Below are 81578 nucleotides of genomic sequence, written 5' to 3'. Positions count from 1 at the left end.
CTGGCGAAGGAGCAATTCGCGGTAACGAGGGCTCACCTCGCCGATCTTGTCGAACGTGGTGGTTGGTTTATTCTGTTTAGCCAAGTGTGTAGTTCTCCAATGAGCGCCGAGGCGCGGTTAGTCTTCGGCCTGTCGGACGTTGATCGCGTAAGGCCGATCAGCCGGGCCAGCTAGATCGAAGGCGAGCCGAAGGCCGATGGCTGGAAAGACGTCTTCAAGCTGGTCGAGGTTGACGAAAACGTCCTGGCCGCCTTCGTCGGGTTGAATGATTCCGAAATTGTGTTGGTAGCTAACTCGCGAAATTCTGCCGGTTGGCAAATTCTTTAGTCTCCAATTAGGCCGCAACAGCGTCCGGTTGGCTGATCTCGTCAGCGATGGCGGCGAGCGCACTGCCCGATACAGTAACGACACGCTCAACGCTGCCGAACGACGGCTCGCCGAACACCTGTTCCCGCAATCCATCCGGCGAGGCGGTGATAAGAATCGCCTGCGGGTGGTCGCCCGTACTGATCCTCAAGCTGGCATGCGCAGCCAACACACTCTCAGGCCGGCTGAGCGCGTGAGCGAGCGCGGTCTCTAAATCGATTGCGCCGCAACGGAGTCCGCAGTAGCGCTCGACCGTCTTCGGTGCAGCCCCAATGCCTTCGTCACAGATGCCAACGAGCAGCATTCGGACGATCTCAATCGGCTCAAGGTCTGGATACGGCGGTCCGGATGACACAGGTAGCTGACCGGCCTCGGCCAGGCGCTGAGTCAGGCTCGTGAGCCTGGTGGCTCGCACGCCCAAGTGACGCGCAAGCAAGTTCACGCACTCGGATTTGCGCATTTTGTATTCCTGAAATTTTGAGATGGTTGGCAAAAAAGGGACACCGGCCGAGACCGGCGCCTAAGTCGTCACGTCGGGACAGCCACAACTGATGTTGCGCCCCCCCCACGGGGGGTAAGGCGGAATGAGTGGCGGATTAGGGACCGCCGCGAGCGAACCCTGCGCCCAGCCTACTCTAGCTAAAAATTTGCACTGCCCTTATTTATCAGAAGGTGTAATCTCTGGCCGTTTCAACAAGAGGAGGAATTGCAATGATTAAATTGCTTGTTGCCGCCTTTATATTGGTGACGATGCTCTCGCCGCTCTCAGCCTTTGCAGCAGAGGACGCGGGTGGGGGCGGCAAAAAAGAATCGGCCGCAGATAGATACACGCGCGAACAAAATGAGAGACTGCTGAGCAATCAAAACGCTGCACCAAAGGGGGGAGCAGTGGATACTCGACGGGTTGGGCAGCCTAATCAATCGACCATGGATAAGCCCTCAAAATGAATCTGAGGCCGCCCTTTATGGCGGCCTTTTTTTTCAGGAGCAGGTATAAACACCCTAGTCAAGCTACCTCCCGATCCGCAGCGTCCCGCCTGGCGTATTCAGCCATCAGCTTGACGATCGCGCCATCAACAAATTTTACGGCCATGCGCTCGCCGCTCTTAGCCGACAGGCCCAACTCCTCGCCGATCTCCTCGCTGGTAAGGGTGCCCACGGCTAACTCCAGCACGCGGCAAACATCCCTGCCCAACCGGCGTTTCATAGTGATGTGGTCCATGCGTCTCGCCGCGTCGTCCTGAACGTCGGGTAGCTCATCTGGCACGGAATCCGCAGCGATCTTGGCCTTATTCTCGGCTGGACCACGCGGCTCTGAAAAAGTCTCCTCGAGGCTGCGATACTTGCCACGCACTTTGACGGCGATGATCTTACCGTATTCGCCGTACAAAATGCGGTTAGCCTTCTCTGGGCGCCCTTTCTGGCGGTCCTCTTCATCGGCGTCCCATGCAGCCTTGATCTCGCCCGCGTCAGGGACCTCTTCGCCCAGTCGGGAATCTATGCGGCTGATCTCGAGCCGACCCGTGTCATCCACCGGGGCATTGTCATTGGCGGCGTGCATCGTCCCTTCAGGCAACGAGACGCCCTCATCCTCAGCATAGCGTTCCAACGCCTGGATCTCGCGCCAAGCATCAGCCCGCTTCAGGCGGCCGAAGGTCGGCCAGTGCTGGTTTCTGAAGCGAACCTCTCGGGTATCATCTTGGGCCGCGCGCTGCTGAGCCAGGATGGCGCGGTGCTCTTCGGGGCTGCGTGGCTGATTGTCGTTAGCGTGTTTCATGGAACCTCGTGACGTCATGGGTGAGCCGTCTGCGCGGCCTGTCTTGCTTCTGGGTGGAATTCCAACCGGCCTACCGACCGGGTTGGGCTTCCATCCCAACGGTGGGGGTATAAGGGGGTTGGAACGAACACCCCGTTGGTACCCGTTGGAAGGGCGTTGGAAGGACCGTTGGAAGGCTTAGCTGGGCGCCATCCGCTTCTGGCGGACTTCGTCCTCAACCACGACCAACCGCTCACGCTGCTTTGACGGCGGACCCTCCTTGACGACTGCAATCTTCTTGTCAGCAAACAATCTTGCCATCGCCTCCTCCAGCGCCTTCTTACTCGTACCCTCGCGTTCCGGCATGGTCGCCATTATTGTCGGCGCGTATGTGCTGCTTCTGGACGACGACACTCGCCTGCCGCTTCCATTGATTGAGGAAAGCATCCTCAGGAATACCTCGTCGGCGTGGTTGGCCAATAGCGACGCGTGCGCCGAGGGCTTGCCGTCGTCCAAAATGAAAGCTCCCTCATGCCAGCGCAGTTTTGTCTCGGCGCCTTTCCTGCCGTAATTCGCTTTCATGTTCTTCAGCAGACGGAGATCCTCATCGGTCTTGTCAGCGGTGAAATACAGCCTCGATCGCACCGAGTTATTCCACGCAGTCGACCCTGACAGGCCGGTGCCTGACTGCATGCCCTGCACAGATGGGTGCGATAGCAGAAGCACAGCGAGGTCGAACTCCATCGCAAGGCGACGTAGCATCGACACGAAGAATCGGACCTGCTTGCGGTTGATCTCGTCTCCGCCGAACACGTCCGCTGCCGTATCGAGGATCAGAAGTTTCGGCCGGAACTCCGCCAACAGGTCCGTTATCTGTTGGGCTAGGGCTGTGAGCTCGAGTTCGCGGCTTCGGCGTTTTTCGGACACCAGTTCGGCGTCCTTGCCAGCCATGGGAATGACACGCATGTCCCCCCTGAGGTCAGCGAAGGTACGCCTCATTGCGCTCAAGATGTCTTGGCCGCGCCGCTTTAGTTCGCCCTCGTCATCCTCGGCCGCAAAGTAGACGACGCGGCCCTCTGCCGGCTCTAACCCAAGGGTTTCTATACCGAGTACGCCAGCCAAGCCGACTTGATATGCCAGCAGGCTCTTGCCGGTACCTCCGTCACCGGAGAGCAAAGTCACCTGCCCGTTTGGGATCAGCCCCTCAAGGTACCAATGCCGCTCCGGGATTGGTTGTCCTTCCCAGTCTGATGGATCGATGATTTTGATATCGTCGGGTTGCTTGTTATCGTTGGCCGGCTTGGTCGTGGACGACGCTTCGACAATCTCGCGCGCAGCGATAGCCTGTCGCATCCAGCCCATGATCTTCGGGTCGATTTCCTCTAACGCAGGAACGTCAGCTGTCATGCCGATGGGCGGCAACATCGCTGGATCGATCCATTTGAACGGAGTCGCAGTGAAAGACTCGCCACCCCGGCCAGCGGCTTCAGGCGTTGGTGCTGGCATCGGCCGGAAGCTCCATGAGGGCCGCGAGGGCCAGATCGGAAATTGCACGGTTGAACTGCTCGCCGAACGCGGCGGTACGCTCGTGAAACGCGTTCGGAGCCACGGTCCAACAGCGTCCCTCGCCGCGCTGGCGAAGCGCCAGATTGTAGAGACGAAGGTGGTCGTTTAGCTCCAGGTCGAAGCGCGCAAGCGTGCTGCCGCCAGGTGGCGACTGGCGGATTGATAGGATCTTCAAAGGCGAGATTCCCCCAATTGGGGTTGCCCTATCGGGCGGTGCACTCGGCTAAAGGGCCGATCGTGCCTTAGTCGCGAATTGCGCCTAGCCACTCGATCCGGTGACTCAACATCGCGATCTGCATTATACAACGTTGACCATGCTGATTTTCAGCATTTTGGCCATCCCAATCGCTTTTGTAATATTTCGTGACTGCACGATGACCCAGACGGCTCTGGAGTGCTCAGCACGGGCTACCGGGGGAAATGCGCCCTGCTCTAGCCAACGCATGAAGCATCGGTTCTCGGGCCTTGGCGGCGCCAAAGGTTAGGCAGTCGCCAAAAATCACTATGGGACCCAATGGCACAAGAATTGCCTAACCTTGGCAATAACCCATTGTTTTATCTAAGTTCTGTCAATCCTGCCGGGATCGCCACCCCACTCCCCTTCGATGAAGTCATTTTCCGGACGCCGCGAAGCCGGCCGGAAACAATCCCGGGGTAGCGTCCCGTCATTGCACCAAAAGGGGATTCGGCCATGTGGGATTTCATCAACGAATTGTACCGGGATTTCTGTCTGGCCCGCCTGCAGGAGATGCGGAAGCTGGAGCACCATATCTGAACGGGCGCGGAGCATGGACAATGATCAGCCGCTGGCCGGCGCCATCCTGACGGCGGTGGTGATTGCCACGGTGATCTGGGTCACGATCGGACCTCCGCCGGGGCACAAGAGGGTCAGCAGCCAACCCCAGACTGTGGCGAGACGCTGACGCCCGTATGAATACGGGGCACTCGAACCTTGGCGCCAGTCTTGCAGACAGAACATCACTGGGATTGCGGGCCCAGTTTGAAACAAGCCGCCGCCGGGACAAATCATTTCGAGCCCGGCGGCGTCGTTCCGTTGGCCGCCCCAATTCTAAGGATCCCTTAACCACCAGCGCAGGCTGCCGCGCGAGAGCGTGGATCGATTGCGCGTCCCGTCGCGTTGTACGGCGCCATGTGTACGACGTGTCATTGGGTCATCGTTGCGGTGTGTGGCGCGGCAGCTCTTGCCATGCCCATCGCAACCGCCGGCGCACAACAGGTGCAGGCCGGAACGCTCACGTGTCGCGGCGGGCCCGATACCGGTTTCATCCTGGGCGCGGTGACCAATCTCGATTGCGTGCTACAAGCCGATAGCGCACCGGACGGTCACTACGTCGCAGGCATTCCCAACCTCGGCATTTTCATCGGCGAACAGGAAGTCGCACTGACCTGGAAGGTGATGGCGCCAGTGCCGTGGCTCGGGCTCGACCAACTCGCCGGCAGTTACATCCACGCAAGTGGCGCGGGCGACAATGTCCTCAGTGGCGGCACGAATCCCCCGATCACGCTGCATCCGTTGAACGAGGATGCTTTCTCGAGTCCGCCGGTCAAAATCGAGAGCCTGGAAATTCGGTCGATGGATCACTGACCCTGATCGACACCGCTCGCCGGTTGCCGAAATACACAACGCCGCCCGCTTGAAATATACGCGGACGGCGCTGCTCCTAGCCCCAGGAAGGTGATGCAAAATCCTGACAGCTCCAAGTCTGCACGTTCTGTGCCAACGATCATGGCCCATATGGGCTATTTGGCTGCAGAGAAACGAAGGTAGGTTAAGCACCGAGGCACTGGTGACGGTGCCTCACGACCAAAGTGTCAACTTGGCCTCAGCGTGGCCCACGCGCTGAGGTCTTTCTTTTTTGATGTTCATGGTCTGCCCTGAAATCGCATCTTGTTCTTTATCATTCAGCGCACGTAACGATTCCGTAGTTCTCCGTGCGTGAACAAAGTTCCAACGGCGCTCGAGATTTCGGACGTATTCTGTTCGTCACGTTACAGGTTCCAATTCTCGCAGCGACCTTGGGCGGCGTGCTTCGTGATTTCTTAATCCGGAACTGCTTCCTCGAAGAGATTGCCGGCGCGCTCATTGTTCGTCGATATTTTGGGATCGATATGGAAGACTCCGTCCAGATCCGTTGCACACGCTGCAAGAACATCTTTCGTGATCGCGCCAAGCGGCTGCAGAACGGTTACTCGCGTCAGTGCCCGAGCTGCGAAATCGTGCTCTTTTTCGACGAGGATTCGCATGATCCAAACATCAAGCAAGCGATGCGAACCGCGCGGCGCGCACGCAAGCAACTGCGCGAAAGCGAAGACGCGAGCACGAGAAAGGCCGCGGCCGCTCCCCGGCAATACAGCGGGCGCTCGGCATCGAACGCACGGGGAACCGAGGACGACGGCGCCGATTGAGCTTGGCGCCGGGGGCTACCGCACTATCCGCCTCGGCCGGCATTTTCCGACGCGCGGTCGAGCCATTGCCGCGTCGACTCGTCACTCCAGCCGGGAACGGCGAAGCGTGCCGCCGGTGCTGTAGCCGCGGGCGAACGAACGGTCGTGGGTTGGCGTGTGTGGGAGTGACGCCGTGTTGCGGCGTCCGCAGACACGCCCAGGATGACCAACAGGCCAAGTGCCAAGACACAACGCATCGCATTTGCTCCTGACGACCATCGCAATCGCGCAGAGAGAACGATCACCTCGCCCTTTTGCTCGGCCGGTGCGCCATTGCCATATAGACCCCGCTGGCTTTCAATTCTTCCAGCATCCTGTCGACCCGCTTGCGTCCGGTGGCGGCCCGCACGCTGCGCTCGATCCGTCCCTCGATCTCGCTGGCAGCGCCAAGCTGCCAGACCCTTGCTGCACCGATCACGTCGCCTCCGATGGCCGGGTCAGGAGCGCTTTGCCTCGACGTAGCGCTTGAAATTGTCCAGGATCGCCTGCCAGCCGCCCCGCTGCTGCTCGACCGAATGAGTGTCCTCGCTGTCGAAGGAGACCTGCAGCTTGACGCCGCCGGCCTCGGGCGTGAACGCAACTTGCGCGGCGCGGTCGCCGAACGCATATTCGAGCAGGCGCGGCGCCTCGACCTTGGTGTAGGTGCCGGCGAAATCGAACCCCATGCTGCCGTCCTTGGCTTCCATCCGCGACGAGAATGCACCACCGGCGCGCAGGTCCACGGTCGCAGCCGTGGTGTGCCAATCGTCGGACGCCGCATTCCACTGCTTGATGTCGTCGGGCGTGGTGTAGGCGCGCCAGACATCTGCGATCGGCGCGGCAACGATCGTTTCGACGGCAATCTTCATATGCGTTCCTTCGTCGTTCCCTGGATGAAGCGGATGGGCGCATGGCGCCCGGCCCTAGCGCCACTCTACTAGGGCTGTTCGCCGTGATCCACAAATCGATCCGCTGGATCACGGCGCCTGCCGGAGTCGCCCGGACCATGAGGCGACCAGGGACGCCGCTCACGAACCAAATGGTCTGCGGCCGGCACAAGAATTTCGTCAGGAATGACCGTGTATGGAAGACGGGTCCAATGCCCGGAGAGGACGACATGCGGAACCTGAATACTGTGCTGAGCAAGCTGAACGACCGCCTGCTGCGGTTGGAGGGCGAGCTGTTCGTGTTGCGATCGATCGCGCGCGCCGCCCTTACTTCCGGCGACGAGTCCGCCGTCCGCACCCGCAAACTGCTCGAAGGCGCCAAGCTCGCACTGGCAGACGAAGCCGAACGGCCGCTGGACGCCGCGACCGGGAAATATGTCGCGGCGGCGATCGCCATGGTCGACGAGCTGCTCGAAAATCCCCGCGAGGCGGCGCCGCTGTTCCGGGTGATCGACGGCGGCAAGCGCGACGACTAGCCCGCCGTCAAGGATTACGGACCGTGCCTAGCTCGCGCCCTGCACAGCCCTGTCATACGCCTCGATAGTCACCTTTGCGCGGACCGCGATGTCTGCGGCCGTCATGCTCGGCTTGTAGAGGCTGCTGCCGAGACCGAAGGCGCGAATGCCCGCCTTCACATACTCGGCGAAATTCTGGTCCGAGACGCCACCGACGGCGGCGAGCATCACGTCCGGCGGCAGCACGGCGCGGATCGCCGAAATGCCGGACGCGCCGAGCACGCTCGCAGGAAAGAATTTCAGGCTCGAGGCGCCCGCGCGTGCGGCGAGCAGCGCTTCCGTCGGCGAGAACACACCGGGCATCGTGATCATCGCGTGGTGACGAGCGCGCGCCAGCACATCGACATCGACGTTCGGCGACACCATCAGGCGCCCGCCGACGTCATGGAGACGATCGACGTCTCCCGAGGTCAGCACCGTGCCGGCGCCGATCAGGACACCGGCAGGCGCCCGCTTTGCAGCGATCTCGATCGAACGGAACGGCTCAGGAGAGTTCAGCGGAATTTCGATCGCGGTCATGCCAGCCTCAAGCAGCGCGCTCACGATGCCCAGGGCCTCGTCCGGCTTGATGCCGCGCAGGATCGCGACCAGCGGACGCTTCATCGGAGGAAACGGAATGCTCATGCGTTGATCCCTCAATTGTTCCAGATCGCCGCCGCGGCGCCGGCGAGGCCACGTCGAACCGCCTCCTCCGCATCCATCACGTTGAGCGGAATCGAAAGGCTCTCGAGCGCGATCCGATAGAGCCGTTGCAGGCGGCCCGATGCAATCAGCGTCACCGGCGTTGCGTGCTCTCGCTCCGCAAGGCCGGCCGCCAGCTCGGCACCGATCAACGTGCCCGAGATCGTCTCACGCCCCGCCCGCGCGCTGCCGCCGAACAGCAGCTGCCGGGATCGCACCCGAAACAGCAAATTGGCCGATAGCGCCGGCACGGCGAACGCCTCAGCTACGGCCGAGCGAAACGCATCGGCATCAACGGTCTCGTCCGCGCCGGCAACGGCGTGCGACAGTATGGTGTCGCGCGCCACCACGCTGAACAACTCGCCTGTCATGAAGGTCGCAAAACGCTCGACTGTTCCACCGCGCAGGCGCACCCATTTCGAATGGGTTCCCGGCATGCAAACGAGCGCCTCACCCGGCGCATCCAGGCCGAGCGCGCCGAGCAACTGGGTTTCCTCGCCACGCATCACGTCGGGGGCCGCAGCATCGCGCTGCGCAATCCCGGGCAGGATTCGAATATCGCGCGGCTGCCCTCTGACCACGACGGCGCCTTTGAGGATCTCGGAGAGATGCGCCGGCGTGTCGACATAGCCGGCCTCGACCCAGCCCTGCCGCGCGCCGGCCATGCCGCAGATCACGACCGGCAGGCTGGCCGCCGCGCCGAGTGCGTCGAGATTCGATTGCAGCACGGACGCAAAGCCGGTCCTGGCGGCCGCCGTCATGCCCTCGTCGCTGCGGCGTTCGCCGAACAGCTCGCCGCCGGCGCCCATCAGCCAGAGCCGGAAGCTGCTGGTGCCCCAATCGACCGCGACATAGGAAGGCTCGCTCATCGCGCTCTGTTCCACGCTTCTTGGTTTCCGGCTCGGTGACTGCGCCGCCGAACAGACGCGATAACGGCGTTCACGACGTCGCGCAAGGCGCGCCAATATCGCGACGCCACGCGATCCACGCGAGCGAGCATACGACCGCCTGGCCCCGTTCGCGTCGGTGAATGTGTGGATCGATTACCGTGCGCCCTTCAGCGTACAGGAGGTCGTGCAGGTCGTGACGTTGCCGTGGTCACACTTGATGCAGGCGTTGACGCACTGATCCATGACCTTCGGATTGTATTGGCTGTAAAGATTGGCCGCGCAGCTGTTGGTCGATCCCGTGACCTCCGGGTCGGACCAACAACCGGACAGTAAAAATGCTGCGGCACTCAAAATGGCGACCTTGCGCATAAGGCCTCCTGCCACGCTCTATCGAAGTAAACCCTGCAAGTAACCTTGATAGGTTAGGTTAAATTCCGGTTTCAATTGCGACCTTACCCGGAAGCAGTATTGCTTATCCACCGGACATTTCCCCAAGGTCCGGGCCCACACCGGCAAGGCCGTCAGGCGTCCCCGCCTGGCGGCTTTGTTGCCCAGCAATGCACAAGGATACCAACAAGATGGCCCGAAAGCCGCGGTGGTCGTTCAAGGAGGACCGACGACTGATGGAATTGGCGCGCTCCTCCAAGTCGCTGGAGGAGGTCGTGAAGGCGACCGGCCGTTCACCGGAGCGAATCAAGAAGATGGCGATGCGCCTTGGCCTCTCCATCAAGCCCCGTAGCGCCACCAAGAAATAATCAGAAATGCGGCCGCGGCCTCAGCCTGGCCGGAGCACTCTCTCGCGCGAAGCGAGCCGCCGTCAGCGTGAAGACGATACCTTACAAACAAGGAACCTAGGGTTCCGGCGGACAATCGTCCTTGGCGCGCACCGGGATCGCCTTGACCTCGCCCTCGGTCTTGACCTCACGCTCAACTTTGACCTCGCGCTCAGCCTTGGCCTCTTGCTCATCCTCGCCCGCCCGCGTGCAGGTGGTGAGCACGAAAGCCACCCGGCTGCATTGCCACGCCGGCCCGAGCGCGACGCTGGACACCGGTTCTGGCGACGCCAGCGTCAGGGATAAATACGCTACCAAAACGGCACCTGCCGCGCCTGCGGCAGCCAGTGCCGCGCCCGTTCCGGACCACAGCTTGGATATCATGGCCTTGGTTCCCGCCGATCTCTGGGAGTCGAGGCAGCCGCCTGTCCGCGTGTGACCGGAATCACAACCGGGACCAAACAGTTCAGCCCGAATCTTTGGGCTCGATGTGGGAGCGATATTGCACTGCCGCAAGGCAGGATCAGCGCGCCGGCTCGATCACATTACAGTTGGTCCGGCCCGACATCAGGCAGTCCTGCATCTTGCTCGCCGCCGTCAGGTCATGCGCAAGCCAGAGACCGACCGCGAGCATGACCACCGCGACCAGCAGCCCGATCAGCGCCCCGCGGCGGTTGCCTCCGTCTTCGGATTCGCTCATGGCCGCTTCGGTTCCCTGTTGTCATCACCCGCATCATGACCCTTTGCACGGTTGCGTGCGATCAATTCTGCAACAGTCGCACAACGAAATGCACGCCCGCAGCGATCGCCCCCGCAATTCCGTTGCGGGGGCGCGCGACTCGCGAAAAACTGCTCGCTGAAGTGGAGCGCGTGTGCGGGGCGTGCCGGTGAGCGAACACGAAGCGAATTACGATTATCAGCGTTACAGGCAGCTGCTCTCGGAAGCTGTCGACGAGACCAGCAGACTGCGGCTGATCAGCCTCCTGATCTCCGAAAAGGCGCGCGACAGGCTGGAAGCCCAGCGTGCCTCGGACCGGAGCGCGATGACCGCCGAGACGGTCGCCAAGGTGCTCGGCAACGGCCGGCGCGAGCAGTTTCAGCGCGGCTAGGCGCGTCGGCAGGTTCGGTGACCAACCACTCACCAAGCCGACCGTAAGCCGGGCGCAACCACGGCCGTCGGCCATTTGCTGTCCGCTCATATCTCCTTTGCTCCACGACCTCACGTTCGCCACTGGCCTTTTCGCTGCCATTCACTTATTGAACGCCGAACCGAACCCCATCCATCAACGAACAGAAAGCAGCAGGCTTCCTCTATGAGTGGCTTCAAGGAACCGGGTTTTGCCGACCGCCAGAAAGCGGCCCTGCAGGCGCGGCAAAACCTCCTCAACAAGTTTCGTACCCAGCCGGGCGCCGACGATCCGACCGTGAAGGCACGGGCCGAGGAGCGCGCGGCGATCGCCGAACGCCGCGCCAAGGCCAAGGAAGCGCGCGAAATCGAGAAGGCAGAGCGGAAGCGCCGCGAGGAAGAGGAGGCCGCAGCCGAGGCCGCCCGGATCGCGCGGGAGAAGGAAGAGGAAGCCGAGCGACTGGCTGCGCTCGAGGCCGAGCAAAAGGCCAAGCGCGACGCCCGCTACGCGGCGCGCAAGGAGCGCGGCAAGAAGAAGCGCTGAGGCGCAATCAGGCCCGCCACGACGGCGGGCCTGTGAAGGATGAGCGATGGCGGCGATCAGTTCTTCTTCATGCCGTCGTCTTTCTTCATCATCGCGCCGCCGTCCTTCTTCATGGCGTCGTCCTTCTTCATCATGCCATCGTCCTTCTTCATGGCATCCTTGGACATCGTGCCTTCCTTCTTCATCGCGTCGTCCTTGCCCATCTTGTCCTGAGCGAAGGCGGCGGGCGCCAGCGCCAGGCTGAACGTGAGCAGCGCGGCGGAAAGGCCGAGGCGGGTCTTGGTGGTCATGATGATGATCCCTTGTGTGGTCAAATGTGAGCGCGACGACTTGCCGCTCTCTCCTCGACGCACTTGCGCGGCCGGTTGTTACCTCCAATAACAAATTCTTGAAGCACGCCGGCGCGTACGCCCATCACTCACTCGTCGCACGAGGATCGGGCGGCAACGCAGTGTGCGCCGCAGCACGGCAGGAATTGAGCGGCAAGACTTGAATGACGTGACTTGCGACCGCCCGTCGGCCCACACTATCAGGGCGCCTCGAACTATCAGACTAGAGAAGTTTCACGCGAAGACCGGCTAAGCTAAAGCTCCGCGCCGGTCTAACAGCCGCTCAAGAAGCTCTTCAGGGGAACAACCATGCTCACACGCCGCCACGTCCTCGCTTCCGCCCTCGCCGCGCCCGCCGTCCTGCGGATGGGTGTCGGGACCGCGCATGCCGCGACCACGCTGAAGATCTCGCACCAGTTTCCCGGCGGCACCATCGACAAGGGCGACTTCCGCGACCGGCTGTGCCGGATGTTCGCGGCCGAGGTCGCCAAGCGCTCGGGCGGCGACCTCACCGCCGAGGTCTATCCGAACTCCTCGCTGATCAAGACCAACGCGCAGTTCTCGGCGATGCGCAAGGGCGCACTCGATCTCAGCCTCTATCCGATGCCCTATGCCGGCGGCGAGTTGCCGGAAACCAATATCGGCCTGATGCCGGGCCTGGTCACGACCTACGACCAGGGCCTGCGCTGGAAGAAGGAGCCCGTCGGCAAGGCGCTGAGCGACTTCCTCGCAGACAAGGGCATTCTGCTGATCTCCTGGGTCTGGCAGGCCGGCGGCGTCGCCAGCCGCTCCAAGGCGATCGTGGCGCCCGAAGACGCCAAGGGCCTCAAGGTGCGCGGCGGCTCGCGCGAGATGGACATGGTGCTGCAGACCGCCGGCGCCGCCGTGCTGTCGGTGCCCTCAAACGAGATCTACGCCGCGATGCAGACCGGCGCCTGCGATGCCGGCATCACCTCATCCACCAGCCTGATCTCGTTCCGCCTCGAGGAAGTCGCGAAGTCGCTGACCTCGGGCGCCGGCGCCTCCTACTGGTTCATGCTGGAGCCGCTGATGATGTCGAAGGCGATCTTCGACAAGCTGCCGAAGAACCAGCAGGACATTATCCTCGCCGTCGGCGCCGAGCTCGAGGCGTTCGGCCGCAAAGGTGCGCAGGACGACGATGCCGAAGTCACCAAGGTCTATGAAAAGGCCGGCGCCAAGGTCAGCGCGCTCGACGCCGCGATCGTCGGCAAGTGGCGCGACATCGCACGCGACACCGCCTGGAAGGACTACGGCGCCAAGACGGCGACGTCGGCCAACTTGCTGAAGCTCGCAAGCGACGTCGCCGCATGATGCATGGTCCGGTCGCGGATCAAGCCGAAACCCCAAGCATGGCCACGGGCAATACACCCGTGGCGCTGCTCGGGCGCGCGCTGTCCGTCTGCAACAACATCATCGTGGTGTTCGCCGCGCTCGCCTTGATCGCGGCCTGCGCGATCCTGAGCTACAGCGTGCTCGGCCGCGCTTTGTTTCACAGCCCGAATTACTGGCAGGACGAGGCCGCCGTGTTCCTGCTGGTCGGCGCCACCTTCATGACCTCAGCCTATGTGCAGAGCCAGCGCGGCCATGTCAGCATCGAGGCGTTCGTCGGCCTGCTTTCGGCCCGCGCCAACAGCATCAGGCTGTGGCTGGTCGATGTCGCGAGCTTCGCGTTCTGCACCTTCTTCGCCTGGAAGTCCTGGACCCTGGCGCACGAGGCCTATGTCGACGGCCAGGTGTCCAACTCGATGTGGTCGCCGCCGCTCGCCATCCCCTACGGGCTGATGGCGCTCGGCATGACGCTGCTCTGCGTGCAGCTCCTGCTGCAAATCCTCATTCCGCTGACCGGTGGCGCGCGCCGATGACCGTGTTTGGTATTGGCATCTCCTACGGGCTTGCCACCCTGCTTGCGATGTTCTCCGGCATGCCGATCGCATTCGCGCTCGGTGCGGTCGCCGTCGTGTTCATGGCGATCTACATGCCCGCGGCCTCGCTCGATACGGTGACGCAGAACGTCTACGAGGAGATGGCCTCGATCACGCTGCTGTCGATCCCGCTGTTCATCCTGAAGGGCGCGGCGATCGGCAAATCCCGCGCCGGCCAGGATCTCTACTCGGCGCTGCATGCCTGGCTGCACCGCGTGCCCGGCGGCCTCGGCGTCGCCAACGTGTTCGCCTGCGCGCTGTTCGCGGCGATGGCCGGCTCCTCGCCGGCGACCTGCTCGGCGATCGGCTCGGCCGGCATTCCGGAGATGCGCAAGCGCGGCTATTCGGGCGGCTTTGCCGCGGGGATCATCGCCGCCGGCGGCACGCTCGGCATCCTGCTGCCGCCCTCGATCACGATGATCCTGTTCGCGGTCGCGGCCGAGAAATCGCTGGGGCGGTTGTTCCTCGCCGGCATCGGTCCCGGATTGCTGCTGGTGTCGTTGTTCGGCCTCTACGCCATGTTCCGTTTCCGCAAGGAATACGCGATGGCCAAAGCCGCCTATGACGCGACCGGCAAGGACGCGGCGATCCTGCAGCGCGACGAGTTCACCATGGCCGAGCGCTTCAGCGCGCTGCCGCGCGTGACCCCGTTCGTATTGCTGCTGACCGGCGTGATGATCGCGCTCTATGGCGGCTACGCGACGCCGTCCGAAACCGCAGGCCTCGGCGGCCTGCTGGCGCTCGGGCTGATCGCCGTGATCTACAGCGTGTGGAAGCCGAGCGACCTGTCGCCGATCCTGAAATCGACCATCCGCGAGTCGACCATGCTGATGCTGATCATCGGCATGTCGCTGCTCTATTCCTATGTGATGAGCTATCTGCACATCTCGCAGTCGGCGGCGGAAGCGATCGTCGCGATGCACCTGCCGCGCTGGGAGCTGTTGTTTGCGATCCTCGTGATGGTGATCGTGCTCGGCTTCTTCCTGCCCCCGGTCTCGATCATCCTGATGACCGCGCCGATCATCCTGCCGCCGCTGCGCGCGGCCGAGTTCGACATCATCTGGTTCGGCGTCGTCATGACCATCGTGATGGAGATGGGCCTGATCCACCCGCCGGTCGGCCTCAACATCTTCGTCATCCGCAACGTCGCGCCCGACATCCCCCTGAGTGAGGTGATCTGGGGCACGCTGCCCTTCGTGCTGTTGATGATGTTCGCCGTGCTGATGCTGTGCTTCTTCCCGGAGATCTCGACCTGGCTGCCCAATCTGGTGATGGGGCCGGACGGCGGGCGCTAGGCCCGTTCGGACGAAGCAGATACTGGTTCGCTTGAAGCAAGCGCGATCAAGCGCGAGCCTCAGGCGGCCTCCTGCTCCCGTGCCGCCAGGGCCTGCTCGATCCGGCGGACCAGCAACGCCGTCGGACGTCCCTCGCGCTGCAGCCGGCGGAGCTCATTCCATAGCCTGATGATTTCGCGGTCTCGCTCGGCGTCCATGACGGCATTCTCCCGAAGGGCTCCCTCATGAACGAAACAAGAACGAAATTCAAGACCATAAGATGCCGTCGCCGGCGCGGGAACCAGGACGACGCGGCGCAATTGGTTCCTTCATGAAAATGGCCAAGGCAATTCGCAAGCAGGCGCAGACCGCGGAACGGGTCGCATCGGCGACCGCCGACGCGATCGTCGCCGATCAGATGCGCTCCCTGGCCCGCGCCTTCAGGAGCCAGGCAGAGATCCTGAAGAAGAAAGAGAAGCAGAAGAAGAAGCAGCCTCGCCCCGGCTAGGGATAACCGTCGCCCGGTGTCTCGACCTCGACCACGTCGATCCGCGATACCGATTTGCCCTTCCGCAGCTCCTCGTAGGACGTCTCCGCGCTCAGGCAGAACAGCGTCCTGCGGTCCGCGCCGCCGAGTGCACAGGCGAGCGCGCGGCGGCCGGGGACCGCGATGCGCGCCCGCTCCACACCCTCGCGATCGATCCGGACAAACGCGTCTTCGGTGAACGACGCGACCCAGACTGCGCCGTCGGCATCGAAGCAGATGCCGTCGGGATCATTGACGCGACCGAACCGCCCGCGAAGGCTGAGGCCGCCATCTGGCGCGATGTCGTAATCGGCGAGACCGGCACCATCCATTTCCGCGACGACGAGCCGGCGATGGTCGGAGGAAACGGCAATGCCGTTCGGAAAGCGCAATCCCTCGGCGACGACGCGGGCGCTGCCGTCGGGCAACACCAGGATAACGCGGCCGACGGCGCCGCGGCCTTCCGGCGGCGGCAGATTGAAGCCGAGATCGCCGACATAGGCGCGCCCCTGCCCGTCGACGATCATGTCGTCGATCGTGCCGGTCGCGATCCCGGAGAGATCGGCATACAGCGACAGCGCTCCGCCGGAAAACCGGAGCAGCCGCTTCCTGAACATCGTCAGCACGACGATGTCGCCATCAGGCAGCACGCCGAGACCGCACGGCGTGTCGTCGGCCACCGCAGCATGCTCCCGGCGCTCGCCCGACGGACTGATGCTGAGCAGCGTCCGCGCCATGCAGTCGACGAACCAGAGCCGCCCGCGATGCCAGCGCGGGCCCTCGAAATAGCGGCCCCCATCCAGGATGGTTCTGAGCCGAGCCGTCACGACGCACCGGCCTGAAAGAACAGATCTGACATGAGAGCTCCCCTGCCGCACGTTTCGACGAGGATATATCCGCGCCGGGACCGGTCAAATGGGCGTCTCGGCCCCTCAGGAAATGCCCGCAAGACCACCGGTTCCCGTGGGTTCCACGCGATTTATGCCTTATTTTGCCGCGTTTTCCCTGTTGAGTTGCGCCAGCATTAACACTCGAGAATCGAGGGTAGTGATAATCTGCGGCGATTGTGCCGCCGTATGACGCGTTCTGTTTGTGCCTCGTGGTTTCTCAGGGGGGACCAGGGAATGAACCGGTGCCTACGTCCGCTGGCGTGTTTCGCCACCGCCGCCGCGCTTGCGCTGCTTCCCGTTCAGGCAGCCGCTAAACCACATCACCAGCACCAGGCCAAGAGCGGCCACGGGGACAAGAAGGCGCATGGCGCCAAGGCCGGCATCAAGGCCGGCACTAAGTCTGCGCGCGAAAACGCCTCCGGCAAGCGCCGGCATGCCAGGCACGGCGCCGACAAACGCAAATCCGCGAAGGCCAAATCCGCTCCATCGAAATCGGCTGAGACCTCGAAGGCGCCCGAGCCGGAGAAGCCCGCCGGCCCGCAACTGTCGGGCGATCTCGCCGCGGTCAGGGATGCGATCACCGCGGCGCGCCGGGGCAAGACCAGCGACGCCACCGACATCCAGGCAAAGATCACCGATCCCGTCGGGCGCAAGCTCGTCGAGTGGTATCTGCTGCGTCATTCCGAGTCGAATGCGCCGTTCAGCCGCTATGCGGCATTCGTCACGGCCAACCCGGACTGGCCAAGCGCCACGCTGCTGCGCAAACGGGCTGAGGCGCGGATCTGGCAGGAGCGCAGCGATCCGGCCACAGTTCACGCTTTCACGCTCGATCAGCCGATCAGCGCCAAGGGCAAGTTCGCGCTCGCCCGTACGCTGCTCGCCGAAGGCGATCGCGACGGCGCCACGCGGCTGGTGCGCGAGGCCTGGCGCTCGGAAGAACTGCTGGACCGTACCGAGAGCGACGCCTACGACGCATTCAAGGAACTGCTGACGCGCGACGACCACCGCGCGCGCATGGACAAGCGGATCGGCGCCAAGGATCTCGCCGGCGCGCGGCGCGCGGCACAGCACCTCGGCAGCGACGAGCTGGCCATCGTGAAGGCCTGCGGCGCGGTCCGCGGGCAATCCAGCAAGGCGGAGGACACGCTCAACGACGTGCCGGCCGACGCCCGCGGCGACCTCGGCTATACGCTGTGCCGCATCCAGTGGCTGCTCGCGAAGAACAGGATCGACGATGCGGCGCGCGTGACGATTGCGGCCGCGCCCGAGACGATGGCGCAGCAGGACACCGACCAGTGGTGGCGCGAGCGCCGCATCCTCTCCCGCAAGCTCCTCGACCAGGGTGAGTACCAGGCGGCCTATGACGTGATCCGCGGCGCGGCGCCGCCGGACAATCCGTATTACCGCTCCGACATGCACTTCATGCGCGGCTGGATCGCGCTGCGCTATCTCGACGATGCCAGGACCGCGGCCGCGCATTTCGCACGGATCGACGAAGGCCAGACCAACCCGACGGTGCTGGCGCGCGCCGCCTATTGGCGCGGTCGCGCCGCCGAAGCGCTCGGCAACAGCGTCGCGATGCGGGCCGACTACCAGGCCGCAGCGCGCTACCCGACCGCCTATTACGGTCAGCTCGCGCTGGCCAGGCTCGGGCGTGACGGCATTGAGCTGCGCGCGCCCTCGCCGGCGGCCAGCGCCGGCAGCATGGCGGCCGACGAGCGCGTGCGTGCCGCCGACATGCTCTACGCGATCGGCGAGCCCGACATCGTGCTCTATTTCGCCGCCGACCTCGCCGAGGAAAGCACCGATGTCGGGATGCTCGAGGCGCTCGGCGAACTCACCGGCCGCCATAACGATGCTCGCGCCATGCTGCAGATCGGCAAGATCGCACTGGCGCGCGGCTTTGCCTTCGACCATTACGCCTTCCCGGTCATCGGCATTCCCAAGCACGCCCCGATCGCCCCCGATATCGGGCGCAGCATGACCTACTCGATCGCGCGCACCGAAAGCGCGTTCGATCAGCGCGACAAATCGGCGGCCAACGCCGTCGGCCTGATGCAGGTGACGCCTGAAGCCGGCCGCGACACCGCCAAACGTTTCGGTGTCAGCTATGACTGGAGCCGGATGGTTTCCGATCCGGTCTACAACACCCAGATGGGCGCCGCCGAATTGAGTGCGCTGCTGGCGGAATATCGCGGCTGCCACATCATGACGTTTGCCGGCTACAACGCCGGCCGCGGCCGCGTCCGCGACTGGATCAAGGCCTATGGCGATCCGCGCGATCCCAAGGTCGATCCGGTCGATTGGGTGGAGCGGATCCCGATCTCGGAGACGCGCAACTACGTGCAGCGCGTGATGGAGAATTTCGCGGTCTATCAGGCGCGGTTCGAGGACGCAGGCACTGCGCTGGCGGCGAAAAGCGGCGAGCGCGTCGTGACGCAGGAGAGCAACGCGGCCCCGGCGCAGTAAGCACCGCGGCCGTTGCAGGCCCAGCCGCGCCAATGCGCCTCTATTGACGGACGACGCCTGCGGTCAACCCGCCCGACGCCTAAAGCGGACTGGCGTCGCGCCGCATCTGTGCGCGCGCGAAGAACCAAAATACGCCGGCAACGAGGCATGCGAATGCAATCCAGGCAATGACCGCATGAGCCCCCCCGGGGGTGTCGATCCCGATGCAGTCAACGACGAAGACCGGCAGCAGATACGCGAACCCGACAGTCCAGATGCTCCAGAGCCAAAGCCGGGTGAGAATGAAATAAACCAACCCGCCGTAGATTAACTGGAACGTCAGAGCAGCCGCCAGCGTGATCAGGAACAGGCGAAGATCGTCGCTCCAGTACAACGTGTGCACGCCGGGTGTCGTGGTCCAAGGCACCATCCAGCCGACAAAGGCGACGGCGAAGGCGGCGCTGGACACCAGCCACGCGAGAGCAAGATTCCTCATGGACCTCCCTCGCCGGGCGAGAACAAGAGCCTTACCTCAATCCACCTTCACGTTCGCCGCCTTGATCATCGGCCACCATTTTGCGATCTCCGCCTTCTGCCAGGCGCCGAGCGCCTCCGGCTTGAGCTGGTCCTTTGGCGGCATCTGCAAGCCGAGATTTTCGAGCTGCTTCTTCACGGCAGGATCGTTCATCGCCTGGATCGCCGCGACGTTGAGCTTGTCCACGATCTCCTTCGGCGTGCCCTTCGGCACCCAGAGGCCGGACCACAGTGTCATGTGGAAGCCCGGCAGGCCGGCCTCGTCGACCGTCGGGACCTCAGGCGCGTTCGCGACCCGCTTGGAATCGGTGACCGCATAGGCGCGGATGTTGCCGGCGCGAACCTGGTTGATCGAGTTCGACGTCTGGTCGACGATGATATCGATCTGGCCGGCGACGAGGTCGTTCAGCGCCGGCCCGGTGCCGCGATAGGGCACGTATTGCAGCTTGATGCCGGAGACGTTCTCGAAATACAGCCCGGCGATGTGGCTGCCGCTGCCGGCGCCGGCGGTGCCCGCGGTCGGCGGCGCCGGTCGCGACTTCAGCCACTCCAACAGCTCCTTGAGCGACTTCGCCGGCACGGCGTTCTTGCTGACGATGATCATCGGATTGCTCGGCAGCAGCACCACCGGCTCGAGATCTTCGACGAGATCGTAGCCGAGCTTGTAGATCGCGCCGTTCGCGACATGGGTGCCGAGATGGCCGAACGAGACGGTGTAGCCGTCGGGCGCCGCGCGCACCGCGCGGCCGACGCCGAGCGAGCCGCCCGCTCCGGTCACGTTCTCGATCAGAACCACTTCGCCGAGCGACTGCTTCATGCGCTCGGCGAGGATGCGCGCCATCGCATCCGACGGACCGCCGGCGGCGAACGGCACGACGATGGTGATCGGGTGCGCCGGCCAGGTTTCCGCCGAAACGCTCCCCGTGAACGCCAACATCGCCAACACGGCCAGAACCAGCTTCCGCATCACGCGCTCCCCTCAATCTTCCTTGTCGTATCATTTTTGAAGGGCCACCTTTCGACAAGATGGCCCTTCGGATGAGGCGTCAGAACTGCGAGAAGTCGATCGGCTTGTGCCTGTCCAGCGCGCGGGTCACCGGCGGAAGCGGGTATTTCAGGCCGCTGGCGCAATTGAACAGCATCACGCGGTCGGCCTTGGTGACGCGGCCGTCGGCAAGGCTCTGCTTGTAGGCGGCATAGGTCGCAGCCCCCTCGGGACACAACAGCAGTCCTTCCTCGCGCGCGACCTCGTTGAGGGCGGCGGTGATCTTGTCGTCATCGACCGCGATCGCAAATCCCTTGCTCTCGCGCACCGCGCGCAGGATGAGAAAGTCGCCGACCGCCTGCGGCACGCGGATGCCGGAGGCGATGGTGTGAGCGTCCTCCCAGCGCGCCGCATGCTCGGTGCCGGCCTCGTAGGCCCGCACCATCGGCGCACAGCCGGAGGCCTGCACCGCGACCATCCGTGGGCGCTTCGAACCGATGAAACCGATCTTCTCCAGCTCGTCGAACGCCTTCCACATGCCGATCAGGCCGGTGCCGCCACCGGTCGGATAGAAGATCACGTCGGGCACATCCCAGCCGAGCTGCTCGGCGAGCTCGAGGCCCATCGTCTTCTTGCCCTCGATCCGGTACGGCTCCTTCAGGGTCGAAGTATCGAACCAGCCGACCTTGGTCTTGCCCTCGCCGACGATCTTGCCGCAATCGTCGATGTAGCCGTTGACGCGATAGACGGTGGCGCCCTGCAATTCGATCTCGCTGACATTCACCTCCGGCGTGTCCGCGGGGCAGAAGATCGTGGTCTTGATGCCGCAGGACGTGGCGTAAGCCGCGAGCGCCGCGCCGGCATTGCCGTTGGTCGGCATCGCCATGTGCTTGATGCCGAGCGCCTTGCCCATCGACACCGCCATCACGAGCCCGCGCGCCTTGAACGAGCCGGTCGGCAGCCGCCCCTCGTCCTTGACGATGATCTCGCCGCCGCCAAGCCGCGCGGAAAGCTTCGGCAGCCGGATCAGCGGCGTCGTGACCTCGCCGAGGCTGACGATGTCCTTGCACTTGCGCACCGGCAACAGCTCCCGGTAGCGCCACAGGTCGGCGGGGCGCTCGGCCAGCGCGTCCTTGGTCAGCGCCTTCTTCACCTCGGCGAGATCGTAGCGCACCAACAGCGGCTTGCCGGCCTTCGAGAGGTTGTGCACCTGATCGGCCGCATAATGATCGCCCTCCATCGCGCATTCGAGATGGGTCACGAAGGTCGGGCGTTCGATGGTGAGGTTGTCGTTGTCTTTCACGAGATGCGCTCTTTCTTGTTCTTGGGTTCACTCATATCAGACCCGTCACCCTGAGGTGGCCGCTTCTTAGCGGCCCTCGAAGGGCGACGAGCCCTGCTGCTCGATCCGGGGCCGTACATCCTTCGAGGCTCGTTGCGCGAGCGCCTCAGGATGACGGATCTGAGACTAGATATTCAACACGCGCCCGTAGGCGTCGAGCACCGCTTCCTTCATCATTTCCGACAAGGTCGGATGCGGGAACACGGTGTGCATCAGTTCCTCTTCCGTGGTCTCCAGATTCATCGCCACCACATAGCCCTGGATCAGCTCGGTGACCTCGGCGCCGATCATGTGCGCGCCAAGCAATTGCCCGGTCTTCTTGTCGAACACGACCTTGACGAGGCCCTGGTCCTCGCCGAGCGCGATCGCCTTGCCGTTGCCGACAAACGGGAAGCGGCCGACGCGGATCTCGCGGCCGCCTTCCTTGGCCTTGGCTTCGGTGAGGCCGACGGAGGCGACCTGCGGGTTGCAGTAGGTGCAGCCCGGGATCAGCAGCTTGTCCATCGGATGCGGATGCAGGCCCTTGATCGCCTCGATGCAGATCACGCCCTCATGCTCGGCCTTGTGCGCGAGCATCGGCGGTCCCGCGACGTCGCCGATCGCATAGATGCCAGGGACGTTGGTCTTGCCGAGACCGTCGATCACGATGCAGCCGCGGTCGGTTTTAACGCCGAGCTTCTCAAGCCCGAGATTCTCGATGTTGCCGACAACGCCGACCGCCGAGATCACGCGCTCGAATTCCTTGGTCTGCGGCTGGCCCTTGCCGTCGTCGATGGTCGCGACGACGCTGTCGGCCTTCTTCTCCAGCTTCGTCACCTTGGTCGAGGACATGATCTTGATGCCCATCTTCTCGAACCGCTTGCGCGCCAGCCCGGCGATCTCGGCGTCCTCGACGGGCAGGATCTGCGGCAGCACCTCGACCACGGTGACGTCAGAGCCCATGGTGTGGAAGAACGAGGCGAACTCGATGCCGATCGCGCCGGAGCCGACCACCAGCAGCGACTTCGGCATCCGCTCCGGCACCATCGCCTCGAAATAGGTCCAGATCAGCTTCTTGTCGGGCTCGAGCCCGGGCAGCACGCGCGGCCGCGCGCCGGTCGCGATGATGATGTGTTTGGCCTGGTAGGCGCCCTCGCCGCTCGCGCCCTTCGGCGCTTCCACCGCCGACTTCTTCACCGTGATCTTGCCGGGCGCATCGATCGTGGCATCGCCCCAGATCACCGTGACCTTGTTCTTCTTCATCAGGAAGCCGACGCCGTCGTTGAGGCGCTTCGAGACCCCGCGCGAGCGCTGCACCACCGCCTTCGGATCGAACGAGACGTTGTCGGCCGACAGCCCGTAGTCCTTGGCGTGCTGCATGTAGTGATAGATCTCGGCGGAGCGCAGCAGCGCTTTGGTCGGGATGCACCCCCAATTCAGGCAGATGCCGCCGAGATAGGATTTCTCGACGATCGCGGTCTTGAAGCCGAGCTGCGCGGCGCGGATCGCGGTCACGTAGCCGCCAGGGCCGGAGCCAATGATGATGACGTCAAAGGATGTATCGGCCATGGCGGCTCCCGTTCAACTCAATGTGTGGCGCCGCGCCCGCGGCTTCTTGCGATCAACGACCCGACCAGCCATTCGAGCCCGATCGCCAGGGCCATGATGGCCAGGACGGTCAGCACGATCGGCTGGGCGATGTTCCGCGCCAGCTGTTCGCCGGCGAAGAACGCGGAGTGCAGAAAATCCAATCCGACCGGATTGCACACCAGTGCGGCCGACAGCAGCAGCGAGATCCAGGGCCAGCGCGTGCGAGCCGTGCCGGCCATCTATCCGTACTCCCGCCATACCGCACCCAGGAATATCGACCACGCCAGCGCCAGCACGGCGGCGGCGATCATCATGATCCTGAACTGGATCGTCGAAATCAGGTCGCGGTTGACCGCGACCAGCAACGCGACGGCAATGGCGGCGAGCAGGACGTACGGACCGTAGATCGCGTACATGGCTGATGCCCGTCACACCATCATCATCACGGGATTTTCGATCAGCTGCTTGAAGGCGCCGATCAGTTCGGCGCCGAGCGCGCCGTCGATCGCGCGGTGATCGCAGGACAACGTCACGCTCATCATGTTGGCGATCTCGATCTTGCCGCCGCGCACCACGGGACGCTCCTCCGAGGTGCCGACCGCGAGGATCGAGGCGTGCGGCGGGTTGATCACTGCGGTGAAGTGGTTGATGCCGTACATGCCGAGGTTGGACACCGCGGTGGTGCCGCCCTGGTATTCCTCGGGCTTCAGCTTGCGGGCGCGGGCGCGCGCGGCAAAATCCTTCATCTCGTTGGAGATGGTCGAGAGCGTCTTGGTCTCGGCCTTGCGGATGATCGGCGTGATCAGGCCGCCCGGCATCGCCACCGCGACGCCGACGTCGGAATGCTTGTGCTTGAGCATGCCGCCTTCGGTCCAGCTGACGTTGCAGTTCGGGATCTTCTGCAGCGCGACCGCCATCGCCTTGATGACGAAGTCGTTGACCGAGATCTTGTAGAGCGGCTTCTTCTCCTTGTCCTTCGGCGCGGCCGCGTTGATCTCCTCGCGCGCGGCGAGCAGCTTGCCGATGTCGCAATCGATCGTGAGATAGAAGTGCGGGACGTTCTGCACTGAAGCGGTGAGACGCTGCGCGATGGTGCGGCGCATGCCGTCATGCGGCACCACTTCGTAGGAGCCCGGCTCGAACAGCGCCAGGATCTGCTTGTCGGACATCGACGGTGCGATGCTCGGCCCCGCAGCAGCCGGCGCGGCCGCCGGTGCCTTCAAGCCCTTGCCGGACTTGGCGTCGTCGACGTCGCGCGCGATGACGCGGCCATGCGGACCGGTGCCGGTGATGCGTCCGAGATCGATGCCGGCTTCCTTTGCGAGACGCCGCGCCAACGGCGAGGAGAACACGCGGGCGTGGCCATTGGCCTGCGCGGCCGGTGCAGCAGCCTGCGGCGCGGCGGCGGGTGCTGCGGCCGGCTGTGGCGCGGGCGCAGCCGCCGGTGCTGGAGCCGCGGCAGGCGCGGCCTGGGCGGCGGGCTTCGGGGCCTCGGCGGGCTTGGCGGCCGGTGCGGCGCCCGCTCCGGCGCTGGCTGCCGCCTTCACATCCTCGCCGTCACCGGCCATGACGGCGATGACGTCGTTGACCGGCACGTCCTGGGTGCCTTCGGGCACCAGTATCTTGGCGATCGTGCCTTCATCGACCGCTTCGACTTCCATCGTCGCCTTGTCGGTCTCGATCTCCGCGATCACGTCGCCGGACTTGACCTTGTCGCCCTCTTTCTTGAGCCACTTGGCGAGGTTGCCCTTTTCCATCGTCGGCGACAGCGCGGGCATGAGAATATTGATCGGCATTGTCAGTGACCTTGTTGCGACCGCGGTTTGGTTTGGCCCATGTCGGTCGGCCGGGCGATTTCGGCTTCGAACATCTCGACGATGCGCGCGAGCGCCTCGTCTTCAGTGAACTCGCTCTCGCGCGAATAGGCGCGCGCAGCGTGGCGGGCGATGTCGACGAGCATCAGCCCCCACATGTCCGGCTCCTCGAAGGCGCGCTGGAACGCGATCGACAGGCCGCCGTCGACGACAAAGGCGCGCAGCACCTCGACGGCGTCGTCGCGGCCCATCACATCGGGCGGCAGCGGCTGCTCCTTGGGACCGGCCATCGGCGTTACCGGTACGACACGGCCTTGGCGGCCGCGACCACCTCGGCGACGGACGGCAGAGCGAGCTTTTCGAGATTGGCGGCATAGGGCATCGGCACATCCTTGCCCGAGACGCGGGCGACCGGCGCATCGAGATAGTCGAAGGCATGCTCCATGATGCGCGCGGCGACCTCGGAGCCAACGCCGCTCTGCTGCCAGCCCTCCTCCACCGTGACCGCACGGCCAGTCTTCTTCACCGAATTGATGATGGTCTCGGTGTCCATCGGACGGATGGTGCGGAGATCGATCACCTCGGCCTCGATGCCTTCCTTGGCAAGTTCATCGGCCGCCTTCAGCGCATAGGACATGCCCATCGCCCAGGAGACGAGGGTGACGTCCTTGCCGGCGCGCGCAATCCGCGCCTTGCCGATCGGCACCACGAAATCGGGCAGCTTCGGCACCTCGCCGGTGTGGCCATACAGCATCTCGTTCTCGAGGAAGACCACCGGATTGGGATCACGGATCGCGGCCTTGAGCAGGCCCTTGTAATCGGCGGCCGAGTACGGCGCGATCACCTTGAGGCCCGGGATCTGCGAGTACCAGGCGGCGTAGTCCTGGCTGTGCTGGGCGGCGACGCGCGCGGCGGCGCCGTTCGGGCCGCGGAACACGATCGAGCATCCCATCTGGCCGCCGGACATATACAGCGTCTTGGCGGCCGAGTTGATGATCTGGTCGATCGCCTGCATCGCGAAATTCCAAGTCATGAACTCGACGATCGGCTTCAAGCCCGCCATCGCAGCGCCGACGCCGACGCCGGCAAAGCCGTGCTCGGTGATCGGCGTGTCGATCACGCGCCGGGCGCCGAATTCCTGCAGCAGGCCCTGCGTGACCTTGTAGGCGCCCTGATACTCGGCGACCTCCTCGCCCATGACGAAGACGTCGCCGTCGCGCCGCATCTCTTCAGCCATCGCATCGCGCAGCGCCTCGCGAATGGTCTGAGTGACCATCTCGGTACCCGCCGGAATTTCCGGATCGGGCAATGCTTCGCTGACCGGCGCGGCCGGCGCCTTCGCCGCGGGCTGCGGTGCTTCCGCCTTGGCTTCGGCAGGCGCGGTCTCAGCAGCCTTCGGCTGCGGCGCTGGTGCGGCCGGCGCCTTGGCGAGGTCGGCGGCGCTTTCGCCGTCGGCCAGGATGGTGGCGATCGGCGTGTTCACCGCAACATCGGCGGTGCCTTCCGGAATCAGGATCTTGCCGAGCGTGCCCTCGTCGGTCGCCTCGACCTCCATGGTGGCCTTGTCGGTCTCGATCTCGGCGATGACGTCACCGGACTTGATGGTCTCGCCTTCCTTTTTCAGCCATTTGGCGAGGTTGCCCTTCTCCATGGTGGGCGACAGCGCAGGCATCAGCACTTGAATGGGCATATCGGCTCCCGAAATCGGTCTTGAGATTCTTCTGCGCGGGTGGGGTCAGCGGTAGATGTCGGTGTAGAGCTCGGACGGATCGGGCTCGGGATCGTGCTGCGCGAAGTCGGCGGCTTCGTTGACGATCTCACGCACCTCGGCGTCGATCGCCTTCAAGTCCTGCTCGCTCACGCCTGCCCCCAGCAGGCGGTTGCGCACCTGCTCGATCGGGTCCTGGTCGTGGCGAACCTTCTCGACCTCCTCGCGGGTGCGGTACTTCGCCGGATCGGACATCGAATGGCCGCGGTAGCGGTAGGTCTGCATCTCCAGGATGATCGGACCATTGCCGCCGCGGCACCATGCCGTGGCCTCATCGGCGGCAGCCTTCACGGCGCGCACGTCCATGCCGTCGACCTGCCTGCCGGGAATGTTGAAGGAGACGCCGCGCTTGGAGAAGTCCTGCTGAGCCGAGGCGCGCGACACCGCAGTGCCCATCGCGTAGCGATTGTTCTCGATGACGTAGATCACCGGCAGCTTCCACAGCTCCGCCATGTTGAAGCTTTCGTAGACCTGGCCCTGGTTGGCCGCGCCGTCGCCGAAATAGGTCACGCTGACGTTATCGTTGCCGCGATAGCGGTTGGCGAACGCAAGGCCGGTGCCGAGCGACACCTGCGCGCCCACGATTCCGTGACCGCCGTAGAAATGCTTCTCCTTGCTGAACATGTGCATGGAGCCGCCCTTGCCGCGGGAATAGCCGCCGCGGCGTCCGGTCAGTTCCGCCATCACGCCCTTGGCTTCCATGTCGCACGCCAGCATGTGGCCGTGATCGCGGTAGCCGGTTATGACCTCGTCGCCCGGCTTCAGCGCCATCTGCATGCCGACCACGACCGCTTCCTGGCCGATATAGAGATGGCAGAAGCCGCCGATCGCACCCATGCCGTAAAGCTGACCGGCCTTCTCCTCGAAGCGCCGGATCAGGAGCATATCCCGCAGAGCCTTGAGCTCCTGCTCCCTGGAGAATTCGGGCGGAGAGCCAGCCGTCTCGTGCCCTGATTCTTTTGCGACGGTTTTCTTGGGTGCGGCCATGGCAATTCCGGGTGAGAGAAGTCGAAGAACCCTCTCTAACCCAACTCAAATCGCCTTGGAAGGATTGCGTTCGCCCGATGGAATTTTGCTATGCCGCACTGCAGCGCGGCGCGACACTTTTGTGATAGTGCGCGAACGTTTTTGAAATTTGCGAACGCGTCAGTTCGACTTGTTGATCCGAACCAGATCGCGCGGGTTGGCGTAGTCGAGCTGAAAGCGCGCACGCTCATCCAGCATGTCGGGATCGACCCGGTCCGACCGCAACAGCGACACCCGCTGCTCGCCTTCGGCCCGCTCCTTCTTCAAGCGCGCCAGCTCCGAGGTCAGCGCGATGATTTCCTGGTCGAGTTCCTGCCGCGCGTTCAGACCGTATTTGCCGGTGTAGGCGTTGACGCCGAAATAGCCGACCATCAGCGCCGCCAGCGTGTAGAGGGCAAGCCCGGTCAGAATCGATTTGAGGCGTGTGCGCGAAACCATGGCCGCGAAGATGCGGCCATGGGGTTAACGAACGCTAAATTTGCTCAGCCGTTCTGCTTCGCGACGAAGGCCGCGAAGGCGTCGAGATATTGCTGCACCACCGTCTTGAGCGACTCCTTGGTCAGTTCGCCCTTGTCGTCGAAGGCATCGCCGATGCCGTTGAGATAGGTTTCCGGCTGACCGAGGATCGGGCCGGAAATGCCCGGCAGGATGTTCTGAAGGTGCTTCGCCGCACTGACGCCGCCGAGCGGGCCCGGCGAGTTGGAGATGATGCCGACCGGCTTGCCGATGAACGAGCTCTTGCCATAGGGCCGCGAGGCGACGTCGATCGCGTTCTTCAGCACGCCCGGGACCGAGCGGTTGTATTCGGGGGTCACGAACAGCACGCCGTTCGACTTCTGCAGCTTCTCGCGGAAGGCGAGCCAGTCCGCCGGCGGCGCCGCCTCGAGGTCCTGGTTGAAGAAGGAAATCTCCTCGAGGGTCGTCACATCGAGCTTCAGCGAGGCCGGCGCGAGCTTGGCCAGCGCATTGGCGATCTTGAGCGAGAAGCTCTGCTTGCGGATGCTGCCGACGATGGCGACGATGTTATAGGCCATTGCAAATTCCCCTCGGGTTGCGCGTAAGACTGGTGCACATCACCTACCGGCACGCCAAGAAAGATGCAAGTGCATGGATCGTTCAATTCCGGAAACGCAGCGTTCGCAAATTTTGAACAAACGGACCTGAGACCGCACTGCACGCCGCCGCGGAACGTCATTTCCGCCCGAAAGCCACGCCGGGCGCAACCGGCGGCAAATTGTCGACACGTTCCTCGAAACATACTGTCGCAATTCCGGGCAGCATCCAGCCGACCGAAGGGCAGCCGATGGCAGAGCGCAAGATCCGGGTTGCAATCCTGTTCGGCGGGCGATCGGCCGAACACGACGTCTCGCGGGCGTCGGCCGCGAACGTGCTTCGCTCGCTCGACCCGGATCGCTATGACGCCACCGCGATCGGCATCAGCCGCGACGGCCGCTGGGTCGTCACTGATGCGGGAAACGGCGCCGGCACGGGAAGCGGCGCGCTGATCATTCCGGACAACGCACCGCAACTCGCTCTGCTGCCGGGTGGACAGGGCCGCGTCGTGGTGCTTCAGGGACCGGCCTCGGGGCCGGCGGAATTGCCGGCATTCGACGTCGTCTTCCCGGTGCTGCATGGACCGAACGGCGAGGACGGCACGGTGCAGGGTGCGCTGGAATTGTCCGACGTCGCCTATGTCGGCTCGCGCGTGATGGGCTCGGCGGCCGGCATGGACAAGGACGTCGCCAAGCGCCTGATGCGCGAGGCCGGATTGCCGATCGTCCCCTTTGTCGCGATGTCGGCCGCGGCGCCCATCAGCTATGACGATGCGGTAAGCGCGCTGGGGTCGCAGGAGGTCTTCGTCAAGCCCGCCAACATGGGATCGTCGGTCGGCGTGTCCAGGGCGCGCACCGCGGAGGAGTTCGTGGCCGGCTGCAGACTGGCGTTCCGCTTCGACAGCAAGATCCTGATCGAGCGCGGTGTCGCGCCGATCCGCGAGGTCGAGTGCTCCGTGCTCGAGGATGCCGAGGGCCGCATCCGCGCCTCCCAGCTCGGCGAGATCGTGCCCTCCGACAGACACGGCTTCTATTCTTACGACGCAAAGTACCTCGATGCGGATGGCGCGCTGCTGCAGGTGCCGGCCAACGTGCCGGCTGCCGTCGCCGAAACCATCAGGGAGCTCGCCATCAAGACCTTCGGCGTACTGGGCTGCGAAGGCATGGCGCGGATCGACTTCTTCCTGCACGGCGAGCAGGCGTTCGTGAACGAGGCGAACACCCTGCCCGGCTTCACCAATATCAGCATGTATCCGCGGCTGTGGGAGGCCAGTGGCCTGCCGCAATCCGAACTGATGGATATCCTGATCGGCCACGCCCTGGAGCGTCACAAGCGCTCCAGGAAGCTGGCATTCGAGCGCGAGTAGACCCTGCTCGCTATGCGCCCTTGTTCGGATTGATCAGGAATTTCTCGCCGGTGGCGCGCTTGCCGTAGACCGCGATGTTGTCGAGCTGCAGGGTCTCCTGCAGCGACACCACCTTGGTGTAGTGGCTGGCGAAGGTCGTCTTCAACTCGGCCACCACCCGCTGGCGCAGCTTGTTGCCGGCCTCCGGACCGATCTTCATCAGGAACGGGAACAGCAGCCAGCCGCCGATGCCCCAGGCCATGCCGAAGCCGCGCGGCAGCTCGATCTCGCGGGTATCGAGGCTGCCATAGACGTAGACCTGCTTGTGCGTGTTGGAGCCGTAACGGCTGTAGACCTTGGCGGTCTTGTTGATCGCGGTCTCCATCGCGACCAGGATCTGGCCCGCGAGCTTGCCGCCGCCGATCGCATCGAAGGCGATGGTCGCGCCGGTCTCGACCAGCGCGCCGGTGAGCTTGTCCATGAAATCGGGTGCGCTGGAATCGACGACATGCTTGGCGCCGATCTTGTGCAGGATGTCGGCCTGCTCCTTGTTGCGCACGATGTTGACGAGGCCGATGCCATCCTTGAGGCAGATCCTGTTCAGCATCTGGCCGAGGTTCGACGCCGCAGCCGTGTGCACCAGCGCCTTGTGTCCCTCGCGCCGCATCGTCTCGGTCATGCCGAGCGCGGTCAGCGGATTGACGAAGCAGGACGCGCCTTCCGCCGGCGTGATGCCGTCGGGCAGCGGCAGGCATTCGTTGACCCGCAGCGTACGGTACTGCGCATACATCGCGCCGCCGATCATCGCGACGGTGCGGCCCATCAGCGCTTTCGCCGCGTCCGACGAACCGGTCCTGATCACGACGCCTGCGCCTTCATTGCCGACCGGCATCGACTCGTCGAGCCGTGCGGCGAGGCCAGGCAATGCCGCTTCCGGCACGCGCGCGGTCACCACAGGCAATTCCTTGCTGCCGGTGACCTTTGCCGCGGCCATGTTGGCCGGGCCGATCAGGAGCCCGAGGTCGGATGGGTTGATCGGGGTCGCCTCGACCCGGACCACGACCTCGTCGGGACCGGGCTCGGGGGTCGGGACATTGACCAGCGACAATTCCAGTTCGCCATCCTTCTTGAGCAGCGAACGCAGCTGCAGACCGCTCTTGCCGTCACTCATCCCGACCTCCCTTTTTTGCGTTTTGTTCAGTCCCGATCAGTTGGGGCGTTAGGCCAGCGCCTTCAAGGCCGCCCTGCCCGCGTATTTCGCCTGGGTGCCGAGTTGCTGCTCGATGCGCAGTAGCTGGTTGTACTTGGCGGTGCGGTCGGAGCGCGCCAGCGAGCCGGTCTTGATCTGCCCGCAATTGGTGGCGACCGCGAGGTCGGCAATCGTGGAGTCCTCGGTCTCACCGGAGCGATGCGACATCACGGCAGTGTAGCCGGCCTTGTAGGCCATCTCGATCGCCGCAAGCGTCTCGGTCAGCGTGCCGATCTGGTTGACCTTGACCAGGATCGAGTTGCCGCGGCCGTTCTTGATGCCGTCGGCAAGCCGGTTGACGTTGGTGACGAACAAATCGTCTCCGACCAGCTGGCACTTGTTGCCGATCGCATCCGTCAGTTCCTTCCAGCCATCCATGTCGTCTTCCGACATGCCGTCCTCGATGGTGACGATCGGATAGCGGCCGACGAGGTCGGCGAGATACTTCACCTGCTCCGAACGCGAGCGGGTCTTGTTCTCGCCGCCATAGACGTAGGCGCCTTCCTTGAAGAATTCGGTGGAGGCGCAGTCGAGGCCGAGCACGACGTCGTCGCCAGCCTTGTAGCCAGCCTTGCCGATCGCGTTCATGACGAACTCGAGCGCGGCGTCGGCCGACGGCAGGTTCGGCGCAAAGCCGCCCTCGTCGCCGACATTGGTGTTGTGACCGGCCTTCTTCAGTTCGCCGCGCAGCGTGTGGAAGATTTCCGAACCGCAACGCAGCGCTTCGGCGAACGACGTGGCGCCGACCGGCAGGATCATGAATTCCTGGAAGTCGATCGGGTTGTCGGCATGCACGCCGCCATTGATGATGTTCATCATCGGCACCGGCAGCGTCCGCGCCGAGGTGCCGCCGACATAACGGTACAGCGGCATGTCGAAGGATTCAGCCGCCGCCTTGGCGCAGGCGAGCGAGACGCCGAGGATGGCGTTGGCGCCTAGCCGGCTCTTGTTCGGCGTGCCGTCGAGATCGATCATGATCTGGTCGATCGCGACCTGCTCCTCGACAGCCTGGTCGCTCAGCGCCTCGAAGATCTCGCCGTTGATGGCGGCAACCGCCTTCTGGACGCCCTTGCCGAGATAGCGCGACTTGTCGCCGTCGCGCAGTTCGACCGCCTCATGGGCGCCGGTGGAGGCGCCCGACGGCACCGCCGCGCGGCCGATCGACCCATCCTCCAGCACCACATCGACCTCGACCGTGGGGTTGCCGCGGCTATCCAGGATTTCGCGGCCGATGATGTCGACGATGTCAGTCATGAGAACCTCTTTTGGCAGTGCGGGGGTCGGATGGCGCTGCTTCTAGCGCAATGCATCGGGGGGGAAAAGGCCGGGTGACGGGCGCGCTGTCTTTGGCTAAGAGACCCCCACGGAGACCCGAATGGCAAAGAAATCCAGCAAATCAACCACCTCCCCCGGCCTGCAGCTCGGCCGTGCGGTGGAATGGCCCGACGCACCGGAAAAGGCGCGGCTCGACCGCGTGCCCAATCCGCAGGCTGGTACCGATTATCTGGTACGCTTCACGGTGCCGGAGTTCACCTCGATCTGCCCGGTGACGGGCCAACCGGATTTCGCGCATCTGGTGATCGACTATGTACCGGGCCGCTGGCTGCTGGAGTCCAAATCGCTGAAGCTGTTCGCCGCGAGCTTCCGCAACCACGGCGCGTTCCATGAGGACTGCACGGTCATGATCGGCCGGCGGATCTCAGACGAGATCAAGCCGAAATGGCTGCGCATCGGCGGCTACTGGTATCCGCGCGGCGGCATCCCGATCGACGTGTTCTTCCAGACCGGACGATTGCCGAAGGGCCTCTGGGTTCCCGATCAGGGCGTCGCGACGTATCGCGGGCGGGGGTAGCGGGACCGGTGGAACAACGCCGCTGCTTGGAAGCTAAGTACCACCTTTGGGATGGATGCGACGAACTTCCAGGTCTTCCCAACGTGTCATGACTTTCTCGTTGAAGCGCTGTTGGTCAAACCTGACCTGACCGTCGTCCTGAATCCGAAAGATATCGTCCTGGGACGCGACCGCGTCCAGAAAGTGAGGCGATCGACTGTGAAGATGGACCTCCCCGCGGAATTCAGAAGGACTATGCAGCATCTCGAAAGAAGACATTGCAACGCAATAGTTGTCGAAAGTCTCGAATTTCGAGAAGTCGGCAACGGAGCATTCATCCAAAGTCATCACGGGATAGAAATTCGGCCCCCACAGGTCGCGTGTTGGTTGGAGAATCCTGAGAACACCGAGTTGCTCCAGCACACTACCCGGCCACTCCCAGTTACTTGAGAATTCATGATGGAAGGCCTCGCGCAGCGCGCCGTTTTCATCACGGAGCGACTTGATGTTCCCGCGCTTTCGGTCGAGATCCATCTTCCGATGAACCTCGAACAGAAATTCGTACGCAAGCGCGGCCACTGACGCGTTTCGCATTCCTCAACCTCTCGATACCCGCGTCCCCGAAGACGTGACGCTCATACTTATCAAATAAGTACGCTCACTACGGCTCGACATCGGGCCGCGCGGCGGCATCGGCCGGACGCGTCTGCTTCAAAAATCTCGCACAGATAAATCCGAGCACCACCATCACGGCCGCCGCCGACACCAGCGTCGCGGTCTTGCCGGCATGTTGAAGACCAAAACCGTAGGCGATCGGGCCGACGGTCTGGCCCATGAAGAAAAAGAACGAATGCAGCGACAGCGCGGTGGCGCGGGCCTCGACCGACAGTTCGCTGGCAAATACCTGCAGGCAGCCGTGGATCATGTAGAAGCCGAGGCCCATCACCAGCAGGCTCGCCATCTGTACTTTCCAGTGCGGCCCGAACGCGACGCCGACGAGCTGGATCGCGACCAGAGTTGCGCCGACGATCATCATCCCCCTCACCCCGATCAATGGCAGCAGGCGCCCGACCGTCAGCGTGTAGAGCAATCCACCGATCGCAAAACCCGCGATCACGATGCCGGCGATCGAGAGCGAGGTTTCGCCGAGCTCGAACAGAAATGAAGCGATGAAGGGAAACAGCCCGAGCACGCAGCAGCCCTCGACGAAGACCGCCGAATAGCAGATCCGCGCGTTCGGATTGGTGAAGATGGTGCGATAGCCGTGACGCAGCGCCTTCAGGCTGGTGCGCGGCGGCCGGTTCAGCGCAGCGCCGCGGAAGCCCGCCGCAACCGCCAGCGCGACGACGATCACGAGGCCACCGAGCACCGCAAGCACGCCGCGCCAACCGAGGAAATCGCCGATCAGGCCGGAGGCCGTGGCGCCGAGCAGATTGCCGGTCATCGAGCCGGCAAGCGTTCGCCCGATCGCAAGTTGCCGCTTGTCGGGGCCGACCAGATCTGAGGTCAGCGACAGCGCCACCGGAAACACGCCGCCCGAGCCGATGCCGGCGAGGATGCGAGTCACGAACAGCATCGGGAACGAGGTCGACAGCGCGCCGAGAATGCTGGCGACGCCGAGCAGGCCGAGACAGATCGTCATCAGACGCGCCTTGCCGAACAGATCGGCGGCGGCGCCGATCGCCGGCTGGATAATTGCGAAGGTGAAGGCGAATACCGCGGCAAAGCTCGCTGCGGTCGCGATGCTGACACCGAAATCCTCGGCGACATGCGGCAGCACCGGATCGAGCGCGCGCACCGACAGGCTCGCCGCGAAGGTCGCCAGCGTGATGACGTTGAGAACCGGCGGCATGCCGCTCTTTGCGGTCATGTCGTCGTCACCCCGTCAGGCTGCGGTCTTGGCGAGCGCGTCGAACTGCATCAGGCGCTTGACGAGGGCTTCGAAGTCGCGGAGCGGCACCATGTTGGGGCCATCCGACGGCGCGTGATCCGGATCGGGATGAGTCTCGATGAAGACGCCGGCGACACCGACCGAAACCGCCGCGCGCGCCAGCACCGGCACGAATTCGCGCTCGCCGCCCGACGAAGTCCCCTTGCCGCCCGGCTGCTGCACCGAATGGGTGGCGTCGAAGATCACAGGCGCACCGGTGGTGCGCGCCAGGATCGGCAGCGCGCGCATGTCCGACACCAGCGTGTTGTAGCCGAACGACGCGCCGCGCTCGGTGACCAGCACGTTGGCATTGCCGGCACCGGTGATCTTGCTGACCACATTGGTCATGTCCCAGGGCGCCAGGAACTGGCCCTTCTTGACGTTGACGACCTTGCCGGTCGCCGCTGCCGCCAGCAGGAGATCGGTCTGCCGGCACAGGAAGGCTGGGATCTGCAGCACGTCGACCGCCTGCGCCGCCTCCGTGCACTGGTCGGGTTCATGCACGTCGGTCAGCACCGGCAATCCGAGCGAGGAACGGATCTCGGCGAAGATCGGCAGCGCCTGCTTCAGCCCGATGCCGCGCGCGGCCGACGCGCTGGTGCGGTTCGCCTTGTCGAACGAGGTCTTGTACACCAGACCGATCTTCAGCCTGGCTGCGATCTCCTTCAGCGCGGATGCCACTTCAAGCGCATGCGCGCGGCTCTCGAGCTGGCAGGGACCGGCGATGATCGAGATGGGCAAGGCATTGCCGAATTTGGCCGATCCGACGGCGACGATCGGCGCGGCTTGCGCGGAAACCTGATTGGTCAAAATGCTGCATCCTTTTGCCGGCGACCATGCAATCCCGCGCGGGACGGATCAAGCCATCCTGCACGATGAGGGGGTTGCGCTGACGCCGTGGGTGCGCCGTGCTATCACAATCCTGCCCCAACCGCCCCTATAGACTGGCGCGGAACAGATTCCCAATGAGGAACGAAATGCGCATATCGGTCGTGATCGGAGCCGTCGTCGTCCTGTCGGCGACGTCGGGTCTGGCATATGGCCAGGCCAGCAGCCAGCCCGGGGTCGTCACCGGCGGCGCTGCAGGCGTCACCGTCAACGGCAAGCCGGCCGCGCGCAGCGGCGACACCACCAGCAATGGCGGCCCGCTGGTCGAGGGCGTGCCCAACGTGCTGATCAACGGCAAGCCGGCCGTGGTGATGGGCGACCGCACGCATTGCGGCGGCAAGACCACCTCGGGCAGCCATGGCGTCTTCATCAATGGCAAGCCGATGGTCCGCGAGGGCGATCAGACGTCGGGCTGTCCGCAATAGACCAGGACTCATAACGCGGCGGCACTGCAAGAGCTCGCAGCGCGGGCGTCGGAGGGCAGCCTCTCGCGATCATTCGTCTCGGTGCCGTGGCCAAGGCCCTCCATTCTCGGTCAATATGTTTGATCGCGCGGCGTCCAGCAGCGATGCGTAGTTTGGCTTGAACGAGTTCGCTTCGGATCGCTCCAGCAGGCAGTAGAAGGTGTTCAATGCCCAGATTTCGGCATCGTGGAGGCCCAGATCAACCAGGCGCCTGCCCTTCTCGTCCTCAATGAGCCTGCCCAACAGATCAAAGAGCACCAACCCAGCGTCGTCAGGCAGTGTGATGATTCGCTCGGGGGATTGCCCCGATATCGGATTTGGCAATCCCGCCTCCGTTGCTGAAACCGACGACCAATAGCTGGTCGTCGCGGCAATGCATCACTTGACCGACGAAAACGCGGTCGGCACCAACAGCTGGTTTTCGATGGTGAGAACGATCTGGCCGTCCTCCTCAGTCTTGGCGCGCGCGCTGATCCATTCCGGATCGGTCGTGAACGCGGTCCACTTCTTCTCGCGCTCGGCAAGCGATTCCCAGGCCAGCAGATAGGTCAGGTCCTGATTGGATTCGCCCACCAGCGTCGTGAAGAAGCCGGCCTGCCTGATGCCGTGCTTGTCCCAGAGCTTCAGCGTGACGGTCTCGAAGCGCTTTAGCAGCGCCGGCAGCCGGCCCGGCAGGCAGCGATAGACGCGGGTCTCGTAGATCATTGGCAGTCCTCCCAGATCCAGTTGTGCGGGCGGTTATAGCCAGCGGGTTCCAGACTGTCTTGAGGGGGCGACAACATGGCACCCCTGCTCATCGCAAGCGGCCATTTCCGCAATGTTGTTGCAATGTTACTTGGCCTAATACCGGCCGTACGGGATCTGGACCCAAAAGCACATGCGGATACTGCTGGTTGAAGACGAGGCCGAAATGGCGGCGGCGCTGTCACAGGCGCTGAAGGGCTACGACATGGTCGTCGATCATGTGCCGACCCTTGCCGAGGCCGAGGAGGCGATTTCCGCCGAAGTGCACGGCGCCGTTCTGCTCGACCGCCAGCTTCCCGACGGCGACGGTCTCACGCTGATCCCGAAGCTGCGCGCCAAGGCCGACGGCGTGCCGATCATCGTGCTGACCGCGCGCGGCGACCTCGCCGACCGCATCACCGGCCTCGACAGCGGCGCTGATGACTACCTGGCCAAGCCGTTCGCGGTCGAGGAGCTGTTGGCGCGGCTGCGCGCCGTGCTGCGCCGGCCCGCCGGCGTGCAGTTCGAAATCATCAAGGCCGGCCGCATGGCGTTCGATTGCAGCCATCGCGAGGCCAGCGTCAATGGCCGCCCGCTAGACCTGCCGCGGCGCGAGCTGCTGGTGCTGGAGACGCTGCTGCGCCGGATGGGCCGCACCGTCCTGCGCGGGACGCTCGAGGAAGCCGTCTACAATTTCGAGGACGAGATTCAGTCGAACGCGCTCGATGCCCATGTCTCGCGGCTGCGGCGCAAGCTCGCCGATACCGATGCCGGCGTCGAGATCCATAGCATCCGCGGCGTCGGCTACCTGCTGAAGCAGGTGTCATGAGCGAAGCGGCCGATCACTACTGCCTGCGCTCGAAGCTGAGCTGGTGGCTGGTGACGATGCAGGCCGCCCTGCTTGCCATGCTGATCGTCTGCCTGATCAGTGCGTTGTGCGCCACCGGTTTCCTGATCGTTCCGCGCGACGAGGATCACGTCATCTCCATCGTGCAGAGCGCGATCGGGCGCGATGCGCAGGGCAATCTGGTGTTGCGCTCGACGGCCGATCTCAAGCAGCTTCGCGAGAACACGCCCGACCTCTGGTTCCTGGTGCGCGACCGGCAAGGCCATTCGCTATCGGAAGGCGCGGTGCCGCCCGAATTCGCGAAAATCGGCGATGCACTCGACCAGATCAGCCAAGCGAGGCTCGGCTGGCAGATGTTCGAGGATGATCCGCGCAAGCCGCCGGCGCGGCTGAAGCGCGTTAATTCCGACGCCGGTCCGGTGCAGGTGCTCACCGCCACGCAAGGGCCAACGTCGAGCGTCAAGACAGCCCTCGCCACGACGCTGGCATTCCTTGCCATTGCCCTGCCCGGCCTGTTGCTGATGGCGTGCGCCACGTTCATCGCGACGCCGATGGTGGTGAAGCGCGCGTTCGCCGGCCTCGACACCGCGGCCGACCAGGCGCGCCGGATCGATTTCCGCCAGCGCGGCAGCCGGCTGTCGGCGGACCATCTGCCGCTCGAAGTCGCGCCCCTGGTGAGCGCCGTCAACGATGCGCTGAAGCGGCTCGACGACGGCTATTCGCGCCATCAGCGCTTCGTCGCGGATGCCGCGCATGAATTGCGCACGCCGATCGCGATCCTCAACACGCGGCTGGAGTCGCTGCCCCCGGGGCCGGAGAAGACCCGCCTGCTCGAGGATTCGGCGCGACTTGCGACGCTCGCCGAGCAGCTGCTCGACATCCAGCGCTTCGACCAGTGCCGCAACCCGTTCGGCCGCGTCGATCTCGTCGCGGTCGCGCGCAGCGTCGCCGCCGACCTCGCACCGCTCGCGATCGCGGCCGGTTACGAATTGTCGCTCGATACCGCAACCGATCGGGTCGAGACGCTGGGCGACCGCGCTGCGCTGGAGCGTGCGCTGACCAATCTCGTGCAGAACGCCATCCAGCATGGCGGCCGCCGCGGCACCATCACGATCCATGTCGGCAGCGCCGCGACGATCGACGTTACCGATGAAGGCGACGGCATTCCCAAGGATGAGCGCACGCGGATCTTCGATCCGTTCTATCGGCTTGCACCGCTCGACCGTGGCGCCGGCCTCGGACTCAACATGGTGCGCGAGATCGCACGACTGCACGGCGGTCACGTCTCCGTGCTCGACGGCCCGAAGGGCGGCGCGAGCTTCCGTCTCACGTTACCGCCGGCGCCATTCGCGTCGTAACACACGCAACATCCCGCAATGTTGTCGCAATGCAGACCCCGCAAAGAAGAGATCGCGCCGCGCAATCGAGTCGAGGCGCTGCGACACTTTGCTGGGAATCCCAATGGCACATGATCTTCTGTCTTTCTTCACGGCGTGGATGGCGGCCCCCGGCCGCGTCGGCGCCATCGCGCCCTCGGGCACAGCGCTCGCGGAACTGATCACACGCGACATCAGCGCCAACACCGGTCCGGTGCTGGAACTAGGTCCTGGAACGGGCGCCTTCACCTATCAACTGCTGAAGCGCGGCGTGCGCCAGCAGGATCTCACGCTGATCGAATACGGTTCGGATTTCATGCGGCTGCTGCAGCTCCGCTTTCCCGGCGCGCGCGTGCTGTGGATGGACGCCGCGCGGCTGGCCTCGGAACGGCTGTATGACGGCGCGCCGGTCGGCGCCGTAGTCAGCGGACTGCCGCTGCTCAACATGTCGCCGCGCAAGGTGATTTCGATCGTCAGCGGCGCATTCAGCTACATGCGTCCCAATGGCGCGTTCTATCAATTCACCTACGGCATGCGCTGCCCGGTGCCGCGGCCGATCCTCGACCGGCTCGGCCTGCGCGCGACGCTGGTCGATCGCGCCATCCTCAACGTGCCGCCCGCCGCGGTCTACCGCCTGACGCGACGCCCGCAATACAAGCTCATCACGCGCGACGTTACGCCCGCGGCCGATGCAGGCGTCTCACCGATCAAGAAGGAACGCCGCGCCAGCGAGGATTGCGCCGTCTGACGGCGCAGTCGATGGCGGATTACATCAGCCGGCTCTGCTTCGCAGCCGCCTCGATGAACGATGCAAACAGCGGATGCGGCTCGAACGGCCGCGACTTCAGCTCGGGGTGGAACTGGACGCCGATGAACCAGGGATGGTCCTCGTACTCGACGATCTCGGGCAACACGCCATCGGGCGACATGCCGGAGAAGCGCAGGCCGTGCTGCTCGAGGCGGTCCTTGTAGGCGGTGTTGACCTCATAGCGGTGGCGGTGCCGCTCGGAGATCTCGGTCGCGCCGCCATAGACCTGCGAGACGCGACTGCCGCGGTTCAGCGCCGCGGGATAGGCCCCGAGCCGCATGGTGCCGCCGAGGTCGCCGCTCTGTGAGCGCTTCTCGAGCTCGTTGCCGCGCAGCCATTCGGTCATCAGGCCGACCAGCGGCTCCTTGGTCGGGCCGAACTCGGTCGAATTGGCCTCCTCGATGCCGACCAGATTGCGCGCCGCCTCGATCACGGCCATCTGCATGCCGAAGCAGATGCCGAAATACGGCACGTCACGCTCGCGCGCGAACTGCGCCGCGCGGATCTTACCCTCGGCGCCGCGCTGGCCGAAGCCGCCGGGCACCAGGATGCCGTTGACGTGCTCGAGGAACGGCGCCGGGTCCTCGTTCTCGAACACCTCGCTCTCGATCCAGTCGAGATTGACCTTCACCTTGTTGGCAATGCCGCCATGCGAGAGCGCCTCGATCAACGATTTGTAGGCGTCCTTCATGCCGGTGTACTTGCCGACGATCGCGATCGTCACCGCGCCTTCCGGATTGCGGACGCGCTCGTTGATGACGTTCCAGCTCTGCAGCGCCGGCGGAATCTTCGCCGTGATGCCGAACGCGGCCAGCACCTCGTCGTCGAGACCGGCGGCGTGATAGGCCTCCGGCACGGCATAGATGTTATCGACGTCGCGCGCCTCGATCACGGCGCTCTCGCGCACGTTACAGAACAGACCGAGCTTGCGCCGCTCTTCCTTCGGGATTTCGCGATCGGTGCGGCACAGCAGGATGTCCGGCTGGATGCCGATCGAGCGCAGCTCCTTGACCGAATGCTGCGTCGGCTTTGTCTTGAGTTCGCCGGCACTTGGAATGTACGGCAAAAGCGTCAGGTGAATGTAGACGGCGTGCTCGCGCGGCAGCTCGTTCTTGAGCTGGCGGATCGCCTCGAAGAACGGCAGGCCCTCGATGTCGCCGACGGTGCCGCCGATCTCGACCAGCACGAAATCGTACTCGTCGTTGCCCGACAGCACGAATTCCTTGATCGCGTTGGTGACGTGCGGGACCACCTGGATGGTGGCGCCGAGATAGTCGCCGCGGCGCTCCTTGGTGATGATGTCCTGGTAGATTCGCCCGGTCGTGATGTTGTCGGCCTTGGTGGCCGGACGACCGGTGAAACGTTCGTAATGGCCGAGATCGAGATCGGTCTCGGCGCCGTCGTCGGTCACGAACACTTCGCCGTGCTGATACGGCGACATCGTTCCGGGATCGAGGTTGAGATAGGGATCGAGCTTGCGAAGGCGGACTTTGTAGCCCCTAGCCTGCAGCAAAGCGCCGAGCGCCGCTGAAGCCAGACCCTTGCCGAGCGAGGAGACCACGCCGCCGGTGATGAATATGTACCGCGCCATGGGACTTTACCTTTAAGCCGCTTCCTGCGATTCGCAAAACGAATCGGCTGTTCCCGGCAAACAAATCACCGGGCTGTGGGTTACGTTGAACTGAGAGCGATTTCAGAGCATTAATGGGGGTTTCGGATGCAGGATGCCAGCGCTGCATCCTGCATGGCGCCCCTGCTTTATTGCGACCGTGGTGCCTGCGGGCCGCTCGGGGCCTGCTGACCCTGCTGCTCGTCGGTCTTCTTCAGCGAATCGAGGATGCCGCCGGAGGTCGGAGGTGTCAGCGGCGCGCCGCCGGCCGGCTGGGTCTGCGCCGGTGCGCCGGTGCCGATGATCGAGCTCGGCTTGCGGTCGTAGCCCGCGTACCACGACAGGAACAGGCTGGTGAGGAAGAAGCCGGCCGCGAGGATCGCGGTGGTCCGCGACAGCAGATTCGCGGTGCCGCGGCTCGACATGAAGCCGGCGCCGCCGCCCATGCCGAGGCCGCCGCCTTCGGATTTCTGCAACAGCACGGCGCCGATCATGACGGCGACGATCATGAGATGGATAATGATAACGACAGTCTGCATCGCAAGCCTTCCGTCACAAGCCGCCAAGCGGCCAGACAAACGGCGCTATCGGCTTTGCGGTTTTTCGTGAAGTCGCGCCCTGTTACACGATTGGACCGGGCATTGTCACCCCCGAGATAGTCGCAATGGCTGACATCGCAAGCGACGCCCGATGGCATCAGCCGAGGCTTGATCGGAATCTGCCTTTTCTATTATTATAGACGCATGGATACTTTAGTAGACGACCTGAGCCAATGCCTGGCGCAGCGGATCCGGCTGGAGCGCGACGGCCGGGGCTGGTCGCTGGCCGAGCTTGCCGAACGCGCCGGCGTCTCGAAGGCGACGATCAGCAAGATCGAGCGCGCCGAGGTCAGCCCTACCGCAGTCGTGCTGGTGCGCCTCGCTTCGGCCTTCGACCTCACGCTGGCCGGGCTGATGTTGCGCGCCGAGGGCCAGGGCGAACGGCTGTCGCGCGCCGCCACGCAGCCGGTCTGGAGCGATCCGGAAACCGGCTATCTGCGCCGCCAGGTGTTCAGCCGTCCCGATCACCCGGTCGAGCTGGTGCGCGTGGACATGCCGCCGAAACAGTCCGTGACCCTGCCCGCCTCGTCCTACGCCCATATCCGCCAACTGGTCTGGGTGCTGAGCGGCAGCCTCGTCATCACCGAGGGCGGCGCGCGCTACGTGCTCGCGAGCGGCGATTGCCTCGGCTTCGGGCCGCCCGCCGAGACCACCTTCGCCAACGAAACCAACGCCGGCTGCACCTATGTGGTCGCCCTGGCCCGGAGCTGATGCATGTCGCAATTCGCCATCAAACCACTCGCCGACGAACCTCAGATCCGCAGCGCGCTCGGCGATCTGTTGATTGCGACGGTCGCCGGCGGCGGTTCCGTGAGCTTCATGCATCCGCTGTCGTTGGATGACGCCGATGCGTTCTGGCAGGACTCGCTCGGTGCCGCCGCGCGCGGCGAGCGGATCGTGCTCGGCGCGTTCGACGGCGCCAGCCTGATCAGCACCGTCACGCTGCTGCTCAAGCTGCCGCCGAACCAGCCGCATCGCGCCGAGATCGCCAAGATGATGACGCGCGTGAGCCAGCGCAACCGGGGCGTCGCGACCGCGTTGCTGCGCGCCGCAGAAGCGCTCGCGATCGCGCACGGTCGCACGCTGCTGGTGCTCGACACCGCCGTCGATGACGGCGCCGCGCCGCTCTACGAGAAGCAGGGCTTTCAGCTCAGCGGCATCATCCCGGACTACGCGCTGAAGCCGCATGGCGGCCTCACCGGGACGATGATCTATTGGAAGAAGATCGGCGCGGCAGCGGCCTGACTCGGCAGCCAAGTAGAAATAGGTGCCGATAGCCGGCTCCAAGACTGCCGATCCCGTCACCCTGAGGAGCGCGTAGCGCGTCTCGAAGGGTGACGGTGTGAGAACGCGGTTTGAACAGGCAGCCCTAACAGCCCGCAGCGATCGCGAGAAAATCCGACGCCTTCAGGCTGGCGCCGCCAACCAACGCGCCGTTGACGTTGGCGACGGCCATCAGCTCGGCGGCGTTCGACGGCTTCACCGAGCCGCCGTAGAGGATCCTGATCTTGTTTCCTTCACCCTTGAAGCGATCGGTGAGCTGACCTCGGATAAACCTATGAACTTCCTCGACATCTCCAGCGGTCGGGGTGAGGCCGGTGCCGATCGCCCAGACCGGCTCATAGGCCACGACCAGATTGGCCGCGGTCGAGCCGTCCGGCAGCGAGCCTGCAAGCTGGGTGCCGCAGACATCGAGCGTCTTCCCGGCGTCGCGCTGCTCGCGCGTCTCGCCGATGCAGACGATCGCGGTCAGGCCGGCGCGCCAGACGGCCTCCGCCTTCTGCCGAATCAAGGCATCGGTCTCGCCATGGTCGGCGCGGCGCTCGGAGTGGCCGACAATGATGGCGACCGCGCCGAGATCCCTAAACATTTCCGCCGAGAGGTCGCCGGTGTGCGCGCCCGAAGCCTTCGGGTGGCAATCCTGGGCGCCGACGGCGACCTTCGAGCCGCGCGCCTTGTCGGCAAAGGCCCCGACCAAAGTCGCCGGCGGACAGACCAGGAGATCGGCCTTCCCGGCGACATCGCCGGCGCCGGCCAGCATCGCCTCGAACTCGGCAAAGGAGGATTTCAGGCCGTTCATTTTCCAGTTGCCGGCGATCAGCGGCCGGATGGCGTCGGTCATGTCGAATTTCCCATCGTTCAAGCGTGCCCTTGCGCTATCAGAGCCGGGCGGCGACTTCCAGAGTGCGGCTTCGCGCCTGCCGTGCGACGCTTCCGCCCGCGCGCCCGAGGTTGCGGGGGGACACGAGCCACTTTATAAGCGTTTTCAATTCGGTGACGCCCTCTTGCGGGACAAAAGTCTCGACTTTTAGCTCCCACGTGGGCACGACCCGGTTCCCCTCCTGTAAAACAAGTTGGACCCATGCTTCGAGGAATGCGGAAAGCCTCATCAAATTGGCTCGGCAAGACGATTATGGCCGTGGTGATGGGCGTTTTGATCGTCAGTTTCGGAATTTGGGGCATTGCCGACATCTTCAAGGGGTTTGGCCAGTCGACCTTCGCCAAGGTGGGCGGGACCGAGATTTCGGCCGAGCAGTTCCGCCAGATCTATACCGACCGCCTGCAGCAGCTTGGCCGCCAGTTCGGCCGTCCGCTGACCCCTGACCAGGCGCGCGCGTTCGGGATTGATCGGCAGGTGCTGCAGCAGACGCTCGCGGAGGCCGCGCTCGACGAGGAAGCGCGCCGCACGGGCCTCAACCAGTCCGATGCCGAGGTGCTGCGCACGATCTACAACGATCCGAACTTCAAGGGCCTCAACGGCCAGTTCGATCCGCAGCGCTTCCAATCCGTGATCCGCAACTTCGGCTACACCGAGGGCCGCTACATCGCCGAGCAGCGCCGCGTCGGCCTGCGGCGGCAGATCGCCGGCACCATCTCGTCCGGGATCGAGCCGACCAAATCGATGGTCGAGGCGCTGACCCGTTTCCAGAACGAACAGCGCTCGATCGACTTCGTCACGCTCGGCGCCGCGCAGGCCGGCACCATCGATCCGCCCTCGCCCGAGGCGCTGGCCGCCTATTTCGAGGACCACAAGGTCCAATTCCGCGCGCCCGAGTACCGCAAGATCGCCTTCGTCGCGATCACGCCGGAAGAAATCGGCAAGTGGGAAACCGTATCCGACGAGGATGCCAAGAAGATATTCGAGGAGCGCAAGGACCGGCTCAGCACGCCGGAGAAGCGCGAGGTCTCGCAGATCGTATTTCCGGACGCCGGTGAGGCGCAGGCCGCTCGCGCCCGCATCACCTCGGGCGCCTCGTTCGACGACATCGCTAAGGAGCGCAAGCTCAATCCGGCCGACGTCAATCTCGGCTTGGTCGCGAAGTCCGCGATCCTCGATCCGGCCGTCGGCGATGCCGCCTTCTCGCTGCCCGCGGGCGAAGTCAGCCAGCCGGTCCAGGGCCGCTTCGGCGTGGCGCTGGTCAAGGTCGGCAAGATCGAGCCCGGCGTGACCCCGACCTATGAGGGCCTTGCGCAGCAGGTGAAGAACGAGATCGCGACCGAGCGCGCCCGCGCCAAGGTCGCCGAGCTCCGCGACAAGATGGAAGACGAGCGCGGCGGCGGCTCCAGCGTCATCGACGCCGCGCAGAAGCTGAAATTGACCGCCGTCACCATCGACGCCGTCGACCGCTCGGGGCGTCTTCCGAACGGCCAGGTCGCGTCGAACATCCCGCGCGGCCTCGACGTGGTGTCGCAGGCCTTCAACAGCGACGTCGGCGTCGACAACGATCCGATCCAGTTCAACAACGGCTATGTCTGGTACGACGTGCTCGGCATCACGCCGTCGCGCGAGCGCACCCTCGACGAGGTTCGCGACCAGGTCGAGGCCAAGTGGCGTGAGGACCAGATCTCCGCCAAGCTGCGCGCCAAGGCGACCGAGATCGTCCAGAAGCTCGACGGCGGCGCCAAGCTTGCCGACGAGGCCACCGCGGCCGGCGTCAAGGTCGAGACCGCCGCGAACTTCCGCCGCGAGGCCACGCTGCCCAACGTGCCGGCCGGCGTGATCGCGGCCGCATTCCGCACCGCCAAGGACGGCGACGGGCAGACCTCGGCCACCGGCGGCAGCCAGTGGGTGGTGTTCCGCGTCACCGATGTGACGGTGCCCCCGGTCGATTTCGCCTCCAACGAGGTCAAGCAACTCTCCGAGGCGCTGCGGCGCTCGCTCAGCGACGAGCAGGTCGCGCAATATGTTGCGAAGATCGAGACCGACATCGGTGTGACCGTCAACCAGGCAGCCTTCGCACAGGTGACAGGCGCAAATAATTGAGCATGATCGGGACGGCGCGACGACGCGCTGCGCCGCGATCAAGCTCCAACAACAGACCCTGAGCCAGCGAATGGACGACCTGAAATCGATCATCGGAAAAGTCGCCACCGGCGCCACGCTGACGCGTGAAGAGGCGGCGTCCGCCTTCGACAGCATGATGTCGGGCGACGCCACGCCCTCGCAGATGGGCGGGCTCTTGATGGCGCTGCGGGTGCGCGGCGAGACCGTCGAGGAAATCACCGGCGCGGTGACCGCGATGCGCGGCAAGATGCTGCCGGTCACCGCACCGGCGGAGGCCGTCGACATCGTCGGCACCGGCGGCGACGGCTCCGGCTCGGTCAACGTCTCGACCTGCGCGGCCTTCATCGTGGCCGGCGCCGGCGTGCCCGTTGCCAAGCATGGCAACCGCGCGCTGTCGTCGCGCTCGGGCGCCGCCGACGTGCTGGCCTCGCTCGGCGTCAAGCTCGACCTGACGCCTGCGCAGGTCGGGCGCTGCGTCAGGGAGGCCGGCATCGGCTTCATGTTCGCGCCTTCGCATCATCCGGCCATGAAGAATGTCGGCCCGACCCGGGTCGAGCTGGCCACCCGCACCATCTTCAACCTGCTCGGGCCGCTGTCGAACCCGGCAGGCGTCAAGCGGCAGATGGTCGGCGTGTTCTCGCGGCAATGGGTGCAGCCGCTGGCGCAGGTGCTGAAGAACCTCGGCTCGGACAAGGTCTGGGTCGTGCACGGCTCCGATGGCCTCGACGAGATCACCCTCACCGGCCCGACCTTCGTTGCAACGCTCGAGAACGGCGAGATCCGGACCTCAGAGGTGACGCCGGAAGATGCGGGCCTCGGCCGCGTCGGCGGCGAAGCGCTGAAGGGCGGCGATGCCGACGCCAATGCGATCGCGCTGTCGAGCGTGCTCCAGGGCAAGCCGAGCGCCTATCGCGACGTCGCTTTGCTCAACGCGGCCGCAGCGCTGATCGTGGCCGGCCGTGCCAAGGATTTGAAGGAAGGCGTGGCGATCGGCGCCCAGTCGCTCGACAGCGGCGCGGCCGCGGCACGGCTGAAGCATCTGGTCGCGGTTTCCAACGGCTGAGCATGCAAATCATGTCCGACATCCTGACCAAGATCGAGGCTTACAAGCGCGAGGAGATCGCCGCCGCGAAGCGTGCCCGTCCGCTCGCCGAGGTCGAGGCGCAGGCGAAGGCGGCCTCAGCCCCGCGCGGCTTCGTCCGCGCGCTCAAGGACAAGCATGCTCGCGGCGACTACGCCCTGATCGCTGAGGTGAAGAAGGCCTCGCCCTCGAAGGGGCTGATCCGCGCCGACTTCGATCCGCCCGTGCTGGCGAAAGCCTATGAGGCCGGCGGCGCGGCATGCCTGTCGGTGCTGACGGATGCGCCCTCGTTCCAGGGCCATCTCGACTTCATGGTCGCGGCCCGCGCGGCGACCAATCTGCCGGTGCTGCGCAAGGATTTCATGTTCGACACCTATCAGGTGGCGGAGGCGCGCGCCCACGGCGCCGACTGCATCCTGATCATCATGGCCGCGCTCGACGACACGGCGGCAAGGGAGATCGAGGACGCTGCGCTCGGCTACGGCATGGACGTGCTGATCGAGATCCACGACCATGCGGAGCTCGACCGCGCCCTAAAACTTCGCTCACCGATGATCGGCGTCAACAACCGCAATCTGCGCACCTTCGAGACGACGCTCGCGACCAGCGAGACGCTGGCGCCGCTGATCCCGCGCGATCGCCTGATGGTCGGCGAGAGCGGCATCTTCACGCGAGACGATCTTGCGCGCCTCGAGCGCGTCGGAATGTCGACCTTCCTGGTCGGCGAGAGCCTGATGCGCCAGCAGGACGTCACCGCGGCCACCCGCGCCTTGCTGACGCGGCAGGCCGCACCGCGCGCCACCGGCACGCGCTGACGCGATGGCGCGCAAGGCCAAAGCCGGATCGAAGGGACCCGGCACCGCCCTCACCCACATCGACGCCAAGGGCGAGGCGCGGATGGTCGACGTCTCCACCAAGCCGGCGACCGAGCGGACCGCGATCGCCGAAGGCCGCGTCCTGATGAGCAAGGCAACGCTGGCGCTGATCGAGTCCGGACAGGCCAAGAAAGGCGACGTGCTGGCGACCGCTAGGATCGCAGGCATCATGGCGGCAAAGCGGACCTCGGAATTGATCCCGCTTTGCCATCCGCTGGCGCTGACCAAGGTCACGATCGACATCGCAACCGACCGCAAGCTGCCCGGCTGCATCATCCGCGCCAGCGTCAAGGTGACCGGACCGACCGGCGTCGAGATGGAGGCGTTGACCGCGGTTTCAGTCGCCTGCCTGACGATCTACGACATGGTGAAGGCGGTCGACCGCGGCATCCGGATCGAAGGCATCCACCTCGTCGAGAAGATCGGCGGCAAGTCCGGGCACTTTCGCGCGGACCAGTGATTGCGAGTGCGTTCGATCACTTCAGTGAACCGCTGATCGTATTGAAGGTGCCCGAGAGCCTGGTACCGACGCCTTTCACCGCCGCAATGATCGCGATGGCGATGCCGGTTGCGATCAGTCCATATTCGATCGCGGTAGCGCCGGTTTCGTCGGCCCAAAAGCTCTGCACCAGCCTCTTCATGATGACACCTTCACGCCCTGGAGTTTCGCTCAACCACACGCAATCAACGTGCCGACGCCAACATCGAGCAACCTCATCGACTTAGATCGTAAACAGATGATTGCATCGGCCTTGCGCCCGGTAAGGGATTCCGCGTCGCGCTTTGCGACCGGCCGAATCGGCAGTTTTCGCCTGGGAACTTGTTGACCTGATATCGATCAGCCCTGAAACGATGTCGCGGCCTCGTCAAACTGCGTCAGCAGCAATTGCCTCGTTTCGCCAAGCCGGAGGGGAATTTGTAGCGTCAACGCGGAACGGCGCAGTGCCTCACCCATGCTCGCAACCATTCATTAACCAATCTCGCTAACCGGCGCTCCATCTCGGTTGGATACGACTTTCGCGGGCCGGAGGTGCGTGAAAGCTACTTCCGGGCGAAACGCCTGGAAGCGATAGCGTCAGATGAAGCAAAACGGCAGCGCCTCGTTCAACGTCACCTCGGTAATCGGCAGCGGTCCGATCCGCTGGCTGATCCTTGGCGGCGCCGTGCTGATGGCCGCGATCGCGATCGGCGCCACCCTGATGGCAGAGAATTTCCGCGAGCGCGCCCTGCACAACAGCGAGCGCGAGCTCGAGAACACCGTGCTGCTGCTGGCACGGCATTTCGACCAGCAGCTCGACGACCTCGAGGTGGTCCAGCGCGACCTGATCGCATTCATGCGCGACAACGGGATCGCGACGCCGGAGAACTACAAGCGCCGGATGTCCGCCGCCGACATCCATGCGATGCTCAAGTCCAAGATGGACGCGCTGTCCAACGTCGGCAGCCTCAACGTGTTCGACGCCGACGGCGCGCTGATCAACAGCTCGGGCGCCTGGCCGCTGCCGCAAGCCTCGATCGCCGATCGCGACTACTTCAATATCTTCAAATCCAGCCCCTACTCTCCCGACATGATGGTCGCGCCGGTGGTCAGCCGCGTCAGCGGAAACTGGACCACCGCAATCGTCCGCAAGGTCACAGGCCCGCATGGCGAGTTCCTCGGCGTGGTCGGGCGCGGCATCGAGCCGGCGACCTTCGAGAAATTCTTCTCGACCGTTGCGCTCGGCGAAGGCGCCGCGATCTCGATGCACCATCGCGACGGCACGCTGCTGGCGCGCTATCCCCATGTCGAGGAGATGATCGGGAAGAACTTCCGCACCGGCCCGGCTAATCAGCAGCAGGTGTTCGAGCTGCCGCAGAGCACCTCGCGCATGACCAGCCCGGTCGACGGCAAGGACCGCCTGGTGTCGTCGCGGGCGCTCACCAAATTCCCGATCGTGGTCGTCGCCACGACCACCACGGAAGCGGCGCTCGCCAACTGGCGCGAGCAGATCGGCATGCTGATCGCGGTGACCGCAGCATCGGTGCTGGCGATCGCGATCCTGCTGACGCTCGTGGTGCGCAAGCTGCTGCAGCAGCACCGCACCCAGCAGCAGCGCCTGACGCTGGAGAAGCTCCGGCTCGACACCGCCGTCAACAACATGACGCAGGGGTTGTTGCTGTTCGATGCCGCGCAGCGCCTGGTGATCTGCAACAAGCGCTATATCGAGATGTACGGATTGTCCACCGACGTCATCCGGCCCGGCTGCAGCTTCCGCGACGTCGTCGTGCATCGCCACCTGACCGGTTCGTTCCAGGGCGACGTCGAGCGCTACGTCAACCTCGTGCTGCGCGACGTCGGCATCCGCAACACCATGGTGATCGCAACGCCCGGCGGGCGCTCGATCCAGGTGGTCAACGAGCCGCTGGCCGATGGCGGCTGGCTAGCGACCCACGAAGACGTCACCGAGCGCCGCCGCGCCGAGGAGCGCATCACGCACCTTGCCCACTACGATGCGCTCACCGACCTGCCGAACCGCGCGCTGTTCCATGAGGAGATCAAGCGCGCGCTGCCGCACGTCGCCCCCGACAGTCAGCTCGCGGTGCTCTATATCGACATCGACGAGTTCAAGGGCGTCAACGACTCGCTCGGCCACATGGTCGGCGACGAGCTGCTCAAGTCCGTCGCGCGGACGCTATCCGGCGTGATCGGCGACGGCGATTTCGTCGCCCGGCTCGGCGGCGACGAGTTCGCGATCGTGCAGACCGGGGTGAAGAACGACATCGAGGTCACCGACCTCGTCGCAAGCATCTACGAGGTGATCCGCTCGCCCTATCAATGCCTCGGCCACCAGGTCACGACCGACGCCAGCATCGGCATTGCGCTGGCGCCAAGGGACGGCACCGATCTCGACCAGATCATGAAGAACGCCGACCTTGCGATGTATGCGGCGAAGTCGGCCGGCCGGCGCGTCGCGCGCTTCTTCGAACCGGCGATGGACGCCGATGCCCGCGCCCGCCGCGAGCTCGAGGTGGAGCTGCGGCAGACCATCACTGCTGGCAGCGGGCTCGAAGTGTATTACCAGCCCTGCGTCGACCTGCGCAGCAACGAGATCACCGGCTGTGAGGCGCTGGTGCGCTGGCGCCATCCGGTGCGCGGCATGATCTCGCCGGCCGACTTCGTGCCGATCGCCGAGGAGACCGGCCTGATCAACCAGCTCGGCGAATGGGTGCTGATGACGGCTTGCAAGGAAGCCGTGAACTGGCCCGATCACGTCAAGCTCGCGGTCAACGTCTCGCCGGTGCAGTTCCGGACCGGCACGCTGGCGCTCAAGGTGATCGCGGCGCTGGCGGCATCGGGCCTGTCGGCGGGCCGGCTGGAGCTCGAGATCACCGAGGCGGTGCTGATCCGCGACGACGAGACGGCGTTGGCCGCCCTGCACCAGCTCCGCGCCATCGGCATCAGGATCGCGCTCGACGATTTCGGCACCGGCTATTCGTCGCTGAGCTATTTGAAGCGTTTCCCGTTCGACAAGATCAAGATCGACCGCTGCTTCGTCACCGACATCGCCGATCCGCAAGGCTCGGCCGGCATCGTCGAGGCCGTCGTCAACATCGCCGCCGAGCGCAGCATGACGACAACGGCGGAAGGCGTAGAGACCGCGCAGCAGCAGCAATTGCTGCGCGAGCTCGGCTGTTCGGAAATGCAGGGCTATCTGTTCAGCCCGCCGAAGCCGGCCGCCCAGATCCGCGAGCTTTTGGCCGGGCATCGCCGTGGCCCCGCCGCAGGTCCGGCCGCCACGCGCCGACGCAAACCTGTCGCCGGCGCGGCGTGACCGCCTGATCAGGAGACCCTCGCGCTTGGCTCAGTCGAACACCGACCTCGATGCTGTTGCCGCTGCGGAGCGCGCACTTGCCGCGGCGCACCTGACGCTCGACCTGGATGTGATCAATCGATTGATCCACCCGGACTACGTCATTGTGCAACCCGGTGGGGCGATCGAGACCAAGGCGGACGTGCTCGCTTCGTACCGGAGCGGAACACGCCATTGGGACTCAGCGCGTGTCGACGAGCTTGATATCCGGCTGTACCAGGAGACGGCGGTCGTCGTCGGACGCTGGCTGGCATCAGGCCGCAACGGTCCGGCCTCGTTCGATTATCAAGCGTGATTTCTGTCGGTTTGGGTCAAGCTCGGCGGCCGCTGGCAAAATCTCGCCTACCAAGCCACCGAGATCGCGCAAGATCAAAGACGCGAAGTACCCAATTGACGCGCAACGAGGCAGGTCGGAGACGACCGGCAAGGTCCATGGGACCTTGCCGCAGCGATCGGGTTCGACCGGAAATGTCGCCGCCTAGTTCGGCACCGGCCGCTTCTGCGCGGCCTTGTCCGCATTCTTGGCGTCGGCGTTCACGGTGACGCCGCGCAGTTGGTTGAACGCCGCGGCCAGCGCCTTGTCGTTCTTCTCGTCCGGGGGCACGTAAGACTGTGAGCCGGTCTGTTCGGCGCCCTCGGCGGAGAGGTGGCCGCGCATCGAGGCCTCGCCCTTGATCTCGGAGCGGGTCTTGAACTCGTCCGGCACGTCCTGCAGCACCTCGATGTCGGGCTTGATGCCAAGCGCCTGGATCGAATGGCCCGACGGGGTGAAATAACGCGCCGTGGTCAGCGCCAGCGCGCCATTGCCGGCGCCGAGCGGAATGATGGTCTGCACCGAGCCCTTGCCGAACGAGCGGGTGCCGATCAGCGTCGCGCGCTTGTGGTCGTGCAGCGCGCCGGCGACGATTTCGGAGGCCGAGGCCGAGCCGCCATTGATCAGCACCACGAGCGGCTTGCCCTTGGTCATGTCACCGCCATGGGCGGTGAAGCGCTGGGTCTCTTCCGGATTGCGGCCGCGGGTCGAGACCACCTCGCCTCGCTGCATCAGTGTCGAGGTCACCGAGACCGCCTGGTCGAGCAGGCCGCCCGGATTGTTGCGAAGATCGACGACATAGCCGTCGAGCTTGTCCTGCGGGACCTGCTTCTGGATCTCGCCGATCGCCTTGCGCAGGCCCTCGGTGGTCTGCTCGTTGAACGAGGTGATCCGGATATAGCCGATGTCGCCGCCTTCGACGTGATACTTCACCGGACGGACGCGGATGATCTCTCTGACAATCGAGACCTCGATCGGCTTGTCGGCGTCCTTGCGGATGATCTTCAGCCGGATCGAGCTGTTGGGCGCGCCCTTCATCTTGTTGACGGCCTGGTCGAGGGTCAGGCCCTGAATCTGCTCATCGTCGATCGAGGTGATCACGTCGCCCGACATGATGCCGGCGCGCGAGGCCGGCGTGTCGTCGATCGGCGCCACCACCTTGACGAAGCCGTCCTCCATCGTGACCTCGATGCCAAGCCCGCCGAACTCGCCATGCGTGGTCTCCTGCATCTCCGCCCAGCCCTTCTCGTTCATGTAGCGGGAGTGCGGATCGAGCGAGGAGATCATGCCGTTGATCGCCCCTTCGACGAGCTTGGAGTCCTCGGCCTTCTCGACGTAGTCGGTCTTGATCTTCTCGAACACCTCGCCGAACAGGTTGAGCTGCGAATAGGTATTGTCGGCATGCGCGGCGGCATTGGCGACGGCGAACAGATGCGCCCCCTGCGGCGAGGCCACGAGCAGGGTGAGACACGCTCCCGCAACCGTCCCGAGGAAGAAGCCAACATGTTTGCGCATTATCCGCGATCCTTTTTCGCTATCGGCCGGCAACGTTCCGCAACGTTCGCCTGCCCCACCCCGACGGGGGCACCACACAACGGCTTTTTGGTCGGATCAAGGCCGCCTTGTCACCGGACCATTACGGTCCTGTCACGATGCCCTGGTCACCCCCAAAACCGGCATTTAGTCAGCACCATTTCAGCCTCAAGTCAGCTCCCGGTCGGCCTCTGGCCCAGCCTCCCGCAATCCGTTCTGCCAGGTCGACGGCCGGGTCCCGAATCCGCGCTTGGCCCGCGTGCCCAACCAATAGCCAAACTGCGGAGGAACATGGCGAAATGGCCCTTCAACCCCGAGTTTCAGCGCGGCGTCCATCGGCCAGTTCGGGTTATTGAGGATCTCCCGGCCGACCGCGATCAAATCTGCTTGTTTATCGCGCAGGATTTGCTCGGCCTGGTCACCATGGATGATCAGGCCGACCGCCATGGTCATGATATCGGCATGCCGGCGGACATATTCCGCCAGCGGCACCTGATAGTTGTATTTGATCTCCTTGCCCAGGATCGGCGCCATCTCGCTGATTCCCCCCGACGAGCAGTCGATCACGTCGACGCCCTTCCCCTTCAGGATCGCCGCCAGCCGCGCGCTCTGCTCCGGTCCCCAGCCTGCATTGTCCTCGACCGACAGCCGCACGAACAGCGGCTTATGATCCGGCCAGTAGCCGCGCACGGCCTCGGTCACCTCGATCAGGAACCGCATCCGGTTCGCTTCCGAGCCGCCATATTGGTCGCTGCGCTGGTTCGAACGTTCCGAGAGGAATTCGTGCACGAGATAGCCATGAGCGCCGTGCAGCTCCAGCACCTCGAAACCGGCCTCATGCGCGCGCCGCGCCGCCTGCCCCCAGGCCGCGACCAGATCCTTCACCTCATGCGTTTCCAGCGCGCGCGGCGCCGGCCAGCGCCCGCTATGGGCGATCGCGCTCGGCGCCACTGGGGTCCAGGCGTCCCAATCCTCGATCGCGGCGCTGCGTTCGAGCGGACGGTCGCCCTCCCAGGGGCGGCTTGCGCGCGCCTTGCGGCCGGAATGGCCGAGCTGGATGCCGGCCACGGCGTTCTGCTGCTTGATGAAGCTGACGAGCCGACTGAGCGGCGCGACGAACTTGTCGTCCCAGATGCCGAGATCGCCGATCGTTCCGCAACCGCGACGCTCGACCTTCGTCGATTCCACGATCACGAGACCGGCGCCGCCGGCGGCGAACTTGCCGGCGTTCATCAGATGCCAGTCGGTCGGAAAGCCCTTCTCGGCCGAATACTGATGCATCGGCGGCACCACGATGCGGTTCTTCAGCGTGACGCCGCGGATGGTCATCGGCGAAAACAGCAGCATGTCGGACATCGCTTCCTCATATGACGTCGTGACCCGGCGCGAGGCACCGATATTTGGCCGACGTTGTATTTGCGGCCGACGATATACGCACCGCACGATCGCCGATAGAGGCGCGCGGCGGACGCCGGACACGCGGGAGTAGCAATTCTCAAACCGCTTCGCTAGGCTGTGGAACCCGCCTTTCCTGGCTGTCATTCATGGCCACTTACCGCACAAGTCCCGGCTTCTTCGAAATCCCTCACGCGGCCGTCTACGCGCTGATGACGATGACCGTCCTGGCGTCGGGGTTTTGCTTCATCCAGGCCGGCGCCACATCGGCGCCGGCAGAGCTGCTGTTCCGCTACGGCGGAATGTACACCGGCGCGCTGGCGCGGCACGAATACTGGCGGCTGTTCGCCAACGGCTTTCTGCACGTCAATTTCATTCATCTCGCCACCAACATGCTGTGTCTCGTGCTGTGGGGCGGGCATCTCGAGCGCCGGGTCGGGCCGACCTATTTCGTCATCATCTATCTCTGCGCGATGGTGTTCGGCGCCGTCGTCGGCAATGCGATCCATGCCACGCCCTATCTGACGGTCGGCGCTTCCGGTGCCACCTCGGGCATTCTCGGCGCATTGCTCTGCCTGTGGATCCTCGGCAAGCTCGATGTCCGCTTCGACTTCTTCGCGATCAACATCGGGCTGAACATCGCGTTCGCGATCGGCAATTCGCGGATCGACTGGGGCGTGCATCTCGGCGGCTTCGCCGCGGGCCTGATCGTCTGCGCGCTGCTCGACCTCGTCGAGAAGCTCAACGCCTACGTGCTACGCTGCCGGTTTCCGGAGGCTGTGAAGATCAATCTCGCGCTGCTCGCCGGTGTGGCCGCGCTCGGCTTGTGGGCCGGTCAGACCCTGGCGCCAGGCATGCCGGGATGGACGGTGGCCGCAGGATTTGTCGTCGCATGCTGCGCCGTGATCAAGCTGGTCGATCTCGCGCTGTCGATCAGGAAGGGCCTCGCCGCCGTCATCATCGCGCTCACCTGTGCCAACGCCGCCTGCGTGGCCCTCGGCCGCTGGGTGCTGGCGACAACATCGGTCTGTGTTGCACGCCGACCAGGTGGAGCCGGCCCGCTCGAGAACCTGCACAATGCGTTCTGCGACAATCCCCTGCTCGTGACCGCACTGGTCGCAGTCGGCGCTGGCGCGCTGACGCTGCTGCTTTGCTCAAAGGAAATCCACCGCGGGATGGAGGACGTCGGCTTCGTCGGCAGCTCGTTGCGCGCCGAGCGCAACCGCCGTCACGGGCTCTGATGCGCAAGCATCCGCGCTGGCCCAGCAGGCAGTCAACCGAAGCGGCCCGCCTTCTGCTCCTACCGCCCGGCCTTCCGGTTCGCCGACAGATCCGTCGGGCAGTCGACCCCGCATGCGATGGCTTTCTTCTGGTCGGCAACACGCCAGACCAGCAGCGCGACCAGGACGATGATGGTGACGGTGAGCTTGGCTAACGTGTCGTGATTCAACTTCAGCTCCAGGCATCAATCAGATAAGCGACAATCATCAGCTGCGAACATCGATCCGGTCGCCATCATCGTACGGAGCTGACCTGGCCTGCAAGCTCTCCGGTCTGCATGGCAGCACGGCACAAGCCGGCGGCGATCGCGCCGGAACTTTCTCGACCATGTGCCGTTCGGTGGCTGTGCTCTGATCATAGCCCCAGAAACACTCAACACCTCCTGTGGCCCCAGCCGTCACGCCGGGGTCGTAAATATCGGCAGTTTCGGCTGGACCGGAATTTTGCGATGGAGAATGTCGCGATCTCCGGGAACCTGCCCGTCCATCACGTAGCCCATATGGACTACATCCTCGCCGTCAACTCCGCGCGAGCCTCGCCGCACCCGCGGCGATCGCGTCGTTGAAGCTCGTATCCCAGAATTTTCCGACCTCGGCGCGCGCGTCGAGGACGCCGAGCTTGAGGAAGGTGTCGGCGACCTTCTGGTGGGTCTCCGGCACGTCGGCGCTCACGCCGGCGAGCGAGAAGTCGTCGCTGCGACGGGCGAACTGGTCGAGAATATCCTGCAACGGCAGATGGGTTTCAGCCACCTGCGCCGCCGCATAGAGGGGAAAATTCTTGTTGGCGAATGCATAGGCACGCTGGATGCGCAGCAACAGATCGCTCACGGCCGCATGGCGCAGCGGCTCGTCGACCGCCTTCGGATTGGCGTAGATCGGGAAATTACCCGAGAGGTAGCCGACGCCGGTCTTGAGCAGCCGCGCGCCCTGCTTGGCGATGGCGAGCTGGCCGTTATAGCCGTAGATCGCCCAGGCATCGAGCTTGCCCGAGGCGAACGCCGAATAGCCGTCCGATGGCGTCAGATTGATCGCCTCGATATCGCCGAACGCAAGACCGGCTTCCTCGAGCTGCTTGGCGAGGAAGTAGTGCGCCGTGGTCGCACGCACATAGCCGACGCGCTTGCCCTTGAGGTCGGCGATCGAATGGATCGGCGCGTCCTTTGCCGCCACGGTGACCTGGATGTTGAGATCCTCATGGGTGACGGCGATGAAGCGCACCTTGGCGTTCTGGCGCGCGGCGAACATCGCGGGAATCTCGCTGCCCGAACCGACGTCGAGCGCATCGCCGTTCAATGCCTCGATGTGGAGCACGCCATTGTTGAGCTCCTTCCACTCGATCCTGTAAGGCGTCTTGTCCTCGCCGGCGGCCTGCAGCAGCGGACGCCAGCCGCCCTTGTAATACGCCACCCGCAACGTGACGCCGCCAAGATCGGCGCCGCCACTCGCGCCGGTTTCCGCGCGTCCACTGCCCGCAACCAGACTCCCGGCGAGAACGCCGAGCGCGGAACGTCGAGAGAGGTATGGCGTGGTCACCAGCGCAGGCTCCTGATCAGCATCGCAACTGGTGCAAGATTAGGAGAAAACCCGCCGATGTACATGAGACGCTATTTCGTTTTTGGCGTCGCGCGCGAAAAGCCGTTCCAAGGATTGACGGCTTGGCGCGGAAAACCATATCCGACGCAGCCCGGATGAGCGCAGCGATATCCGGGCCTCTGCGTCGGCGCCCACAATTGAAACCCGCGTATCGCTCCGCTTATGCGGGCTACGACGGCCGCGCTACTTCGCGACCGCGTACACATCAGGATCAAAACTCGAGCTCGGATGGGCGAACGCATTCTTCAGCGCCGGCGAGATCGGGACGTTGTAGTTGATGCCGTTCGGCGGGGTCGGCTGCTCCAGCCACTTCTTGTACATAACCTCGATCTCCGGGCTCTTGTAGAGCTCGGCCGTGGCGCGGTCGGCGAGCGCCTTGAACGGCGCGTCCTCCCGGCGCAGCATGATTCCGAACGGCTCGGCCTTCGAGAACGCCTCCTCGCTGATCACGTAGAGTGCGGGCTCTTTCGATCGTGCGATCGCCACGGCAAGCTGGACGTCGTCGAGCGCGTAGGCCTGGGCGCGATCGGTTTCCAGCATCAGAAACGCCTCGGCCTGGTCCTTGGCCGGGAGAACGTTGATGCCGAGCTTGCGTTCGGTGTTGACCTTGACGAGCTGCGTCAGGTTCACCGAGCCCGCAACGGCGGTCACCGACTTGCCCTTGAGGTCGTCGATGGTGTTGATGCCGGATGATTTCTTGGCCGCAAAGCGCGTCGCGCTCAGGAAGTGCGAGTTGGTGAAGGTCACCTGCTTCTGGCGCTCGGCGCTGTTGGTGGTCGCCGAGCAATGCAGGTCGATCGTGCCGTTGACCATCAGCGGGATGCGGTTCGACGAGGTCACCGGCAGATAGTCGACTGCGATCTCGGGCAACCCCAGCTCCTTCTTCACGGCATCGACGATCTTGAGGCAGATATCGAGCGCGAAGCCGATCGGCCGCTGGTTATCGTCGAGATAGCTGAAGGGAACGGAAGCCTCCTGGAAGCCCAACGTGACCTTCCTGGTCTCCTTGATCTTCTGCAGCGTGCCCGACAGCTCTGCGGCTGCCACGGGGCTTGCGGCGAGCGTGAGAGCGAAAAGGACGGCGGGCAAACGCATCGGCGGCTCCTGTGCGGTGATCAGCTCGCGGTGATAGCCCACACACAGGCCCGGCGATAGAAGATGATGTGTCTATCAGCTATCGCGCTTTGCGATGGTCCGGATCGCTACTGCTGCGCGCCGTCCGCCAGCAGGCGGTCGCCGACCAGGTGAGCCGCGCCGCGGCTCCATGAATAATCGGCGCCCATCCGCAAGCCGCTGTCGCCGCGTGAGACGACCGCGCCGCTGCGGGCGTCACGCACCTGGAAGCCGACGGTGTATTCGGTCCGGCTGACCCGCCTGATCACGCCGATCAGCGATTGATCGGCGCCGAGCCCTTGCGCGATCGCCGCCTCGCAGCCGTCGCAGTCGCGCAGCGTCCGCGCCTTGACGGGCGCCGCCATTGCGCCGGCGGTGTCGACCAGGCGGTAGCGGCCCGATTGCGCAAGCCGGTCGCGGACGTCCCTCGTGACATCGGCCAGCGTGGCGGCATCGGAGCCGGCAAGGCCGGACGACGGTGCGGCGGAATTATCCTCGAGCTCGAACTCGAACACGGCGAGCCCGATCGGCGCCGCCGCGGCGGTCTGCGCCGTCGGCAACGCCGCTGCAAGGGCGGCGCGTACCTCACGCGACACGAACATGCGCGCACGGTTCCATGCCTCGTCATTGTCGCCGCGAAATGTGTAGAGCTTTTCGTACAGCACTCGGCTCGCGCCGACATCGATGACCGCCACCTTGGCCCACTGCACCAGCGTGCTCATCTTCTGCACGCCGCCGACCACCTTGATCCGGGCTTCGCCTGCGGGCGCCGCCGGCGGCACCAGGCGATAGCGCGGTTCGGCGGCGACATCGGCGCGCAGCGCGGCCATGAACGCATCCAGCCGCTTCTGATGGATGGTGGTCTGGTCGATCACCTCGCCCGAGGTGTCGACATAGCTGAAATCATCGACGCTGACGCCAACTGGAGGAGCCACGGCGGCGCCGGTCTCGGCGCGCAGCGGACAAGGTCCGGCCAGAAGGCCGATCAACGCGATGACGTGCACGACGAGGCGGGACTGGCGCATGATCGAGGCCTTTCGGGTGCTGGTGCGGTCGGTTCGATCGCAACCTAGGCCGGCCAGCATCCGCGCCGCAGCGGAACGCCTCCCGACCGGTGCCGGGAAAATTTCACGACGGTGGCCCGCACCCAAGGCAGTGCTTCTCGACGCTTCCGTTCTGCCGTTTAATGGGCGTGACGGCCCTGCCCGCGAACTGCGCACTGAGGCTCGTCTGCGACCTCTGAGGATACGCCGATGCGCAATTGGTCCGGAAGCGATCTGAAGCTGCGGCTGACGTTGCGTGTGGCCGCCGTCTCGATGCTCTGCTTTGCCGCGATCTCAGGCTACCTCCTGATCGAGGCCGACCGCTCGGTGCGCGCTAGGATCGCTGCGGTCGCCGATGTCGCCGCCAGGACGCTGGAGCTGCAGCAGAGCAAGATCCAGTGGCTGAACAATCCGCGCTCCGATTTCCCCGATCTCGATGGCGTTGCCGCCTCGGTCATGGCGCCCGGCCTGTGCCTCGCATTTCGCAGCAACAGCGGCGAGATCAGCCAGCGCTTCTGCGGCGGCACGCAGACCGATACGGCCGCCCCGCCGCAGGCCTTTGCGGCGCTCTATCGCCGCCTGTTCGATCCCGGCCGGGAGGCCGTTCGCCCGGTGATTTCGCGCGGCCAGGCGATCGGCGAGGCCGTGGTCTGGGTCGATCCGGCGGTGCTGACGGCCGAGGCCTGGCACGATGCCGGCCGGCTGATGGCGGTCCTCATGATCGCGCTGCCGCTGCTTTGTGCGCTGGTCTATGCGGCGCTGTCGCGCGCGCTGCGTCCGACGCGGCTGATCCGCGACGGGCTCCAGCGGATCGCCGCAGGCGACCTCGCCGCGCGGCTGCCGCCGTTCGACCTCGCCGAATTGTCGGCGATCGGCGACGTCTTCAACCAGCTCGCCGAACGCCTCGCCACCGCGCTGTCCGAGCGCAACGCGCTGACGCAGAAACTGATCGTGGTGCAGGACGAGGAACGCCGGCATCTGGCGCGCGAGCTGCACGACGAGTTCGGGCAATCGCTGGCCGCGATCCGCGCGCTCGCCGCCTCGGCGCGTCTGACCGCGGTCCAGGATTGCCCGCCTTTGCTCGCCGAATGCGACGGCATTGCTCGGACCGCGACCGACATGATGGAGACGTTGCGCGGCGCCCTGTTCAGGTTACGCCCGCCCGATGTCGACGAACTCGGCCTTGCAGCCAGCCTGGAGGGCCTGATCGCCGGCTGGAACAGCCGCAGCCGGGGACGTCAGCGGTTCGAGATCGCCATCTCGGGATCGTTCGAGCGCATCCCCGCCTCCACCGGCGCCAACCTCTACCGCATCGTGCAGGAGGCGCTGACCAACGCCGCCAAGCACGCCGGCGCCACGCGCGTCATGCTGCGCCTTGAGATGCGCGAGACGGCTTCGGCCGGCGGCGGCAGCGAAATCATGCTCGCGATCGACGATGACGGCAGGCCCGGCGATCCCCAGGGCGATCCTCAGGTGAAGTCCGGCATGGGCCTGCTCGGGATGCGCGAGCGGGTCGCCGCGCTCGGCGGGCGGCTGAGCTTCGAGGCCGGACAGTCCAACGGCGCCTCGCTCCGGGTCAGCGTTCCCGTCGCGGCCGGCCGGGAGGCCGCATTTGTGGAGCGCGCGGCGTGAGCACGACGGCGCGAACCATCATGCTGGTCGACGACCACGCCGTCGTCCGGGAGGGTTACCGGGCGATGCTGCAGAAACAGCCGGGCCTCTCGGTCGTCGCCGAAGCCTCCGACGGCGTCGAGGCCTACCGCCTCTACAAGGAGACCGGGCCCGACCTCGTCATCATGGACCTGTCGATGCCCGGCATCGGCGGCATCGAGGCGATCCGGCGCCTCAGGCAGTGGGACAAGCGCGCCAAGATCCTGGTGTTCACCATGCACCAGAACGCGGCCTTCGCCGTGCAGGCGATCCGCGCCGGCGCGAGCGGCTACGTCACCAAGACGAGCCCGCCGGAGACGCTGGTGCATGCCGTGATGGAAGCGCTGTCGGGCAAGATCGCGATCAGCCCGGATATCGACCACGAGCTCGCGCTCAGCCACCTCGCCGGCGAGAGCGCCGCAGCGGATCTGCTGACCGCGCGGGAATTCGAGGTGCTGCGCATGCTGCTCGCGGAAAAGACCACCGACGAGATCGCCGATGCGCTGCATCTCAGCCCCAAGACGGTCGCGAACCTGCATTCCCTGATCAAGGACAAGCTCGGCGTCGGCAGCGATATCGAGCTGGTCCGCCTCGCGCTGCGCCAGGGCATCCTGACGCAGATCGATCTCGGCGAGCGGTGAGCCCGTATCGCCGAATGACTGTGGCTGCCCCCACAGCCGTTCTCGTCCTGCGGGCAGGTTGACGAGACGGGACGGACAAATCCAGAATAGCGACATGCGCAACATCTGTTCCATGTCTTCGACCACCGCGACGACCAGCCTTGGCGGGTCGTCTCCTGGTCGTATGCGGTAACAGACTGCACCACCAGACAAGGCCCCGCCGGCGACGGACGGGGCTTTTTTCATGCGCAAACTCGTCCGCGCTGCTTCCAATCAGAAGAGCAAGCTATGGACGATCTCGATCACAGAAGCCTCGGAACACGTCTCGATCTTTGGCATATCCAGGAGGATGCGCCAGGGATGGTGTTCTGGCATCCGCGTGGCAACACGCTTTATCGCGTGTTGGAGGACTACATCCGCCGCAAAATGCGCCGCTTGGGCTACGCCGAGGTTCGAACGCCCCAGCTGCTGCCCCGCGCGCTTTGGATACAAAGCGGCCATTGGGAGAAATTCGGCGCGCACATGTTCGGCTTTGCCGACGGCGAGCGCGCAATGGCGCTCAAGCCGATGTCCTGTCCCTGCCACGTCCAGATCTTCAACAAGGGCCTTCGTTCCTGGCGCGACCTGCCGCTGCGCCACGCCGAGTTCGGCATCTGTCACCGCGATGAACCATCGGGCTCGCTGCACGGGCTGATGCGCACGCGCGGCTTCGAGCAGGACGACGCCCATGTATTCTGCCGCGAGCAGGACGTGCCCAATGAAGTCGCCCGCTTCGTTGCGCTGCTGTCGGAAGTCTACGCCGAGTTTGGTTTCCCGGAGCCCGAGGTGTCGCTCTCCACCCGTCCGGCTGCGCGCGCAGGTTCAGACGAATTATGGGATTGGGCGGAAACGACCCTTGCCGCGGCCGCGCGCCAATGCGGCCTGTCGTACACGATCCAGCCCGGCGAAGGCGCCTTCTACGGGCCCAAGCTGGAGTTCGCGCTGCGCGACCGGCTGGGCCGGTCCTGGCAATGCGGAACGGTTCAGCTCGACAGCGTTCTGCCGGGCCGTCTTGACGCGTCCTACGTCGGACCAGACGGAGATCGCGCGATCCCGGTGATGATCCACCATGCCGTGTTCGGTTCAATCGGTCGCGTCATCGCGATGCTGCTCGAACATCATGCCGGCGCGCTGCCGTTCTGGCTGTCGCCGGACCAGGTTGCGGTCGCGCCGATCTCGCGCGATCATTCCGATTACGCGGCCAGGGTTCTCGATGCGCTCGAAGCTCACGGCATCAGAGGCGTCCTGTTCGACGGCGCCGACACGCTGTCGCGACGGATCGTTGCCGCGCATGAGGCGAGTATTCCCGTGGTGGCCGTCGTCGGGCAGCGTGAAGCGCAACAAGCCACCGTGAGCCTCCGCGAGCGCGCCGGGGCCGTTTCCGTTTTGCCGCTGGACGACGCCGTCCGGGCGCTTCGACAGCGTGCTCGTCCGGGCCAGGACGCGGAGTGAACTCGCTGCGCGTTGCCCGCCCGTGCCGGGAGCTCCGCGGCCCAAACAAAGGGCCCCAGCGAGGGGGTACACGCTGAGGCCAGAACAACTTGGTCACGCTATCCTAGACCATGCCCCGACATTTTCGTTTGCTCCTTCGGAGTACCGGAATCATACGGAGCCGATGACTGAACCTTATTGCTCCGCCCTGCGTATCCATGACGTCAGGATTTTGCCATTCCTCCTGGGGCCAGAACCAACGCCGTCCGTCGTATTTCAATGCGGGCGGCGTTGCGCGTATTTGGCCTCCGACGAGAGGAGACCCGGTGCGCCCGCGCAGTAGAACATTGCCGAGAGTTCCCCGGCAGGAACCGGAACGGATATCAGCCGACGCGAGTTGGACAGCATGATCTTGAAGGATGGAGCGTCATCACGTGAGCCGAAAAACCCTGCAGGCACGTTCAGAGCAGGCGCTCGTCGTCATCGTCCTCAGCACCGGCGCGCTGATCGCCTACCTCGGCCTGGCGCTTTCCAGATTGTGAGGGCCCACCCGCGAGCCACCACGTCTCTGGCGCGCGAGCCGTACCGCGTCGATATGATGTAGCTGAACGAGGCTGAGCGCGTTGCGGAAGCCGCTCGGGGCCTACAGGAAACCCAACGACCGCTCGATCAGCCAGAAGCCGGCCATCACCCCGATTCCATAGCTGACGATCGATCGGGCCTTGAGAAGCAGAGGCCTGCCGCTCCGGACGCTTCTCACGAAGCGTGCGCCTCCCAGTAGTGCGGCAATGAAGGCGAGTTGTCCGCATTCGACGCCGACATTGAAAGCGAACAGCGCCAACGGCACGTCGTGCTGAGGCAGGCCGGCGTCCAGCAGTGCGCCGGCGAAGCCCAGCCCGTGCAGAAGCCCGAACGGGAAAACGACCGCCCAGGGATAGCGAACGGTGATCCCGATCTCCCCTCGGGACATTTTGACCGCCTCGGTGGCGACGATCATGATGCTCAGCGCGATCATGGCTTCGATTGGCGGCCGTGGCAGGTGAACGGCGCCGAGCGACGACAACGCGAGCGTGATGGAATGCGCGACGGTGAATGCAGTGATCGTGCCGGCGAGCGCGCGCAGGCCGGGAACAATCAAGAGCAGGCCAAAAAGGAACAGCAGATGGTCGTAGCCGGTCAAGATGTGTTCGATACCCATCCAACCGTACGTCACTGCAACCATCAAGGCACTTTGACGCGGCTCAATCTGGAACGATGGCCGCGTGGGTGTCAGGCGCACGACCTGCGTGCCTCCATCGGTCCATTCAACGCGGACGAGCGCATCCGTCAATGTGGAGTCCAGGCCGGAAATCGTGATGCTCTTGCCGGCGAGCAGGCGAGCATGGCGAACCTGCCAGCGCGTGACAAATGAACCGTTCGCAAAGGTCGCGCGTCGCTCGGCCACCGCAACGGCATCGTCGGGCAGATCGACGTCGAGCGCCAACCGAAACTGATCGCCGAGTGCCGGCACCTTCCAGAGAACGTCAAAGACGTCATTCCCGCTCTGCCGTATTTCGAGATACGCTGGCCGTAGCTCATGCGCATTGCCCCGGCCGCATACCGAGCAAAGCAGGATCATGATGGCGCAGATTGCACGCATCATGGCGTCAGTCCGTCTGACGGCGCGGACGTCTGCTCGATGACGATGCGATAGCGGCTGCGAAGACGGTCGAAGACCGCTGCATTGGCCTTGACGCGCTCACGTTCGGTCCACTCACGCAGCAGCGTCTCCCTGGCTTCGTTCAGCGACAGCGGCCGGCCTTGGTCCCAATCCGTCAGCTTGATGAAATGGAACCCGTAGGCAGAGCGGATGGGCCCAGCCCAGGAGCCGAGCGGGAGTTGGGAAAGCTCTCCCGCAAAGCCTTCGCCGAACAGGCGGCCCAGTTCATCGACCGGCACATCGGCAAACGATTGCCCGAGCAGGAACCGGTCGCCGAGCTTCGATGGATCGGCCCCCTCTCCGCCTTCCGCGAGCGCTTTCCGGAGAGCGTCCTGCTGTTCCGGCAGATTGTCCGGGTGACGGCCGGGGTCCAGGAAGACGTGCGAGAAAGAACACCGGCTGCCGGCTCTGAACCGCCCGGGGTCGCTCCGCATGAGTTGTGTCAGTTCCTCATCGCCCGGCACGCGCTGTGCCGCGACATCCTCGGCCAGGAACTCGAGCTTCTGGCGGAGCCGTCTGCGGATCACGGGATCATCGTTGTCGAGCCCCATCGCCTTGGCTTCGCGATAGAGGACTTCCTCGTGCACATAATCGTCGACGAGCTCGCTGAGTTCGTCTGCGCTCGGCTCACGGCGCCAGCTGCGGCTGAACATGCCCGCCAGATGAGCGACCCGGTTCCGCGAGACGACGATATCCTGCACAGACGTGCTGCTGTGCCCCGGCATGCCGGCATAGGCGGCGAACAGAATTGCGCCGAGAACGACGAAGTGAAGCAGCGGTTCGCGAAGAAGCCGGCGCATGACGACGATCGCTATTGCTTCGGCGAGTACCAGATCGGGGACGTATACGCCCGTTCCGTGACGGTCATGGCGGTGCCGGGCAACGGCGCAACGCCGAAGCGCTTCGCGTCATAGGCCGTCCATCGGGGCGTCGGAATCTCGATGACGCGGCCGTAGTAGAAGGCTCGCAGCTTCGGATCGAAGTCGGGATCCTTCCAGACGGCGACCAGCTCGGGCGACCCGATCGTGTTGCCCCACGTTGCATTAGCAACATCCACCGTGCTGCCCACGGAAGGCAGCTTGCCGGTTTTTGAGTCCGGCTTCCGGTCGCCCGACCAGGCGACGTCGTATACCTTCTCCTGAGCGTTGCCCGCTCTGTCGAGCCACCCCTTGACAATCTGGTAGCGATCCAGATTGGCGCCGATCGGATCCTTCAGCGCCGCGACGAGGAACGTCGGCGCCTTGTCTTGCGGCGCCGCGCCGAGGTCGCCACCCATCGGCACGCCCTTGGTATAGCCGACATTGGCCGGCATTCGATTATCCGCGTCGCCTGGCGCGAAATCCCAGCCACCGAACAAGCGGACAATCATGCGCGAGCCGGTGGTGGCGTAAGTCTCCTTGCGCTCCATCGCATCCCACAGTGAGGCGCGGGTGTTCTCCCTCGCCCAGACCGCCGCGTAACCCGAGGCCGACACCTCCCAGTCCATGATCTTTACGCCGGTCTCCTTGTTATCGACGAAGGTCGACATCAGCCGCTTCGGACTCGGCTCCTGGGGAGCGGTCTTGCCAAAGAAGTTATCTTCCTCGACTGCGACAAGTCCGGTGTGAGCATCGGTGCTTCCGATCATTCCAAACTTGTACGGATTGACGCCGAGCGACTGCTCCAACTTGAGTCCGTTCTTGAGCGCGGACCGGGCGTATTCGAATTCCAGCATTTCCTTCTTCTTGGCGACGCTGCCGTCGAGATTGCCCTTGTCCCACCGCTCGAAACTGGCGAACTCGTCGTTCGGCGACAGGAAGGGGTGCGTTTCGCTGTCGCCCTTGGTCTGGGTGGCCTCATAGAGCCGCTCCCACTTCGCGCGGGTCTCGGCGTAATCGCGATCGATCTTCTTGCCGAATGTCTCGACGGTGGGAAACATCAGGCCATTGCTGAGATTGCCGTTGTGGCTGATCGCGAGCACGCTGCCCCCGGTCTTCTTCTCGTAACTCTCCATCCACTTCCAGAGATCTGCGGGATTGTCGCTGCCGAACGGCGGCGTCACGGTGAACGGATCGACCTGACTTGCCTTGTCGCCATTGTCGCGGAAGATGACGTTGCGGTGCAGATTGTTTCCGCCGGTGTTGGACGTCCACTCGTAACCGATCAGGGCCGTGAAACGTCCGGGATCGTTGTACTGATCCGCCGCGGCGACGTTGTCGAGCCAAGTATTGTGATACGCGCGCGACCCGGGAGCGTAGATGAGGTCTTTCGGAAAAGTCCCGTGAGAGAAGGAAATGATGATCTCGATGGCCGCCTCGTCGCCCTTGCCTGACTGGATCATGTCATACCAACGTCGGCCGGTCGGATCGGCAAGGATCTCCGGCTTGCCCGCCATCATATCGGTAAAGAAACCCATGTTGTCGGAATGGTCGGCCACGACGAGAAAATCGAGCGGGCGGGACAGCTTCACCGACTGTCCGCTGTTGGATGTAACTTGTTCGCCCCGCGCAAAACGATAGGCGTCGCGCGGCTTCAGGCGGGCGCCGAACGCACCGGCATCAAAGGATATCGCGGTGTGCAGATGGGTGTCGCCGAAGTACGGTCGGGTCGGGAAATCGCGATCAGCGTAGGGAGAATAGTTGGCCGGCTTCCTGAAGGCTGCTTCCGCCTTTTCCTTTGTCAGGGAGCCCGTGTCATCCGCGCTGGAGGGCGCGGTGAATCCAACCAGCAGCAAGGTCGACGCCAATGCGCGCGCGGCACGTCGAAACGTCATGACAATCTCCCTCGTAAGACCAATTTAATCTCAGCAGCATTGGCAAGGTAGTCGGGCAAACCTCCAAACATTTGATCCAGCTCAAAGCGCGCCGTTCTGCCGCCACCGCCAGCGAGTTGCCCGACGGCGGAAGCCCCGGCCGCAAGAAGGTCCGGACAAGTCATGTCGCGAGAACGAGAACCTGCATCCTCACAAACAAGTCATCGCCCGGCCTCGACCGGGCGATGACATCGAAAACCTGGCTGTTTGACATCATGGATCGAAAGCCACCATCGTCGTCCTGGTGAAAGCCAGGACGACGATGGTGGGGGATCGCGGGTTCACCGCCACCCTGAGGGGCGCGGAATCGAAGGTATCGTCGTGGCCGGCGGCCTGCTTTCGCAGTGAGGACAACGCCTTGTATCGTCGCATGCCTGCCGCACAAAACGGGGACATTGCCGCCCGCCCGCAATTTTCGTACACGGTTTCACGCAATGACCTCGCAACTCTCCCCCGATTCCGTCGACGTGCTGCTGTTCGATATCGGCCGCGTCGTGCTCGACATCGACTTCGAGAAGGTGATGGCGCACTGGGCGCGGCATGCCGGCTGCCCGCCGGCCGAGCTCGCCACGCGCTTTGTGGTCGACGACAGCTTCAAGCATCACGAAATCGGCCGGATCGACGACGCTGCGTTCTTCGCAAACCTGCGCCGGACGCTCGGCATCGACATCACCGACGCGCAGTTCCTCGAAGGCTGGAATGCGATCTTCACCGGCGAGATGCCGGGGATTGCCCCCCTTCTCGCGACCGCCGCGAAGCGGATGCCGCTGTACGCCTTCTCCAACACCAATCCGGCCCACGTCGCGCATTTCTCAGCCATCCATGCCGAGCTGCTCAGCCATTTCCGAGCCGTCTTCCTGTCCTCGACCATCGGGTTTCGCAAACCCGACGCCGAAGCCTACGATCATGTGGTAAAAGCCATCGGCGTGCCGGCGTCGCGGATCCTGTTCTTCGACGACCTGGCCGCCAATATCGAGGGTGCGCGGGCGCGCGGCCTTCATGCCATCCACGTGACATCGACGGATGACGTGGCAAGGGCTCTGACCGCACTTGGTATGTGATTAGGAATTGAGGAGCTCTGAGCGTGGCCCTGATGCCGGTTGCCGATGCCCTGTCCGCCGTCCTCGCCGGCGCCGACCCGCTGCCGGAGGAGATGGTCGCGCTCGATGCCGCCTACCACCGCACCCTGGCGCATGACCTCGCCGCGCGGCGCACCCAGCCGCCGCAGCCGATGTCGGCGATGGACGGCTATGCCGTGCGCGCGGCCGACGCCGGCGATCTGAAGGCCCGGCTCAAGGTCATCGGCGAAGTCGCGGCCGGCCGACCGTTCGAGCGCACGGTCGGCGCCGGCGAAGCGGTGCGGATCTTCACCGGCGGCGTGATCCCCCATGGCGCCGACGCCGTCATCATCCAGGAAGACACCGCCGTCGACGGCGACCACATCACGATCACCGAGCCAGCTGCCGCCGGACGGCACATCCGCCCGGCCGGCGTCGACTTCCGTGAGGGCGACGTGCTGCTTGCCGCCGGCAGCCGCCTCTCCGACCGCGCGCTGTCGCTGGCGGCCGCCATGAACTATCCGAACATTGCGGTGCACCGCCGCCCGAAGGTCGCGGTGCTGGCGACCGGCGACGAGCTGGTAATGCCGGGCGCAACGCCCGGCCCCGGCCAGATCGTCTATTCCAACGGCTATGCGCTGCGGGCGCTGGCGCGCGCCGAGGGCGCCGAGACCGTCGACCTCGGGGTTGCCGCCGACACGGTGGAAGCGACCACCGCCGGCATCCGCCGGGCCCGTGAGACCGGTGCGGACATCCTGATCACGACCGGCGGCGCCTCGGTCGGCGACCACGACCTGGTCAAGCAGTCGCTGGAGGCCGAGGGCGTCGAGATGACGTTCTGGCGGATCGCGATGCGGCCCGGCAAGCCGATGATGCATGGCCGGTTAGGGCCGATGCGGGTGATCGGCCTGCCCGGCAATCCGGTGTCCTCCTATGTCTGCGCTTTCCTGTTTCTGGTGCCGTTGATTCGGGCGCTGAGCGGCCGAAAGACGGTCCATCATGCCCGCACCAGCGCCCTGCTCGGCCGCGACCTCGCCGCGAACGACCAGCGCGAGGACTATCTGCGCGCGCGCCTCGAGGCGCGCGAAGACGGCACGCTGATCGCAACGCCCGTGATGCAGCAGGACTCATCCCTGCTCGGGAATCTCGCTGCGGCGCGGGCACTTCTCGTGCGTCCGCCGTTTGCGCCTGCCGCCGTCAAAGGCAGCGAATGCGAGATCCTGACGCTGCCCGAGTGACGGCGCAGACCGCATCGCTTGAGCGCTTGCCGGATACATTCACCGGAAATTAAGTGGTTGCGGAACACATATCGAACATATAGTGTCCGTTCATGATTTGTTTCGAGTACTGGTGTCTACAAACGGGAGACCATCCAGGAAGCGCTTGTACTGAGCACCGCGCTCCTGAGGTCAGGTCCCGCCTGCAGGCCCACCTGAAGAGTCTCGGAATCGAACGACGCTATCAACCGGGGGAATACTCGAGATGCTCACGCGCAAACAGTACGAACTTCTGCGTTTCATCAATGAACGTCTGAAGGAGGCCGGCGTACCGCCCTCCTTCGACGAGATGAAAGATGCGCTCGACCTGCGCTCGAAGTCCGGAATTCACCGCCTGATCACTGCGCTGGAAGAGCGCGGCTTCATCCGCCGCCTGCCCAATCGCGCCCGCGCCATCGAAGTCATCAAGCTGCCCGAGCTCTCGGCCGGCGGCGGCAACGGCCGCCGCGGCTTCACGCCGAGCGTCATCGAAGGCACCCTCGGCAAGCGCACCAGCTCGCCGCCGATCGCCGAGGACGACGGCAACCGTCCGGTCGCGGTCCCCGTGATGGGCCGGATCGCCGCCGGTACGCCGATCGAAGCGCTGCAAACCCGCAGCCACACCATCAGCGTGCCGCCCGACATGCTCGGCGCCGGTGAGCACTATGCGCTGGAAGTGCGCGGCGACTCGATGGTCGATGCCGGCATCCTCGACGGCGACATGGCGCTGATCCAGCGCAACGACGTCGCCAACACCGGCGACATCGTGGTGGCGCTGATCGACGAGGAGGAAGCCACCCTGAAACGCTTCCGCCGCCGCGGCGCATCGATCGCGCTGGAGCCGGCCAACACCGCCTATGAAGTGCGCATCCTGCCGCCGAACCGGGTCCGCATCCAGGGCAAGCTGATCGGCCTCTATCGCAAATACTGAATTTCAAATACTTGCGGCGGCAGGGAACGAGCATCACATCGGATCGTTCCTTGCATGATAGCGTAACGTGCGGCCTGCCCGATGCGCTCCCATACCTCTCGCGCAGCGTCGCGTGTTTGTGATCGGGGGCGTTGGTCGAGCAGTCGTACAATCGCCCAGAAACGAGGAGACACTCGTTTGCTATCGTCCACTCTGGTAGAGGCCCTATGCCTCAAGGAGAGGCACGGGTCGCTACCTCGATTAGAGGAGCCATCCGATGTGTGACTATAGTCTGCACGCCGTGGCGTCGCGCCCCGCCATTGTTGGAGAGACGCTGATCACCACGACTTTCCGCGGCACGTCGACCCGCGGCTTTGCTTCGGAGAACGATCCCACTGTCGCGGTCTGCATGCTGCCGGGCACCGAGCTCGCTTTCGCCGAGAACGTTCGCTACGACAGCCGCTGGATCTGGACCAAGACGATGAATTTCCGCGTCGGTGTGTTCAACGAGGTCGAGCCCGACGTTCCCGATCGCCATCATGACGCGGTCGAATTCCCCGACGGCAGCCATGTGCTGGTGACCCAGCTGGTCGAGGGACAGCGCGTCAGCGTGCTGCAATTGCCGGCACTGCATCCGCCGGTCGAGCAGAAGCCGAAGGTTGTGGAGCGGCGGCCCTCCGCATTTGCGTCGCTGTTTTTGGGTTGAACGCATCGCCGCCGCGGAATGAACGATCCGGCGGCGGGTGACCTAAGCGATTTCGAGCGACCCCGGACGCCGGGTTCCGGGGCGCAGCAGGAGATTTGCGTCGGCGCGCGCCTTGGCGCATCATCGGGCACGAAGGACGTGCACTCACGGAAACCTGCTCAGTGGTCGACAAGGTCACATGGCAAAAGGCTGGACGCGTCACGGAGCCGGGCCGCTACATGTTCCGGTTCGGCTGGCTGACGGTCACAGCTGACGACCTGAAGGTCTGGGAGCAGTTCCCCGAGGCTTCCTTCACCCTCGTCAAGAAGCCCGACGCCGGCCCCGACTCCGACGAGTTCCATCTCGGCCTGTTCGAGCTGCCGACCGGCCCCTCACCCGACAACGGCTGATCCTCGGCGGCTAATCCTCGCCCTGCACATCGGTCTCGGCCGGCGTCACATCGACAACAGACCGCGGCGCGGCCACAGGGGCGCGCAGCGTGGTCTCGCTGTCGCCATCGCCGGGAACCGCCGGCGACCACGGCCGGTCGATCCCGCCGGGCTTGACCGCATCGATCGCGTAGCCGTCCCTGATGCGCCGTAGCACCAACGCGCCGTGGCGCCGCAACCGCTCGGCATCGATCACCGAGGCCACGCAATCCTTCGGCGCCGGACGCGCGCTTACGATCAGCGCCGCACGCTCGCAGTCGTCGGCCAGAGCGTCGGGCCTTGTCGCCAGCGCGACGAAGGCACCGCCGGGACCCTGCGTCACGCAGCCGCTCGGATCGCAGGAGACGCCCTCACCGAGTGAAGCATCCGTCGCGGTCCGCGCATCGGCATCCGCCGCCAGCCACTCCTTGACGAGAAAGGCGTCCTTCGCGCCGTGCATCAGATGCAGCCGCCCGTCGTCGCCCCGCACCGCGACGTTGCGGCCATCGGCGGAGACCAGCACGTCCGGCTGCGGCACCCGCAGCGCCCAGACCGAGGCGACCACCAGCAGCACCGCCCCCGACCAGCGCAGCGGCGAGCGCAACAGCCCGAGCAGAATGAGGCCGGCGCTTGCCACGATCATCGGTCCGACCCCGAACGCCGCCATCCGGCCGACGGCGCCGGGGAGCGCCGCGACCCATTGCGTCACCAGGATCATCCAGTCGATGCCGAACCCCATGATCGCCCAGAACACGCCGTCGAAGCCGAACGGCATGGCGAGCAGTCCGAGCAGCCCGGCCGGCATCACGACCGCCGACACCACCGGCATCGCCGCGAGGTTCGCCAGCAGCCCGTAGGGCGTCACACGATGGAAATGAAACGCGGCGTAGGGCGTGGTCGCGAGTCCCGCCACCAGCGAGGCCAGCATCAGCATCGTGAGCTCACGCCCGCCCCACAGCGCAACCCGCGCGGTCGCCGAATGATCGGGCGACGCCAGCAGGTTCGGCAGCCCGATCTGCACCAGCGCCACCAGCCCGAGGGTCGCCGCAAACGACATCTGGAAGCTCGTTTCTGAGTTCAGATATCATTCATCGGTTCAAAGACTTAGCTGGCCTTCCTGATCCTATTCCGGGACTTATTCCGGGACTTCGCGAGCCGCTCGACGGCCACGGCAACATCCTCGTCCAGTACATGCGCGTAGCGCAGCGTGCTCTTGATGTCGCGGTGGTTGAGTGCCTTCTGCACCAGCTTGAGGTTTCCGCTATCGCGGAGAAGCTTGCTGCCGAAGTCGTGCCGGAAGTCGTGGAAACGGAAGTCATCCACCTTGGCCCGCCTACGGAGCGTCTGCCAGGCCGACTTGGCTCCGTTGTACGTAATCCGATAGCGCCGCCCCCTCACCAGGCCCATCCGCCTGTTGCCGTAGACCGCGAGGTAGGTGAAGCAAAACTCCGGGTGCTGCCCCTGCAGCGGGAATAGGATCTCCCGTACAGCTGGCGTGATGGGGAAAACCACGCGCCGGCCGCCCTTTCCGAGCCGCACGATCTGCTTGGCGCAGAAGTCCACCTCCGTCCACCGCAACGTCACGCATTCCTTTAACCGCATGCCACTGGCCCGCACGAAGTCAAAGAAAGGGCCATAATCGTCGCGCATGGATGAATCGAGCGCGCCAGCCTCCTCGGTCTTAAGTTCGCGGACACGTTCCTCTGGCTCAGGCAACAGCAGCTCATCCCACTTGGGTTCGTTGTCAAAGGCCGCGCCCTCGTCCTTGGCGAAGGTGAACAGCCGTTGCAGCACCTTGGTCGCCGACCGATTGACCGTGGCGTTAGAGACCAATGGCAGCGCCTGTTCCTCTTCCTTGGTGCGCTTTCCGCGCCTCGAGACACGGTGACCACGGCGCCACGCCACCATGTCCTTGGCAGCCTTATGGTCGATATCAGTTAACGGCTTCGACTGGCCGAAGTATCCGATCAAGCGTGCAAGATTGGTCTCGGTAGCCTTCGGTTCCGAGTCATACTGCGCACTGTCGTTCCAGAGCCGGTCTGCGACGTCATCGATCAACAGTGACGTCTTGGCGCGCCGCGTTGCCTTAACTAGCGCCTTAGCCTTCTCTAGCTCTGCAACCTCGAACCTTTCCGCGTCGCGTCGAGTCGTGCATTTCGTCGAGCCATGAAACCGCTGACCGGCGTGCTGGAAATCGAATTGGTAATAGGGCGAACGCTTGTCACGGTAGACGGACACGGCACTTCTCTCCTGGTGCGACGCTCTTCAAACTCAGTGATAAATTCTTCCTTATATCGGCGTCGCGGACGCATTTTGCCTCGGCCGACGTTGATGTAGGAAATCTCACCGTCGTGCACGAACGCACTTAGTTGGTCCTTTGTGATGTTGAGCCTCAAAGCCGCTTGCTCTGGTGTGAGCAAGCGGTCGTTGTCATTGGCGGCATCGGGCAAGAGCGTGCCCCTAAGAAAATTGCTCTTCGTACCTCGCCAGCTATGGCCAGCGCACCGAGGCGACTCAAGCGCCCAACCTGTATTATACCGTACCCGTCCAGGCCGCTCTTAAGCCCGTGGCGAGACCTTCCTGTCCAATTCCCCCTGCCATGCCGTCACATCGTCCTCATACCAGGCAACGCGGCGCGGTGCTATCTCGCGCGCCTTGGGGAAGCGGCCCTCGTCCATCTCCCGATAAAGCGTGCGACGGCTGAATGGCACGATCGCCAGCACCTGGCGCATGCTCAGCATTTTGCGGGGGGCTGTTGTCGCTGTGTTTGCGTCACCCATCTCGTGGTCCCATTTCCACAACCGCGAATCGCGCGGGTGGAAAGAGAGGATAACGCGCCACCACCGCTATGGAACCGGCCGGTTGCAGGGTACACCTCAATGCAACCAGCTTGCGCTGATTCGCGAGCCCAGATCCTGAGGAAATCAGCCAAATGGCTAGATGTACAGCACCAGTAAGAGGCCATCGCACAGCGAGCGCTAGAGCGGAATGCCCCGCATGTGGTGGCCGTGGCGGCTTTGGTGGTTACAGCGGCTACCGGTCGTACCCGCCTCCGTCGTACCCGTCCCCGTCCTACTCCTCGCCGGGGGGCGGCGGTGGCGGCCGAAGCAGCGGCGGCGGATCCAGCGGCCGCGTACGGGCGAGATGGTCGCGCCCTGGTTCATCCGTGTTGTACACGCCCGCCGAAGTGCGGGCACTCACGCCGGTCCGCGAAAGCGTCGAAAAGCGAGCGTCCGTGCCTGACCTTCGGGACGCCTTCCTCTGCCATGCATGGGATGACCGGCAGGGGTGTGCCAAGGAACTGCACGATCTGCTCGAGTCATCTGGTGTCAGGGTTTGGTTCAGCGAAAAGGACGTCCCTCTCGGCACGCCGTTACTCCGCGAAATCGACAAGGGACTGGCGAAGTCGCGAGTCGGTATCGTGCTGGTGACGCCTGCGCTGCTGCGCCGCGTCAAAGGTGAGGGCATTGCCGAAAAAGAGCTATCGGCACTCCTAGCGACTGACCTGCTCGTCCCCGTTGTGCACGGGACGACGTACCCCGCTCTCCGCGAGGTCAGCCCCCTGCTCGGCTCGCGAAGCGGCATGGATACTGCAGAAAATACGATGGCAGAGGTTGCGGCCAAAATCGCCGAGCTGGTCAAGCTGGTCGCCGTCTAGCTCTATTGCCATAGGCTGCCACCTGACGACATCGCTAGAAGCAGCATCGAGAAGATTGTATAATCCAAGGCTTGGAAACCAGCCTTGATACTGGCCGGCCGATGCTGCGCCTGGAGTCAAAAAGCGGGCCTGTACGATGTATGTACAGGCCCGCTTTGCTTGATGGCCGGGCGTTCCGTCACTGGGGATCAGCAATCCACATCCACCGTTGCGAGGCGCTGGACGTCTGCGTGCAGGCTTTTGCGGATCGCATCCAACCAGCCGGTGGTTGGGTCCGTCGTCAGCGCATTGACCAACAGGCAGGCCTTGGCGCCGAACTCGGGCCAGTCCGCTGCCGGTGTCGCAACGATTGCCTTTTGAATCTCGCAAGCAGTGTCGTTGAGCGCGTTGGCAACCCCGCTTAGAAGCGGACCACGCGCCACTTCAGCGGTGTTGCGATGCGCCAGGATGAGGTGAGAGACGGTCGGTCGATCGACGAGAACTGAGGTGGCCGCCTGCATTGGGAATCTCCAAGTGGTGATAATTACACCATTAACGGTAATGGCATCACCGGTTTGATGTCAACCGTTTTTGGTGATATTTTCACCACATGAGACCAGAACAATGCCGAATGGCAAGAGCCGCCCTGAAGTGGAGCACCCAGAAGTTGGCCGAGAACGCCGACGTCGGGGTTAACACGATCAATCGTTTCGAGGATGGCCAAGATGCCCGCCTGAGTAGCGTCGATAAGATGAGGCGCGCTCTCGAATCTGCCGGCGTAGTCTTCCTTGCAGAAGGCCAATCGATCGACGGTGGACCGGGTGTGCGACTTGCGAAGCCAAAGGAGCTAAAGTGACCAAGATCGATCCGGCCCGTCCGCTCGTGCTCACTGCCGATGAGCACGTTCTGCTCGGCGAACTTGTTGAGATCATCAATCAGATAGAGGACATGATGATCGACTCGCTGGCACCTATAGATCCAGCTGCCTCAATGGAGGTGAAGAGCCTTCCAGGCCTCGGTCCGCAGGCCAAGCGATGGGCGGATGCGCTGTCTTGGCGCGTAGGCGGTCAAGCGCTCGCGTCGCAAATTCTGTCCGTTGGTGGCGAGCTCGTGCAGTTTGCCGAGGACCGAAACGATTTCATTCATGCCTTGTACAGTGGCGTTTACTGCGTTGGATATGTCCAACCGGGGTATCAGGCAACGACCGCAACGCGCCACCGAACTGGCAACGAGAGGTCAACGGCAGAACTTGAGGCGATCCGCAATCGCGCGGCGACGCTGTCGTGGTCCGTGGACGGAATTATCAAGGCTATCTGATTACTCAGTAGGGCCCGCCCGCTTCGCTCGCCGGCATACCCATGTGCCAGGTCTCTGTCGGGAATTCACCGTGCCTGGCCGCATCGATCCGCGCAAACAATACGGGACTAGAGATCTTTGCGCCGATGGCTTCAATGATGTGCAGAACCTCGATCGGGCGAACGAGATGGCCACGCAGGATCAGGCTTCCGTCTCCTTTGCTAACCACGGGATAGCGAAATAGATGCACGCTGTGGAAATCGGAGAGCCTTTCAATCAGGGCTTCCGCGTGCTCAACATCTACTACCAGCCCGAGGCTCTTCGCCTGTTCGTAAGCCTCCCGAATGCCGTGCTGGAGCTTGAACACGTCAAGATACGGAACGTCACGCGAGAGAAGATAGGCCTTAAGCATTAGCTCAACGCCATGGCTCATCAAAAAATATGTTGGTGGGATTGTGTCGTCAGCAGACGTGTCGCGAATGAGAGTATCCGCAGCGCGCAGATAGGCCACGGCCTCATGCCAAAACTGGTTCGCCAAGATCCCAAGTGGGACACGGTTGTTCATTCCAGCCCTCGCTAGACAAGCCCCCGTTTAGCTGCCATCCGCCGCGCGCCGCATCCGATGGAAAAATACGCCGCCGGGCTCGAAAATCAGCGTCCCGACGGCGCCTATCTACTGGGCCCCTGAAATCCCCCAGCATCACGCCATCTAGCAGCTGGAGCGCCGCAGATTTGTGAACTAGTTCACAATCTCGACCCCGTAGAAACACGGACAACAATCCCCCGAAGCTATCGCTCCGGGGGATGTCGAGAACGATCTGCTGTTTGCCACGGTACATAACAGACAGCACTCCAACGTAGTCTCGCGGTTGATCAACCGGAAGGCGACTAAAGGCTAACGGCCGGGCAGCCCTCAAACCCAATCCACATCATAGTTGCCCGCCTAATCACTCTCGATCTACAGTTGCGGCGCGTCTGGGGGGATTTGATGGGACTTTTTAAACGCAGAGAGAATTGGGAGCGGACCTTCCGCCTGAGAAGCCACCATGGCACCTCAAAGGGATTTCTTGCCGTACTGTTTTGGCTTTGGGGAGTCGTCGGGCTGTTGTTCAACGCTGGCACGTTATTCGGCCTCACCGGCAACATCGGTGTCGGAACGTCAGCCTATCTGACTGCAACCTGCCTGGTCTGGATCGGTGGCATGGTGCTGTTTGGAGTTGGTGCCCTACTCGCTCACACGGATTTTGATGGCGAACGTCCGTTGGAAGCAGACTACGGCGACGTGCGGGTTACACGATAAACGCACCCGAAAGAGAAAGCTTATGACCCGATTTGGGGTTTGCCATCTCTGCGGCCAAACTAAGAGGCTGTCCTTCGAGCACGTGCCGCCTGCTGCTGCATTTAACGACCAGCGAGTATTGGAAGCGGATATTGAAAAACTGATCGGAGGTGACCTCCTCAGAGATCTGGAATCGCCAACCGGCAAATACAATCAGCGAGGAGCCGGCAAATACACACTTTGTGAGGAATGCAATTCTACAACCGGCGATTGGTATGCCAAGGCCTACATAGACTTCGTTCGACAGTTATATCCGCTTTGTCACTCCGTGCCCGCAGGCACGACCGTGACAGTTGAGTGCTCGATTCAGCCACTGAACGTCTTCAAGCAGATGCTCGTGATGTTTTGCAGCGCGTCGCCGCCGACCTTTTCGCATAAGCATCCAAAACTCGTGCGATATTTACTCAACCGAGAATCACGAGACGCTGACGATCAGCGTGTTTTCGTGTCGCTATATGATTTGGCGAATTCTAGAGCAGCGCGTCAGTCTGGTCTAACTGGACGGATCGATATGTCTGGCAGTAGCCATGTCTATTCCGAAATATCGTTTCCACCGCTAAACCTTGTGATGTCTGTGAGCGGAGGAAGCCCGGACCGCCAATTATTCGAAGTCACCTCATTTAAAAACTACGCTTACAAAGAACGAGCCGTGGTGAGGTTGACGCTGAATAACCTAGCGGTCAATTCATACTTTCCGGGCGATTACCGAACCGTGGACGAACTAAAGGCAGCCGGAAACAGTTCGTGATAATCCAAGCTTTTCCGTAGTCAGTCCCATCCCTTCACGCCAACACCCGTCTCGCCTTCGCGTCTATAACAGCGGACACCACCCGGCTGGGCAATTCAGCATTGTGCTGCGCCATCGCCGCTTTGATCAGCGCCACGGTCTTTTCAGAAGCATCGCCCTGAATCACCACGTCACCGCCGCGAACGCTGACTGTGCCGCCACCGACGCCACCGGACTTGAGCACGTCATTGGGAATGACTTGCGCGCCGCGAGGAAGGTTCAGCAACTCTGGACCGTTCTCGCCTACAAGCGACATGCCGCCAGGCGCGAAGTCGGTACCAGTAGCGAACGCCGGCACCGTTGGACCGAACCCGCCTATTCCATCCGTAGCGTTACTGGCCTTGCTGCCGCCGCCGAACAGACTAAAAAGATTGAACCCACCACCGGACGAGCCACCGAAGGCCGATGACCACAGGTTATCGGCCGCCATCTGGGCAAGTTTGTCCGCAATCTTGCCGAGCGCGTTGAGGCCTGCAGTCTTGAGCGCATCCATGGCGGATGCACCGTTGCGGATCTGGGTTTCAAAATCCACCAAGAAGCCGCTGTTGACCTGTTGGCCAAGCGTGGCCAATTCCTTGACGGTGGCATTGAACCTGAGGCCAGCGGCCTCGCTGCTCGCCAGCGCAGCTGGAATGTCGTTGCCGTAAATGCTCTTCAGCTGCTGGGCAATCTCCAGGTCTTGCGGGGATAGAAATGCTGACTTGCCACCAAACTGGATATCAGATGCAGTCTTGGCCTTGGCCAGAGCCTCGGCCGCTGCCCCAGCGTCCTGCGCAAGGTCTTGGATTTTGTCGCGGAGTGCCTGCGTCAC

General features: G+C 64.2%; 90 protein-coding genes and 2 pseudogenes. 39 read left to right on the top strand and 53 right to left on the bottom strand.

The window, feature by feature from the left end:
- Nucleotides 1-334 precede the first annotated feature (334 nt).
- Nucleotides 335-826: a hypothetical protein gene (locus tag CO675_RS34700; RefSeq protein ID WP_097676381.1), complete on the bottom strand. Its 492-nt coding sequence runs from the start codon at nucleotides 824-826 to the stop codon at nucleotides 335-337.
- A gap of 251 nt (nucleotides 827-1077) precedes the next feature.
- Between CO675_RS34700 and CO675_RS40270 the strand changes: the two genes are divergently transcribed.
- A complete protein-coding gene (locus CO675_RS40270) occupies nucleotides 1078-1314 on the top strand; it encodes a hypothetical protein (protein WP_143279194.1) in 237 nt (78 codons plus the stop codon).
- A 58-nt stretch (nucleotides 1315-1372) separates the two neighbouring features.
- Here CO675_RS40270 and CO675_RS34695 read toward each other — a convergent pair whose 3' ends face one another.
- From CO675_RS34695 to CO675_RS34685, 3 genes are all read right to left on the bottom strand, one after another.
- Complete coding sequence (locus tag CO675_RS34695; protein WP_097676380.1) at nucleotides 1373-2143, bottom strand: hypothetical protein; 771 nt, start codon at nucleotides 2141-2143, stop codon at nucleotides 1373-1375.
- Nucleotides 2144-2320: 177 nt separating this feature from the next.
- Nucleotides 2321-3628 carry an AAA family ATPase gene (locus tag CO675_RS34690; RefSeq protein WP_097676379.1) on the bottom strand — a complete coding sequence of 436 codons (1308 nt, stop codon included), beginning with the start codon at nucleotides 3626-3628 and terminating at the stop codon, nucleotides 2321-2323.
- Nucleotides 3609-3863 carry a hypothetical protein gene (locus CO675_RS34685; protein WP_097676378.1) on the bottom strand — a complete coding sequence of 85 codons (255 nt, stop codon included), beginning with the start codon at nucleotides 3861-3863 and terminating at the stop codon, nucleotides 3609-3611. Before CO675_RS34685 ends, CO675_RS34690 begins: the two co-directional genes overlap by 20 nt.
- 1032 nt (nucleotides 3864-4895) lie before the next feature.
- Here CO675_RS34685 and CO675_RS34680 point away from each other — a divergent pair.
- Both CO675_RS34680 and CO675_RS41925 read left to right on the top strand, forming a co-directional pair.
- On the top strand, nucleotides 4896-5294 hold the full coding sequence (locus tag CO675_RS34680; RefSeq protein ID WP_158231350.1) for a DUF992 domain-containing protein: 399 nt from the start codon (nucleotides 4896-4898) through the stop codon (nucleotides 5292-5294).
- A 347-nt stretch (nucleotides 5295-5641) separates the two neighbouring features.
- A complete protein-coding gene (locus CO675_RS41925) occupies nucleotides 5642-6115 on the top strand; it encodes a hypothetical protein (RefSeq protein WP_349644054.1) in 474 nt (157 codons plus the stop codon).
- Between the two features lie 280 nt (nucleotides 6116-6395).
- Here the strand turns inward: CO675_RS41925 and CO675_RS40765 are convergent, their stop codons facing one another.
- Both CO675_RS40765 and CO675_RS34660 read right to left on the bottom strand, forming a co-directional pair.
- The gene (locus tag CO675_RS40765) at nucleotides 6396-6572 is read right to left on the bottom strand and encodes a hypothetical protein (protein WP_158231349.1); all 177 of its coding nucleotides are present in this window, start codon (nucleotides 6570-6572) and stop codon (nucleotides 6396-6398) included.
- Nucleotides 6573-6591: 19 nt separating this feature from the next.
- The gene (locus CO675_RS34660) at nucleotides 6592-7002 is read right to left on the bottom strand and encodes an SRPBCC family protein (RefSeq protein WP_097676374.1); all 411 of its coding nucleotides are present in this window, start codon (nucleotides 7000-7002) and stop codon (nucleotides 6592-6594) included.
- A gap of 248 nt (nucleotides 7003-7250) precedes the next feature.
- Between CO675_RS34660 and CO675_RS34655 the strand changes: the two genes are divergently transcribed.
- The gene (locus CO675_RS34655; RefSeq protein WP_198964854.1) at nucleotides 7251-7556 is read left to right on the top strand and encodes a hypothetical protein; all 306 of its coding nucleotides are present in this window, start codon (nucleotides 7251-7253) and stop codon (nucleotides 7554-7556) included.
- 27 nt (nucleotides 7557-7583) lie between these two features.
- On the opposite strand, the gene CO675_RS34650 is transcribed toward CO675_RS34655, so the two are convergent.
- The 3 genes from CO675_RS34650 to CO675_RS34640 form a co-directional block, all read right to left on the bottom strand.
- Nucleotides 7584-8219 carry a 2-dehydro-3-deoxy-6-phosphogalactonate aldolase gene (locus CO675_RS34650; RefSeq protein WP_097676372.1) on the bottom strand — a complete coding sequence of 212 codons (636 nt, stop codon included), beginning with the start codon at nucleotides 8217-8219 and terminating at the stop codon, nucleotides 7584-7586.
- A gap of 11 nt (nucleotides 8220-8230) precedes the next feature.
- Nucleotides 8231-9145 (bottom strand): 2-dehydro-3-deoxygalactonokinase, encoded by a 915-nt coding sequence (locus CO675_RS34645; RefSeq protein WP_097676390.1) that lies wholly within the window; start codon nucleotides 9143-9145, stop codon nucleotides 8231-8233.
- Nucleotides 9146-9319: 174 nt separating this feature from the next.
- Nucleotides 9320-9535, bottom strand: coding sequence for a hypothetical protein (locus CO675_RS34640; RefSeq protein ID WP_050402491.1), 216 nt, complete (start codon nucleotides 9533-9535; stop codon nucleotides 9320-9322).
- Between the two features lie 209 nt (nucleotides 9536-9744).
- Here CO675_RS34640 and CO675_RS41205 point away from each other — a divergent pair, with 209 nt between their 5' ends.
- A complete protein-coding gene (locus CO675_RS41205; protein WP_198964853.1) occupies nucleotides 9745-9921 on the top strand; it encodes a hypothetical protein in 177 nt (58 codons plus the stop codon).
- A gap of 96 nt (nucleotides 9922-10017) precedes the next feature.
- Here the strand turns inward: CO675_RS41205 and CO675_RS40265 are convergent, their stop codons facing one another.
- Nucleotides 10018-10323, bottom strand: a complete 306-nt coding sequence (locus CO675_RS40265; RefSeq protein WP_143279192.1) for a hypothetical protein — start codon at nucleotides 10321-10323, stop codon at nucleotides 10018-10020.
- A 139-nt stretch (nucleotides 10324-10462) separates the two neighbouring features.
- The gene (locus tag CO675_RS41200) at nucleotides 10463-10639 is read right to left on the bottom strand and encodes a hypothetical protein (protein ID WP_171947595.1); all 177 of its coding nucleotides are present in this window, start codon (nucleotides 10637-10639) and stop codon (nucleotides 10463-10465) included.
- Nucleotides 10640-10826: 187 nt separating this feature from the next.
- Here CO675_RS41200 and CO675_RS34625 point away from each other — a divergent pair, with 187 nt between their 5' ends.
- Both CO675_RS34625 and CO675_RS34620 read left to right on the top strand, forming a co-directional pair.
- Complete coding sequence (locus CO675_RS34625; protein ID WP_097676389.1) at nucleotides 10827-11048, top strand: hypothetical protein; 222 nt, start codon at nucleotides 10827-10829, stop codon at nucleotides 11046-11048.
- Nucleotides 11049-11252: 204 nt separating this feature from the next.
- A complete protein-coding gene (locus tag CO675_RS34620) occupies nucleotides 11253-11609 on the top strand; it encodes a DUF6481 family protein (protein ID WP_097676369.1) in 357 nt (118 codons plus the stop codon).
- Between the two features lie 56 nt (nucleotides 11610-11665).
- On the opposite strand, the gene CO675_RS34615 is transcribed toward CO675_RS34620, so the two are convergent.
- The gene (locus tag CO675_RS34615; protein ID WP_097676367.1) at nucleotides 11666-11899 is read right to left on the bottom strand and encodes a pentapeptide MXKDX repeat protein; all 234 of its coding nucleotides are present in this window, start codon (nucleotides 11897-11899) and stop codon (nucleotides 11666-11668) included.
- A gap of 348 nt (nucleotides 11900-12247) precedes the next feature.
- Here CO675_RS34615 and CO675_RS34610 point away from each other — a divergent pair, with 348 nt between their 5' ends.
- From CO675_RS34610 to CO675_RS34600, 3 genes are read left to right on the top strand one after another with little or no spacing between them, the layout of a single operon-like run.
- The gene (locus tag CO675_RS34610) at nucleotides 12248-13270 is read left to right on the top strand and encodes a TRAP transporter substrate-binding protein (protein WP_097676365.1); all 1023 of its coding nucleotides are present in this window, start codon (nucleotides 12248-12250) and stop codon (nucleotides 13268-13270) included.
- A gap of 38 nt (nucleotides 13271-13308) precedes the next feature.
- The gene (locus CO675_RS34605; RefSeq protein ID WP_502693434.1) at nucleotides 13309-13821 is read left to right on the top strand and encodes a TRAP transporter small permease; all 513 of its coding nucleotides are present in this window, start codon (nucleotides 13309-13311) and stop codon (nucleotides 13819-13821) included.
- Nucleotides 13818-15176: a TRAP transporter large permease gene (locus CO675_RS34600; RefSeq protein ID WP_097676364.1), complete on the top strand. Its 1359-nt coding sequence runs from the start codon at nucleotides 13818-13820 to the stop codon at nucleotides 15174-15176. The genes CO675_RS34605 and CO675_RS34600 overlap by 4 nt, the downstream gene beginning before the upstream one ends.
- Nucleotides 15177-15235: 59 nt before the next feature.
- Here the strand turns inward: CO675_RS34600 and CO675_RS40760 are convergent, their stop codons facing one another.
- Nucleotides 15236-15373 carry a hypothetical protein gene (locus tag CO675_RS40760; protein WP_158231348.1) on the bottom strand — a complete coding sequence of 46 codons (138 nt, stop codon included), beginning with the start codon at nucleotides 15371-15373 and terminating at the stop codon, nucleotides 15236-15238.
- 62 nt (nucleotides 15374-15435) lie between these two features.
- Here CO675_RS40760 and CO675_RS40260 point away from each other — a divergent pair, with 62 nt between their 5' ends.
- A complete protein-coding gene (locus CO675_RS40260; protein ID WP_143279191.1) occupies nucleotides 15436-15663 on the top strand; it encodes a hypothetical protein in 228 nt (75 codons plus the stop codon).
- Here CO675_RS40260 and CO675_RS34595 read toward each other — a convergent pair.
- Nucleotides 15660-16508: an SMP-30/gluconolactonase/LRE family protein gene (locus CO675_RS34595; RefSeq protein ID WP_097676362.1), complete on the bottom strand. Its 849-nt coding sequence runs from the start codon at nucleotides 16506-16508 to the stop codon at nucleotides 15660-15662. The genes CO675_RS40260 and CO675_RS34595 overlap by 4 nt on opposite strands.
- A gap of 297 nt (nucleotides 16509-16805) precedes the next feature.
- On the opposite strand from CO675_RS34595, the gene CO675_RS34590 reads away from it, so the two are divergent.
- Complete coding sequence (locus CO675_RS34590; RefSeq protein WP_097676361.1) at nucleotides 16806-19040, top strand: lytic transglycosylase domain-containing protein; 2235 nt, start codon at nucleotides 16806-16808, stop codon at nucleotides 19038-19040.
- Between the two features lie 79 nt (nucleotides 19041-19119).
- On the opposite strand, the gene CO675_RS34585 is transcribed toward CO675_RS34590, so the two are convergent.
- From CO675_RS34585 to CO675_RS34535, 12 genes are all read right to left on the bottom strand, one after another.
- Entirely contained in the window at nucleotides 19120-19515 is a 396-nt protein-coding gene (locus tag CO675_RS34585) for a hypothetical protein (RefSeq protein WP_097676360.1), read from the bottom strand.
- A 36-nt stretch (nucleotides 19516-19551) separates the two neighbouring features.
- On the bottom strand, nucleotides 19552-20520 hold the full coding sequence (locus CO675_RS34580) for a tripartite tricarboxylate transporter substrate binding protein BugD (RefSeq protein ID WP_097676358.1): 969 nt from the start codon (nucleotides 20518-20520) through the stop codon (nucleotides 19552-19554).
- A 79-nt stretch (nucleotides 20521-20599) separates the two neighbouring features.
- Nucleotides 20600-21841: a threonine synthase gene (locus CO675_RS34575; protein ID WP_097676356.1), complete on the bottom strand. Its 1242-nt coding sequence runs from the start codon at nucleotides 21839-21841 to the stop codon at nucleotides 20600-20602.
- 165 nt (nucleotides 21842-22006) lie between these two features.
- Nucleotides 22007-23428, bottom strand: a complete 1422-nt coding sequence (gene lpdA, locus CO675_RS34570) for a dihydrolipoyl dehydrogenase (protein ID WP_097676354.1) — start codon at nucleotides 23426-23428, stop codon at nucleotides 22007-22009.
- Nucleotides 23429-23445: 17 nt separating this feature from the next.
- Nucleotides 23446-23688 (bottom strand): hypothetical protein, encoded by a 243-nt coding sequence (locus CO675_RS34565; protein ID WP_097676352.1) that lies wholly within the window; start codon nucleotides 23686-23688, stop codon nucleotides 23446-23448.
- Entirely contained in the window at nucleotides 23689-23865 is a 177-nt protein-coding gene (locus CO675_RS41195) for a hypothetical protein (RefSeq protein WP_198964851.1), read from the bottom strand. It abuts the gene before it with no gap.
- 12 nt (nucleotides 23866-23877) lie between these two features.
- Nucleotides 23878-25245: a pyruvate dehydrogenase complex dihydrolipoamide acetyltransferase gene (locus CO675_RS34560; RefSeq protein WP_097676350.1), complete on the bottom strand. Its 1368-nt coding sequence runs from the start codon at nucleotides 25243-25245 to the stop codon at nucleotides 23878-23880.
- Between the two features lie 2 nt (nucleotides 25246-25247).
- Nucleotides 25248-25553: a DUF5076 domain-containing protein gene (locus tag CO675_RS34555; protein ID WP_097676349.1), complete on the bottom strand. Its 306-nt coding sequence runs from the start codon at nucleotides 25551-25553 to the stop codon at nucleotides 25248-25250.
- A gap of 5 nt (nucleotides 25554-25558) precedes the next feature.
- On the bottom strand, nucleotides 25559-26953 hold the full coding sequence (locus CO675_RS34550) for a pyruvate dehydrogenase complex E1 component subunit beta (protein ID WP_097676347.1): 1395 nt from the start codon (nucleotides 26951-26953) through the stop codon (nucleotides 25559-25561).
- A 45-nt stretch (nucleotides 26954-26998) separates the two neighbouring features.
- Nucleotides 26999-28018: a pyruvate dehydrogenase (acetyl-transferring) E1 component subunit alpha gene (pdhA, locus tag CO675_RS34545; RefSeq protein WP_097676346.1), complete on the bottom strand. Its 1020-nt coding sequence runs from the start codon at nucleotides 28016-28018 to the stop codon at nucleotides 26999-27001.
- Between the two features lie 159 nt (nucleotides 28019-28177).
- Entirely contained in the window at nucleotides 28178-28495 is a 318-nt protein-coding gene (locus tag CO675_RS34540) for an FtsB family cell division protein (RefSeq protein WP_021079258.1), read from the bottom strand.
- Nucleotides 28496-28539: 44 nt separating this feature from the next.
- The gene (locus CO675_RS34535) at nucleotides 28540-29091 is read right to left on the bottom strand and encodes an NADPH-dependent FMN reductase (protein ID WP_097676344.1); all 552 of its coding nucleotides are present in this window, start codon (nucleotides 29089-29091) and stop codon (nucleotides 28540-28542) included.
- Nucleotides 29092-29360: 269 nt separating this feature from the next.
- Between CO675_RS34535 and CO675_RS34530 the strand changes: the two genes are divergently transcribed.
- A complete protein-coding gene (locus CO675_RS34530; RefSeq protein ID WP_097676342.1) occupies nucleotides 29361-30476 on the top strand; it encodes a D-alanine--D-alanine ligase family protein in 1116 nt (371 codons plus the stop codon).
- A gap of 10 nt (nucleotides 30477-30486) precedes the next feature.
- Here the strand turns inward: CO675_RS34530 and CO675_RS34525 are convergent, their stop codons facing one another.
- Together CO675_RS34525 and eno are read right to left on the bottom strand one after the other, a co-directional pair.
- Nucleotides 30487-31626 (bottom strand): zinc-binding dehydrogenase, encoded by a 1140-nt coding sequence (locus CO675_RS34525; protein ID WP_097676341.1) that lies wholly within the window; start codon nucleotides 31624-31626, stop codon nucleotides 30487-30489.
- 48 nt (nucleotides 31627-31674) lie between these two features.
- The gene (gene eno, locus CO675_RS34520; protein ID WP_097676340.1) at nucleotides 31675-32958 is read right to left on the bottom strand and encodes a phosphopyruvate hydratase; all 1284 of its coding nucleotides are present in this window, start codon (nucleotides 32956-32958) and stop codon (nucleotides 31675-31677) included.
- Nucleotides 32959-33079: 121 nt separating this feature from the next.
- Here eno and queF point away from each other — a divergent pair, with 121 nt between their 5' ends.
- Nucleotides 33080-33556 carry a preQ(1) synthase gene (gene queF / locus CO675_RS34515; RefSeq protein WP_097676339.1) on the top strand — a complete coding sequence of 159 codons (477 nt, stop codon included), beginning with the start codon at nucleotides 33080-33082 and terminating at the stop codon, nucleotides 33554-33556.
- Nucleotides 33557-33589: 33 nt separating this feature from the next.
- On the opposite strand, the gene CO675_RS41695 is transcribed toward queF, so the two are convergent.
- The 3 genes from CO675_RS41695 to kdsA all read right to left on the bottom strand — a co-directional run bounded on the left by CO675_RS41695 (nucleotide 33590) and on the right by kdsA (nucleotide 36275).
- Complete coding sequence (locus CO675_RS41695; protein ID WP_245453039.1) at nucleotides 33590-34114, bottom strand: hypothetical protein; 525 nt, start codon at nucleotides 34112-34114, stop codon at nucleotides 33590-33592.
- A gap of 82 nt (nucleotides 34115-34196) precedes the next feature.
- Nucleotides 34197-35405 carry an MFS transporter gene (locus CO675_RS34505; protein WP_097676337.1) on the bottom strand — a complete coding sequence of 403 codons (1209 nt, stop codon included), beginning with the start codon at nucleotides 35403-35405 and terminating at the stop codon, nucleotides 34197-34199.
- A 15-nt stretch (nucleotides 35406-35420) separates the two neighbouring features.
- Complete coding sequence (gene kdsA / locus CO675_RS34500) at nucleotides 35421-36275, bottom strand: 3-deoxy-8-phosphooctulonate synthase (RefSeq protein ID WP_097676335.1); 855 nt, start codon at nucleotides 36273-36275, stop codon at nucleotides 35421-35423.
- A gap of 167 nt (nucleotides 36276-36442) precedes the next feature.
- Between kdsA and CO675_RS34495 the strand changes: the two genes are divergently transcribed.
- On the top strand, nucleotides 36443-36778 hold the full coding sequence (locus tag CO675_RS34495; protein WP_097676334.1) for a PAAR domain-containing protein: 336 nt from the start codon (nucleotides 36443-36445) through the stop codon (nucleotides 36776-36778).
- 69 nt (nucleotides 36779-36847) lie between these two features.
- Here the strand turns inward: CO675_RS34495 and CO675_RS34490 are convergent, their stop codons facing one another.
- Both CO675_RS34490 and CO675_RS34485 read right to left on the bottom strand, forming a co-directional pair.
- A complete protein-coding gene (locus CO675_RS34490; protein WP_097676332.1) occupies nucleotides 36848-37141 on the bottom strand; it encodes a hypothetical protein in 294 nt (97 codons plus the stop codon).
- Nucleotides 37142-37195: 54 nt separating this feature from the next.
- Nucleotides 37196-37522 carry an NIPSNAP family protein gene (locus CO675_RS34485; protein ID WP_097676330.1) on the bottom strand — a complete coding sequence of 109 codons (327 nt, stop codon included), beginning with the start codon at nucleotides 37520-37522 and terminating at the stop codon, nucleotides 37196-37198.
- 172 nt (nucleotides 37523-37694) lie between these two features.
- Here CO675_RS34485 and CO675_RS34480 point away from each other — a divergent pair, with 172 nt between their 5' ends.
- The 3 genes from CO675_RS34480 (at nucleotide 37695) to CO675_RS34470 (ending at nucleotide 40511) form a co-directional block, all read left to right on the top strand.
- A complete protein-coding gene (locus tag CO675_RS34480) occupies nucleotides 37695-38369 on the top strand; it encodes a response regulator transcription factor (protein WP_097676328.1) in 675 nt (224 codons plus the stop codon).
- Nucleotides 38366-39745 carry a sensor histidine kinase gene (locus CO675_RS34475; protein WP_097676327.1) on the top strand — a complete coding sequence of 460 codons (1380 nt, stop codon included), beginning with the start codon at nucleotides 38366-38368 and terminating at the stop codon, nucleotides 39743-39745. The genes CO675_RS34480 and CO675_RS34475 overlap by 4 nt, the downstream gene beginning before the upstream one ends.
- 103 nt (nucleotides 39746-39848) lie before the next feature.
- Nucleotides 39849-40511, top strand: coding sequence for a class I SAM-dependent methyltransferase (locus CO675_RS34470; protein WP_097676325.1), 663 nt, complete (start codon nucleotides 39849-39851; stop codon nucleotides 40509-40511).
- A 19-nt stretch (nucleotides 40512-40530) separates the two neighbouring features.
- Here the strand turns inward: CO675_RS34470 and pyrG are convergent, their stop codons facing one another.
- Both pyrG and secG read right to left on the bottom strand, forming a co-directional pair.
- Nucleotides 40531-42162, bottom strand: a complete 1632-nt coding sequence (gene pyrG / locus CO675_RS34465) for a CTP synthase (RefSeq protein ID WP_097676323.1) — start codon at nucleotides 42160-42162, stop codon at nucleotides 40531-40533.
- Between the two features lie 167 nt (nucleotides 42163-42329).
- Entirely contained in the window at nucleotides 42330-42719 is a 390-nt protein-coding gene (gene secG, locus CO675_RS34460; protein ID WP_050419627.1) for a preprotein translocase subunit SecG, read from the bottom strand.
- A 204-nt stretch (nucleotides 42720-42923) separates the two neighbouring features.
- On the opposite strand from secG, the gene CO675_RS34455 reads away from it, so the two are divergent.
- Both CO675_RS34455 and CO675_RS34450 read left to right on the top strand, forming a co-directional pair.
- Nucleotides 42924-43490 carry a helix-turn-helix domain-containing protein gene (locus CO675_RS34455; RefSeq protein WP_097676321.1) on the top strand — a complete coding sequence of 189 codons (567 nt, stop codon included), beginning with the start codon at nucleotides 42924-42926 and terminating at the stop codon, nucleotides 43488-43490.
- A 3-nt stretch (nucleotides 43491-43493) separates the two neighbouring features.
- The gene (locus tag CO675_RS34450) at nucleotides 43494-44024 is read left to right on the top strand and encodes a GNAT family N-acetyltransferase (protein WP_097676319.1); all 531 of its coding nucleotides are present in this window, start codon (nucleotides 43494-43496) and stop codon (nucleotides 44022-44024) included.
- 124 nt (nucleotides 44025-44148) lie between these two features.
- Here the strand turns inward: CO675_RS34450 and tpiA are convergent, their stop codons facing one another.
- Nucleotides 44149-44901 carry a triose-phosphate isomerase gene (tpiA, locus tag CO675_RS34445; protein WP_097676317.1) on the bottom strand — a complete coding sequence of 251 codons (753 nt, stop codon included), beginning with the start codon at nucleotides 44899-44901 and terminating at the stop codon, nucleotides 44149-44151.
- A 240-nt stretch (nucleotides 44902-45141) separates the two neighbouring features.
- Here tpiA and CO675_RS34435 point away from each other — a divergent pair, with 240 nt between their 5' ends.
- The 4 genes from CO675_RS34435 to moaC all read left to right on the top strand — a co-directional run bounded on the left by CO675_RS34435 (nucleotide 45142) and on the right by moaC (nucleotide 49480).
- On the top strand, nucleotides 45142-47043 hold the full coding sequence (locus tag CO675_RS34435; RefSeq protein ID WP_198964850.1) for a peptidylprolyl isomerase: 1902 nt from the start codon (nucleotides 45142-45144) through the stop codon (nucleotides 47041-47043).
- Between the two features lie 70 nt (nucleotides 47044-47113).
- A complete protein-coding gene (trpD, locus tag CO675_RS34430) occupies nucleotides 47114-48127 on the top strand; it encodes an anthranilate phosphoribosyltransferase (protein ID WP_097676312.1) in 1014 nt (337 codons plus the stop codon).
- Between the two features lie 11 nt (nucleotides 48128-48138).
- On the top strand, nucleotides 48139-48960 hold the full coding sequence (trpC, locus tag CO675_RS34425; protein ID WP_097676387.1) for an indole-3-glycerol phosphate synthase TrpC: 822 nt from the start codon (nucleotides 48139-48141) through the stop codon (nucleotides 48958-48960).
- Nucleotides 48961-48964: 4 nt separating this feature from the next.
- The gene (moaC, locus tag CO675_RS34420; protein WP_097676310.1) at nucleotides 48965-49480 is read left to right on the top strand and encodes a cyclic pyranopterin monophosphate synthase MoaC; all 516 of its coding nucleotides are present in this window, start codon (nucleotides 48965-48967) and stop codon (nucleotides 49478-49480) included.
- Between the two features lie 16 nt (nucleotides 49481-49496).
- Here moaC and CO675_RS34415 read toward each other — a convergent pair whose 3' ends face one another.
- Complete coding sequence (locus tag CO675_RS34415; RefSeq protein ID WP_050402452.1) at nucleotides 49497-49661, bottom strand: Flp family type IVb pilin; 165 nt, start codon at nucleotides 49659-49661, stop codon at nucleotides 49497-49499.
- Nucleotides 49662-50099: 438 nt separating this feature from the next.
- Here CO675_RS34415 and CO675_RS34410 point away from each other — a divergent pair, with 438 nt between their 5' ends.
- The gene (locus tag CO675_RS34410) at nucleotides 50100-52832 is read left to right on the top strand and encodes a bifunctional diguanylate cyclase/phosphodiesterase (RefSeq protein WP_097676309.1); all 2733 of its coding nucleotides are present in this window, start codon (nucleotides 50100-50102) and stop codon (nucleotides 52830-52832) included.
- Nucleotides 52833-52857: 25 nt separating this feature from the next.
- Nucleotides 52858-53166, top strand: a complete 309-nt coding sequence (locus CO675_RS34405) for a nuclear transport factor 2 family protein (protein WP_158231347.1) — start codon at nucleotides 52858-52860, stop codon at nucleotides 53164-53166.
- A 183-nt stretch (nucleotides 53167-53349) separates the two neighbouring features.
- On the opposite strand, the gene CO675_RS34400 is transcribed toward CO675_RS34405, so the two are convergent.
- Both CO675_RS34400 and CO675_RS34395 read right to left on the bottom strand, forming a co-directional pair.
- A complete protein-coding gene (locus tag CO675_RS34400; protein WP_097676307.1) occupies nucleotides 53350-54699 on the bottom strand; it encodes a S41 family peptidase in 1350 nt (449 codons plus the stop codon).
- Between the two features lie 186 nt (nucleotides 54700-54885).
- Nucleotides 54886-56073: an NADH:flavin oxidoreductase/NADH oxidase gene (locus tag CO675_RS34395; protein WP_097676305.1), complete on the bottom strand. Its 1188-nt coding sequence runs from the start codon at nucleotides 56071-56073 to the stop codon at nucleotides 54886-54888.
- A gap of 188 nt (nucleotides 56074-56261) precedes the next feature.
- Between CO675_RS34395 and CO675_RS34390 the strand changes: the two genes are divergently transcribed.
- Nucleotides 56262-57353, top strand: a complete 1092-nt coding sequence (locus CO675_RS34390; RefSeq protein WP_097676303.1) for a rhomboid family intramembrane serine protease — start codon at nucleotides 56262-56264, stop codon at nucleotides 57351-57353.
- Between the two features lie 59 nt (nucleotides 57354-57412).
- On the opposite strand, the gene CO675_RS40755 is transcribed toward CO675_RS34390, so the two are convergent.
- The 4 genes from CO675_RS40755 to CO675_RS34375 form a co-directional block, all read right to left on the bottom strand.
- Nucleotides 57413-57562, bottom strand: coding sequence for a hypothetical protein (locus tag CO675_RS40755; protein ID WP_158231346.1), 150 nt, complete (start codon nucleotides 57560-57562; stop codon nucleotides 57413-57415).
- Between the two features lie 349 nt (nucleotides 57563-57911).
- Nucleotides 57912-58925, bottom strand: coding sequence for an ABC transporter substrate-binding protein (locus tag CO675_RS34385; RefSeq protein ID WP_097676301.1), 1014 nt, complete (start codon nucleotides 58923-58925; stop codon nucleotides 57912-57914).
- A gap of 243 nt (nucleotides 58926-59168) precedes the next feature.
- Entirely contained in the window at nucleotides 59169-60080 is a 912-nt protein-coding gene (locus CO675_RS34380) for an amino acid ABC transporter substrate-binding protein (RefSeq protein WP_097676385.1), read from the bottom strand.
- Nucleotides 60081-60187: 107 nt separating this feature from the next.
- Nucleotides 60188-61123: a DUF3280 domain-containing protein gene (locus tag CO675_RS34375; RefSeq protein ID WP_097676384.1), complete on the bottom strand. Its 936-nt coding sequence runs from the start codon at nucleotides 61121-61123 to the stop codon at nucleotides 60188-60190.
- Nucleotides 61124-61351: 228 nt separating this feature from the next.
- Here CO675_RS34375 and CO675_RS34370 point away from each other — a divergent pair, with 228 nt between their 5' ends.
- From CO675_RS34370 to thrS, 3 genes are all read left to right on the top strand, one after another.
- Nucleotides 61352-62773 carry a sensor histidine kinase gene (locus tag CO675_RS34370; RefSeq protein ID WP_097676299.1) on the top strand — a complete coding sequence of 474 codons (1422 nt, stop codon included), beginning with the start codon at nucleotides 61352-61354 and terminating at the stop codon, nucleotides 62771-62773.
- Between the two features lie 20 nt (nucleotides 62774-62793).
- On the top strand, nucleotides 62794-63432 hold the full coding sequence (locus tag CO675_RS34365) for a response regulator (protein WP_097676383.1): 639 nt from the start codon (nucleotides 62794-62796) through the stop codon (nucleotides 63430-63432).
- A 267-nt stretch (nucleotides 63433-63699) separates the two neighbouring features.
- Complete coding sequence (gene thrS / locus CO675_RS34360) at nucleotides 63700-64902, top strand: threonine--tRNA ligase (RefSeq protein ID WP_097676298.1); 1203 nt, start codon at nucleotides 63700-63702, stop codon at nucleotides 64900-64902.
- Between the two features lie 622 nt (nucleotides 64903-65524).
- Here thrS and CO675_RS34355 read toward each other — a convergent pair.
- The 3 genes from CO675_RS34355 to CO675_RS34345 are packed head-to-tail and all read right to left on the bottom strand — an operon-like array spanning nucleotide 65525 to nucleotide 69332.
- Nucleotides 65525-66523, bottom strand: a complete 999-nt coding sequence (locus tag CO675_RS34355; protein ID WP_097676296.1) for a HupE/UreJ family protein — start codon at nucleotides 66521-66523, stop codon at nucleotides 65525-65527.
- A complete protein-coding gene (locus CO675_RS34350; RefSeq protein ID WP_097676294.1) occupies nucleotides 66520-67380 on the bottom strand; it encodes a peptidylprolyl isomerase in 861 nt (286 codons plus the stop codon). The genes CO675_RS34355 and CO675_RS34350 overlap by 4 nt, the downstream gene beginning before the upstream one ends.
- Before the next feature lie 11 nt (nucleotides 67381-67391).
- Nucleotides 67392-69332 carry a DUF3604 domain-containing protein gene (locus tag CO675_RS34345; protein ID WP_097676292.1) on the bottom strand — a complete coding sequence of 647 codons (1941 nt, stop codon included), beginning with the start codon at nucleotides 69330-69332 and terminating at the stop codon, nucleotides 67392-67394.
- Between the two features lie 473 nt (nucleotides 69333-69805).
- On the opposite strand from CO675_RS34345, the gene CO675_RS34335 reads away from it, so the two are divergent.
- From CO675_RS34335 to CO675_RS34315, 5 genes are all read left to right on the top strand, one after another.
- The gene (locus CO675_RS34335) at nucleotides 69806-70432 is read left to right on the top strand and encodes an HAD family hydrolase (protein WP_097676290.1); all 627 of its coding nucleotides are present in this window, start codon (nucleotides 69806-69808) and stop codon (nucleotides 70430-70432) included.
- Nucleotides 70433-70455: 23 nt separating this feature from the next.
- On the top strand, nucleotides 70456-71667 hold the full coding sequence (locus CO675_RS34330) for a molybdopterin molybdotransferase MoeA (RefSeq protein ID WP_097676288.1): 1212 nt from the start codon (nucleotides 70456-70458) through the stop codon (nucleotides 71665-71667).
- A 244-nt stretch (nucleotides 71668-71911) separates the two neighbouring features.
- On the top strand, nucleotides 71912-72616 hold the full coding sequence (lexA, locus tag CO675_RS34325; protein WP_097676287.1) for a transcriptional repressor LexA: 705 nt from the start codon (nucleotides 71912-71914) through the stop codon (nucleotides 72614-72616).
- A gap of 256 nt (nucleotides 72617-72872) precedes the next feature.
- On the top strand, nucleotides 72873-73301 hold the full coding sequence (locus CO675_RS34320; RefSeq protein ID WP_074130078.1) for a hypothetical protein: 429 nt from the start codon (nucleotides 72873-72875) through the stop codon (nucleotides 73299-73301).
- 161 nt (nucleotides 73302-73462) lie between these two features.
- Nucleotides 73463-73690, top strand: a complete 228-nt coding sequence (locus CO675_RS34315) for a hypothetical protein (protein ID WP_097676285.1) — start codon at nucleotides 73463-73465, stop codon at nucleotides 73688-73690.
- A gap of 10 nt (nucleotides 73691-73700) precedes the next feature.
- Here CO675_RS34315 and CO675_RS34310 read toward each other — a convergent pair.
- The 3 genes and pseudogenes from CO675_RS34310 to CO675_RS34300 form a co-directional block, all read right to left on the bottom strand.
- A pseudogene (locus CO675_RS34310) lies at nucleotides 73701-74774 on the bottom strand (ComEC/Rec2 family competence protein); the annotation flags it as partial.
- Nucleotides 74775-74812: 38 nt separating this feature from the next.
- Nucleotides 74813-75946, bottom strand: coding sequence for a tyrosine-type recombinase/integrase (locus CO675_RS34305; RefSeq protein WP_097676283.1), 1134 nt, complete (start codon nucleotides 75944-75946; stop codon nucleotides 74813-74815).
- A gap of 320 nt (nucleotides 75947-76266) precedes the next feature.
- The gene (locus CO675_RS34300; RefSeq protein ID WP_143279188.1) at nucleotides 76267-76488 is read right to left on the bottom strand and encodes a helix-turn-helix transcriptional regulator; all 222 of its coding nucleotides are present in this window, start codon (nucleotides 76486-76488) and stop codon (nucleotides 76267-76269) included.
- Between the two features lie 389 nt (nucleotides 76489-76877).
- Here CO675_RS34300 and CO675_RS34295 point away from each other — a divergent pair, with 389 nt between their 5' ends.
- On the top strand, nucleotides 76878-77366 hold the full coding sequence (locus CO675_RS34295; RefSeq protein ID WP_502693433.1) for a toll/interleukin-1 receptor domain-containing protein: 489 nt from the start codon (nucleotides 76878-76880) through the stop codon (nucleotides 77364-77366).
- Between the two features lie 188 nt (nucleotides 77367-77554).
- On the opposite strand, the gene CO675_RS34290 is transcribed toward CO675_RS34295, so the two are convergent.
- Complete coding sequence (locus CO675_RS34290; RefSeq protein ID WP_097676278.1) at nucleotides 77555-77866, bottom strand: hypothetical protein; 312 nt, start codon at nucleotides 77864-77866, stop codon at nucleotides 77555-77557.
- Between the two features lie 23 nt (nucleotides 77867-77889).
- Nucleotides 77890-78069 (bottom strand): hypothetical protein, encoded by a 180-nt coding sequence (locus tag CO675_RS40750; RefSeq protein ID WP_158231345.1) that lies wholly within the window; start codon nucleotides 78067-78069, stop codon nucleotides 77890-77892.
- A gap of 128 nt (nucleotides 78070-78197) precedes the next feature.
- Between CO675_RS40750 and CO675_RS34280 the strand changes: the two genes are divergently transcribed.
- Entirely contained in the window at nucleotides 78198-78662 is a 465-nt protein-coding gene (locus CO675_RS34280; RefSeq protein ID WP_097676275.1) for a hypothetical protein, read from the top strand.
- A gap of 4 nt (nucleotides 78663-78666) precedes the next feature.
- Here the strand turns inward: CO675_RS34280 and CO675_RS34275 are convergent, their stop codons facing one another.
- Nucleotides 78667-79206 carry a hypothetical protein gene (locus CO675_RS34275; protein ID WP_097676273.1) on the bottom strand — a complete coding sequence of 180 codons (540 nt, stop codon included), beginning with the start codon at nucleotides 79204-79206 and terminating at the stop codon, nucleotides 78667-78669.
- A gap of 423 nt (nucleotides 79207-79629) precedes the next feature.
- Here CO675_RS34275 and CO675_RS34270 point away from each other — a divergent pair, with 423 nt between their 5' ends.
- Both CO675_RS34270 and CO675_RS40250 read left to right on the top strand, forming a co-directional pair.
- Nucleotides 79630-79941 carry a hypothetical protein gene (locus tag CO675_RS34270; protein WP_097676272.1) on the top strand — a complete coding sequence of 104 codons (312 nt, stop codon included), beginning with the start codon at nucleotides 79630-79632 and terminating at the stop codon, nucleotides 79939-79941.
- A 22-nt stretch (nucleotides 79942-79963) separates the two neighbouring features.
- Nucleotides 79964-80728 carry a hypothetical protein gene (locus CO675_RS40250; RefSeq protein WP_143279187.1) on the top strand — a complete coding sequence of 255 codons (765 nt, stop codon included), beginning with the start codon at nucleotides 79964-79966 and terminating at the stop codon, nucleotides 80726-80728.
- Between the two features lie 34 nt (nucleotides 80729-80762).
- Here CO675_RS40250 and CO675_RS34265 read toward each other — a convergent pair.
- Nucleotides 80763-81578: pseudogene (locus CO675_RS34265) on the bottom strand (hypothetical protein); the annotation flags it as partial.

This window comes from Bradyrhizobium sp. C9, assembly GCF_002532045.1.
Taxonomy (GTDB): Bacteria; Pseudomonadota; Alphaproteobacteria; order Rhizobiales; family Xanthobacteraceae; genus Bradyrhizobium.
The sequence above is the reverse complement of the archived record's forward strand: the minus strand, read 5'-3'. Positions and strand labels throughout refer to the sequence as shown.

What these genes read in the sequence shown, in the direction of transcription:
- CO675_RS34700 (WP_097676381.1), bottom strand. Translation starts at nt 826, where the DNA reads ATGCGCAAATCCGAGTGCGTGAACTTGCTTGCGCGTCACTTGGGCGTG.
- CO675_RS40270 (WP_143279194.1), top strand. Translation starts at nt 1,078, where the DNA reads ATGATTAAATTGCTTGTTGCCGCCTTTATATTGGTGACGATGCTCTCG.
- CO675_RS34695 (WP_097676380.1), bottom strand. Translation starts at nt 2,143, where the DNA reads ATGAAACACGCTAACGACAATCAGCCACGCAGCCCCGAAGAGCACCGC.
- CO675_RS34690 (WP_097676379.1), bottom strand. Translation starts at nt 3,628, where the DNA reads ATGCCAGCACCAACGCCTGAAGCCGCTGGCCGGGGTGGCGAGTCTTTC.
- CO675_RS34680 (WP_158231350.1), top strand. Translation starts at nt 4,896, where the DNA reads ATGCCCATCGCAACCGCCGGCGCACAACAGGTGCAGGCCGGAACGCTC.
- CO675_RS34660 (WP_097676374.1), bottom strand. Translation starts at nt 7,002, where the DNA reads ATGAAGATTGCCGTCGAAACGATCGTTGCCGCGCCGATCGCAGATGTC.
- CO675_RS34655 (WP_198964854.1), top strand. Translation starts at nt 7,251, where the DNA reads ATGCGGAACCTGAATACTGTGCTGAGCAAGCTGAACGACCGCCTGCTG.
- CO675_RS34650 (WP_097676372.1), bottom strand. Translation starts at nt 8,219, where the DNA reads ATGAGCATTCCGTTTCCTCCGATGAAGCGTCCGCTGGTCGCGATCCTG.
- CO675_RS34645 (WP_097676390.1), bottom strand. Translation starts at nt 9,145, where the DNA reads ATGAGCGAGCCTTCCTATGTCGCGGTCGATTGGGGCACCAGCAGCTTC.
- CO675_RS34640 (WP_050402491.1), bottom strand. Translation starts at nt 9,535, where the DNA reads ATGCGCAAGGTCGCCATTTTGAGTGCCGCAGCATTTTTACTGTCCGGT.
- CO675_RS41205 (WP_198964853.1), top strand. Translation starts at nt 9,745, where the DNA reads ATGGCCCGAAAGCCGCGGTGGTCGTTCAAGGAGGACCGACGACTGATG.
- CO675_RS40265 (WP_143279192.1), bottom strand. Translation starts at nt 10,323, where the DNA reads ATGATATCCAAGCTGTGGTCCGGAACGGGCGCGGCACTGGCTGCCGCA.
- CO675_RS41200 (WP_171947595.1), bottom strand. Translation starts at nt 10,639, where the DNA reads ATGAGCGAATCCGAAGACGGAGGCAACCGCCGCGGGGCGCTGATCGGG.
- CO675_RS34620 (WP_097676369.1), top strand. Translation starts at nt 11,253, where the DNA reads ATGAGTGGCTTCAAGGAACCGGGTTTTGCCGACCGCCAGAAAGCGGCC.
- CO675_RS34615 (WP_097676367.1), bottom strand. Translation starts at nt 11,899, where the DNA reads ATGACCACCAAGACCCGCCTCGGCCTTTCCGCCGCGCTGCTCACGTTC.
- CO675_RS34610 (WP_097676365.1), top strand. Translation starts at nt 12,248, where the DNA reads ATGCTCACACGCCGCCACGTCCTCGCTTCCGCCCTCGCCGCGCCCGCC.
- CO675_RS34605 (WP_502693434.1), top strand. Translation starts at nt 13,309, where the DNA reads ATGGCCACGGGCAATACACCCGTGGCGCTGCTCGGGCGCGCGCTGTCC.
- CO675_RS34600 (WP_097676364.1), top strand. Translation starts at nt 13,818, where the DNA reads ATGACCGTGTTTGGTATTGGCATCTCCTACGGGCTTGCCACCCTGCTT.
- CO675_RS40760 (WP_158231348.1), bottom strand. Translation starts at nt 15,373, where the DNA reads ATGGACGCCGAGCGAGACCGCGAAATCATCAGGCTATGGAATGAGCTC.
- CO675_RS40260 (WP_143279191.1), top strand. Translation starts at nt 15,436, where the DNA reads ATGCCGTCGCCGGCGCGGGAACCAGGACGACGCGGCGCAATTGGTTCC.
- CO675_RS34590 (WP_097676361.1), top strand. Translation starts at nt 16,806, where the DNA reads ATGAACCGGTGCCTACGTCCGCTGGCGTGTTTCGCCACCGCCGCCGCG.
- CO675_RS34585 (WP_097676360.1), bottom strand. Translation starts at nt 19,515, where the DNA reads ATGAGGAATCTTGCTCTCGCGTGGCTGGTGTCCAGCGCCGCCTTCGCC.
- CO675_RS34580 (WP_097676358.1), bottom strand. Translation starts at nt 20,520, where the DNA reads ATGCGGAAGCTGGTTCTGGCCGTGTTGGCGATGTTGGCGTTCACGGGG.
- lpdA (WP_097676354.1), bottom strand. Translation starts at nt 23,428, where the DNA reads ATGGCCGATACATCCTTTGACGTCATCATCATTGGCTCCGGCCCTGGC.
- CO675_RS34565 (WP_097676352.1), bottom strand. Translation starts at nt 23,688, where the DNA reads ATGGCCGGCACGGCTCGCACGCGCTGGCCCTGGATCTCGCTGCTGCTG.
- CO675_RS41195 (WP_198964851.1), bottom strand. Translation starts at nt 23,865, where the DNA reads ATGTACGCGATCTACGGTCCGTACGTCCTGCTCGCCGCCATTGCCGTC.
- CO675_RS34560 (WP_097676350.1), bottom strand. Translation starts at nt 25,245, where the DNA reads ATGCCGATCAATATTCTCATGCCCGCGCTGTCGCCGACGATGGAAAAG.
- CO675_RS34555 (WP_097676349.1), bottom strand. Translation starts at nt 25,553, where the DNA reads ATGGCCGGTCCCAAGGAGCAGCCGCTGCCGCCCGATGTGATGGGCCGC.
- CO675_RS34550 (WP_097676347.1), bottom strand. Translation starts at nt 26,953, where the DNA reads ATGCCCATTCAAGTGCTGATGCCTGCGCTGTCGCCCACCATGGAGAAG.
- pdhA (WP_097676346.1), bottom strand. Translation starts at nt 28,018, where the DNA reads ATGGCCGCACCCAAGAAAACCGTCGCAAAAGAATCAGGGCACGAGACG.
- CO675_RS34540 (WP_021079258.1), bottom strand. Translation starts at nt 28,495, where the DNA reads ATGGTTTCGCGCACACGCCTCAAATCGATTCTGACCGGGCTTGCCCTC.
- CO675_RS34535 (WP_097676344.1), bottom strand. Translation starts at nt 29,091, where the DNA reads ATGGCCTATAACATCGTCGCCATCGTCGGCAGCATCCGCAAGCAGAGC.
- CO675_RS34530 (WP_097676342.1), top strand. Translation starts at nt 29,361, where the DNA reads ATGGCAGAGCGCAAGATCCGGGTTGCAATCCTGTTCGGCGGGCGATCG.
- CO675_RS34525 (WP_097676341.1), bottom strand. Translation starts at nt 31,626, where the DNA reads ATGAGTGACGGCAAGAGCGGTCTGCAGCTGCGTTCGCTGCTCAAGAAG.
- eno (WP_097676340.1), bottom strand. Translation starts at nt 32,958, where the DNA reads ATGACTGACATCGTCGACATCATCGGCCGCGAAATCCTGGATAGCCGC.
- queF (WP_097676339.1), top strand. Translation starts at nt 33,080, where the DNA reads ATGGCAAAGAAATCCAGCAAATCAACCACCTCCCCCGGCCTGCAGCTC.
- CO675_RS34505 (WP_097676337.1), bottom strand. Translation starts at nt 35,405, where the DNA reads ATGACCGCAAAGAGCGGCATGCCGCCGGTTCTCAACGTCATCACGCTG.
- CO675_RS34495 (WP_097676334.1), top strand. Translation starts at nt 36,443, where the DNA reads ATGCGCATATCGGTCGTGATCGGAGCCGTCGTCGTCCTGTCGGCGACG.
- CO675_RS34485 (WP_097676330.1), bottom strand. Translation starts at nt 37,522, where the DNA reads ATGATCTACGAGACCCGCGTCTATCGCTGCCTGCCGGGCCGGCTGCCG.
- CO675_RS34480 (WP_097676328.1), top strand. Translation starts at nt 37,695, where the DNA reads ATGCGGATACTGCTGGTTGAAGACGAGGCCGAAATGGCGGCGGCGCTG.
- CO675_RS34475 (WP_097676327.1), top strand. Translation starts at nt 38,366, where the DNA reads ATGAGCGAAGCGGCCGATCACTACTGCCTGCGCTCGAAGCTGAGCTGG.
- CO675_RS34470 (WP_097676325.1), top strand. Translation starts at nt 39,849, where the DNA reads ATGGCACATGATCTTCTGTCTTTCTTCACGGCGTGGATGGCGGCCCCC.
- pyrG (WP_097676323.1), bottom strand. Translation starts at nt 42,162, where the DNA reads ATGGCGCGGTACATATTCATCACCGGCGGCGTGGTCTCCTCGCTCGGC.
- secG (WP_050419627.1), bottom strand. Translation starts at nt 42,719, where the DNA reads ATGCAGACTGTCGTTATCATTATCCATCTCATGATCGTCGCCGTCATG.
- CO675_RS34455 (WP_097676321.1), top strand. Translation starts at nt 42,924, where the DNA reads ATGGATACTTTAGTAGACGACCTGAGCCAATGCCTGGCGCAGCGGATC.
- CO675_RS34450 (WP_097676319.1), top strand. Translation starts at nt 43,494, where the DNA reads ATGTCGCAATTCGCCATCAAACCACTCGCCGACGAACCTCAGATCCGC.
- tpiA (WP_097676317.1), bottom strand. Translation starts at nt 44,901, where the DNA reads ATGACCGACGCCATCCGGCCGCTGATCGCCGGCAACTGGAAAATGAAC.
- CO675_RS34435 (WP_198964850.1), top strand. Translation starts at nt 45,142, where the DNA reads ATGCTTCGAGGAATGCGGAAAGCCTCATCAAATTGGCTCGGCAAGACG.
- trpD (WP_097676312.1), top strand. Translation starts at nt 47,114, where the DNA reads ATGGACGACCTGAAATCGATCATCGGAAAAGTCGCCACCGGCGCCACG.
- trpC (WP_097676387.1), top strand. Translation starts at nt 48,139, where the DNA reads ATGTCCGACATCCTGACCAAGATCGAGGCTTACAAGCGCGAGGAGATC.
- moaC (WP_097676310.1), top strand. Translation starts at nt 48,965, where the DNA reads ATGGCGCGCAAGGCCAAAGCCGGATCGAAGGGACCCGGCACCGCCCTC.
- CO675_RS34415 (WP_050402452.1), bottom strand. Translation starts at nt 49,661, where the DNA reads ATGAAGAGGCTGGTGCAGAGCTTTTGGGCCGACGAAACCGGCGCTACC.
- CO675_RS34410 (WP_097676309.1), top strand. Translation starts at nt 50,100, where the DNA reads ATGAAGCAAAACGGCAGCGCCTCGTTCAACGTCACCTCGGTAATCGGC.
- CO675_RS34400 (WP_097676307.1), bottom strand. Translation starts at nt 54,699, where the DNA reads ATGCGCAAACATGTTGGCTTCTTCCTCGGGACGGTTGCGGGAGCGTGT.
- CO675_RS34395 (WP_097676305.1), bottom strand. Translation starts at nt 56,073, where the DNA reads ATGTCCGACATGCTGCTGTTTTCGCCGATGACCATCCGCGGCGTCACG.
- CO675_RS34390 (WP_097676303.1), top strand. Translation starts at nt 56,262, where the DNA reads ATGGCCACTTACCGCACAAGTCCCGGCTTCTTCGAAATCCCTCACGCG.
- CO675_RS34380 (WP_097676385.1), bottom strand. Translation starts at nt 60,080, where the DNA reads ATGCGTTTGCCCGCCGTCCTTTTCGCTCTCACGCTCGCCGCAAGCCCC.
- CO675_RS34375 (WP_097676384.1), bottom strand. Translation starts at nt 61,123, where the DNA reads ATGCGCCAGTCCCGCCTCGTCGTGCACGTCATCGCGTTGATCGGCCTT.
- CO675_RS34370 (WP_097676299.1), top strand. Translation starts at nt 61,352, where the DNA reads ATGCGCAATTGGTCCGGAAGCGATCTGAAGCTGCGGCTGACGTTGCGT.
- CO675_RS34365 (WP_097676383.1), top strand. Translation starts at nt 62,794, where the DNA reads ATGCTGGTCGACGACCACGCCGTCGTCCGGGAGGGTTACCGGGCGATG.
- thrS (WP_097676298.1), top strand. Translation starts at nt 63,700, where the DNA reads ATGGACGATCTCGATCACAGAAGCCTCGGAACACGTCTCGATCTTTGG.
- CO675_RS34355 (WP_097676296.1), bottom strand. Translation starts at nt 66,523, where the DNA reads ATGATGCGTGCAATCTGCGCCATCATGATCCTGCTTTGCTCGGTATGC.
- CO675_RS34350 (WP_097676294.1), bottom strand. Translation starts at nt 67,380, where the DNA reads ATGCGCCGGCTTCTTCGCGAACCGCTGCTTCACTTCGTCGTTCTCGGC.
- CO675_RS34345 (WP_097676292.1), bottom strand. Translation starts at nt 69,332, where the DNA reads ATGACGTTTCGACGTGCCGCGCGCGCATTGGCGTCGACCTTGCTGCTG.
- CO675_RS34335 (WP_097676290.1), top strand. Translation starts at nt 69,806, where the DNA reads ATGACCTCGCAACTCTCCCCCGATTCCGTCGACGTGCTGCTGTTCGAT.
- lexA (WP_097676287.1), top strand. Translation starts at nt 71,912, where the DNA reads ATGCTCACGCGCAAACAGTACGAACTTCTGCGTTTCATCAATGAACGT.
- CO675_RS34320 (WP_074130078.1), top strand. Translation starts at nt 72,873, where the DNA reads ATGTGTGACTATAGTCTGCACGCCGTGGCGTCGCGCCCCGCCATTGTT.
- CO675_RS34300 (WP_143279188.1), bottom strand. Translation starts at nt 76,488, where the DNA reads ATGGGTGACGCAAACACAGCGACAACAGCCCCCCGCAAAATGCTGAGC.
- CO675_RS34290 (WP_097676278.1), bottom strand. Translation starts at nt 77,866, where the DNA reads ATGCAGGCGGCCACCTCAGTTCTCGTCGATCGACCGACCGTCTCTCAC.
- CO675_RS34275 (WP_097676273.1), bottom strand. Translation starts at nt 79,206, where the DNA reads ATGAACAACCGTGTCCCACTTGGGATCTTGGCGAACCAGTTTTGGCAT.
- CO675_RS34270 (WP_097676272.1), top strand. Translation starts at nt 79,630, where the DNA reads ATGGGACTTTTTAAACGCAGAGAGAATTGGGAGCGGACCTTCCGCCTG.
- CO675_RS40250 (WP_143279187.1), top strand. Translation starts at nt 79,964, where the DNA reads ATGACCCGATTTGGGGTTTGCCATCTCTGCGGCCAAACTAAGAGGCTG.